The organism is Marinobacter sp., assembly GCF_965229985.1.
GTDB lineage: Bacteria > Pseudomonadota > Gammaproteobacteria > Pseudomonadales > Oleiphilaceae > Marinobacter.
In genome coordinates, this window is record NZ_OZ245935.1 from 2063154 (window position 1) to 2178496 (window position 115343).

The following is a 115343-nucleotide window of genomic DNA, read 5'->3' on the forward strand; positions in this document are numbered from 1 at the left end:
GCCGTCGTCTTTCTCTTCCAGCATGACCAGGTACGGCATGTCGGTGTAGCGACGTACATAGTCGGTGAAGTACTCGCTGGGCTTGTCGACGTGGAACTCTTTCAGGATCACGTGGCCCATGGCCATGCCGAGAGCCGCGTCGGTACCCTGCTTGGGGTTCATCCACTCGTCGGACAGCTTGGAGACTTCGGCGTAGTCCGGAGTAATGGCGACGGTCTTGGTGCCCTTGTAACGCACCTCGGTGAAGAAGTGAGCGTCCGGAGTACGAGTCTGGGGCACGTTGGAGCCCCAGGCAATGATGTAGCCGGAGTTGTACCAGTCGGCGGATTCCGGCACATCGGTCTGCTCACCCCAGGTCTGGGGTGAGGCCGGCGGCAGGTCGCAGTACCAGTCATAGAAGCTCATGCACACGCCGCCGATCATGGACAGGTAACGGCTGCCGGCAGCGTAGGAAACCATGGACATGGCGGGAATCGGCGAGAAGCCGATGATGCGGTCCGGGCCATGCTTTTTGGCGGTATAGACGTTGGAGGCGCCAATCAGCTCGTTGACTTCGTCCCAGCTGGAGCGCACGAATCCGCCCATACCACGGCGGGGCTTGTACTCAGCGGTTTTCTTGGGGTCTTCCACGATAGAAGCCCAGGCTTCCACCGGGTCATTAAACTGCATGCGCGCGGCACGCCAAAGCTTCATCAGATGCTTGCGCATCAACGGGTACTTCAGGCGGTTGGCACTGTACATGTACCAAGAATAGCTGGCACCACGTGGGCAGCCGCGTGGCTCGTGGTTGGGCAGATCCGGACGGGTACGGGGATAATCGGTTTGCTGGGTTTCCCAGGTAACCAGGCCGTTCTTGACGTAAATTTTCCAGCTGCAGGAGCCGGTGCAGTTTACGCCGTGGGTGGAACGCACGATCTTGTCGTGCTGCCAGCGCTGGCGGTAGCTGTCTTCCCATTCGCGACTGACTTCGTGGGTTTCGCCATGGCCGTTGGAGAACGGCTCGCGCTTCTTCCTGAAGTAATTCAGTTTATCGATCAAATGACTCATGGTCTCTCTCTCCGTCTGCCGGATCGTTTCTCCGATTTGAGACCATTGTGTGTGAGAAAAACCGCGAAATCTGCGTGGTTACTACCTCATAACCCGTTTCTACCACCCTGGTGGTAGGCGGCTTATATCCCCGGGTGGAGAAGGTGTTCACGCTCGTGCCGGCGGCTTTCCCGGGCAAACAGGAAAAGACAGCCAAGCAGCAGCAGAAAGAGGATCATGAAGACCGCACTGCGGATACCCAGCCAGTGGTTAACGCTGCTGAAAATCACCGGCAGCACAAAGGCTACCGAACAGGCGCTCACCAGAAGCAGCCCGGCAATAAAGGCCGCCACCGAACGATTCTCAACAATAACCAGCCGCTGGAGGCTGCCCATGGTGCAGCCCATGGCCAGCCCGAGGGTAACGACAAACACACCCTCTACTTGCATGGGCAGGGCAAATTCAACGCGGATTGTGGCGTCAACGCCCTGGATAAACAGGGTCATAGGTGGGTAAGACAAAACAAACAGCGCCATCAGACAGACCATCAGTGCGCGACTGACAACCCTTGCACTGCCGAATCGATCGGAAAACCCGCCTCCCACGATCTGGGCCAGGGCTCCGGGAATAACAAACCATTGAGCCAGCCGCGCGCCGGAGTCCACTGGCAGGTCAAACTGCGAGGACAGATAATCCGGCAGCCACAAAGCCAACGCAAAGAAGCTGCCGGCGACAACGCCAAAATAGCCACAAAGCTGACCGGCCCGCTTCGTCTGCATGCGGTGCAACAGCACCCGGACTGACGTTTCGGCAGTCGGGTCCGCCTCGGCGTCTTCCGGATCGGTGAGCATGACCAACAGCGCAAGCACCAGCACTAGGACGATCAAATAGGCCAACGGCACCCCGTGCCAGGAAAAGGCCTCATGGAAAAGTGGTACCAGGTAGTAATTGAATCCCGCACCGGTCACACCGGCACCAAAAACTCCCAGCACAAGGCCAAGGCGTTTGGATTCACAGTGCCCTGTCACGAACTGCAGCCCGGCACTGTAAAATCCACCCGCCAGCCCAAGTCCGCCGGCGGCAATCAGGTACCCGGGGAAGGTATCGGTGGTCAGGAGTATAACCATGCAGGCTGCGAGCCCGGCCAGACAGACCAGCATGATCCGGCGGGCGCCGAATTTCTGCGCCGCCAGGCCAGCAGGAACCGCCAGCGCCGCGCCAACCGCCATCGGCATCGCCAGCAGAAATCCAAACTGCAAGTTGCTGAGATCCAGTTCCGAACGCAGATGGACTCCGGCCACCGCAAACAGAGTCCAGCACCCGGCAGCAACAACAAATCCCGCTACCGCCAAAGGCAGTACCACTGCCAATGACGCCAGCCGGTCATCTGCACGATCCGTTTCGGACTTCATTGCTGTCGCTCTTCTGGAAACCTGTTTTTCAGTTTCATCTTTTGATCATAAAAGGGTCAAAGATTATGATGGGTTACCAACCATTGGGGTAATTGACTATCCTCAAGGAGGTATCACGGAATCCTGGTGCGAGGCATAATTCACTCTGCCCCGCCAAACGCATTGATGCGCACGAGATCGAATGAAATCCAGAAGCCCGCTTGTAAACCGAATCGCCATCGTCGTTGGCGCAGTGGTGGTGACAGCCCTTGTCAGCATGGCGACCACGCTTGCGGTGTCCAAAAGCATCGAAGGCAATGCCACCGCGATCAATTTGGCGGGCGCCCTGCGCATGGGGGCCTTCCAGTTGCTTGCCCGGAGCGCGGGGCCTGCCGTTCCAGAGACCGGGGAGGACTCGGTCATGAAGATGCTGGACGGCTACGAGACCAAGTTGGCTGACGCCAGCATTACCAACGCCATCCCAGAGAGCCCCGACCATCCGCTCGCCGCCCAGTACCAGATCATTCTGGAATCCTGGGAAACCATGCTTCGGCCTGCCCTGCAGGAACACAAACAGGGCACGCCTGTTTCAGGGGCCATGCTTGCCTCAACACAGCAATACGTTGATAACGTAGACCAGCTGGTGAAGATGCTGGAACAGCGAACCGAAGCCCGTATTGACCTGCTGCACCTGATTCAGATCATCAGCCTGGCTTTCTCCATTCTTATCATCGTGGCGCTGTTCATTGATCTGAAAAATCGTATTTTGCGCCCACTGCGTAAACTGGTCAGTATCGCCATCGCGGTGGGCGATCAGGACTTTTCCCGCAAGGCCAACCTGAGCGGCTCCGACGAGCTGGCACAGCTTGGCCAGGCCTTTGACCAGATGACCAGCGAGCTGGCTCTGACTTACCACGAGCTGGAAGAAAGGGCCCGACTGAAAACGGAAGAGCTGGAAAGGAGCCACGCGGCCCTTCAGCTCCTGCACTCAGCCAGCCGGGACCTGTTTGCCAAACACGATCTGTGCAATGGGGCGATCCCCATGCTTCAGGAGCTTGAGCAGCTACTGGGCATTGGCCCGATCCGTCTCTATCTCCATGACAAGGAATCCTCGGAGCCAATTCAAGCAATCACGACCGCCAGCCGAGAGCGGCCCTTCTACTGCCGTGATCACCACTGCAATGCCTGCCTGGTGACGCCTGAGGCCTATGACGAGCTGCCCGTGGAATCCAACGACGGCCGTCGGCTCCTGCTCCCGATTCGGACCCCCGGTCAGCTGCTGGGCACGCTGGAAGTCTGGTACCCGGCCGAAGAAGGCCTATCAAAAACTTCCAGACGATTGCTGGAAACCCTCAGCGACCAGCTGGCCACCGCCATTTTCCTGGAACGGCAGATTACCGAGGAACAGCAGCAGACCCTTGCTGAAGAACGTACCGTGATCGCCCGTGAACTGCATGATTCCCTGGCCCAGTCACTGTCGTACCTGAAAATGCAGGTTGCCCGGTTGCGCCGCCTTAACATCGAAGGCGAGCAGCAGGAAATCCACGAGGCCATTCTCGATGAACTGAGCGCCGGCCTGAACAGCGCCTACCGCCAGCTTCGGGAGTTACTGGCCACCTTCCGGCTGAAGCTGGACACGCCGGATCTTGCTACTGCCCTGCAAAAAACCATTGAAGAGTTTTCCGAGCGCCTGGGTAAGCCGGTTGAGCTACAGTACAATTTGCCGCCCCAGACGCTGTCACCAAATGAAGAGATCCATACCCTGCAGATTGTGAGAGAAGGCCTTGCCAACGCGGTCAAACACGCAGATGCCACGGACATAACCGTGGATGTTCTGTTCGAATCACCGCAAGTACGGGTACGAATCCGGGATAATGGCAAGGGCCTGCCCGGTAGCGACCAGCCCGTCAACCATTACGGCCTGATCATCATGCAGGACCGCGCCCGAACCCTGGGCGGTAAGGTCGAGGTAAGCAACCGGGATGAAGGGGGCGTGGAAGTCACCCTGGGATTTGTTCCCAAAAGCCGAAACCTGATTCCCACAGAAGCATCAAACGCCTGACAACAAGAGAGAACCCGATGTCTGAGTCACCCGCAAGTATTCTGTTGATCGACGACCACCCGCTTCTTCGCCAGGGCATCAAACAGCTGATCGACATGGAAGACGATATGGTCGTGGCCGGGGAGGCCAGCAACGCCGCCGACGGCATTCGGCTGGCCACTGAACTGGAGCCCGACCTGATCCTGATGGACCTGAACATGCCCGAGATGGACGGCATTGAGGCCCTGAAGAAACTACGGGAACAGAACATCAGCTCCCGCATTGTGATGTTCACCGTGTCGGATCAGGAAGACGATGTTGTAGCGGCACTCCGGGCCGGTGCAGACGGCTACCTGCTGAAGGACATGGAGCCGGAAGACATGATCACCCAGCTCCATCAGGCGGCGGTCGGCAAAATGGTGATCAGTGACCGACTGACCACCCTGCTGGCCGAGGCTTTACGCTCCAACAAGCCCCAACAGGCATCACGCCCGGATTTCGACAGCCTGACACCACGGGAAAAGGATATTCTGCGCCTGATTGCCGAGGGCCTCTCGAACAAGATGATTGGCCGCAAGCTCGACATCAGCGACGGCACCGTCAAGGTCCATGTGAAACACCTGCTGAAGAAACTGAACCTGCGCTCACGGGTGGAAGTGGCCGTCTGGGCCGTGGAAGAAGGCCTGCACAAGGGCTGAGTTATATCAAATCGTTCCAGAGCACTTTGCTTTACTCTAGGCCGGTTACTGACCGCCCGGAGTAAAGCATGGCTTTTCCACTAGCTTCCATCACCTCCCTGAACTCTCCCCTCGTGGGGCAAACGCTTTCGGTCCTTCGGGAGTACCTGCCCTCCCCCGTGCCCATGCTAGGCGCTATTGATCGCCGAATCCCGGTGCCCCTGAAGCAGCTGGCTGCAGAAGCGCCGCTTAATCGCATTTTTGCCCAGGCAATCGATGATGGAGAATTCGATGACTTCGAAGGCCGACGTATTCGTCTGGAGGTGAATGGCGGACAACCCGGTATCACCATTGGCTTCTGGGCCGGGCGACTCCGGGTGATCGATGGCGCCGGCGAAGCAACCATCCGCGGCTCGCTGACCGCCTTCAGAACCCTGGCGGAACGTCGACAGGACCCCGACCAGTTGTTTTTCCAGCGTCGGCTGGTTATTGAAGGCGACACCGAGCTGGGCCTGGGGCTGAAGAACCTGCTCGATAGCCTGGAGTGGCAGCTTACTTTTCGGAACTTCCGCCCTAAAGGCTGTCCTTCAGAATAAAGTCCCGGAGCGCCACCGCGTTGTTATGCTCGGTGTCTTTGGCCGCAAACACTAGCGTTATGGAGTCATTTTGCTCAAGCAGTTTCTTGAGCGCCTCAAGATCCTCGCCGGCATCACCTGATGTCAGCTCTTCAAGGTACCGCTCCCGAAACTCCGGCCATTTATCCGGATCGTGACCGAACCACTTTCGCAGTTCAGTTGACGGCGCCAGCCCCTTCAGCCAGTGGGCTATATCCGCATCTTCTTTGGCCAATCCCCGAGGCCAGATACGGTCAACAAGCACCCGTGGGCCATCTGAGCGTTCTGCTGCTTCGTAAGCGCGTTTCAGTTGGATATTCAAAGATATGCTCCACCCTGAATGTGTGCATCTTCCAGCCTATCCCGAACATCCAGAAATTCAAAAAATGGCCTGACCGTCAGGATGCAGCACCCACCTTGCTTTCTCAGGCATCATAACCCAGAATAAAGTAATTAATTACTTTCTTTCCCTGAAGCCTATGCCGACGATCAACGAAAAAACCAAACGCGCCTACCAAAACACAGAACTGCGCCAATCCTCCACCATTGAGGCAGTCATCCAGCTTTGCGCCGAGCAGGATCCTGCCACCCTCACTACGGCCCGGATTGCCAATGAAATTGGACTCTCGCAGGGAGCGCTGTTCAAGCATTTCCCCAACAAGAGCCGGTTATGGGAATCGGTGGCCGGCTGGGTGTCAGGGCAGATTACGCGGGAGGTCTTCAGTGCCGCTGACCAACATCAGCAGGCGGACCAGGCACTCGAAGCCATGTTCCTGGCCCACGTAGGCTTTATTGCCCGGCATCCGGGCATTCCTCGCCTGATGCTGGGGGAGTTGCAGAAGCCCGGCAACGGCCCTGCTAAAAACATCATCCGCCAGACTCTCGCACGCTACCGGAAGAAGGTGATCGGGTTATTGGACCTCGGTATACAACAAGGTCTCATTACTTCCGATATCGATACCGAGGCTGCGGCGGTGCTGTACCTCGGAGCCATTCAGGGGCTGGTGGTTCAGGCCATGGTCAGTGGCGAAATTAATACTCTGGAGCAAGCGGCACCTCGAATCTTCAAGCTCTACAGCGCCAGCTTTCGGGGGATGTCAGATGACCCGGAAAAATAAACTGGCTCTGGGCCTGGCGTTGATCGTCGGCATCGTCTTTGTCGTGATCATGGTAAGTCTGAAACAACCGCCAGAACGGATTGAGGCACAGACGGCCGCGACCCCGGTGCGGACTCTCGAGGTAACACCCCGAGTGTTCCGCATCGAAGCCCGGGGCTACGGTCAGGTGCTGCCGGCCCAAAGCTGGAATGCAGTGGCCAATGTTGGTGGGCGGGTTATCTGGAAACATCCTGATCTGGAAAGCGGTAACCTGATCGCCGCGGGTACCCGGCTGCTCCAGATCGATCCCACCCGCTATGAGCTGGCCGCAGCAGCTGCCAGAGCGGACCTGACCGGCATAGAAGCTGAACTGCGACAAATTGAGCAAGAGGAGCGCAATACCAGAGAATCACTCAAGCTGGAGGAACGCCGGCTGACGCTGGCAAGGCGGGAACTGGACCGGGCAAGAACCCTGGCCGCGAGGGGCGCCCTATCCGAAACTCGGTATGACGAGCAGCAGCTGGCGACCCTGCAGCAGGAACAGGCGGTTCAGAGCCTGAGTAACCAGTTGAACCTGATTCCGGTGAGGCGGGATACCCTGGAAGCCCGCAAGGCCAGGGCGGAGTCGGTCCTGGCCGGTGCCCTGGAAGACCTGAAAGACACCCGCTTTGAAGCGCCCTGGGATCTCCGGGTACATAAGGCCGATATCGACAACGGCCAGCACGTCAGCCCGGGCCGGCCCCTGTTCATTGCCGACAACATAGCCCGGGCCGAGGCGAAAGTGCAGCTGGAAGTGGAGGAACTGCGCCGGGTGTTATCTCAACTGTCGGACGGCAGCCTGCCGGACCCTGGCGCCGGCACAACCAACCACTTCACCGATTTTCATGAAAAGATACCTCTGGGTGACCTGGACATCCGGGTGATGCCCACCAATGTGCCGGATGCGCACTGGCCCGGAGAACTTACCCGGGTGACCAGCAGTCTCGACCCGGCGACACGCACGGTTCAGGTGGTAGTTTTGGTGGAAGAGCCTTATCGCAACGCCAATCCGCCGGCCCGCCCACCGCTGGTTCGAAACATGTTTGTGCAGGCCACGATTGCCGCTCCTACTCCCGAGCCGGTTATCGTGATCCCGGCCAGCGCCGTCCACCAGGGTGTGGTGTACCTTGTTGATGAGGACAATCGACTGCAGCGCAGGGAGGTCTCGATCTCCTGGCAACAAGGAGACAAGACTGTGATCAGCGAAGGCTTGGCGCCCGGGGAATTACTGGTGCTGGATGATCTTGTGCCCGCCATAGACGGCACCTTGCTGGCCCCGGGAGACCAACCATGATCCGCTGGTTCGCGGGGCATCCCACGGCAGCCAACCTGCTGCTGATTCTGATGCTGGCCGCCGGCCTGTTTGCCGCCCCCAACCTTACCCGGGAAACCTTTCCGGACTACTTGCCGCCGGAAGTCAGCATCACCATCGAATACCGGGGTGCTACAGCGGCCGACGTGGAGGAAGCCATTTGCCAGCGCCTGGGTGAAGCCCTGCAGCAGGTAGAGCACATGCAGGAGATCCGCTGCACGGCCCGGGAAAACCAGGCTCAGACCATTGCCAGCATGGAGCCCGGTGGCGACATGGGCCAGTTTCTGGACGACATCCGCACGGAAATCGAGGCCCTCACCGACCTGCCGGAGGAAGCCGAAGACCCGATCATCCGGGAGCTTTATCGCACCGACCTGGTCGCTGCTATCGCGGTCACTGGCCCCATGAGTTTCGTCCACCTGGAAAGCTACACCAGGCAGTTGGAAGACCACCTGTTTGCCATCGAAGGCGTTGCCAATGTGGTACCGGTTGGCCTGTCCCAGCGCCAGTGGCAAGTGGAGATATCCCGGGATCGCTTGCGGCAGTATGGTTTGGGCGTTCAGGATATCGCCCGGGCCATCAGCAGTCAGAACGTCGACATGCCCCTGGGCACCCTGGAGACCCACAGCCAGGATATCCAGCTCCGTTTTGTGGATGAGCGGCGCTCGCTGCAAACACTTGCCAGCCTGCCTGTACTCGGCAGTCAGCCCGGAGCCGTGCTCACCCTTGGCGATATCGCCACACTGTCTGAAACTTATGAACGGAGGGAGGAGCGGGTCGAGTTCAATGGCCAGCAGGCGATCATTCTGGAAATCCACAAAAACCGGGATGAAGATGCCCTAAGGGTAATGGGCGCGCTGCAGGCGTTCATTACTGAAGAAACCGCCCGGCGAGGTGGAACGGTAAACCTTGAGATCACCCAGGATATGACCTCCATCGTCAAGGACCGCCTGCAGATGCTGGTCGGCAACGGGGTTACCGGACTGGTACTGGTGGGGCTGGTAATGGCCCTGTTCTTCCGGCCCCGGCTGGCATTCTGGGCGCTGTTCGGGCTGCCCGCGGCCTTTGCCGGCGCCTTCGTGATGATGGCCCTGGCCGGGCTGTCCCTGAACATGATCACCCTGGTGGCACTACTGATGGCCATCGGCATCGTGATGGACGATTCGGTGGTGGTCACCGAGAACATCGCCCGTCATGCCTCCGAAGGCGCTACTCCGCTTCAAGCCGCCGCCCAGGGCACCCTGGAAATCCTCCCGGGCGTGTTGTCCTCGTTTCTGACTACCGTCTCGGTGTTTTTGCCCCTCGCGTTTCTGGCCGGCGAGCTTGGTTCGGTACTGGAGGTTTTGCCGGTAGTGCTTATTGCAGCCCTGGCCGCCTCGTTGATCGAAGCCTTCTGGATTCTGCCTCATCACCTGAAGAGTGGTTTGGGCCAAGGCCGGGACAAACCCGCTTCCCGCTTTCGCGCTCGGTTTGACCGGGTCTTTGAAGCAAGCCGGGAAAAGGTGGGGCAACTGGCTGACACAGCCATCCGCTTTCGCTACGGAGTGTTAGCCGGGGTGCTGATCATTCTGCTGGGGTCCGTCGGCCTGATGGCGGGCGGCCACGTGCGCATGGAGGCCATGCCGGAAATCGACGGTGATGTACTGGAAGCCCGGTTGCTGATGCCCCAGGGCACTCCACTGCACCGGACCCGCGAAATCACCAACCGGATTTCCGCAGCCATGCTCAGACTCAACGAGGAATACACCCCACAGCAGCCTGACGGCCAGGCACTGGTGCGCAACGTCCAGACCCGTTTCAACCAGCACGCAGGTGCCGGCGAGAAAGGCGCTCATGTGGCCACGGTGATGGCCGACCTGCTCACAGCGGAAAACCGTACCGTCGATCTGGCCACCCTGACCAACCGCTGGTACCAGGAAATCGGCGATATCCCCGGCCTGATTGCTCTGAATATTCAGGAACCGGGATTCGGCCCGGCGGGCACTCCGATCGAGATCCGGTTGCAGGGCAGCGACCTGGATCAGCTAAAAGAAGCGGCCCGTTTTATGGGTAATGCGGTGGCCCAGTACACCGGCACCTTCAACGTGCTGGAGGACCTGCGGCCCGGCAAACCCCAGCGCACATTGAAACTCAAAGACAGCGCCCTGCCCCTGGGCTTGACCGCCAGCGATGTCGCCAGACAGATCCGCACCGCACTGCTGGGCGATATTGTCGATACAGTTCAGATAGACGACCAGCACATCGAAATTCTGGTCCGCCAGAACCGGGCCGAACGCTCCACCCGGGCGTTCCTGGAAGATACTGTTATTGCCGGCAAGACCGGCCAGATGATCCCGCTACGAGAGGTAGCCGACATCACCGAAGAACGCCAGTGGGCCCAGGTTACCCGCATTGATGGTCTGCGCACTGTGACAGTATCGGCGGATGTGAACGGCCGTCAGACCAATGCCGATGCCATCGTTACCGACCTTCAGAATCATGCGTTTCCAGAGCTTCGCGAACGATGGCCCGAACTCACTCTTCAGGTAGAGGGCCAGACCGCCCGCTCCCGGGAAACCGGCCAGTCCATCGCCCAAGGCCTGTTGATTGGCTTGCTGGGCATTTTCCTGATCCTCTCATTCCAGTTCCGCAGCTATCTGGAGCCGCTCATCGTGATGCTGTCGATTCCGGTGGCTTTCATGGGTGCGGTCTGGGGCCACCTGATCATGGGCTACAACCTTTCCATGCCCTCGATAATCGGCGCGGCGTCTCTGGCTGGCATTGTGGTCAACAATGCCATCCTGCTGGTACAGTTCATAAAGAGTTACCGGGAACAGGGCAGGACCACTGCCGAAGCCGCCGGGGATGCCAGCCGGAACCGATTCCGGGCCATCATGATCACCACCAGCACCACCGTAGCCGGCCTGCTGCCTCTGCTCACCGAAACCAGCACACAGGCCATGGCGGTGATTCCACTGGTGATCTCCGTAGTGTTTGGTCTGCTGGTATCCACTGTTCTGGTACTGGTAGTGCTGCCCGCGCTTTATACAATCCTTGAGGATCTGGGTTGGGCGAGAAACACTACGCCCTGAATGAGCACGCGGGGTGCGTCTCCCGGGCCGTGATTCATGGTTTAATCAGGTCCATCCCCGGCTTGCCATACCAGTACCCGTTGCAGGGTGGTGCCTCCACCAGCTGCAGCGGGTCGGTGGCCGGCATGTCGCCCCGGCGCACCCTGTCAAAGCGTCTGACCACCTCCTCCATGCCCAGATGTTCCGGGCTCAGGCGCACGGTGCTTACCCCCATACGTTCCATAGCCGGCAACTCCCGCATCAGGTCATAACGGGAACCAGACAGGGTGGAAATGCCGTTGATGCGAAACAGCTCCTGGTTTTCCCGGGAGCGCAACTCCATGCCGTCCGGATGCTGCAGGCAGCGGAACTCGCAGTTGTCCTTGGGCAGGTTGTAATGGCGCGCGGTAAAGCATCGGGAGGACCAGGCCAGGGGCAGGAAGCCCCAGGAAAACACTTCGGCGGGAAGATCCAGTCCTTCCTGCTGCAGCTCCTTGATCAGCTGCTCGAGGGTTTCCTTGCCCAGTTCCACCGGCAGGTTCCAGCCCTGTAAGCCCTGCTTTGCCAGGATTTTCAGGGTAGCGGTGTTGTAGATGTTCATTGAGGGACCGGTAATAAACGGAATCCTGTTCCGGATGGCTACCTGCAGGGCGCTCTGATCGTTGGCCTCTACCCGGAATTCATCCTGCTCACAGAACCGGCGCAGGCGACGCAAATCGGCCTCCGACTCAATCAGCGTGAGCGTGGAGAGCACCACATTCTTGCCACAGGCGTTCAGATCACGGGCCAGATCCAGCCAGTCATCCGGTTTCAGTTCCCGCCGGCGAGAACACACCACCTCCCCCAGATAGATGGTATCCACCGGCCACTCGGCGGCATTGACATAGAAATCGAAAACGGTCTGCCTGGACCAGAACCACAGGATCGGCCCCAGGGATAACTTCAGCATGGATGGTGAAACCCTATTTCCATTTGCGATGGTAGGCGCCCAGCGTTGTCAGGCCGCCCTCGGAAAGCCCCGCCAGCGTCTGCTGCCATTGAGGTTCAACAGTAAAGCCGTCGGTGCCGGCTTCAAGATTATCCAGGGCATGGCGCCAGGTTCTGGCTACGTCTGCGATATAGGCCGGGCTTCGCTGGCGACCCTCAATCTTCACGGCACTGATACCCAGCGCCTGAAGCTCTGGCAACAGGTCCAGGGTGTTCAGGCTGACCGGCTCCTCAATGGCGTGATAAACATGACCCTCAACCTCAAAACGGCCTTTGCACAGCGTCGGGTAGCCGGCGGATTCGCCCTGGCCATAACGGTCAATCAAGACATCGTTGAGGCGGGATTCAAGCCCCTGCGGGGTTTCCTGCCAACGCACAGCTTTGGCAGGGGAACAGGCTCCCCGGGTATTAGGCGACTCATCGGTCAGGTAGGAAGACAGATAGCAACGGCCCTCGGCCATGATGCACAGGCTACCGAAGGCAAATACTTCCAGTTCTACCGGGCTGTGTTTGGCCACACCACGCACTTGGTCCAGTGACAGAACCCGGGGCAGCACGGCCCGGCGAATATCGAAGTTGTCCTTGTAGAAGGAGAGCGCTTCGTGGCTGGTGGCAGATCCCTGAACCGACAGATGCCGGGGGATGTGCGGACATCGGTTGGCGGCATAATCCAGCAGGCCCATATCGGCCAGGATAATGGCGTCCACACCCAGACTTGCGGCTCTGTCCACCGCCCCCTTCCATTGCTCCCAGCCGTCTGGTTGCGGGTAGGTATTGATGGCACAAAAGACTCTCGCGCCCCGGAGATGGGCATACTCGATACCCTCGGCAGCACGCTTGTCGTTGAAGTTCAGGCCGGCAAACTGACGGGCGTTGGTGCTGTCTTTAAAACCGAAATACACGGCGTTGGCGCCGTTATCAACGGCGGTTTTCAGGGCCGGGAGACTGCCGGCCGGGCACACAAGTTCCATGGTTTTCTCCGCCTTGGATTAACGGCATCGACCATATCGGACACATCGCCCGGCTACCTTGACCTTTGTCAGCAGGATACCCCCAGTCTGCTGAATACCTCTGTGGTAGTACTCTACGCGGCATTACGGATGCCACGGTTAATTGATAATTATCAGAACCTTAACATGCAGAAACATAAGCTTACCTGCCCGTAACTACCTCCACTGCTACTCCTTCACGCTGATAGAGAGCAACCTTGCTATGCCGGGATAATAGCGGCATATCCGACACGGACAGCCAAGGCAGAACGCTATGAAATTTATCAACAATCTCTCCATGCGGGGCAAACTGATCACTCTGGTGGTGCCGGCCCTGCTTGTTATCCTGTTTTTCGCGGCAGAAAGCGTCGTTCTGAATCAAGGCGAATTGGATGACATGCGACAACTGCTCTCAAAGATCGAACTGGCTGAAGCCGGTGATCCCCTCACCGAAGCCCTTCAGAAAGAGCGTGGTCGCTCCGCGGTTTTCCTTGCCAGCAAGCCGGGCAGCGATGCCGCCCGGCAGGCCGAAAGAGATCTTGCGGAACAGCGGCGCCAAACCGACACGCGGATTTCAGACTATCAGCGCCACATCAATGCCCTGATGACAGATGCATCGTTTGACAGGATGGTTGAAACGAGCATTCAGTCCGTTCGCCAGGGACTCGACAACATAGATGCCCTGCGCCGCTCCGTCGACAACCGCAGCGATGCCAGCAGGGGCTACACGACGCTGATTACGGGTTTGATAGAGCGCATTGGCCTTATTGTCCGGCGCTCAACCGATCCGGATTTGACCCGCGAGGTTAACGGCTACCATGCCCTCGCCAAGGTTGCCGAGATGGCCGGCCGCGAAAGAGCCGCGGGCGCCTCCATGATTCGCAGCGGTGACTTCGATCTGCCCACCGTGGCCCGAATTGCGGGTCTCGGCGGGCAGCAGGAAGCCTTTCTCAACGAAGCCATAACAATGCTGGCGTCTGACAATGAAATCCGGGCAACCCTGGAGAATCAGACCTTCAGCGTTGCAAGCCAGGCTCTGGCCGAGCGTCGCGAAACACTGTTCAGCAGCCCATCAGGCATGTACGCACTGGACGCCTCTGACTGGTTCACAACCACCACCCAACGTATCGGCAACCTCAATCAGGCCAGAGAGGCCATGTTGTCTGGCGTACTAAGCCTGGCATCAGACGGCGTTGCCGATGCCCGTAACGACCTGATGCTGGCCTCAGGCATTTCCGCAGGTGCCGTTCTGGCTGTACTGGTTCTGATGCTGGTGATTATCCGTGCCATCAATCTCCAGGTCGGCCGTCTGCTCGATGGCGTTCGGTTCGCCATGGACAACAAGGATCTGACCCGTGAGATAGAAATCTCCAGCCATGATGAAGTGGGCACCATTGGCAAGGCCATTAACGAGCTGTTCGAACGCTTTGGCAATGCACTGCTGCACATCGACAAATCCAGCGTCCAGCTGGCCACTGCCACCGAGGAGACAAGCTCTACGGCCGGGCAGAACGCCAGCCAGGTGAAAAACCAGCAGCAACAGATTGAGCAGGTGGCCGCGGCCACCGAAGAAATGTCGGCCACCTCCGAGGAAATCTCCCGGAACACCCAGCAGGTGGCCGATGCTGCCCGCAGCGCCATGGAGAAAAGCCGAAGTGGCGAGCAGGTGCTCCACGGCAGCGTGAAGAGTATTCGTTCCCTGGCCAAATCGGTTCAGAAGGTGAATGAGGTAATCGAAGAACTGGAGAACCGCAGCTCAACCATCGCCGACGTGGTGGACGTAATCCGGAAGGTTGCCGATCAGACCAACCTGCTGGCGTTGAACGCGGCGATTGAAGCCGCCCGCGCAGGCGAACACGGCCGAGGGTTTGCAGTGGTTGCCGACGAAGTCCGGACCCTGGCGCAACAGACCCACGAGTCTACGACCCAGATTGAGAACATTATCAACGGGTTCCAGAGCATTACCGACAGTGCCAGCCGCTCAATTGTGGAAAGCCACAAACTGGCGAACGCCACCAGCGAGCAGGCTTCAGAACTGGAGCAGACCTTCGCCGATATCCTGACCGATGTGAACAGCATCTCCGATATGGCCAGCCAGATTGCCACCGCCTCCGAAGAACAGGTCGCGGTTACCCGGGAACTGGCGGGCAATATGGAATCAGTCAGTGAAGCGGCGATCCTGACCCTCACCGGCTCCCAGGAAATCACCCAGGTAACCGGCGAGCAGGCGCGGCTCGCCAGGGTCCTGCAGGACCTGGCCAACGAGTTCAAGGTGCCGGCGTATAGCTGATGCCTGCAGACGTAAAAGGGGCTGTCCGGAAACGGACAGCCCCTTTTTTTGGCTCTCGAAATGAACATGGGGTCAGAAGAAGGCATTCTTCTGACCCCGACTCAGCCGCTGCTATCAGATAATCCGGGAGAACCTCTGGCTGGCGCCTTCTTTGCGATACAGGTCAAAAATCTGGCAGATGGCCCGGATCAGCAGGCGACCGGCGGGCTGAACCTGAAGGGCATTGCCGTCATCAGCAATCAGCTCATCCTGAATCATGGGCTTCAGACGGCTGAGCTCATCGGCAAAATAGCGGTTCAGATCTTCCTGCCAGACATCTGCAAACAGCTGACGGTCCAGTCGGAACTGGCAAATCAGCTGGCCGATCACCCAGCGGCGGATTCGGTCGTCCCGAGTCAGGTTGACACCTTTGGTGATGGCCAGCTGACCGGCATCAATGGATGCTTCCCAGGACGGCAGGTCGTGGTTGTTCTGGAAATAGGCGTCGTCCGTCTGGCCAATTGCGGAAACACCGAGGGAAACCAGATCGCATTCGGAATGGGTGGTGTAGCCCTGGAAATTCCGGTGGAGACGGCCTTCTCGTTGCGCCACCGCCAGGCTGTCGTCCGGCTTGGCGAAGTGGTCCATGCCAATGTATTCGTACCCGGCGTCCAGCAGGCGATTGATGGTGTTGTGCAGGATGGTCAGCTTCTGCTGCGGACTCGGCAAGGTGTCGCCCTGAATCCGGGTCTGCGGATAGAAACGGTCCGGCAGGTGGGCATAGCTGAACACTGAGAGCCGGTCCGGCGACATCTCGATCACCGCTTCCAGTGTCTCGGCAAAGCTTTCCGGAGTCTGGTACGGCAGGCCGTAAATCAGGTCCAGGTTGATGGACCGGAAGCCGATGCGCCGCGCCTCGTTGAGCACCGCTTCGGTCATGGCCCGGGGCTGGATGCGGTTCACTGCTTTCTGAACCTCCGGGTTTACATCCTGTACCCCCAGACTGATCCGGTTAAAGCCCAGGTTCCACAGGGTTGGCAGGGTATCCTGGTCCACTTCCCGCGGATCAATTTCCACACTGTAATCCCGCTCATCACCGGTTTGCAGGTTGAACAGCTCCCCGTATCCCGCCATCAGGTGTTCCATCACATCTTTAGGCAAAAACGTCGGGGTACCGCCACCCCAATGCAGCTGTGTCACTGGCCGGTCGGCCCCGAACAGTTTTGACTGGATAGCCGCCTCTTTCAGCACCCGCTCAACATAGGGCATCGCCTTGTCGCGTTTTTTGGTAATGACCTTGTTGCAGGCACAGTAGTAGCAAAGGTGCGCACAGAACGGCAGGTGGGTGTACAGCGACAGCGGCCGGCCACTGGCCTTGCTGCGAGCCGCGGCTTTGACCATGTCCTCAATGGGGTAGTTCTGGTTGAACTCGACGGCCGTGGGATAAGAGGTGTATCTCGGGCCGCTGAGATCGTAGCGGCGAATCAGGGCATCATCCCAGATGAATTCTGGCAGTGTTGAGTCTTGGGCTTTGAGTGCGGGTGTGGAGGTCATGGCAAACTCGGGGTCAGATGAAATCTGGGGTCAGATGAAAGTGTCATCTGACCCCATGTTCAAGAAAGCTCACGCATTTTAGGGCAATCCTTTGCGTCCCTTTTTGATGCGGGTCAGCTGAGCATTGGATTCAGTTTACCAGCCCGGTTACTGAACCACCCTTGGGCTCTTGGCGTACTTGGTTTACCCCTTTGTGGGCATAGCCCGCAGCATACTGACTGGAGAAATCTTCACCATGGCTAACCTGATTCTGATCCTCGGCGACCAATTAACGAGAGACATCAGCGCCCTCGAAGACGCCGACCGCAACCGGGATCTGGTGGTGATGGCCGAAGTCCATGAGGAAGCGAGCTACACCAATCACCACAAGAAGAAAATCGTGCTGCTGTTCAGCGCCATGCGCCACTTTGCCCGGCAACTGGAGAGCGATAGCTGGCAGGTTCATTACCAGGCCTATCATCCGGACAACCAACACCAGAGCCTTGAGGCCGTGGTTGGCGAACAGGTGAAGCGGCTCAATGCGGAAAAAGTAATCACCACCGAGTGTGGCGAATGGCGACTGCATGACCAGATCAGTGGCTGGCACGAACGCCTCGGGGTGCCGGTGGAGATTCGGCCGGATACACGGTTTATTGCATCCAAACAGGAGTTTGCCGACTGGGCCGAAGGCCGCAAGCAGTTGCGGATGGAATTCTTCTACCGGGAGATGCGGCGCAAGACCGGTTTGTTGATGACCCCCGAGGGCGAACCGGAGGGCGGACAGTGGAATTTTGATGCCGACAACCGGAAGAAATGGACCGGCAAGCCGCCGGCCCCGGCGCCGTTCCGGATAGAGCCGGATGCCATTACCCGGGATGTGATCGGTCTGGTAGACGAGCATTTCGGCGATCATTTCGGCACCACCGACGATTTCCATTTTGCCGTGACTGCCGAGGACGCGCAGGCGGCGCTAGAACACTTTATTGATTTCGCCCTGCCCTGTTTTGGCGATTATCAGGACACGATTTCCGATACCGAGGACTGGCTGTTTCACTCCATTCTTTCGCCCTATATCAATGCCGGGCTGCTGGATCCTCTGACGGTTTGCGAGGCGGCCGCCCAGGCGTGGTATTCAGGGCGAGCGCCGATCAACGCGGTAGAGGGATTCATCCGGCAGATCCTGGGTTGGCGGGAGTTTGTTCGGGGCATTTACTGGATGAACATGCCGGGATATGCGCAGGAGAACCGGCTGGGCAACACCCGCGCCCTGCCCTGGTTCTACTGGACCGGGGACACGAAAATGCGGTGCATGCACAAGGCCATTGATGCTACCCGCCGCAACGCCTACGCCCACCATATCCAGAGGCTGATGGTCACCGGCAACTTCGCGCTGCTGGCGGGCATCAAACCTGAAGAGATTTGCGATTGGTACCTGGCGGTGTACGCCGATGCCTACGACTGGGTGGAACTGCCCAACGTGCTTGGCATGGTGATGCACGCCGATGGCGGCTACCTGGGCTCAAAGCCCTACGCCGCCAGCGGCAAGTACATCCAGCGCATGTCGGACCACTGCGCCAACTGCCATTACAAGGTAAACAAGACCACTGAAGATGATGCGTGCCCGTTCAACGCCCTGTACTGGCATTTCATCGATCGCCATCGGGACGACTTTGCCAAAAACCCGCGTATGGGCATGATGTACCGGAACTGGGACAAGCAGAAGCCGGAGCGGCGGGAAGCGCTGCTCCGGCGCGCCGAGCATCTGCTGGCGAACCTGGAGCAGCTGTAAAGCCGCAACAGCGAATCAGTGCGGGGCGATCCGCTTTTCAGTGTCCGGATCGAAGAACACAACCTTCTTCATATCGAACATCAACTCGGCAGTCTCGCCCCAGGTCACCGGGTGTTCCGGATCGATCCGGCAATGCACGTTGGTATCGTTCAGCTGAATCAGAGCAATCACATCCGGGCCGGTGGGCTCGGTCACTTCAATCGTGAACTCGCCCTTCGCCACCAGGGTCTGGTCGTTTTTCTGATCCTGGGGCTGGGTAATGTGCTCCGGGCGAATGCCCAGAATCACCTTCTTACCTACCCGGTCTGCCAGGAATTCCGGCACCGGCAGCTTCACAGCCCGGCCATCATTGCCACGCACTTCCGCCTGCAGTCCGCCTTCTCCCTGTTCCACGGTTACCGGCACAAAGCTCATCGCTGGTGAGCCCATGAAGCCGGCAACAAACAGGTTTTCCGGCCGGTCATAGACTTCTTTCGGCGTGCCCAGCTGCTGCAACTCACCATCCTTGAGCACGGCGATCCGATCCGCCAGGGTCATTGCCTCGATCTGGTCGTGGGTTACGTACACGATGGTGGTTTTCAGGCGCTGGTGCAGTTTCTTGATCTCGGTGCGCATCTCCACCCTCAATTTGGCATCCAGGTTGGAGAGCGGCTCGTCGAACAGGTAAATCCGTGGTCGGCGGGCCAGGGCCCGGCCCATGGCTACCCGCTGCTGCTGGCCGCCAGACAGATTTGCCGGCTTCTTGTTGAGCAGTTGGGAGATTTGCAGCAGATCGGCCACCCGTTCTACTTCCTGATCAATCTCGTGCTTTGGTAAACCGCGGATTTTCAGGCCGAATGCGATGTTCTCGCGGACGGACATGGTCGGGTACAGGGCGTAGGACTGGAATACCATGGCGATGTCCCGGTCTTTTGGCTCCATGGTGGAGATGTCCTTGCCGTCCAGGACTATCGAGCCATCGGTGATGGTCTCAAGGCCGGCGATGGTGTTCATCAAGGTGGATTTACCACAGCCGGATGGGCCCACGAGTATCAGGAATTCACCGGAAGCGATGTCGATGTCGATGCCCTTGAGGGTTTCCTCGGCAACGCCCGGATAGGTTTTGCGGATGCTCCGCAGTTCCAGTTGAGACATTATTGTTATCCTCTCAGGTCAACCTTTGACAGATCCGGCGGTCAGGCCCCGGATGAAGTATTTGCCGGCGACGATATAGACCACCAGGGTTGGCAGCGCCGCGATCATGGCTGCCGCCATATCCACGTTGTATTCCTTCACCCCGGTGCTGGTGTTCACCAGATTGTTGAGCGCCACGGTGATGGGCTGGCTATCACCGCTGGCGAACACCACGCCGAACAGGAAATCGTTCCAGATCTGTGTGAACTGCCAGATCAGCGACACCATGAATATGGGTGTGGACATGGGCAGCAGAATACGGAAAAAGATGGTAAAGAAGCCGGCGCCGTCCAGCCGTGCGGCCTTGATGAGGGCATCCGGAATGGCCACGTAGTAGTTCCTGAAGAACAGTGTGGTGAACGCCACCCCGTAGATCACGTGCACCAGCACCAAGCCGCTGGTGGTATTGGCCAAGCCAAGTTTTCCGAGGGTTGCCGCCATGGGCAACAGGACCACCTGGAACGGAACAAAGCAGCCGAACAGCAGCATTCCGAAAAACAGGTCAGAGCCCTTGAACTTCCACTTGGACAGCACGTAGCCGTTGAAGGCACCCAGCAAGGTGGAAATCAATACCGCGGGCACGGTCATCTTGAACGAGTTCCAGAAATACCCACTGATTCCCTCACACTGAACACCGGTGCAGGCCTCGGACCAGGCTTTGGTCCAGCCAATGGTGGTCCAGTCCGTGGGCAGGGCCATCAGGTTGCCGGTGCGGATGTCCATGGGAGTCTTGAAGCTGGTCACCAGCATGATGAACAGCGGAATCAGGTAGACCAGGGCGGCCAGGAGCAAAAGCCCGTAGATGGCCACGCGGCTGGGACGAAAGCCGGTGCGAACCACATCAGTCATGGCGCTTCTCCCTCAGTTCCGAATACAGATAAGGCACGATCAGGGCCAGAATGGCGCCCAGCATCAGCATGGCACTGGCGGACCCCAGGCCCATCTGGCCACGGGTAAAGGTGTGGGCATACATGAATACCGCCGGCAGGTCGGTGGAGTAGCCCGGACCACCGGCGGTCATCGCCATCACCAGATCAAAGCTCTTGATGGCTATGTGAGCCAGAACCATCACTGCGCTGAAGAATACCGGGCGCAGGGAAGGCAGGATGATTTTCCAGTAGATCAGCGGCAGGCTGGCGCCATCGACCCGGGCGGCGCGGATAATGGAGGAATCCACACCGCGCAGCCCCGCCAGAAACAGAGCCATGACGAAGCCGGAGGCCTGCCAGACCGCGGCCATCACGATGGTATAGATAGCCATGTCCGAGCTAACCAGCCAGTCGAAACTGAACGTCGTCCAACCCCAGTCGTGCATCAGCTTTTCCAGCCCAAGGCTGGGGTTCAGAATCCATTTCCAGACGGTGCCGGTGACAATCATCGACAGGGCCATGGGGTACAGATAGATGGTACGGATAGTACCTTCCTGGCGAATCCGCTGATCCAGGAAAATCGCCAGTATCACGCCAATAACCAGGCAACTGAGAATGAAAAGACCGCCAAAGATGCCCAGATTGATTGAGGCGGTCAGCCAGCGGTCGTTAGCCATCAGTTTGGCGTACTGATCGAAGCCGACAAAGTCATACACCGGTAGGAAGCTGGAGCTGGTGAACGACAGCACACCGGTCCAGAGCATGTAGCCGTATATGCCAACACCGATAAGGACAAATGTGGGCGCTACAACCAGCTTTGGCAGCCAGCGCTGCAACGCGTCGAGAAAGCGCGACGGCGCCCTGGCCACCCTGGCGGGTTGGCGTTGAGTGTGTTCCATGATGAGTCTCCCGAGAGGATCGGGGGCCACCCGAACGGGTGGCCCCTACCGGATCAGAGTGCCGCCTGGATAGCTGCTGCCAGCTGGTCAGTGGCCCGGACCGGATCCTTGTTATCGGAGTTCACGAAGTTGGTGACAACATCAAAAATCTGGCCCTGCACATAACTGGTGGTAGCCAGGCCGTGGGCAAAGCTGGGCACCAGGCCGCCGTCGTCAGCACTGCTTTTGAACGTGTCCATGGACGCCTGGGCACAGGAATCAAAGCCGGACATATCCATGTCGGTACGGACCGGGATCGAGCCCTTGGCCTTGTTGAACACTGTCTGGAACTCCGGCTCCATGATCGTACGAGCCAGGTCTTTCTGCGCCTTGGTGTTGTCCTCATCGCTGAGACTGAACATGGCGAACGAGTCGACGTTAAAGGTGAACTGACCACCAGTACCCGGTGCCGGGGCACAGATGTAATCCTCGCCAGGAGTCAGGCCAGCAGCGGTGAATTCCCCCTTGGCCCAGTCGCCCATGATCTGCATGGCCGCTTCGCCTCGAATGACCATGCCGGTGGCAGTGTTCCAGTCACGTCCGGCTGCGTTGTCATCCACGTAGCTCATCACCTTGGCAAACTCGGCAAAGACCTCTTCCATCTGTGCGCTGTTAATCACGTCCATGTCGTGCTCAACAAACGCCTTGGCGAAGTCTTCCGGCCCCATGACGGCCAGAGCCACGGCTTCGAAAACCGTTGCGTCCTGCCAGGGCTGACCACCATGGGCCAACGGAATAACACCATCAGCTTCCAGCTTCTCCGCCGCGGCGTAGAATTCTTCCAGGGTCTTGGGCACAGAAACCCCTGCGTTCTCAAGTACCTCCGGGTTGGCCCAAAGCCAGTTAACCCTGTGCACATTCACCGGCACGGCGACATAGCTGTCCTCGTATTGCATGACATCGGCAATAACCGGCGGAATCAACTGGTCCCAGTTGTTCGCCTCGGCCACATCATCCAGGCTGGTGAGAAAGCCCAGCTTGGCCCATTCCCGGATATCCAGGCCCTTGATCTGGGCGGCAGCCGGGGGGTTGCCTGAGACAGCGCGGGTCTTGAGCACAGTCATGGCCGCTTCACCGCCGCCACCGGCCACGGCAAAGTCTTTCCAGGTGTGGCCCTGCTCTTCCATCATTTCCTTGAGCGCGGCCGCGGCGCGGGCTTCGCCGCCAGCGGTCCACCAGTGCAGAACTTCAACTTCGCCGGCCTGAATGGCCTGGGCCGGAAGCAACGCCGCAGATACGGCTGCAGCAGCAATTGTTTTCTTGAACATAGTCATGGTCAATTCCTTCCTGTTTTGTTGTCTTGATCAGGTTCAGAACCAGATTTCCATCTGGGTACCAAAGGTCCACTGACCGCTTTCGAAATCACTGTCGACGCCAAGTGCATCGCCAGCAGCGTATGTCTCGAGCTCGTCATCCCAGGTTGAGTAACTTGCAAACACGCGGATTTCAGGACGGTTCCAGAACCCGCCAACCTGGGGCTTGAAGGTGGGCGCTATAGTAAAACGGCTGTAGTCGCCATCCACCGCACTTCTCCCCTGATAGCCCAGAGTGGTGAGATCCATAGTCTGCCAGGAGGCTTCATACTGCATTTCAAAGTTCGCACTCAACTCCTGGGCGAGACGGGCATTGAACGTCAGCCACTGGTATTCGTCGCCCTTGATGTAACGATCTTCACTGGTTTCCGCCAGAATCGCCGGCGCGAACCGCCAGTTTTCGCTGAGATAGGTCGTGCCGTAGACAGCCACACGGGTGCTGACTGCATCCTCATGCAGGTCGCCATCGGCGCCGATGTTCTTGGTCTCGGCACCCAGGCCGGTGCCGTGGATTATCGCGGCCTTGAAGTTACCGTCCGAGAGTCCGAAGAAACTGTCCCCGTGGTACGCCAGCATGGTGTGCAGGCCGGTCTCGGCAGCTTCCGTGACACCACCGACCACCCGCAGATCGTTTTCCTGGGCCTTCATACCATTGATCAGCCACTGGACGTTACCGAAGTAGTTATTGGCGGTAAGGATCAGATTGTCTGTGTCCGATGTGATGTCCTGGTCCTGAATGTCGGAAGGGAATTCCAGAAAGCTTCGGCCATAGAGGGAGAAGTTTGATTTCACGCTGTCCGAAAACGTTACGTCATAGACACCGGCGCCCAGGCCACCCAGAAAAACGATGTCGCTGTCGAGCCAGTGGATGTCAAAGTCCAGGTCCCGGTCAAAACGCTTGCCGGCCCAGATCGCGGACTCCTCGAAAATACCGGAGAAGCTGGCCAGGTTACTGAATTCCACATAGGCCTGACGAACGTTCAGGGCGCCGTCACCGGCTGTCCAGTCATTCGAGGACGTCGTGGAATCGGCAATCATCAGCCGGTAGTGGGATTTGGTCCCATTCTCGGCCACCTGTTTGTAGTTCAGGATCGCTTCAAGGTAGGTATCGGGTTCATTGCCGAGGCGGCCTACGGCGCCACCAACGGAACCCGCGGGGGTCAGGTAGGGACCGCCCGGGGCACTTTGCAGATCACCGTTCAGAAGCAGACCAGAGCGGGCGTAGGTGTTGAAGGAGAAACCTTCCAGACCATTGGCCTTCGGTTCAACTTCGGCCAGCCTTGCCTCGAGGTCAGCGAGGCGGTCCTCTACGCTCTGGTCCTGAGCCTGTGCCTGTCCGGCCGTCAGTCCCAGCGATGCCAGGACAACTGCGGTTGTTAAAAGGCGTACGCTTGAGGTTTTTCTTGCAGGGGTAGTGCCATAGGTAACATTGAGCATTCTTGACTCCTTGTTTTTGTTTTATTGGCACTCTGGAGTCTATGGCAAGAAACGAACACGCTACGTATCAAAGGGAAATGCCCATGTAACAAGGTTGTTACATGGGCTATCAGTGGCGGGGCAAGGTCAGTTCTACATGCAGCCCACCGGCGGAACGGTTACTGATGTCCAGCTCACCGCCGTGGCTTTGCGCAATGTTGCGGGCTATTCCCAGACCGAGACCAAAACCCTGGTGCTGATTTTTGTCGAGCCGGTAATAGGGTTCGAAAATGCGGGACAACTGGTCTTCGGAAACACCGGGGCCCTCATCCTCCACGTGGATCACCAGTTGGCCCGCCATGTCTTCAATTCGCACCATGGCTTTGTCGCCATACTTGACGGCGTTGTCCACCAGGTTTCCAAGACATCGTTTCAGAGCCAGTGGCTTGCCCCGGTATGGCCGGCAATGGCCCTGCACGGTCACCCGGTCAGGCCCGTCTCCCTGATAGGCTTCCGCCATTCCCCTGAGCATACGCTCCACATCCACGGGCTCGGCGTTCTCGTGTATATCGGTGTCTTTCATGGACTGAAGGGCATTTTTCGCCAGCAATTCCAGTTCATGGAGGTCCGCCTCCAGGCGTTCGCGCATAACATCGTCGTCAATCAGATCCACTCGCAAACGCAAGCGTGTGATCGGGGTTTTGAGGTCGTGGGAAATGGCACGGAATAGCTGGTTCCGGTCGCTGATATAACTCTGCAATCGGCGACGCATGGTATTAAAGCTCCGGGTCACCGCCAGAATCTCTGCACTGCCCTTCTCAACCAAAGGTGGCTGATCATCCTCGAGGGGCAGATCCCGGGCGGCCTTGGCCAGCTTACGCAACGGCCGCGTCTGTTGTCGGATAAGCCACGCAAGTACTGGAAACAGTATGGCGATCATCACCACCAGAAACAGGATCTGTTGCCCTGGTATCCCCTCATCCTCAAGTGACACGTAGGGGGCTGGCAGTGCCGCCGCCAGGTACAGCCACTCACCGTCTGTGACTTCGACCTGGGTAACCAGAACCGGCGGATTCAAAGGCTCCAGGGTAAGTGCATAGTGGGCCCAGGATTGCGGCAGGGCATCCAGCGGCAATTCACTGTTGAGAATCCGTAAACTGGCGGGATCCACGAATTCAACATGCAGGTTGATCCGGTTTCCCAGCCGTTTGCGCAACACCAGCTCGACTTCTTCGGTTACCAGCCGCTTACGCTCGCTGTCTGGTAGCGGCTCCATATTGATAAGCTTGTCATTGAGCGAAACAAAAAACCGCGTTCCCCCCATATCGCGCAGTTGATCCAGCACAATGTGCCGGTATTCCAGCGGGAGCGAGTTGAAGAATTGCGCGGTAGCCGCAGCCGACTGCGCAAGGTTGCGGGTGGTAGCCACCAGCCCCTCAACCTGCTGGGCCCGGAACGTGGCAATCCAGGCGGCGCTGGAAATGATCTGGGCACTCGCCATTGCCAACAGGGTCAGCAGCAATACCCGTCCGAGCAGTGAGGAGGGAAACCAGCGCCAGTTTTTCTTCTCCGATTCACCCGCGCTACTCCGAAACATGGGCCACCGTTGCTGCCAGCAGGTAGCCGGCGCCCCGTACTGTCTTGATCAGTCTGGGGTTGCGGCCCTGATCGCCAAGACGTTGCCTCAGGCGACTGACAGCCACATCCACTACCCTGTCCAGGGGCATGGACTCCCGGCCACGGGTAACGTCGGATATGGTGTCACGATCCAGCACCTCATTGGGATGACGGAGAAACAGCTGGAGCAGGGCGAAGTCTGCACCGGAAAGTGCCGTGCCCTGCTGATTCTCGTCGATCAGTTCGTGGGCCAGGGTATCCAGCCGCCAGCGATCAAAGATGACGTAGCGAGGATTGTCGGATCGACTGAAACTCGCCCTGCGAAGAAGGGCTTTCACTCGGGCCTGAAGTTCCCGGGCACTGAAGGGCTTGGCGAGGTAATCATCGGCGCCCAGTTCCAGGCCCACAACCCGGTCGGTTTCGTCGGAGCTCGCCGTGAGCATAATGATAGGCACCCGACTGTGTTCACGAATCTGTCGGCACAGAGTGAACCCGTCATCGCCAGGCAACATGACATCCAGAACAATCAGGTCGACCTGGGCCGAGTCCAGCTGCAGGCGCATCTGGTCGCCGTCGCCCGCGGTCATGACCTCGTACCCTACACGGGTCAGATGCTCCTCTAACAGCTCACGGATCGCAGCGTCGTCATCCACTACCAGTATCGATGCTTTTCTTTCATTCATTGGTTGGTCTTTGTTGTTATTCATGCCTATCAGAATATGTCCTAACGTTGTGCAGCAAAAGCCCCATAATGGTGCTAGCCTGACGTAAGGATTGTTCACATCACGGATGCTGCCTTCACCATGAACCTTCGACTCGCTCTGAGTCTGACAACAATACTGTATTCAACCGTGTGTCAGGCTCAGCCTCCAACACTGAACCTCTACACCTTCGAAAGCCCACCCTATCAGGTGGCAAGCCAGGAGAAGGGTGGAGCCAATCGAATTTCCGGCGAAACCGCAGACACGGTGGTTTGTGCTGCAAACCGCGCTGGCTGGGCAACACGCATCCGGATTACGCCCCAGAATCGCGCCATACACTCGCTGGAACGCAACATGATCGATGGTTATTTTGCCATTGATCCCTCCGCAGAGCTCGACAACATAGCAGAACGCAGCGATCCGGTGGCTCTGGAGAAATGGTACTTTTTCACCGGGGGCGAGAAAGCGTTTACCAACAACCTGCGAATCGGGGTAGTGGCCGGCAGCAACGAAGAAGCCTGGCTGGAAGCCAACGGCTACGCCATTTTTTTGAGCGTGTCTTCGCCGTCGCAGTTGCTCGCGCTACTCAAACGGGGACGAATCGATACCGCACTGATGGATGAGCGCGTCATGAACCGTCTCCGTTACGAAAACGATTGGGAGGGCACGCAACTCAATGCCCATTTTGTCCGTTACGCGCCGCTTTATCTGTACCTCAGCGAAGCCTTTGTTTCCGACTATCCTGATTTTCTCGGCACTTTCAACCGCACTCTGAACAGTTGCATGGCTGGCCAGCTAGCACTGTCCGACGAGGAAGAACGCCGCATTACGGAACTATCAGGCCGCCTGCTCAAAGAAATGAACAGCATTCTGGACATCCGCCAGATCATTGATGCAGGTCCCAGGCAGGAGAGTTTTACCGATGTAATGACCATCGACAGTCAATGGCAGGCCTTGTCACCGGTCGCTACACCGGAGCTGGCCGCGTTGATCCTGGCACTTCCGGGCTCTAAAGCACTGCAGGCCTGGCAACTATCACACCGGGGCCTGGTCACCGAAGTGATGCTGGTAAATGACATGGGAACCCTGGCGGCGATGAGCCAGCTCACTTCCGACTACTGGCAGGGCGACGAACCAAAGTTCCAGAGGGTCATTGAGAGCCGGGCGCCGGGCGCCAATACCGACAGGCCGCTGTACATATCACCAATTCGCTATGACACCTCAGCGGCGAGGTTTCAGGTCACCGCCAGTGCACCGGTGTTATCTGGCAATGGCGAAGCGGCCATCGGTGTTGTCGTGATCGGGCTCAGTATCGAGGAGGCTCTAAGCGACTCTGAGAAATACTGATCATTGTCGTCGCTTTCTGCAGTCACCGCGGAAAATCAGGGCGGCCCCACCTCGCAGGCCAGCACCAGGGCCCAGAACTCCGAGAAGTCATTGACCACCACATCCGGCTTGTCCGGGTGTTTGTGGGTGCCTGGGAAAATCTTGTTCAGCCAGGGCAGATCCCACTGGGCCCCGTTGAAAAATACCGAGGTCAGGCCCGCGCGTTTGGCAGCAATGACATCCGTCGTGCTGTCGCCCACGTACCAGACGCTCGGATCCGGGGGATAGTCCAGCTTCTGAACCGCCAGCAGCAACTGATCCGGGTGCGGCTTTCGCAGGGGCGTGTCGTCGCCGCAGACGTCGACATCAAAAAGGTGGGTCCAGCCGGTGTCCTCCACCGCCGCCAGTTCATGCTCGAAAAACTCGCGATCCCGGTTGGTAATGACCCCCACCTGAATGCCCAGACGCCTTAACCCTTCCAAGACCTCCCGCACCTTCGGCTCAAAGGCCTTCACTGTGCCGTAGTGTTTTCGATAATGGTGATTGAACGCCTGGTGGGCGACCTGTTTGGCCTCCTGGTCGTCGCCGAACAGCACCTCAAAGATATCGGTTCGGGAAATTTTCCGGTCTGCCTTCACCTTTGGATGCAGCTTCGCGAACTCCCGCACGTAGGCAACCAGCTTCACATCTTCCGGAGTTTTGCTGTCTTCCGGCGCTACCATGCGGTCCATCAGTTTGAGTTTGTGGAAATCCGGCAGCATGTCATCCACCGCGTGGTACATGGCGTCGAGGGTATCCACCAGGGTGGCGTGCCAGTCGAACAGGATTACCGCCGGGCGAATAAGCTTGACCACCGCCGGGTGCCAGTCCGGCTCGATGCGGGGCTCCGGGCGCTGTGGCGGCGGGAAGGGTCGTGGGCGAACCTCGGCAGGCGTCTGTTCAAAAGCTTCCGGCTGGCTCCGTTCAAGCAGGGCCAGCAGGTCCATCAGGTCCTCGAAGCTATCCAGAATGGCCGCGGGGGCGTCCCGGTGGGAAAACCAGCTGTCGATCCGGCCGGATTCCCAACGGGCCCCGTTGTAGAACACTCCCGACACGCCCGCTTTGTTGGCGGTGAGCATGTCAACGTAGCTATCACCCACGTACCAGGCCTTTTCATCGGCTGGCAGATCGAGCTTCTCAAGCGCCTTCAGGATCACCTCCGGGTCGGGTTTGTACTCGGTGACATCATCGGCGCAGACCGTGGCATCAAACAGGTTCCGCCATCGGCCCTCGTCCACCGTCTGTAATTCCCGATCCAGAAACTCCCGGTTCCGGTTGGTGGAGACCGCCAGTCGGATTCCCATGGCTTTCAGGGCGGAGAGGTATTCGTAGGCGCCAGGCTGGAACGGCTTTACCTGACCGAAGTATCGACGATAGGCCTCGTTATAGGCCTTGTGGGCGATCAGTTTGGCGTCTTTGTCATCACCAAAGATGGCGTTGAAGATGTCGGTCCTCGACACCCGACGCTCCGCCAGGATACGTGGATGCAGCCGCCGGAAAATCCGGATGTAGCGCACCAGGCGCGCATCGTCGGATGTTCGGCACTTGTCCTCGGGTAGCAGCCGTTCCACCAGCCCCAGATCCTCCAGCTGCGGCAGCATGTCTTCCATGGCACTGAACATGGCATCGTGAGTGTCTACCAGCGTGCCGTGCCAGTCGAAGATCAACACCGAAGGCGCTGAAATGGAATCGCAAAATCGGGCCATGCCCCGTCTCCGTCAGAAGTTTCCTGAAGCCGGCCTTGAAATCCGCCGCCGGGCCGGCAAAACTCGGCGGTACTGACAAGAAAGATAAACCCGGTTTCCAGTGCGTGCACGCATCGAGTCCGATCCATGCCAATATCGAGCTACCTGCTGCCTTACGATTTTTCGCCTCTGACCCTGCTCAGTTACATGCTGGTGCTCGGGTTTTATGGTGTCGCGCTACTGAAGATGCCGGAGCAGGACCGGCCGGGATCGGGCCGTATTATCACTTTCACACTCGGGGTCATGCTCTGTTACGGGGTGATGCAGACCCGATTCGACTACTACTCCCAGTACATGTTTTTCGTTCACCGGGGGCAGCATCTGATTCTGCACCACCTGGGGCCAATGCTGATCGCGCTGTCCAATCCGCTGCCGGTGATGCGCTTCTGGTACCAGAAGATGTCACCTTCTTTGCGCTACTGGCTACAACCAGTTGACTGGATTTACCGGGTATTGCAGCAGCCCTTTATAGCCTCGTTTCTGTTCGTGGGGCTGATCTATTTCTGGCTCTGGCCGCCCATCCATTTTGACGCCATGCTGAGCCGGCAGCTCTACTGGATCATGAACTGGAGCATGTTGCTGGATGGTCTCCTGTTCTGGTGGCTGATTTTCGATCCCCGCAGCCCTGCAGTCACAAACGCGCTTGGCTATGGGAAACGCATCCTGCTGCTGGCGCTGGTGGCCATTCCCCAGATGGTACTCGGGGCCTGGATCGTCTTTTCCCGGGGTATGGTGTACGACGTGTACGAAGTCTGCGGCCGGGCGTGGCCCATGCCTCCCGAAACCGATCAGTTATTGGGCGGCCTGTTGACCTGGATCCCCCCGGCCATGATGAGCATCATTGGCATTCTGATCGTGCTCCGCCGGGCCATGCATGAAGATGGCAAATTTCCCAGACGCCGCTCTCTGGCAGGAGGAAACGCATGAACAGAACGCTGTCACTGTGGCCCGTCTTCGTTGCCCTGATACTCGCTGGCTGCGCTGGCGATGAGAAAAGCTGGCACGGCAAGGACATCTCGGGCCTGATGCCCGAGCTCCAGTTCCAGCTGGAGGGCACCGATGGGAAAACCGTGACTCCTGATGACTCACAAGGCAACATCCGGCTGGTGTATTTCGGCTTTACCTCCTGCCCGGATGTCTGCCCAACCACGCTGACCGATCTGCGCCGCTCGGTTCAGCAACTGCCCGAAGAGTATCAGGACGATGTTACCACCCTGTTCGTCAGCGTTGACCCGCGCCGGGATACCCCCGAACGCCTGGCCAGTTACGTAAGCTTTTTCGGAGAAGGAATCGTTGGCCTCACCGCCGAAGAACCCACGCTTCGAAAGCTCGCCAAACGCTACCGGACCACCTTCGGTTATGACCAGCCCGACGCCAACGGCAACTACAATGTTTCCCACAGCAGTGCCGTTTATGTGTTCGATCGCAGTGGAAGCGCCCGGCTGCTGCTACGCCCCGGCCTATCGCCTGAACAGATCAGTAAAGATCTGGCCCAGCTGGCGAGGGAGTCAAACTCCTGAGGTACATTTCTACTGCCGTCTTGGGTTGATCCTGGCCTGCCAGGCAGACGTAGAAAGCCATACATCCCGAATGGACGATAGTTAGTGCCCCATAAGAAACTCAACCTCCCCGAAAAGACCTGCCCGGTCTGTCAGCGGCCCTTCAAGTGGCGGAAAAATGGGCCAAAGACTGGGACAACGTGCGCTACTGCAGCGAACGTTGCCGGCGTGAGCGGAGCGCATCGTCATGACCACTCTGGTGTGGTTCAAGCGCGACCTGCGCACCCGGGATCATGCCCCCCTGGTGGCGGCGGCCACCCTGGGAGAGCCGGTCATACCCTTGTACGTCATCGAAGATGAGTACTGGCAACTGCCGGACACCAGCGGCCGCCAGTGGGCGTTTATCCGGGATTCTCTGGACGACCTGGACCGGCAGTTGCGCAAGGCCGGCAGTCAGTTGATGGTTCTACGAGGGTCGATTATTGATGCCCTCAAGCGGATTCAGGCCCACCAGCCAATTAACCGCATTTTCTGCCATCAGGAAACCGGCGGGGAGTGGACCTACGAGCGTGACAGGTCGGTGATTGGCTGGTGCTCGGAGAACCAGGTGGAATTCCGGGAGTGGAACCAGTTTGGCGTGGTTCGTCGCCTGAGCGACCGGGATATCTGGGACAGGGCCTGGACCGAGCTGATGCGGCAACCCGTACTTGAGGCTCCGACTGTAATTCCGACATCGGACACCCATAAGACCGTGTATGCTGGCGACAACGGCCAGGATTTCGAAGTGCCAGACACATGCCCGGACCGCCAGATCGGCGGCAGTGCGAGAGGCGAAAAGCTCCTCGGCTCCTTCCTGGATCGCCGCTGCGTCGGTTACCAGTACAACATTTCCAGCCCGAACACCGCCGTCAGGGCCTGCTCGCGCCTGAGTCCGCATATTGCCTACGGCACCGTCAGCCTGCGGGAGATCTACCAGGAAGCCAAGGCCACCGGCAACCACCGCAATACCCTGCCACGGAAAAAGAAAAGCCTGACCAGCTTCCGCTCCCGGCTGCACTGGCACTGTCATTTCATCCAGAAACTGGAGGACGAGCCGGCGCTGGAGTTCCGGGCCATGCACCGGGAAATGGAGGCACTGAAAACCGGGCCTAACGATTCAGAGCGCCTGCAGCGCTGGCAGGAAGGCCAGACGGGGTGGCCTCTTGTGGACGCCAGCATGCGTGCGCTCGCCCACTCAGGCTGGATCAACTTCCGGATGCGCGCCATGCTGATGGCAATCGCCAGCTACCAGCTGTGGCTGCACTGGCGCGATCCGGCCCTTCACCTGGCCCGGTTGTTTACCGATTTCGAGCCGGGCATTCATTACTCCCAGACCCAGATGCAATCTGGCCTGACCGGCATCAACGCCCTGCGAATCTACAACCCGGTGCTGCAGAGCCAGAAACTGGATCCAGAAGGCGAATTCATCCGGCGCTGGATCCCGGAGTTGTCGGGCGTGCCCAGTGAAATGATCCACACGCCCTGGCTGATGACACCGGCCCAGAAAGAGCGTTACGGCGGCAACACCTACATCTCGCCGGTGTGCGATCATGAACAGGCGGCCCGGGTTGCCCGAAAGGCGGTTGGCGACTTTCGCAAGCAGCAGGTCAGCAAGACAGAAACAGATCGGGTGCTGCTCAGACACGGCAGTCGCAAGGGACCTGTCCAGAAACGCCCCCGCGTGCCATCGAAGCAGCAATCCGATCAGCTGTCACTGTTCGACTAGACGGCTTACCCGCATCAGTTGCGATTCAGTTGCCGTTGATGCTCCAGCATTTGCTCCATCATCATCTGCATCTGGTTCATGCGGTTTTCCATCATTTCCAGGCGCTGCTCGTTGTTCATCCCCGGACCACCAGAACGGTTGCCCTGGGCATTGCCAGACTGCTTTTTACCTTGGCCTTGATTGTTCATCATGCCCTGGTTGTTCATCATGCCCTGGCCATTACCCATCATTCCCTGACCATTGCCCATCATGCCTTGGCCCATCATACCGGGCCCCATCATGCCACCACGCATCATCTGCATATGCTCCTGCATGTACTCCATGTGTTGCTGGCGCAGTCTCTGGCGTTCAGCGTTGGAGTTGGCGTTTCGCATTTCCTGCATCATGGCCTGCATGCGCGCCATATTTTCATTCATCTGCTGCACTTGTTCCTGATTCATCATGCCAGCACCTGGCATTTGCCCGGAGTTGCCCTGAGCAAAGGCAAAAGCAGGCAATGCGACGAATACGGAACACGCAACGAAACGACCTAATCTGTTCATGAGATCCTCCTTATTGGCTGCAACAATGTGCATCACCATCAGTAAAGACCATGAAACTGAAATGAAGCTGAAAAACGACTCCGGAATCCGTTTAAGTCGACACATGTTGATCTGCGTCATCCAAACGCCCAGCAAAGTTCCGGGACCGATTCACAGAAGAAAAATGCCGAACTTTTTCGTGACAGCCGCCAGGGAGGCAAAGCAGACAATAGTGACCAGGGCGCCGATACCAAGGGACGGCCAAAAGCCGAATCTGGCCATCAGGAAAGGAAACATCAGGAACATGGGCAACGTGGGCAGCACATACCAGAAAGTATACCAGGCGTGATTGCTGATTTTTTCCGCCGGTTGCTGCTCAACGTAAAGCCAGATCATCGCCAGCACGGTCACCATGGGAAGGGCTGCAATCAATGCTCCCAGTTTGTCACTACGCTTGGCGACCTCAGAGATCAGGACCACCAGCGCGGCGGTTATCGCGTATTTGGTAATAAGCCATGCCATTGAATCTTCCTCTGGCCCCGGAACATTTATTTGTTTTAATTCCTGAAAATCCGCATCGGAATGGTATTCTCTATTCACAAACTATTCCAACGTCCGGTTGCGGGTTAACACCCGCCCAGAGTCTTTGTTCAAAAGCTGGTTTATATGATTACGGCCATCAACCGTAAAAAAGCGTTTCCGGTTATTGTCATGCTGATTGCGCTCATCGGCATGACACTCTCGGTCGTGGGAGAAACCTCATCCCACGGAGTACCGGAGCTGACTGAAGCCAACATCCTGCACGAAGGCGATCACGACCACAGTCATGATCATCACAGCCACAGCGTGCAAGACCATCAAGACCGCCACTCTCATCATGACTCTGGCAACCACTCCCACGAGTCTGCAGACCGGTTGAAAATGCCGGTATTCTCCAACCTGACACCTTCACTCCGGCGCCCTGTTCCCTTTGCTGGAGAGAATCCCCGCAGTTTTCGTTACCGGCTCGACCGCCCTCCGAAGCTCTACAAAATTGTCTGAGCAATGCTGCCTTAGCAGCTGAACGAAAACCCATTCTACGGAGTTACTATGCTGTCAACTTTGCTTGGCAAACCTCGCCACTGGGCGCGGGTTGCTGCCGGCGGAAATCGTTTTTTCTGGATATTCCTGACACTGGGCCTGCTCGGCCTCAGCTCTGATGCGTTGGCCCATGCCGTCGCCCAGGGCGACAAGGGATACATCCAGGAGATTACCGGCATAAACCTGATTGCTTTTACCTACCTCGGTGCCAAACACATGGTCACCGGTTACGACCACCTGCTGTTTCTGCTGGGGGTCATTTTCTTCCTGTACCGCATGCAGCACATCGCTATCTATGTGAGCCTGTTTGCCCTGGGGCATTCCACCACGATGCTGCTGGGGGTGTACTTCAACGTGGGCATCAATAGCTACATCATTGATGCGATTATCAGCCTGTCGATCGTGTACAAGGCACTGGACAACATCGGCGCCTATCAGCGCTGGTTTGGCTTTCAGCCCAACACCAAAGCCGCCACGCTCATCTTCGGCTTTTTCCACGGCTTCGGGCTATCTACCAAGATCCTTGAGTACGACATCTCTCCCGATGGGCTGATTCCGAACCTTCTCGCTTTCAATGTGGGCGTGGAAATCGGACAGCTCATTGCCCTGGCCATGATCCTGATTGCCATCAATTTCTGGCGCAAAACCGACGGCTTTTTCCGTCACGCCTACACCGCGAATGTGGCCATGATGAGTGCAGGCTTCCTGCTATTCGGCTACCAGCTTACCGGTTATTTCGTCGCCTGATTCTGGAGAACTTTTATGTACAACACCGACATACCTAATCGAGAAGAACTGCCAAGCACCGCGAAACTGATTCGATCAACCATTCTTGCGGCTATCGTAGCGCTGGTGCTTCTGGTTACCGTTGTCATGCCTGCGGAGTACGCGCTCGATCCGACCGGAGCCGGACAACTGCTGGGCTTGACCGAAATGGGTGAAATCAAGGAACAGTTGGCCGAGGAAGCCGCCGCCGACGCGGAGGCCGAGATGGTTGCCGTTCAATCGTCGACCGCACAAGAGCCTCAGGAAGTCGCGGAGCCTGTCATGTCCGAGCCTGCAGAGGAATCGGTCTCTGCGCCCGAAGCAGAGATCACGGCTGCGGAACCAGAGCCAGCACCTGTACCAGAAGCTGCGGAGCCGAAATGGCAGGATGAAGTGCGTGTGGTGCTGACGCCGGGCGAGGGAACCGAATTCAAACTCACCATGGAAGAAGGGGCTGTGGCCCGGTTCTCCTGGGCGTCTGAGGGCGGCCCTATCAACTACGACACCCACGGCAACGGCAGCGGCCAATCCATCTCGTACGAGAAAGGACGAGGTGTTCCTGAAGATGAAGGAGAGCTTGAGGCCGCCTTTACCGGCGACCACGGGTGGTTCTTCCGGAACCGTAACGACAATAACATCACTCTGGTACTGCGCACTGGCGGAGACTATGGCCAGTTGAAGAAAGTGCTCTGAGGCGTGAGTGTGCCGGGGTGAGTTCTGCCCCGGCACGCTATCCGAAAGATCAGAAAGCGATTCGCGCACCAACCACCGCAAACCAGTCTTCCGTGCTTCCACCCTCGGCTTTCGCCAGATCTGCGGTATCGCCGTATTTCCGTTCATGCACCACACCCACGTAGGGCGAGAAAGCCCGGTCAATCAGATCGTAGCTCAATCTGAGGCCCGTTTCGGTAGAGCTCAGCCCTTTGCCCAGGCCAATCTCCCGGTCCTCACTGAATGCCACGGTGGCATCCAGCGCCGCCGAGAGAATCAAATGATTGGTCAGCAGCAGCTCGTACTCAGCATCGAACTCGGCCGAGGTATCGCCCTCGTCACTGACGTACAGGCTTGCATCCACTTCAAACCACTGCGGTGCCAGGCCGGTAAGCCCAATAACAGCATAGGTGCGATCCGGTCCCTCGGGGGTATCGAATCGAACGCCTGCTTTGGCATCAAAGAACTTGGAGATGGGAGTCTGTGCAACGAGCTGGTTTTCCAGACTCTCGTATGCCTGTTCTTCGATTTCATACTCACCCTTGGTCAGCCAGCGAAATCTCAGTTCGTCGGTGCCGTAGAAAATATCGGCATTCCAGACTCCAAGCTCCTCATCGTCGTCACTGTAACGATACTCGAACTCTTCGAACTGGACGCCCCAGGTTGTCAGGGCCTGCTTCCGGGCGGTGGTGTCCTCCATCATTTCCTGAGCGGTTACCGTGGTCGGCAACAGCAGTGAACTCAAGAGCCCCAGAGTCATGAATCGAACGCTGCTCATGCCTCACCTCCGTTGCCAGCGACAGCGTCGGTCTTGGCCTGCGTCGAGTCGGGACCACCCTCAACTATAACCTTCCGGAACATACCAGCGGCCGCGTGATAGGACAGATGACAGTGGAAGGCCCACTGCCCGGGCTCGTCCACCTCGGTTTCCATATAGACCGTGGTGCCAGGCTGAACACTGATGGTGTGCTTGATGGGATTCCACTGATCAGCCCCAACATCCAGAATGGACCACATACCGTGCAGGTGCATGGGGTGGGTCATCATGGTTTCGTTCACAAACTTGAAGCGGACTCGCTCTCCATACTGAAGACGGATGGGATCGGCGTCCTCGTATTTCACGCCATTAATACTCCAGGTATAGCGCTCCATGTTGCCGGTGAGCTTCAGCTCGATCTCACGGGTCGGCTCACGGTCCTCGTACAGCGGATTCTGCGCTCTGAGATCCGCGTAGGAGAGGAATTTACCTCCATTTGCGGCCACCGGAACGATACCACTGCCTTCAGCATAGAAAGGATCGCTGGCTCCGTTCCCGGACATCATCATGCCACTGTGATCCATGCCCGCCATGCTTGAATGATCCATTCCGGCCATATCTGACTGTTCCTTACTTTCCATGGCGGAGTGATCCATGCCCGACATATCGGCAGATTCGGCCATCTCCATGCTTCCATGATCCATGCCGTGCATGCCGGCCATATCAGCCATGGTCAACCGTGCGGGCTCCCGCAATTCGGGGACCACGCCCTCCATACCCTCTTCTGGAGCCAGTGTCGCCCTGGCGAACCCGGAACGGCCCATGGACTCGGCAAAGATGGTGTACGCCTGCTCATCCCGGGGACGGACGATGACATCATAGGTTTCCGCAACGCCGATGCGGAATTCGTCCACATTAACGGGCTGAACATTGTTGCCGTCGGCCTGCACCACGGTCATGTTCAAACCGGGGATACGGATATCGAAGTAGGTCATTGCCGACGAGTTGATAAAGCGCAGCCGGATTCTCTCTCCGGGCTCAAAAATGCCCGTCCAGTTCTGATCCGGGCCCTTACCGTTGATCAAAGCCGTGAATCCCTGCAGATCCTCGACATCCGCCTTCATCATTCGCATGCCACCCCAGGCCATACGATCCTTCAGGGTATTCATGAAACCGTGCTCGGAGGCATCGGAGAAAAACTCACCCACGGTCTGCTGCTGACGGTTGTAGTAGTCAGGCATCATCTTCAGGTTGCGCATGATGCGGTCACCGGAGTGGGGATGTTTGTCGGTCAACTGAACCACGTACTCGCGGTCGTAGCGGAACGGCTCACGCCCCTCGGGTTCGATAATAATGGCACCGTAAGCACCGTCCGGCTCCTGAAAACCGGAGTGACTGTGAAACCAATAGGTGCCCGCCTGCTGTATAGGGAAACGGTAGGTAAAGGTTTCTCCCGGCTGGATCCCCGGAAAACTGATACCGGGCACGCCATCCTGCTGATACGGCAGAATGAGTCCATGCCAATGGATGGAGGTCATTTCATCAAGATTGTTGGTGACATTAATCGTCACCTCTTCGCCCTGCTTGAAACGCAGAACCGGCCCCGGGGATTCCCCGTTATAGCCAATGCCCTCTTTGACAAAATCGCCGGTATCAATCTGGACCCGATCCACTGTCAGGTTGTATTCACCGGCCAGGACGAACGCCGGCATCAGCAGGGCCGCAAGGCCTGCCAGAAAGGATTTCTTCATGGTTGACTACTCTCGACTACGTGGTTGTCTGGAAGGATCAGTTGAAGTTCACGTCCCCGTACATACCGGCCTGGTAATGCCCCGGAACATTGCAGGCAAATTCGATGTTGCCTTGCTCGGAGAACTTCCAGACGATCTCTTTACTCTTGCCCGGCTCGAGAAGAACACTGTTGGGATCATCGTGTTTCATGGAGTGGCCGTCGCCCATATCCATTTCCATCATGTCGTGATTGAGCGTGCCGCCCTGAATAACGCCATGTTCAACCATCATCATCATTTCTTCCTGATGGGCCTCATGCATGTCGGGAGTGCCGATATTGAATTCGTGAACCAGATTGCCCTTGTTTACGACGACAAAACGAACTGTTTCACCCGGATTGACCTCGATAGATTCAGGCTCGTAATAGTTATCGTGCATTTCGACGTTGATGGTTCGGCTGACTTCGGAGGCCTTGCCCGGCTCCCCGCTGCCACCCCCGTGGCCACCACTATGGGCACCGGCTGCAAAAACCGTTGCTGACATGGTCATGGCTGCGGCGGCAACCAGAAATGCGGATGCGTTCATCTTATTTACTCCTGTGGAATAATGAGGATCAAATTACCCATGGCTTGCTTCGAAACTTGAGCAATATCCAGAAACGATGAATACCATCGCGCACCAACCTGAATCCTTTCTGAAAATGACCAATTATTTAGTGTTCAGGCTGGGTTCAGGAAAAAGCGCGACACTGGCACGCTCTGCAATACCTGTAGGAAGGGGACACACATGCGTTTACTGCTCGTCGAAGATGACCGCCTGCTTGCGGACGGGCTAACCAGCCAACTGGAAAAGGCGGGATTCAGCGTGGATACCACCTTCACCGCCAGAGAAGCGTCGGCGCTGGCCGATCACGAGGAATATCGCGCCGTGGTTCTGGACCTCGGGCTGCCGGACGGAAATGGTCTGGACGTGCTTCGGAAATGGCGAACGCGCGGCATCAGCTTTCCGGTCCTGATTCTGACCGCCCGGGGTGACTGGCAGGACAAAGTGAACGGTCTCAAGGCCGGGGCCGATGATTACCTGGCCAAACCGTTCCAGACCGAAGAGCTGATTGCACGGCTGAATGCCATCATTCGCCGGAGCGAGGGGCGTGTGCATTCACTGGTAAAGGCCGGCCATTTCGAACTGGACGAGAATCGCCAAAGCCTGAGACTGGCCGATGGCACGGAACACAGCCTCACTGGAACCGAGTTCCGCTTGTTGCGTTGCCTGATGAGCCGGCCAGGGCATGTTTTCTCGAAAGAACAGCTTATGGAGCAACTATACAGCCTGAACGACAACCCCAGCGAAAACGTCATTGAAGCCTACATCCGGAGACTCCGGAAACTGGTCGGCACCGACACCATCTCGACACGACGCGGCCAGGGGTACCTGTTTAATGATCTGGTTTAAAAAACCGGTATCGGTCAAAGGAACCCTACTGGCACTGCTGCTTCCGGCCGGCATTCTTCTGATGGCTCTCGCATGGCTGGTGCACGGGCTCCTACTTGACCGGATGTCCCGCCAATTTGTGGAAACCCGGCTCAAAGACGAAGTCGCCTTTCTGGAACACCAGATTCGTGATTCCAGTGGTCGGCTGGACACCCTTCAGACCGGTGATTATTTCCAGGAAGTTTTTCACCACGCATTCGCTATCCATTCCGACACCCAGACCATCATCTCTCCCGAGAATTGGGCACCGCTGTTGATGCCACTGGTGGAGTCCGGCGAGGAAGGTACACTGCGCGTCAGTGGCGCCGAAATTGCGGAGGCGCCTTCGGATATCCTTGCCTACAGGAAGTCCTTTCACGTGGACGACCAGCCCATCGTGGTGATCGTTTCCGAAGACCTTGGTGCCCTGAGCCGCAGCCAGGCTGAACTTCACGCCTGGACAGCCGTTGTTTCCCTGCTGCTGATCCTGCTGTTGGTTGGCGTACTCTGGCTGGGCATCAACCTGTCCATGCGCCCCGTGGTGAGCCTCAAGGCCGCATTAAAGCGGCTGCAGGACGGCGAGATATCGCGGATTGATGTCAGCGCCCCCGAGGAGTTCCAACCTCTGGTACTGCAACTCAACCAGTTACTCGACTCCCTGGACCAGCGGCTGGAGCGTTCCCGGGATGCGCTGGCGAATCTCTCCCACAGTGTTAAAACGCCCATCGCTGCCGTTCGCCAGATTCTGGAAGATACCGACCGCCCCCTCCTCAACGACCTCAGACAACAAATGGCGGGCAGGCTCGATGATATCGACAGACAACTTGAAGCTGAAATGCGACGCAGCCGGTTCGCTGGTCCACAGGTTGGCAAAAGCGCCTACCCTCTGAAACAGGCCCGGGACCTTCTCTGGATGCTCGGCCGGCTGTATCCGGTAAAATCTTTTGAAATGTCGACCGTACTGACCGAAGAACGGCGCTGGCCCATCGAAGAGCACGACCTGAACGAGGTGTTGGGCAACCTTCTGGACAACGCCGGCAAGTGGTCCGCCAGATTCGTTGAACTTGGCCTGCAAGAGGATGGGAAAGGATTTACCATCACTGTTGCGGACGATGGCCCCGGAATTCCTCCCGACGCGCTGGACACCCTCGGCGCCCGCGGGCTGCGTCTGGACGAACAAACGCCGGGGCACGGCCTGGGGCTGTCCATCGTGCGGGAGATTACGGACCGCTATGGTGGTACCCTGAATTTCAGCTCCGGTTCGACCGGAGGGTTCAAGGCAACGGTCCATTTTCCGGGTACTACCGGGGGGAAAGGCAGTGAAAATCGGTGAACTTGCAAAGACAACGGCCATTCCTGTTGAAACCATCCGCTACTACGAAAAAATCGGTTTGCTACCGGAACCGGACAGGGACAACAGTGGCTACCGCTCTTACCGCAATGCTCATCTGGACCGCCTCCTCTTTATCAAACGCTGCCGCAACCTGGACATGGCCCAGGACGAGATCCGCGAGCTGATCCGGCTGGCCGAGCAACCGGAAGCGGATTGCAGCGAAGTCGATGCCTTGCTGGCTCGCCATCTGAATCACGTGCGCGAACGGCTGAAGGAGCTGGCGAGCCTTGAAGAAACTCTCGAGCAGCTTCAAAAAGCCTGTACCGATGGGCGCACTGTGCGCGAATGCGGCATTCTTGGCGGGCTTAGCACGGAGCTGGAGACTCCAGAGCCCGAAGACCGCCACAACCACGTTCCCCGCACCCATGGGCCGGGCAATTCCTGAATTGCCTTTACGCCCTCAGACCTAGTCTCCCGGGCAAAATAATCCCTCCAAAGCTCCCGCCGGCAGAGTTCGAAAAAACTCTGGCAGCTATTCAAAAGTCTATGCTGCCCGGAAATGATATTCCTATGCCTTACAGAAGCACGGCTGCGTCCGCCCACCCCCGGACAGAAGGGCTGGCATTGTCAGCTCCGCTGAACTGTTTCTCACGCACAAAGCAAACCTAGTCAGGAGTCATTATGTACAAAAATAAACTCGCACTCTCGGTCGCGTTGGCCTCGTCGTTGTTCGTTGCCAGTCCAACGGCTCTGGCGCACGGCGGTTCTGCGGATTATATGCCCATCGCGAAAGCACTGAATTCATCGGGTGCCAGCTATCAACTCAGTGACGACAAAAGCGAACTGTTAATTGTGTCCGGAGACAGGAAAATCCGGGTGCCTCTGGGAGAGACGACGGCGTATTTGAACGGTGATGAAATTGAACTGTCCGCTCCGGTAAAAATGCAGGACGGCGAAGTACTCGTAGAGCGCAGCTTTGCCCACGACCTGTTCGCAGGCCAGGTTTCCCAAAACGTTAGCATTGGCAATAAAACCCACCCACTGGACCCACTGTCGACAGACGAGATCACCAGAGCCGCGGGCGCTGTAAAAGCTTCCAAATACTGGAAGGACACCATCCGCTTCACGCAAATACGACTTGCCGACCCCAGCAAAGAAAAAGTCTGGGAATGGTCCTTTGGTGCAGGCCACGATTTTTCACGCCAGGCCATTTTCACGGTCGTGGATGGCCGGAAAGTCTATGAGGGCACTGTTGATCTCGACTCTGAGTCCGTTGTTGCCTGGGAGCACATTGAAGATGCCCACGGCATGGTGACGTTCGATGACTTCCTGGCGGTTCAGAAGATTGTCTCGAACAGCGAGGCCTATAAGAAAGCACTGAAAAAACGAGGCATCGAAAACGTTGAAAACGTGGTCGCCACGCCCCTGACCGTGGGCTACTTCGGTGGAGACGACGGCCTTGAGCACGAGTTAAAGCTTTTGAAAGTCGTGTCTTACCTCGACATTGGCGACGGTAACTACTGGGCACATCCGATCGAAAACCTGGTAGCGGTGGTGGACCTTGAGAAAAAGAGCATTCTCAAGATCGAGGACGATGGCGTTATACCGGTACCAATGGCACCCCGCCCCTACGATGGACGGAATCAGGAAAACATTGCCGACGTAAAACCTCTGATGGTGGTGCAGCCAGAGGGATCCAATGTCTCCATGTCCGGCAATACCATTCAGTGGCAGAACTGGAACTTCCATCTCAAGCTGAATTCCCGGGTTGGCCCCGTCATTTCCACTCTTACCTATGACGACCAGGGCGAGAAACGGAAGATCATGTACGAGGGGTCACTGGGTGGCATGATCGTGCCCTACGGCGATCCTGACGTGGGCTGGTACTTCAAGTCCTACCTGGACTCCGGCGATTACGGGATGGGCAACCTCACTTCGCCTCTGGTCGGCGGCGTCGATACTCCCAATAACGCTACTTTGCTGCCGGCGACCCTGGTAGATAACGGTGGCGAGCCCTTTACCATTCCAAACGCGATTGCAGTCTTCGAGCGCTACGCCGGGCCGGAATTCAAGCACACGGAAATGCTGGGCAGCAGCCCGGGCAATGAAAGCCGCGAACGCCGGGAACTGGTTGTTCGTTGGGTGAGCACCATCGGCAACTACGACTACATGTTCGACTGGATCTTCATGGCCAATGGCAATATCCAGCTGACCGTCGGAGCGTCGGGTATCGAAGCGGTGAAAGCCGTGAAATCGCGGACCATCCATGACGAAACTGCCGAAGAAGATACTCGCTACGGCACCCTGATCGACCACAACATTGTGGGCACCACCCACCAGCACATCTACAACTTCCGCCTGGATCTGGATGTTGACGGTGAGCAGAACAGCCTCAGGGAAATCGATCCGGTTGTTGCTGAAAACACCGATGGAGGGCCTCGCAAGAGCGTCATGATCACCAAAGAACGCGTGGTATCGACGGAACAGGATTCGGTTCAGAAGTTCGATCCGTCAACCGTTCGCCTGATGACCAACCCCAACAAAGAAAACCGCATGGGCTACCCGGTTGGCTACCAGATCATTCCGTTTGCTGGAGGCACTCATCCCATCGCCAAGGGTGCGTTATTCAGCGAAGACGAGTGGCTGTATAAGCGCGTGAGCTTCATGGATAAGCAGATCTGGGTCACTCAGTACAAACCTGAGGAGCGCTTTCCGGAAGGCAAATATCCGAACCGGGCCAAAACCGATACTGGCCTGAAAACCTTTGTGGCGGATGACGAGTCGATCGAAAACGTCGATACCGTGCTCTGGATGACAACCGGTGCCACCCACGTCGCCAGAGCTGAGGAGTGGCCCATCATGCCGACCGAGTACGTCCACTCGATGCTCAAGCCTTGGAACTTCTTTGATCAGACCCCGACCCTGAATCTGCCCAAGCAACAGACGCCGGAGAACTGATTCGCTCAAACCGGGAACCATCGAGGCAGGGAAGCCTGATCACAAAAAACAGAGATACGGGAATCAGAAGAGATGAAAAATCAGCATTTCATGAAAAGTATTCTATGTCTGGCTGTAGCCGGACTATCGGCACCGGTTTCGGCCTACAATTTTTACGACCAGAATGGTACGGAACTGAACGTAGATATCGAAGCGGCTCTGGGTGTCTTCTCCAGCCAGGAGACCTACAACCTTGGCGCCAAATCACAAGCCGGTGAATCACAGTGGCAGGAGGGTTACATCAAGTACGGGCTCTCTGGCAGCCAGAGTGTTGGTTCCGGCAGCCAGGTTTACGGTGCAGTTAATCTGGTTTCCTCAGGCACCTGGGGCGATGGCGATGCCGGAGGCATTACGTCCGGTAACGAGCGCGAAACCGATCTGGAAGATGCCTACCTCGGTTGGCGCTCCGGCACACTGATTCCTGCGCTCGGAGAGGACGGCCTGGATGTTTCCGTCGGGCGTCAGCAGTTCACTATTGGCGACGGTTTCCTGATCAATAGTGATGCTCTGAACTTTGGCGATGCTTTGAATGGCGGTGGACTGGACTTTGACCGGGGAGGCGCCTACTGGCTTGCAGCCCGCAAGGCATTTGACCAGACCGCGATTGCCCGTATCGGAGGCTCGGACGGCCTGCGCGCCGACCTGTTCTGGCTGGCCTCTGACAACAAAGCCCAGGCGGAAATGGAGCTGGCAGGCTTAAATACCGAGTATGTAACCCCTCAAGGTACCTTTGGGCTGGCTTACATCGAAGGGCTGGACGTTGATGACACCTTTGCTCCCATTCTCGGGTATGGATCTAGAGACGGGCAACAAACCACCAGCCTCCGCTATCAAGGCAATGCGGGTGTCGAAAATCTGTTCCTGTCCGCTGAATTTGTCAATCAGGAAGCCGGAGAAGGCTCTGACGATAATGCCAGAGCGTGGTACGCCGAAGCCGGCTGGACCTTCAGCGAGACTCCCTGGTCACCCAGCGTCAACTACCGATACTCGAGCTTTGATGAGGGTTTCGATCCTCTGTTCTTCGGTTTCAACCGGGGCTACGGCACCTGGTTTCAGGGTGAGGTCGCAGCCAACTACGCCGGGCCGTTCAACTCCGACGCCTCCGTCCATCACGTGAGCCTGAAGGCAGCCCCGTCGGAAACACTCAGTATCGGCGCACTCTTCTTTGACTTCACCGACACCGCAGGCGGTACAGGGAATCTGAACGCTCAGGAAGTGGATATCTACGCCGAATGGGTGGCAGCGCCACATCTGATCATCAGCCCTCTCGTTGGCTTCTATATGCCTGACAGCAGCGCCGCCGAGGGTGGCAGCCAGATCGGCAGTAACGACACCAACGCTTACGCTCAAATCATTGCCATTGTTCCGTTCTGATCCATCTCCATCAGCCGTGCCGGAGACGCTGCCCAAGGACCAAACCATGGGCAGTTGTAACGGATCCTCAGTCTGGCTCTAACGAACACATTTGGGAGCGCATTGTTATGCAAACCTTTACGAATCTGGTGAATGGCAAAGCGGTTGAAGCAGCCGATCACCAGGAAATCTTCAATCCCGCCACTGGTGATTCTCTGGGGTTAGCGCCTCTGAGCAGCGAGCAGGATGTGAACGACGCCGTCATTGCGGCACGCAAAGCACAGAAAATCTGGGCGAACACCAGTGATCAAGAGCGTCAGGAGACAGTTACACGGGTAGCCCAGGTACTTCAGGATAACTCGGAATACCTGGCCGAACTGATCACACGCGAACAGGGCAAACCTTTGTCTGGCCCGGGTTCCCGCTTCGAGATGCAGGCGTGCGTAGGCTGGACACAGGTGCCAGCGGCACTGGCACTGCCCCCGGAAACCGTCCACGAGGATGAAGAACGCAAGGATGTATTACACCGTGTTCCGTTGGGCGTAGTGGCGGCGATTGCTCCCTGGAACTGGCCACTGATGATCGCCATCTGGCAGATCATTCCGGCCATCCGTATGGGCAATACCGTGGTCCTGAAGCCATCCGAATACACGCCCATTGCAACTCTGGAAATGGTCCGGCTGATCAATCAGGTCTTGCCTGCCGGTGTGCTCAATACCGTCTCCGGCGATGGCCGTATCGGCACCGCGCTGACCAGCCATCCCGACATCGACAAGATCATGTTCACGGGTAGCGAGTCGACCGGCCGACGTATTATCGAAGCCTCCTCGCGAAACCTCGCGCCGATCACGTTGGAGCTTGGCGGCAATGACCCCGCCATCGTTGTTCCCGGCACAGACGCCAAGGCCATCGCAGAAGGGCTTTTCTGGGGCGCCTTCCTGAACATGGGGCAGACCTGCGCCTGCATCAAGCGGTTGTATGTCCACGAAAACGACTACGACCAGGTGGTTGTGGCCCTCAGCGACCTTGCCCGCCAGATGCCCATTGGCGACGGCATGAACGAGAACAATCTGGTCGGACCGCTCCAGAACAAGATGCAGTACAGCAAGGTGAAAGAGCTGGTCGAGGATGCCCGGGCCAATGGCTGCGATGTCATGGAGTTCGGCGATGTCCCGGAAACGGGCTACTTCCTGCCGGTAACCCTGGTGGGCAACATCCAGGATGGGCAAAGGCTGGTGGATGAGGAACAGTTCGGTCCCGCTCTGCCCATCGTCCGTTATAAGAACCTGGACGACGCAGTCGCGTCCGCCAACGGCCTGTCAGCTGCCCTTGGTGCCTCGATCTGGGCCAACAGGCCGGCCGAAGCGGAGTCCGTTGCCCTGAGGGTGGAAGCCGGGACCGTCTGGATCAACCAGCATGGCGCCATCCATCCCATGGTGCCTTTTGGTGGCAATAAAGCGTCTGGCTATGGGGTCGAGTTCGGTCTGGAAGGGCTGAAAGCGGTCACCCAGCCCAGAGTCATCAGCATCAAGAAATAAAGCGTCGGCGACACTGCGCCTTTCGGGAGCTGCCAGACTCAACGGCCTGACAGCTCCCCTTTTTCAGGACATACGGCCCTGGCAGAAGCTTGAGGGTGTCACCCCAAAGTGCTGCCTGAAAGCAGTAGAAAAGGCACTGGGGCTGGCAAAGCCGAAACGGTACCCGACTTCGGTGAGATTCACTTTGCCTTTGGATGTCTTAAGGTAATCAGCACACATTTCCAGTCGCTGGGTTCGGATATACCCGGATACAGTCAAGGATCGGGCTGAAAACGCCCGGTAAAGTCCGCGAACCGAGGTTCCGGTGGTGTTTGCTACCATCCGCGCGCTCAGCTCGGACTCACCAATATTTTCCCTTATGTACGAGGCAGCTTGCAGAAATATGCGCTCACTGGGACTGTTCTGCCCTACGCTGCGGATCACGGAGGGTTTGATCAGCATGATCAATGAGTCAATGATCGCGGCGCCTTCTTCCTCATCGAGACTGTCGTAATCAGCTGCTCCGCTAATCAACAGATTGGCGACTCGGGCTATATGGCTATCGGAGGGAATGCGAACACCAAGCTCAATGCCTGACACGTTCAGTGTCCGCTCTATGATCGCGCGTGGCAGGATCAGGGAGATCTGCTCAGATTCATTATCATAGGTAAAGCTGAACGGAAGAGCGGAATCTACCAGGACAATATCCCCTGCCTGGAGAATGGACCCATTGCCAGCCTGCTCAACCCGCGACTTTCCGCGAAGCTGGAACACACAGAAGAATTCTGGAGTGACACAACGACGGATTTCACTTCGGCCACGAACAAGCTGCGCGCCACGGATGGTAACGTGAGACATATCCAGTGCGCTGGAGCCCATTTTGCTTATGTTTCCGGAGAATTCCTGTTCGAGAGGTTCTGCCGAAAAAGGCCCGCAGATCTGGTTTACATCACTGATCCAGCGATCAAATCCTGCCGTTGGGAAGGTGTTTCCAAGCATAACTGGCCCACCGAAATCGGCTTTTATGATTATTTGGACAGAGATTGGCCAGTTCCTTCGTATATGTCAAGCGCTCTTATACGGGGACCCTGAGAGCACTGAGAAAACAACTCGATACCCAATCATCAAACTGCTCCCATATTTTTGAATCGCCTTTTTAGCCGTTTCAGGAGCGACGTCTGGATGAAATATTCTCAAAGAAACTTGACCCTGTAGCTACTACAGGGTTTTCAATAAGACTATCTGAACCAAGGAGGTCTTTATGGCGTGCAGTTGCTCCGCACCCGAACCCAAATCCCCTGCCCCGGGCTTTCGCAAAGCGTTATGGATTGCCTTGTGGGTGAACCTGGCCATGTTCGTAGTGGAAGGCATCGCCAGCCTGTCATCCGGCTCGGTCTCGCTGATGGCGGATGCCATCGACTTCTTCGGCGACAGCGCCAACTACATTCTATCCCTCACAGTACTCTCCATGGGTATGCTCTGGCGCGGACGCGCTGCCATGGTCAAAGGCATTACTATGACGGTGTTCGGCCTGGTCGTCTGGGCCCGGGCAGTCTGGGTGGTGCAGGCAGGCATTACACCAGAGCCGCTGACCATGGGAGCGGTTGGTCTGCTGGCACTTGCCGCCAACGTGAGCGTGGCCGCAATACTATTCAAATTCCGTGAAGGCGATTCCGACATGCGCTCGGTCTGGCTGTGCAGCCGGAACGATGCCATCAGCAACATCGCCGTTATGGTAGCTGCCCTCGGTGTGTTCGGAACCGGAACTGCCTGGCCCGACCTGATCGTTGCCGCGATCATGGGGACACTGGCAATAACAGCCGGCATCAGTGTGGTGCGCCATGCCCGCAGCGATATCGCAGAAGCCAGGGCCAGCGAAGCGCAGCCGGCGGCAACACCGTCAAGCAGCCGCTAGAAAGCCAGTGAGATCATCACCGGGATAAACGCCAGGGCAAACAGCGTGGTAAGCAATACGGTACCCGCTGCCTGCCTTGGCGAGGTATCCAACAGGGTGGCAATGACCACAGTATTCGCGGCAATCGGCGTGATCGAAATTAGGAACATGGCCTTGTGCACGGCCGGTTCATAAATGCCCAGAATCGCTGAATCAAGCCACCAGAACACGATCGCCACCAATGGCCAGATAACGAACTTCCCGAAAAACGCCAGTGCGGTAAAACGGACATTGCCCGCCAGGCCGCGAAAGCTGGTGATGCTCATGCCGATGATCATCATGCCCAGAATGCTGTAGGCACCGCGCAGGTTCTCGAACAGCGGCACAAAGATATCGGGAATACCAACACCCGCCAGATTCAGGAAGACTGCCGTCAGGAAGGCGTATACCGACGGGAGCTTCAGCACCCGCCAGAGCGCATCCTTGATGCTGTAGCGCCCTCTCGCCGCCAGATAGAAGCCCACGGAGTTCTCGAACAGCGTGGTGCCCAGCATGCACACAATATAAAGCCCAAGCCCTTCTTCCCCGAAAAGCAACAATGCCACCGGCACACCGAAGTACCCGGTGTTACCGGAACCCACACACAGGGGAATGATGTTGGCACTGCCGTCGGAGAGAACCCGCCTTGCCAGCTTTAATTGCACAATTCCCAGAACAGAAGAGATTCCGAATACCAGAAAGGGCAGCAGGATAACTTCGGGAGAAAGCGGCGCGGCCATAACCCCGGAAAACACCACTGACGGTGTGACGATATAGAGCATGATACCGGCGATATGACGACCACTGGCCTCAAGATAACGACCGGCTACCCAACCCAGGGCGACCGTCACATAGAGCGGTATAAGTTTGAAGAAAAGGGCAAGGGCTGCAGCCATCGGGACTCCGTGGGGAAAGGGGAAACTTCCAGCAACAGGTGCCGGAGTCTACCACTGAACGTTCGTCAGATCGCGATATCGACTCAGTGAAAAAGCCTTAATGATTTAAGTCATTTCAAAAGATGTTTCTCTGATACCATAATTGACCTGACACTCGTAACAGGGTCAACGCCATGAACAGCATCTTCAGGCCAGACGTTTCCTCCGCCCCGTGCATGTTGGGAGAAAACAACCCCGAGATTATCCAGCAGGATGCCGCACCGGAGTCAGCTGCCCTGCTGCATGGCCTCAGCCGGGTCTTCGGTATTCGCCTGGCAGGGCACGAGAATGATCCGGACGCACGGTTTCTGGCAGACCTCGCCCGCCTGTTTCACCTCTGCAGGGTTGACTCCGAAACCGCTCTGGAAAAGCACGACACACCCTGGGCAAACGTTTATCTGGTTCAGTACGGCATCCTTCGGCTGTTCCGGGAAGCACCCAGCGGCAAGGTGTCCGTCCACCACTTCTTTTCCGAAGGCGATATGATCTGGCCGGTTTTTGGCCGTAGCCGAACCGTACGAAACACCCTTTGCCTGACTTCAGTAACGCCGGTGACGGCCTGGGTGGCTGACTTCGCGGCCTTCCGTTCCGCAATCCAGTCCCACGGTGAAGGGCTCTGGCCCCGGTTCGCCCTGGCCTTGACCGAGGAAATTGCCGAGCTGACCAGCATGAGGGAGTTCCGCAAGCACACCATGCCGGCAAGAGAACGCTACAAGTTATTGCTGGAGGAATACCCGGAACTGGTTAAACGGGTGCCGGATAATCAACTGGCATCATGGCTCGGTGTTGTGCCGGCGACCTTCTCCCGCCTGAAGACCGCAACTGCGAAGAGCCGGCCCTGAAACCAACCGGATACAGCATAAAAAAGGGCAGCAAGCTCTCGCCTGCTGCCCTGGAAAACGCTCAACGCTTTGCTAAAACTTCAGGTTCAACCGTGCAGTTTTACTGCCAGCTCGGCAACGTGCTTACCCTGGAAACGGGCAATAGCCAACTCTTTCTCGCTGGGCTGCCGTGAGCCGTCTCCACCTGCGATGGTTGACGCTCCGTAGGGAGTCCCACCATTCACTTCCGAGATATCGAAGAACTCCGGGATGCCGTAGCCCAGGGGCACAATGACCATGCCGTGGTGGGCCAGTGTGGTCCAGAATGAGCTGATGGTATGCTCCTGCCCGCCACCGGTGCCTGTGGAGGTAAACACACTGGCCACCTTGCCGTGAAGCTTGCCTTCGGCCCACAAACCGCCTGTCTGATCCAGGAAGTTGCGCATCTGCCCGGCCATGTTGCCGAACCGGGTGGGCGTACCGAAGATGATGGCGTCGTACTCTGCCAACTCTTTCGGATCGGCTACCGGAGCTTCCTGGTCCGCCTTGCCGCCGGCACCCAGAAACGCCTGATCGGCCATGGTTTCCGGTACGCGTTTGATCGTGACGTCTACACCGCTAACCTCTTTGGCGCCTTCGGCGATGGTGTTTGCCATTGTTTCGATATGGCCATACATCGAATAGTAGAGCATAAGTACTTTTGCCATCGGGAGAACCTCCTCTGTCTGTGATCGGATATACGCATGCTAACCAGTGGCAGACTCGAGAGAAATCGGAAGTTTTCCGACAGGTCGTTCAGTTTTTCTGAACAGGGTCACAGGATGTTCACGATCAGCCATTGCGTACAGGTGTACGCTGAAGTATTTTATGGCCATGACTTATACGGAAGACCGCTCAGTGACAGCAACCCCATCCCTCGCAAAGAATAACCATCACCGCATTGAAGAGTGGCTGAACAGCGCCACTCACGGGCTCGGCGCGATATTGAGCGTGATTGGCACGGCCGCATTGATCGTGGGTGCCAGTCAATTCGGAGATGCCTGGAAGATTGTCAGTTTCAGTATTTTCGGCGCGTCCCTGATTCTTCTCTATCTGGCTTCTGCCCTGTACCACGGTGCCCAACGGCCAGAACTGAAAAGGGCGTTCAAAACCCTTGATCATTGCGCCATTTTTCTGCTGATCGCCGGCACCTACACGCCGTTTCTGCTCGTGAACATGCGTGGCACGGTGGGCTGGACACTGTTTGCGGTGATCTGGTCACTGGCGATCACCGGCGTGGTTCTGAAGGTTATTTTTAAAAACCGCTTCAAGCTCGCGAGGGTTGGCATCTACGTGGCCATGGGCTGGCTGATCACGTTCGCCTCATCCGATCTGGTGGCCAACCTGAGTGAAACAGCCCTGAACCTGACGATTGCCGGCGGCATTGTGTACACCGCCGGTGTCGCCTTCTATCTGGCCGACCGCATACCTTACATGCATGCGATCTGGCACCTGTTCGTAATCGGCGGCAGCGCCTGCCACTTCAGTGCCATCTATTTTGGCGTCCTACCCCACACGGCGTGATCAGAACGCCCAAACCATCGCCATCAGCACGCCCCATGCCAGCAAAGACGCCGACATAACGGTGTAGGTGGCGGACATAACCACCACATCATTATCGCTTCGCTCGCAGAATGAGCGAACGCCCTGGTACACCAGCGCACAGGACAGGAACAAGGCGGCAAACACCGCCACAACGCTGACTGCCAGAACAGGCACCAGCAGTGCCAGTGATGACAGCCAGAGCGGTAGCGGCGCAATTGCAGCCAGCAAATAGGCATCCTGATAACTGATTTTCAGTTGATGACTGCCCATGACGGCATGGATCAGCCAGCCCATCACGAAGAACGTGAGTAACTCTGCCAGGAAAAGGATCGTGGTGATGAACCGCCACTCCTTGCCTCCGAATCCCTGCATGAAGGCGTCTCCGTAATGCGTGCCGGCATAGTAGAGCAGCACCGGCGGCAGAAAAGACATCGGCACTACCACCACCCAGGCCAGGAACGGAATGGACAGGTCAAGACGCCGAAGCTCTGACCAGGCGCCATTGCCGGAAAATGGTAGACGGGCAAGTTGTGTAATATTCATGATGCACCTTTAAAATGTTTCCCGCGTTATTTTTACTGATAGTTTCGGGAGTCCTGAGGGTCAAGAATGCGGCATGACCTAGAGCAACTCACGCCCGCCCGGGTGGAAATGATTGGCTACCTCCACTGCGCTGACAACCGGCTTGCCTACCCCCTTCGGATTATCACCACCATATCCTTCTGATTTAAAACACTTTTTAGACACCTAAACAGCCCTCAAAGAGCGTATAAAAACTGGCCGTTCACCCCGCAGCCTTGTCCTTGAGCAATATCAAGAATTAGTCCCCCTCCTGCTTTGCACAATGGCACAAAGCCCTGAAGCCCCTGAGCGGAGGCAAAGGGTCATGCAAACCGAGGAGCACGAATCATGTCTAACAGTACAGCGAGCGCCGGCAACATTGGCGCGAGGAACAGGACCAACGCAGACATCGAACACTGGGATGTCGAGAGCGAAGAATTCTGGGAGCGGGAGGGCAAGCTTATTGCTTCCCGCAACCTTTGGATTTCCATCCCCAGCCTGCTGATGGGCTTTGCCGTCTGGCTGATGTGGGGAATGATTACCACCCAGATGAAGAACCTGGGCTTTCCTTTCAGTATTGAGCAACTGTTTACACTGTCTGCGATTGCAGGGCTGTCTGGTGCTACCCTGCGGATCCCGGCCTCGTTCATGATCAAGATCGCCGGCGGACGAAACACGGTGTTCCTGACCACCGCCCTGCTGATGATTCCTGCTGCCGGTACCGGCATCGCCCTGATGAACCCGGATACACCTTTTATCGTGTTCCAGGCCCTGGCACTGCTCTCCGGTATCGGTGGCGGTAACTTTGCCTGCTCCATGAGCAACATCAGCACCTTCTACCCGAAAAGCAAACAGGGCTATGGCCTGGGTATGAATGCCGGTCTCGGTAACTTCGGCGTCACTACCATGCAGGTGGTCATCCCACTGGTCATGACCGTGGGTATCTTCGGCGCCCTCGCCGGCGACCCGATGCAATTGCAGAGCCCCAGCGGCACGCTGATTGGCCGCATCGAGGCGGGTACCGATACCTGGATCCAGAACGCCGGGTTTATCTGGCTGGTGTTTCTGATCCCGCTGGCGTTTGCTGGCTGGTTTGGCATGAACAACCTTAAAGTGGTTACCCCGAACCCCGGCAACCCCCTCTCGGCCTTCGGCAAGATTCTGGGTCTCTATGGTGTAGGCATTCTCGCCTCTATCGCTGGCGTCTGGGCCCTCAGTGTTCTGAATATGTGGCTGGCGCTGCCGCTGACCATCGTGCTCACACTGATTCTTCTGCGGCTGATCCCGGGCGACATCAAGCCCAACATCCAGAACCAGTTTGCGATCTTCAGCAACAAGCACACCTGGTCCATGACTGTGCTCTACATTCTTACCTTTGGATCATTCATCGGCTTCTCTGCTGCCCTGCCACTGTCTATCAGCGTTATCTTCGGCAACATGATGGAAGTGGCGGCCGATGGCACGGTAACCCGTGTGGTCAACCCAGATGCGCCGAGTGCACTGACCTGGGCCTGGATGGGACCGTTTGTGGGCGCCCTGATTCGTCCCGTGGGCGGCTGGATTTCCGACAAGGTTGGCGGATCCATCGTTACCCAGATCATTTCGGTTGTGATGGTCGCAGCCTCCGTGGCCACCGGCTATGTGATGATGCTGGCCTACAACTCCACCGATCCAAACACCTACTTTGCGCCGTTCCTGATCCTGTTCATCATCATGTTTGCCGCCAGTGGTATCGGTAACGGCTCCACCTTCCGCAGCATCGGCTTCATTTTCAACCAGCAGCAGAAAGGGCCGGTTCTGGGCTGGACCTCCGCAGTTGCCGCCTACGGTGCGTTCATCGCCCCCAGGGTGATGGGCCAGGAAATCCAGGCCGGCACTCCGGAAGTGGCCATGTACGGGTTCGCGGTGTTCTACGCACTCTGTCTGGTGGTTAACTGGTGGTTCTACCTGCGCAAGAATGCGTATATAAAGAATCCCTGATACCGGGTTCAGGTAACAGCCGGCGTCCGTTAATGGCGCCGGCTTTTTTATGCCTGCATTCCATCAAAGGCGACCTCCCTATCTGCACTAAATGACGCACACGCTGGCAAATGCTAGATTCAGGATATTGGATTTAATCCCAACAGAATCAGGGAGCCTGCTATGTCCTTCGAAGAGCTCTTCGACGCAAGCTACGAACGTGTCCTTCAGACCCCATCTGACGTCCCTGACTTCTTTGAAGCCTTCTATCGCCGGTTCCTGATGTCTTCGCCGGAGGTCCGGGCACTGTTTCGCAACACCGATATGGCAGTGCAGCGGAGTATGCTGAAGAAATCCTTTTTCAGCCTCGTAGCCTTTTACGCCAGCGGCAACGTTGACGATGTCCTCCATCGAATTGCCTGCCTGCACAGTGCCCGCCATCTGAGCATCAAGCCCTACCTCTACGATCTCTGGCTCGACTGCCTGACGGACACCGTAAGAACCTATGACTGGGAGTGCAGCGACGATATCGAACTGGCCTGGCGGTTGGTTCTGAGCCCCGGAATCACTTACATGAAATTCGGCTACGACCACTTCTGATCCGTGGGCAAAGTAAGGCAGGCTTGCCCCCCGAAATGATGTCCCTTCAAACGCAAAAAAGCCGCCGGGCAATGCCTCGGCGGCCTTTTCTTCAACCGTTCCGGGTTAGCTGGTAGCGGCAGCCTGCCGGCGACGCTCTTCCTCTTCGATCTGGAGATCCACAGAGGACACCTGGTATTCGTCGGCAAAGCCTGACTCCGGCTCCTTCAGCCACATGATGCACAGCAACCAGCTGACAAACGCGCCACCGGCAATGATGTAGAAGAACTGGGTCGGGGTTACGAAGGTGAAGATGGTCAGGTACACCACCGCACCGACGTTGCCATAAGCGCCCGCCATGCCGGAGATCTGCCCGGTCAGGCGCCGCTTGATGGAGGGAATAATGCCAAAGGTTGCGCCCTCGGCTCCCTGCACGAAGAACGAGGTGAATACGGTAATGCCCACGGCAATAATCAACGGCCAGTTGGAGTTCATCAGGCCCATGAGCGCGAAGCCGACAGAGATGCCGAACATGTAGCTGAGCATCACAAACCGGCGGTTGCCCATTCGGTCTGAAACCAGGCCACCCATGGGGCGCGCCACCAGGTTCACGAAGGCAAAGGAGGCAGCGATAAGGCCAGCGGCGGTCGCACTCAGGCTCCAGGTTTCCTCGAAGAACATCGGCAGCATGGACACCACCGCCAGCTCGGCACCAAAGTTGGCGAAGTAGGTGCTGTTCAGAGCTGCAACGCTGTTGAACGGGTACTTGTCATCCTCGGGCACGCCCTGTTTCAACAAGGGAACGTTTACCCTGAGAATCTGGATGATCTGGTAACACACGATGGCGATAATCACGGCGTAACAGATGGCCGCTCCGGTAGCACTCAGATACCCCATGTTCTCGATGCGCCATACCAGAATTCCCAGAACGCCCACCAGGGGAATGGTCCAGAGGATCAGCTTGATCATGTCGCCCCAGCTGCTGACTTCCAATGCGACGGCCTTGCGCGGTTTGCGATGAACGGTGCCCGCCGGGCCGTCGGTAATCGCAAACCAGTAATAAACACCATAGGCCGCCATAACGATTGCGCTCTGGGCGATGGCCCAGCGCCAGCCGTCCTCACCACCGTACATGTGCAGTGCGATGGTTGGCAGCGTAATGGCCGCAGCAGCAGAACCGAAATTACCCCAGCCGGCATAGAAACCTTCGGCAAAGCCGATGTCTTTCGGCTTGAACCACATGGCGGTCATGTGGATACCCACCACAAAGCTGGCACCGATGGAGCTGAGCACCAGACGGCTGACCAGCAGTTGCGTCATGGTGTTACCGAACGCAAACACCAGCGCCGGGATGGACATCAGCACCATCAGAACGGAGAACACGCGACGGGGACCAAAGCGGTCCAGAGCCATGCCCACGATGATCCGGGCAGGAATGGTCAGTGCCACGTTACAGATGGCAAACAGCCGAAGGTCATCGGCGGTCAGCCAGTCGACGCTTTTGAGCATGCTCGATGCCAGCGGCGCCATGTTGAACCACACGTAGAACGTGATAAAGAATGCGATCCAGGTCAGGTGCAGTGCCCTGACTTCCGGATTCTTGACGTGGAAAACGTCTGCGACTTTCATGTCAGCCTCCCTGGGCTTTCAGATACAGAAACGGTTATGGCCAGACTCAACGGCTGGGCAGAATAAGAAGCGGGCACTGGATGCGGCGGGCGAGGAAGGAACTCACGCTGCCGAAGGTCATGTAATCCAGTTCGTCCACGAAATAGGTCAGTGAGCGGGCAATGAAGCCACCGTCGGGCTCGTGGCTGTGGCGTGCGATAACCAGCATGTCCGGGTGGACCTTCTTTTCCGCGGCGAACAGCAGCATCTTTCTCGGGTCGCCCTCCAGAAGCATGTTCTCAGCAGAGACCTGCTCCTGGTCGCAGACCTCCATCGCCTCAGACAGGTGGTTTTTGAGCTCTGTCACTTCCTGCTGGAACATGTCCTCATTTCCGGAGGTGATGTCCCGCGGATTCTCGGCAACTGCAACCAGGGTGATGACGGGTTTGAGATCGCGAAACATGGTGATGGTCTGAGCCAGTGCCAACCTGGCATTTCGCGAGCCGTCGTAGGCAATCATGATTTTCATTTTGGGTTCTCCCGAGAGCGTTTTCGGCGCCCTTTCAAAGGCCATTTCAAGGGGCATCCATTGATATCTGTCAGCATTAGCCCACACTCCGGTGCCGCCCATAATTGACGCAAATCAACCCTGGCAACGCGTACCCCACGAGAGAAATCAAGGATCTATCCCCTGGGCCTCAAAAGCCTCGGATTGCCTACCACCACTGCACCCAGCAGGAGGTACCTCCAATGCCCCGCATGGAAAAACCCTGTTTTTGGTATGGTTTAAGAGGTGCTTTCAGACAGCACTCGATGGATATCTGAAAGGAGGAGAAACATGGCTATTAGCCCGTCAAAACCCGAGCAATATCGCGCGCTGGGTTTATCCACTTTCGCCTTCACCCTGTGCTTTGCGGTGTGGACCATTTTCTCCATCATCGGGATTCGCATCAGCGAGGATCTCGGACTGTCAGATACCCAGTTGGGTCTGCTAATGGCCACCCCCATTCTTACCGGCTCGATAAGTCGGCTTTTCCTGGGCATATGGACAGACCGGTACGGCGGCCGCTGGGTATTCGGCATTCTGATGCTTACTACCGCCGCCTGCGTGTACCTGCTCACATTCGCAACCACCTACCTCATGCTGTTGGTAGGCGCTCTGGGCGTTGGTCTGGCAGGTGGTGCCTTTATCGTGGGGGTGGCCTACACGGCGGCCTGGTTTGAACCAGAGCGTCAGGGCACGGCACTGGGCATTTTCGGCGCGGGCAATGTGGGCGCAGCGGTGACCAATTTCGGAGCGCCATTCCTGCTGGTCGCATTCGGCTGGGAAAGCACCGCACAGATTTACGCCACGGTGCTGGCAGTCATGGGTGTTGTTTTCATCCTGTTGGCCAAGGAAGATCCCCTGGCCGCAGAGCGGGCTGGCAGCAAATCCAAAACCTTCCTGGAGCAGATGGAACCCCTGCGGGAGCTGAGGGTCTGGCGCTTTGCCCTGTACTACTTCTTTGTATTCGGCGCCTTTGTGGCTTTGGCGCTCTGGCTGCCGCACTTCCTGATTGGCGTCTACGGCCTGGATATCAAAACCGCCGGTATCATTGCCGCGCTCTACACCATTCCGGCCTCGCTGTTCCGGATTCTCGGCGGCTGGATGTCTGACCGTTTCGGCGCCCGCCGGGTGATGTACTGGACCTTCGGTGCGTCGGTTCTGTGCACGTTTCTGTTGAGCTACCCGCCCACCGACTACGTCGTTCAGGGCATTGATGGCGATATCCGCTTTACCCTGGCCATGAACCTGCCCATGTTCGTGACCCTGATCTTTATCCTCGGATTCTTTATGTCCCTGGGCAAGGCAGCGGTGTACAAACACATTCCGGTTTACTACCCCATGCATGTCGGTGCCGTAGGCGGTGTGGTGGGCATGATTGGCGGGCTTGGTGGATTTATCCTGCCACTGACATTCGGCGTACTGAACGACCTTACGGGCATCTGGCAGAGCTGCTTTATGCTGATGTTTGTGATCGTTGCAGCTGCCCTGGCGTGGATGCACTACGCGATCCGCTCTGCCGAGCGGGTGGAGTGGGCCGCCAACGAGGAAAGAACGGATTTGCCGGAACTGGCCTCGCCACAGCTGTTTTATCCACTGAACCGGAAAAAGCCATAGACAGACATCACCTTGCGCCTCTCTGCCCCCGTCTTCGGGGGCTTTTTTGGCTTATAATCGAGGTTTTATCACTAACCGGAGGGCGCAATGGCCAAGTGGCTGGTTAAATCAGAACCCGCGGAATGTGGCATCGAGGATTTTGCCAAAGCCCCGGACGGGGTGATTCCTTGGGACGGCGTGCGTAACTACCAGGCCCGGAATTTTCTGGCCCGCATGGCAGAGGGTGACGAGGTCTTTCTTTACCACTCCAGCTGCAAACACATCGGGATAGCCGGCATCGTAACGGTCGTTCGCAGCGCCTATCCCGATCCAACCCAGTTTGATCCTGAATCGCCCTATTTTGATGCCAAGAGCACGGCTGAGAAGCCTCGCTGGCAAGCCGTGGACATGGAGTACGTTCGCACGCTGTCGAGACTGATCCCGCTGGATGGGCTGAAATCCATTGCCGGGCTCGAAGACCTGCCTTTGGTCCGCAAGGGTAACCGGCTCTCGGTGATGCCCGTGAGCGAGGAGGAATGGCAGATCATCCTGGGCCAGGCTGGCTGACACCAGGGATCTGCCATCAGCTCGTCACTCGTCGTGGGGAATCGGGTCCGGGCTGCGATCCCAGCCCACGAGAGCCAGGGTTGCCACCACGCCAATCAACAGTCCCATCCATGGCTCAAAGAACGCCAGAGCAGCGCCGATCAGAACCACCGTACCCCTTGAGGCATTGTCCCTCGGGATCGACATGGCAATGTAAGCACAGGCAAAACCGGTCAGCACGAGAGTCAGCGACAGCGCAACACCCAGCAGCGGTTTGAGCCCGGTCAGCAGCGGCAACAGGAAGAAGATGAACGGCAGGCCCATCAGGTAGTAGGAGGCCAGGCCACTGTGCAAGCTGTTCATGGCCTTCGGCCCCTGCTTCCAGCGCTGCACCACAATTACATGTACGCCGGTCCACACCGCTCCCTGGGTCGGGAAGAAGGGCGCCACAATACCCATGATGGCGTTACGGATCGACAGGGAGAAATGGGTGCGGTTCAGGTTGATATCCACGTGCTCGTCCTTGCGCACCTTCAAGCCATCCCGCAGCACTTCATTCCCGGTGACCAGATCGCCAAACAGAATGATGTAGGCAATCAGTGCCAGCGGAATACTCTGGAGAATCATCTCCTGGGACGGCCAGCCGATGGCCAGTGGAGAAACCTTCGCCAATGCCTCGCCCAGTGGTGGCACCAGAATTCCCCATTGAATATCGAAATCCACCTCGCCAACCAAGGGCCCGACGATGGCCGCGGCCAGAAAGCCCGGCAGCAGGCCCAGGGCTCCCAACATAAAGAAGAACCGGCTGCGCTCCTTGAGCTTCTGCATCGGAATGGAGAACGTGAATATCAAACAGATGGCACAGGCAAGACCCGTGGCGATGGGCTGTTCAAGCAGAAAGCGCTCGGCATCGTCCACGAACACCCGCTTGAGCGCAGCAATCGACGCCCCGAGAATGATGCCGGCCTTGAGCGTGTCGGGTAGCCAGATCACAAAGCGACGACCCAGGCCGGTTATCCCGAGAAACAGGACAAGCGAGGCAAACACCAGGCTCAGCGCGGTCATCGCCTGGAACCGGCTCACCGGGTCCTCGTAGCCCCCTATCACAAACGCCAGAATCAGGGGCAGCGCGGGGGTTATCCAGCCGCCAGCGTAGGGCTCGCCGAAAACGATCACCGCCGAGGCAATCAGGGAGGCATGGATCATCGACAATGCGACGGCTTCTTCAAAACTCAGGCCAAAGAAGGCGGTCATCACGGGGATCAGCGCCAGGCCTGTGGCGGCAGAAACAAACAGCCCCTGCAGGAACTCGGACCAACACAGGCGCGTGTGGTAAAAGGGCACGCGGAAAGTGAACGGCCCCCAGCGCCAGCCGGCTAACTCCGGTCTATCTTCCATGGAATGTCACTCGCTTTTTGGTTTTATTGTTTGTGACCTGATTATGGGAAGGGTTTGCCCATCGCACGAATGAATATTTCTGATCAAGCTGAATAAATCCTGCTAATTGCGCACAGTTGCGCACCTTGCAACCGGTGTCGGCTGTCATTCAGGCTATCCAATTCCGTCCCGGCCCTTTAGAATTCGGCCTTCCGCGAATTATCTGGAGCCGCCGCCTGCCATGTCGTCCCAATTAAGCCCCGCCTCCGGTTTCGAGAAACTCCGCCGCATTGAGTCCAGCAAGGTTTTTCAGGGCGCAGTCATCACCATCATCATCCTGTCGGCACTAACCATTGGCGCCAAAACCTATGATTTGCCGCCCCTGGTGGAGAAGTCGCTGATCGTCATGGACAACGCCATCACCCTGTTTTTCCTGGTGGAAATCCTGTTCCGCTTTGGCGTGTGTGCCAACAAAAAGCGATTTCTGTTCGACGGCTGGAACCTGTTCGACACCCTGGTGGTGATCGGCAGCCTGATTCCTCTGGACAACTCGGAAGCGGTGCTGCTGGGACGCCTGTTGCGGGTATTCCGGGTGCTGCGTCTGGTGTCCGTAGTCCCGGAACTCCGGTTCCTGATCAACTCGCTGTTAAAAGCGATTCCGCGCATGGGCTACATCGCCCTGCTGATGTTCATCATTTTCTATATCTACGCGGCCATGGGCTCAATGTTCTTCGCAAGCGTGGACGAGGAGCTCTGGGGAGATGTGGCCATTGCCATGCTGACCCTGTTCCGGGTGGCCACCTTCGAGGATTGGACCGATGTGATGTTTTCGAGATCACAAAACAGTCTAAGAAAGTGTTGTTCTTTATCCATTTAATCTGATTATACTAATGATAACTAAATTATTGGATTATGTTGTGCTCATCCAAGTAGAAAAGTTTGCAAACAGAACATATGACGGCTACCCGCTGGAGCCATACTGGGTGATCTATAACGAACGCTGGAAGCCACCGTTGGCGCCACTTTTGTTTACTACATTTCTTGCCCGATTCAACACTGTTTTCGAAGCCCGACTTTTCTCGAGTGGAGCAACGCAGAGAAATGGTGGAGAAAAAGTTGAATTAATTGAGAGGACGATATCTGATTCGACGATTCGTGCCTATGTATATGCTCTCGCAAAATTTCTAAGCTACCTGGAGGAATGTCGCTTGGAAGACCAAACACCCGGTATGCATGCGTCAACCTCCTGCAGTGAAAGATTCGTGAATCACTATCTGAATGCAGTCCTCGCTCGCCGACTGAAGTCACCTTCATCGCTTGCCACCCATCGATCAGCGCTTATCGCTTACTACAACTTTCTCCACTACATGGAATTTACGCCTCGTTTGAGATTGGAAATCTCTAGACGCACGAGGCAGGCAATGGCCGAAAGCAGTACCAAACAGCATTACATCCAATACATACCTCGGCACTCACGCAGCGCATTGATTGGACATTGCCGCACTTTAGCTGAAAAGCTGATGATGCGAATGGGATTCGAGGTTGGCCTGCGGACCTCCGAGCTACCAGGTCTTCGCATACCTGCTCTGCAAAAACTATTTCTCCAACTTAACAATAAAGATTTTGAAAACGTCGAGCTGTTCAAATTCTGGTTAGAGGGCAGATATACCAAAACAGGTAAGTCGCGATGGATCTATTTTGATCGTGAACTTCTTCGCGATATGCAGCGATACTACGAGACAGAGCGACAATGGCTGATTGATGCCAGTGCAAGCAATCATGAAAGTTTTTTTCTCCGAACCGACCAAGGTGGCCTTGGCAAGGAAATCAGCAAGAGCCACGCCACAAATGTTTTCAGGAAAAGAGCAAAAGCGGCGGGTCTCAAACCTGAATTTTCGTTTCATGATCTGCGTCATACATTTGCTACTGAGCTGTTTCATGAGGAAGTCACAGGCCCAGAAGGCAGAGAGACACGCTCCGAATCGGCAGCACTTATTGTCGTTGCACAGCGGCTTGGGCACTCCATAACCAAAAACGGTCATGCGCCAGAGGTGACGACTCGGTACATACGGATGCGCATACAGATGCAAGAAATGGAGGGGATCTTTTGACCGAACTTAACGACACGGTTAAGGAATCTTCCTATGACGACGAAATGAGCAGGGCTTTTGATCAGATCTTGCCCAAATTAGTGGCATCAGCTGGCATCAGCTCAACCCGAATTGCTTTCAAAAGGCGATCTGGTGCAACTGTAACGATCGAGTTGGAACACGACAATCAATATCACCGAGCCATATTCAAAACTTTTTACGCATCTTCTCAAACATCGTGGTTTAGAAACCTCACTGAGAGATCCCAGATAGACCGTTTTGAAACTTTCAAAGGCTTTGTAAATTGGCTGAACAACACTGAACACGAAACTTTTGAGGTCAGACGCTACCAATGCCTCAAAGACTACGAATCATCAAAGATGAACGACGAAGGTTGTAAGAGTTCTCCAATTAAATCTCTTATTCCCGCTTTCAAAGCCGGTCTCGGAAGCAAGTCTCTGACTGAGGAAGAATACTCCTTCATGACGACGCTTTTAAGACTGTCAAAAGCAGCCAGAAACGCAAATCCAGAGCCTTACACGCTTACAGACTGGCTCGCTTTGCCCTGGTTAAGATCGATTCTCGGTGAGCATAAATATTTGTCACTGGAGAGTCCCAGTCGGCTATTAACAAGCTTTCGCGTCACAGTGGCGGCGACACTATCTTACCTGCTCGAAGTACGAGCACGTTGGCAAAAACAGGCTCTGGGCATGACCGAACCACAACTCTCCCAAAATAGTTGGTTTGAGAGTTGGAATATCAACGTACTCCAGCGCTGTGGCGCTTTCGAAGCACATGGTGAGCCGGCGGATGATTTAACACGTCTGCTGTTACTCGACTTCACTAGGCCCGACAAGCAAGCCCAAATCAAACTCCTCATCGCGAGAGAAGGACTTGGAGGACTGAGGAGGAAGCCGTATGTCGACGGAAAGCCCACGCGACCATGGCAGCCTCCTGCTCTTTTTCACCCTGACTACCAGCATTCGTACTCTCCCTTGGAGGAGTGTCTAATGGCCTGGCTAGTAGCCTGCGAAACAGTGCAACCCACCGATATCAATAAACTCAAAACCACTGATTACGCCTACGAACACAATTCTTCTGGCCGCCTAATTGCAATGCAATGCCGCTACTATAAAGGACGAGCGGGATCTTCACGTGAACCAGCCATGCTAATGGCCTCAGATTGCTGGACCAAAGCACAGTATGCTTACATCAATGGACTGCCATATGCTGGGAGGCTTTTTAGTTTCGATGTCTCCAGACAGAAACCAATGCCCAACATCACTGAAAACCCCAATAGCATCTCCAGGCACACAGATATGATATTGCTATGGAACCTATGGCAATTACCACAACTCCAATCCCGAATCGCTAACGCAACCAAAGCCGTCGGCACCCCAACAATATTTTTGGATGCTGTTTTGGCGCTAAAGGAAGGAAGTGAGACTTGGCATTCCAATACAGGAAAAAGTAATGGAACCTTGGAAAACTATAGAAATTCCGTTTCTAGACCCCTACCCACAGTCTTATTCAGTCTGACTCATATAAAAACTACTGCGGTTCACGCTGGGTCGGATCAATACCGTGAGGGAGACCTTATCAATCACCACTCACATACGTCTCGGACAGAAAAACATTCTTACTTGACCGACGCAAATAAGGATTTTGTAAACCGTGCAGGGCGAATCACACGCCTTATACTCAATGATCTTGAAAATGTCGTTTACCAGCCATCAGTCAGTTCGATGGCGAATGCCCTGAAAGATTTGGAGCTGCGCAGCCGAGTAATTGATGCCACAGGATCTGATAATGCTCAGGTTCAAACGCTCTACCCTCCTTCAAAGCAACACGAAACGGACGGTCTGATAATTGTGCCTGACACTGTCGAACAGGCTCTAATGTTCATACATGCAATCGACCAAGCCGAGAATAAATATAAGCAACTGCTTACTGTTCGGCCAGACTGGGTAGAGCGAACCCTGCTGGTTCAGTTGGAGTGGATGACTCGCACATTGCAGAAGATGAGATCCGAAAGCGCCGCACGAGAACAGTATCGCAACCTTAAGCCCCACCTCCCCCCCATGTTTGATCACTTTCTAGAGACTCAAGAATGACAACTCTGACTGCTCGAGACGAATCGTTCCGGCTTGATGGTAGAGAACTCGACGCACGTTTGAGCGCGCTGCCTGGAAACCATAATAACTCTCTCATGGACGATTCGTGGTCGTTCATTGACCACAACAAATACCTTCACAACATAAACTTTAACGAGACTTTGGCTCTTTCCCGTGCCTATCCGGAGTGGAAACATTTGAGGGGTGTCAACTCAGTATTGTTGGTCAAAGGTCTTTGGACATTACTCGCCGAACATTTAACAATTTCGACTTACCCCCTTATTTTCCGAAACCTCATGCTCTGGATGTGGGCCATGGCAGAACATAATGCCGATGTCATCACCCGTGAAAACCTTCCAAACCTCATAAAATTTGTTTTGACTCATACTTGGTCTCGCGAAGGTCCAGTTCCATCAAGAGTATTAAAGGGCAAGCTGACACTCCAGAGGCCAACCTTGCAAAACCTGAAAACAGTTTGTGAGGAAATGGGGTTACCCTTAATCAGCCGAAAAATCTCAGAAGCGCAGGTTAGCGCTACCTTAAAAACACTTATTCCCGAAATAGCAGACGGCGAGCTCACTTACCAAGACTGGAGGCAAGGGAAAAGCTTTAACCTACTTACGCTGGATCACGGTCGCTATTACGTGGAGCACTGTCTGAACTTTTTCGAAGAACATGCTCCACTCGCTATAGCCCTGCGACAAACACAACAAGAATTGCCGAAAATTGCCAAAAAACTCAAGATCAAACCTCAAACACTGAAAGCCATTCTACCCCGGATTCTCGAAGGCAATTCCCCTGAGGAATTTTCTTCGCTAAGTCCGAGATATATCCGCCGCATCCAGCCAGTCGTGCTCAAACATTTCTGGTCTCTCCATCGGCAGACTCGCTTTGAATGTAAGCTCTTGGAAGAGGATATATTGAGAGAAATCGCATTCAAATTTCGATTGGCCGCGTCTCCAGACAACGTAGACCGCTTGCGAGTTGTGATTTGGAACTGGCTTCAGACTCGTGACCAGAAAGAAACGCAGCGCCTCCTTCACGGATGTCACGAAGACGTGTCATGGTCTTCTTTTTTAGAGGCATTGAACGAAGTCAAACAGCGATGCGATGACATGCCCAATTTTTCGCCCACGGTTGCATTTTTTAAGTCTTTTGACCTTCAACCGGAGGGAGCTGTACACGAAACTAAAGCAAATAAACGAGGCCTGCTGGGACAATTTATTAACCGAGTCGCAAAGGCCGGATTAACCAACGTTGCGGCATTAACAGGGTGGCGGAAAAGCGAGTTCGGTTTCCCTTTTACGGCGATTCAGCAAACTCACAACAAAGACAAACTTGATGAGTACGCCTTTCCTCACCGATACCAGATCGATTGGTATGTGCACAAAACCAATGGGCAAGTCCGTGAATTACGTGAGGTGACTTTCAGCACGATTACAATTATTGAACGACTAAAGCGCCTTAACTGCACGGAGGAAAATCAACCATGTCTGTATTCAACGAAATCTTCGAAGAGAAATCAATTCGATTCCAGTATAGCGGTTAATATCGCTGTTACAGCACTGTGGCCTCATTTTGTTTTTAAGTATCCAGGTTTCGAGGCGATCGACGACTGGAAATCATGGCAAACACTGACCCAAATCGAAGCCTCGGGCAACGTTCTTACAATGGCACAACATCAGGAACGAGAGCGCCTTCTTAAAATTAAAGGCGCCGCGGAGTGGAACAGTTTCACCGTAGACGAAAATTTACAGGAGGCCCGGCGACAGGTTCGCGAACAATGGCCAATGCTCTCGTTTGCATGGACCAAGAACAGTGAAGCTAGCGATTGGGTATTACAATATCGGCACGGCGTATTGCGCTCCGATTGGGCTGCACTTCTTGATACTCAACTCTCCGATGAAACCAAGACCTGGCTGTCCTCATTAAGCGACAAAGAATGCAAATCCAATGCAGTAGTTGGAAGAGTGCTGATGAACGAGCTATTGGCTGAGGCGCTGTATCCGAGCCCTCATGCGTTTCGGCATATGTGGGCTGAGGCTATTTATCGGCGTTTTGATGGGGATGCCGGCTGGATGATTCGCTCCCAGTTTAAGCACATTAGTCGCACCATGTGGCTCTCCTATATCCGCAACAAGGACAACCGCGCAGGCCATCAGCGTGCAAAACTCAGGGTAATCCACTCGTTAGTAAGAAACTACATCCAACACCACGGAGAGGGATACGCTGGTCAGATGAACAAGCTGCTTCGGCGACTATCACGTTCAACCCAGGTACTAAGTTCCGAGCAGCAAATGGAGCTCGCAGACCAATTGGCGACAAAGGAAATCGAAAACATTAAAGCTAATCCTTGGGGCTACTGCCTTCTGATGCGCCGGACGCGCCACAAAGCCAAATGCGCTGAAGGTGGCGAACCGATGCGCCACAATGCGTCGCCAGAATTATGCCTCGGATGCCTCCACAATTTCATGCAGACCCAGAATGTAGAGTGGATGTTGCTTACAATTATTCACCATGTCGAGGCCCTCAATGATCCTGTTGTACCGGGTATTTTCAAGCACTCCTCCTACGAACTGGTTAGCAATACTGCACGCCATCTCCGAACACTAAACGCAACACACGAAGCACTCCCGGAATTGGAGACCGCCCTAGAGAACTATCGATTGAGGGCTGCATGATGGTAATGGGGTATCTGAAAGATCGTTTAGAGAAAGCAGCTAAAGAAACAGGGGAAAATCCCCCGAGCTGGGTATCGGAAAAAAACGCCAGCGGGGCGGCATGGAAATGTGTTGAGGAGTTAAGACGCGAAAAGGAACTCTTTATAAGACGCCACCGAACAAGCACCGATTTCTCAATTAAGAAACACTATCAAATTAAAGGTTCTGAGGTAGCAAGGACGCTGGGAATGAATCGATCCGCCCTGATGAACACCTCAAGTTTTTCAGGCGATCTAGCACAGTACATTGAGGCAGTTAACTCAGAACTGGAAAAGGCAAAAAACGAAAAACTGAAACGGGCTCAAAGTCCTACGCCAGGCGGAATGCATCGGAGCAAGAAAGAGGATTTGATTGAACGAGTCCGATTAGCCGAACATCGTTATGATGAGCTGAAAATGCGGCTCGAAGAGCCGCTGAATGAAATATATGACGAGCTTCCTCTCCCGATAAAAAAGAAACTAGGGATTGCCTGAGCAATAATGAGTAATGGCTGAACGAGTTGATATCGGCCATTGGCACATTGCAATACCTTGAACAAAGTACTGTTTAGGCAATTTTGTAGAAAGTTCTTTTGCACGTGGCGGTCAATTCCCATATTGCCGGATCTAAGGGTCTGCGAGCCACGGCGCCGCAAAGCCGCGAAAGACGATGAAGTGCGAGTAGAATCACAGACCTCCTGCATTTCCGAAGAGAATTAATCAAATGGAATCAAATGCATACTCTCAGTCTCTTGTTTTTTCCAAGTTGCGAAGCATTGAGGCGAGCCCAATTTTTCAGGGCGTAGTTATCGCAATCATTGTGCTATCGGCTCTAACTATTGGCGCTAAAACCTACGACCTACCTCCGATATTCGAGAAATCGTTGACGTTTTTTGACAATGCAATCACAGTATTTTTTTTGTTAGAAATTCTGTTCCGATTTTCCGCCTGCCCAGTAAAACGTCGTTTCTTTCTCGATGGCTGGAATATTTTCGACACTCTCGTGGTCATTGGTAGCCTCGTCCCCTTGGATAACTCAGAAGCGATTCTGCTAGGGAGACTACTCCGAATATTCCGAGTGTTGCGGCTAGTCTCTGTCGTCCCGGAACTAAGATTTTTGATTAATTCACTGCTCAAAGCTATTCCCCGCATGGGATACATCGCCCTGCTGATGTTCATCATATTTTACATCTATGCCGCAATGGGCTCGATGCTCTTCGCTAACGTGGACGAGTTTCTCTGGGGTGATTTATCCATTGCGATGCTCACGCTCTTCCGGGTGGCAACCTTTGAGGATTGGACAGATATAATGTATCAGACGATGGAATTCTATCCGCTGAGCTGGATCTATTATTTGACGTTTATCTTCTTAACTGCATTTGTATTCCTGAACATGATGATCGGTGCCATTCTGGAAGTAATGAGCGAGGAACAAAACGCCAAACAGGCTCAGGACGCTCATGATGAAAGAGATGAAATTACTCGTCAGCTACGACAGGTGCAGGATCAACTAAAAGAGTTGACAGAGAAAATTGGGCGGTAGCGGATGAGCCATGGACCTGCCCCAGTGCAGTCGACACTCCTAGCCTAGGTACCAGCTATGCATGACCCCGTTACAGTACCGCTCATTGTCAGAAAAATCCGGCTCTAATTGCTGCTTCAGACGACCCGAAAGAGCGTGTTTTCGGACTGGGACCGCACTTAAAAATGTGCACATATGGGCAAATCTTTTCTAAAATGTTTATTCAAAGTCATATGAGGGTACTTTCGCAATGGCCCAACAGAACGAGAGACAACCCGAAACCTCCGATGCCGAGGCTCTGCGCGGGCATGTTGCCCTCAAAGGCTTCTTCAACATCTGCCATGAGTGGGGTTGCTCCCAAGAAGAGATGATGCAAATGCTCGGCGGTATCTCCCGGACCACGCTTTCCAAGTACCAGAAGCTCCCCCACATCAAGCTCTCTCGGGACACGCTGGAGCGCATCAGCTACATCATGGGGATCTACAAGTCACTGAGAGTGATGTACCCATCGGCGGAGCGTGCCAATCGCCGGGTTCGGCTGCCAACCAGTGAAGTCCCTTTCTCTGGGTCATCCGCCCTGGACTTCATGGCCCGGGGTTCGATGAAGCATCTGATGCAGGCCAGACGTTACTTCGATGCGAAACGGGGTTGGACGTGAGGCCTACCCCGTAACTGGTCCTTCCCTAGTGGCGGGCACACCACATCACCTCCTGTCATTTCCCACCGATCGACCTCTTTGAGCGGATCTACGACACGCCGGAGGCGAAGGCCTCAGGTTCGAATCCTGACGGGCGGGCCATTAACTCGGCAAATCAGCGAGTTATCATCATAATAACCCCCTAGCCTAAATCACTCTCAGCTGAGCAATTTGAAAACCTCCTATGCCATCAGTGACCCTTGCACAGCAAGATTAAAAATAGGAATTTTTCTCGATTATTGCGCCTGTGCCCAAATGGCGCCTTGGCAGTGCCCAGTCATTGTAGGCGGATACATCACCACCCATTAACGTGATCTTTGGACGGTTTCCGGCCCACCATCTCTGTGGCACACCTACCCTGCTATATTTGAGCAAACAAAATCGATCAGTAATTTTAGGTTTGGTCGCAAAGCGAACATTCAGGAAGGTTCATGAGTTTTGGTCCAAGTGGTTTTTTCGAGTCTTCGGGCATTTGGAATGGAACTTTCTGGTGCTATCCAAAATGCCCGAAGACTTGACCATTGAATTACCTCTTTAATTTAACGCATTGATAGTACGCACCGGTATCAGGGCTTCGTACCCGGCCGAGGCACCATATAGATCACGGATCACCCCAGCTCGACGGAGTTTGGCCCCAGTAAGCTGTCTTGCGCTATTTATCGCGTCCTCCAGTCTGCCAGTGCCACTGGCCAGCTCGTTCAGACTGGCTTCCCAGTGCGCGCGCTGGTTTGGCAAGTGTCGCTCGTTGAGGATGTTCAGGCGACCATGGCCGGCCTCAACGCTTGCCCTCAGTTTAGCGATCGAGGCCCGCCATTCCCGCTGAGCCTGAGTGGCCAGCCATCGTTTTTGTGAGGCTTCGGCAGTCGCCTTTCGAACGGCGCTGTGCTGGCGCTGCCCACTAAATGGAATCCGAACGCCAATGCCGACAACCCAACGTTTTCTCTCGTCAGCCCACAGGCTGTTATAGCCGGCATTTGCTGTGAACGTAGGTCTACGATCGACTTCGGCAACATCCAGCCTGGCGCGCGCCTCGGCTTCCCTCGCCTCGGCTGCACGAATCAGCGGATGATCTGGTTCCAACTGTCCATCGGCGAACAGAAGCGTTTCAGATGGCGCCATCAGTTGCAAACTGGCCCCCGTCGGACGATGCCCAAGCAGAGGAATCAGGTCGCTGGCTAGCCCGGCCTTTTCCGCTTGCAGCTCTACTAGTCTGGCATCTAGAGTGTCCAACTCCGTTTTGACCCTGAGCATTTCACTTTGCGAGCCGATGCCATAGTCAAGCCTCTGTTCCGTTACGGTGGCCAGTTGCTCGACCAAAGCGCGTGTCTCATGATGGAGCTTGATCGCTTCATAGGCATACCACCAATATGCATACGCCTCCTTAACGCGAGCTGTCAGCTGCCTTATTAGCCACTGAGTCTCCTGCTTGGCGGCAAGCATTCCGGCCTCCGCTGCCTTGCGAGACGCCGACAGATGATCCGGCCAGGGCAGCTGTTGGCTCACCTCAAAGCGATGCCCAACTGTATTAGGTCCTTCTAGAGTTTCAGGCGCAATGCCATACTTGATGACCGGGTCGGCCCAAGTATCTGAGCCCTCCACTTTGGCTTCTGACATTTCGGCGACAGATCTTTGCGCGCCCAGAGTCGCGTTATTGGTCAGAGCCTCTTGAACCCAATCGTCAACGACCTCAATAGGTTCGGCGTTTATCGGCAAGGCCATTGTGATCAGCAGGATCAAAACGGTTTGAATGCCAATGGGTCTAATCATCGGAATGTTCCTTTTTTGGCGATTTTTTTCAGCCGTGCGCGCTGCCAGAGATAGAAAATCACCGGAATCAGCAGCAGGGTCAGTATCAACGTGGTGACCATGCCACCGATCATCGGGCCAGCAATCCGTTGCATCACTTCCGAGCCGGTCCCACTGCCCAGCATGATCGGCACCAGGCCAGCCACAATGGCAGCGAAGGTCATCATGATCGGGCGCACACGTTGCGCAGCCCCGTGGCTGATGGCCTGGCGCAGGGCATCCGCCGATAACTTCCCTGGCTGATGATCGACAGTTTCCAAAGCGTTTTGCAGGGACTGGTTCAGGTACACCAGCATCAGTACACCGATCTCCACAGCGACTCCGGCCAGGGCAATAAAACCGACGGCCACGGCCACGGAGAGGTTGTAACCCAGCAGATACATCAGCCAAATGCCGCCGATCATGCCGAATGGCAGGGTGCCGAGGATAATGCCCACCTCTGTCAGGTTGCGAAAGTTCAGGTACAACAGGATGATGATGATCGCCAGGGTCAGCGGGACCACCAGCGTCAGGCGTTCCTTGGCACGCTGCATGTACTCATATTGGCCGGACCAGGCCAGAGAATAGCCGGCGGGCAGATCGATCTGTTTCTGCACCACGGACTGCGCCTCCCTTACCCAACTGCCCAGATCCCGGCCCTCGATATCCACCAGAGTCCAGCCATTGATACGGGCGTTTTCCGACTTGATCATGGGCGGCCCCTTGTCGATCCGGATATCCGCCACATCCGCCAGCGCGATACGCTGGCCATTGGGTGTCACCATCGGCAGCAGGCGCATCTGCTCCACCGAATCCCGGTAACCTTGGGGATAGCGCAGATTGATGGGATAGCGCTCCAGACCCTCCACCGTGCTGGCCACGTTCATGCCGCCAATCGCGGTACGTACGACCGATTGAATGTCTGCGATATTCAGCCCGAAACGAGCGGCAGCCTCGCGCTTTATATCCACCTTGATATAACGTCCTCCGGCCACCCGCTCTGAAAACGCTGAGGCTGTGCCGGGTATGTCAGTCAGCACCCGTTCCAGTTCCTCCCCTATACCCTGGATCACTGCCAAGTCAGGGCCGGCCACCTTGATGCCCACCGGGGTCTTGATGCCGGTGGAGAGCATGTCGATGCGGGTTTTGATCGGCATGACCCAGGCGTTAGTAAGGCCCGGAAGTCTGACGGTTTTGTCCAGTTCCCGGCGCAGGGACTCGGGGGTCACGCCGGGTCGCCACTGGTCCCGTGGTTTGAACTGGATAAAGGTCTCAATCATGGTCAGCGGGGCCGGATCGGTGGCCGTCTCGGCGCGGCCGATTTTGCCGAATACCGTTTCCACTTCCGGAATACTGGCGATCAGCTTGTCGGTCTGTTGCAGGATCTGCCGGGCCTTGCCAATGGAGATACCGGGATAGGTGGTGGGCATATACATCAGGTCCCCCTCGTCCAGGGGGGGCATGAATTCGCTGCCCAGCTTATTGGCCGGCCAGAAGCCGATGATCAACACCACCAGGCCTCCGGCAAGCATCAATGCCGGCCGTCGCAGGGCCCAGCCGATAGCCGGTCGGTACAGGGCGATCAGCAGTCGGTTGATGGGATTGCGATGCTCTGGCAATACCTTGCCACGGATAAAATAGCCCATCAGCACCGGCACCAGGGTAATGGCCAGCCCCGCCGCGGCTGCCATGGCGTAGGTTTTGGTGAACGCCAGGGGCGCGAAGAGCTTGCCCTCCTGAGCCTCCAGGGTGAAGACCGGCAGAAAGCTCACGGTGATGATCATCAGTGAGAAAAACAGCGCCGGCCCCACCTCACCCGCAGCCCGCGACATCACGGCCCATCGGTTTTCCGGTGTCAGCGGGGTTCGCTCCATGTGTTTATGGACGTTCTCCACCATCACGATGGCCCCGTCCACCATGGCGCCGATGGCAATGGCAATACCCCCGAGGGACATGATATTGGCGTTGATGCCCTGGGCGTGCATCACCACGAACGCCGCAAGGATACCTACGGGCAGGCTGACGATGACCACCAGCGAGGAACGAAGGTGAAACAGGAACACCGCGCAGATCAGGATGACCACCAGGAATTCCTGCAGCAGCTTTCCATACAGATTGTCCACGGCGTTGTTGATCAGCGTGGAACGATCGTAGGTGGGCACGACTTCTACCCCATCCGGGAGGCTGGCCTTGATCTCCTCAAGCCGTTGTTTAACTCCCTGAATGGTTTCCAGTGCGTTTTCGCCGAAGCGCATCACTACGATGCCCCCGGCCACCTCGCCTTCTCCATTCAGTTCGGCGATACCCCGACGTATCTGGGGCCCTAACTGGATATCTGCCACATCCTTCAGCAACAGGGGCTTGCCATTGTCATTAACACCCAGCGGCACCTGGCGCAGATCATCCTCGTTCTGCAGATAGCCGGTAACCCTGACCATGTATTCCGCCTCGGCCATTTCCACGACGGAGGCGCCGGTTTCCTGGTTGGCGCTGTTGATGGCGGCATGAATGCGCTGCAGCGTGACATTGTGGGCTCTCAGTCGGTCCGGGTTCACCACCACCTGATACTGCTTGACCATCCCACCGACACTGGCCACCTCGGATACACCGGGCACGGTCTGCAGTTCAAATTTCAGGAACCAGTCCTGAATAGCCCGCAGTTCCGACAGGTCATGCTGACCGGTGCGGTCCACCAGGGCGTAGGAGTATACCCAGCCAACGCCGGTCGCATCCGGCCCCAGCTCTGGTTTAGCGGCATCAGGCAATTGCCCGGCCACCTGGCTCAGGTATTCCAATACCCGGGAGCGGGCCCAGTACAGATCGGTGTCGTCATCAAAAATCACGTAAACGAAGGAATCGCCAAAAAAGGAATAACCCCGAACAGTCTTGGCGCCCGGTACCGACAGCATGGCGGTGGTCAGGGGATAGGTCACCTGGTCTTCCACCACCTGGGGTGCCTGGCCCGGGTAGGGAGTTTTGACGATCACCTGTACATCCGATAGGTCCGGGATGGCGTCAATGGGTGTTTCTTTGACGGAATAGAACCCCCACCCCGTCAGGATGAGGGTGGCAAGCAACACAAAAAAACGGTTATGGAGTGACCACTGGATAATGGCGTTAATCATGAGCTGAATCCGGTTTGGTGATGGCCGGGGGCGACTACAATGGCCGCCCCCGGGCTATCGCTACTGTTTACTGATCGAAGTCACTTGCTGGCCCTTGCCAGCGGGCGTCAGGGTGAAGGCCACGGCGTCGTCCTTGCTCAGGCCGTTCAGGTCCACCTCGGGAGCCACGGAAAAGCCCATGGTCATGCTCGGCCAGTTCAGCTCAGGAATGGGCTCATGCTTCAGTGTTACTTTGCGTTTTTCGGTGCTGATCGCGGTGATCACACCCCGGCTCTGGACCGGGCCAGCGGACTCTTTGGTGTCCATGCCGGACATCGAGCCCATGTTGTTATCGGCCGCGGCCAGAGCAGGCCCCAGAGATAATCCGAACACAACAGCCGTCATCAGGGTTTTCAGTTTCATGGTTTTCTCCAGTGGTTATTGCGCGTCTTGCGCAGGTTCGATGCGTTCCACCAGATAGCCTTCCGGCGTCTCGCGGAATCCAAAGGTGACAGTCTGATCGGTGGCCAATGCACCCGTTTCGACGGATTCGGCAAGATCAAACGCCATCGTCATGGCCGGCCAGCCAAGGTCGGCTATCGGGCCGTGATCCAGCGTGACTGAAGCATTCTCGGTATCCAGCTCTGTAATCCGGCCAGTGGCTTCAAACAGCTCGGGCGCAGAGTTGTCCGTATCGGTCATGCCGGTAGTGTTCTGCTCCTCGGGTTCCAGTCGCAGCATGGCGGCCTCAAGGCTGGTTTCCGAGTCAATTAGGAACTGGGCGGACACCACCACCTGCTGCCCTTCCGTTAGCCCCTCGAGAATGACGATCCTGTCGCCTGCTTCCTGGCCGGTCTTGACGGGCACCGGACGAAAATACCCGTCATCTTCTGCCAGCAGCACGTGCTGACTGTCGCTTCGCTGGATCAGCGCCGGGCGTGGGATAGTGAGCAGGTCGTCGCCAATAGGAGCATCCATGGTGAGATTCACGAACATATTGGGGCGCAGCCGGCCATCGGGATTGGGGACGCGCAACCGAGCCCGCAGAGTCCGCGTTTTCGCATCCAGCTCCGGATAGACGTAGTCAATGGTGGCTTCCCAACGGGTGCCCGGCATGGAGGGTGTGGCGAATTCAACGGCCTGGCCGGCCATGACCAGCCCGGACTGACGTTCGAAAAACTCGGCGATCACCCACACCGTATCGCGGCTGCCAATGGCCATGATTTCGGTATCCGGGCGCACGTACATACCCGCACGGACGGGCAAGGCGGCCACATAGCCAGAGCCGGGGGCAAACACGGTGATGCGCTCGCGGATTTTTCCGGTTTTTTTCAGGTTGGCGATCTGGGCGTCTGTCATGCCAAGCGCACGCAGTTTTCCCCCAGTTGCCCCCGACTGCGAACCCCGGCTCATGCGCTCAGACATCAGAAATTCCTGTTGCGCATTTACCAGCTCCGGTGAATAGATCTCATACAGCGGCTCACCACGGTCGACCGCTTCCCCCAGTGAGCGCACGTGCAGCACCTCAACCCAGCCGGCAATGCGGCTGTGAACGTGGATCAATTGGTCTTCATCGTCGGTGACGTAGCCCACGGTTCGAACCGGAACAGAAACCACACCCCGGGACACCGCCTCGGTTCTAACACCGAGATTGGCTCTGACTGCAGGGTTTATCTGCACCCCGCCATCGTCCCGCCCGGTGTTTTCTTGTTCGTAAACCGGTACGAGGTCCATTCCCATGGGAGACTTGCCGGGCTTGTCACGGCGGTAGTTGGCATCCATAGGTGCAACCCAGTACAGGGGCTTACTATCAGATGATTCCTCAGCAGGGTTACCAGAACCGGATGACTGAGACATCGGCATGGTTTGTTGACTGGACAGCCAGCCAAGACCAAAGGCGACAGCGATCACTGTCACGATCAGGGCAATGCGCATTGGTATTTCCTCGTTTAAAGCTTTTGAACGCTCGCTCGTGCCCTGGGGGCAGGGTTAACGTGCAAATTAAAGACTCAGTTCAGGCTTTTGAGGAATTGGGAGGGGGTGTGAGGGTATTGAGGATGATGCTCAGATAGCCATCGAGGGTATGAAGAAGCGTAGAGCCAGAGGAGGACTGTGCTGGCGGATAATCTTTCTCGGAGACCAGTGCGGATAGCATGGCACCACAACTGCCCAGACTGGCCGCGAGCGCGCAATCCGCTGAGGCCATATCGCCACAGGCTGCATCTTTTTCCGGGTGCCCAGCAGTGCTGGTTAAACCAGAGTCACAACAACCCATTATCATCACTTCATCGGACCAGGAAGGAGATTGCGTTGTTTCTGTCGTGAATTGCCCGAACGCCAGCAACGGCTGCATCGCTATGATCAGCACCAGCAGGTTTATGACGGTTTGACGAACTGTCGAACAGGGCAAATGGAATGACTCAGGTAGTTGAGTTTTCAAAAGTTTTCGAGATAGTAAGACGCACGCTTCACAAAGGTCAAGCGATTAATAGTCAGGACTGGCATTAGCTCCACTGCTCAATTAATTTTCGGACAGAATGGCCATTGGGGACGCCGTCAGGCATCTGCCTCCAAAGCTGGATTGTAGCTTTCATGTCATCACGAAGTCGCGCGAGCTCCTTTAGCTCCTGATCCAGTCTGCAAAAGCCGTCCGTAAATAGTTTCTCCAGATCGTCGCCAGCGAAGCCATCTTCCGTACCTTGACTCAAAATGACTTTGACTTCACTCAGGTTCCAACCCAGTTTATTAGCCATGCGAACAAACCGTAAACGCCGAAGGTCTTCCGAACTATACACATAGTACCCGTTCCGGGGATCTTTTCGTGGCCGGAGTAGTCCTTTACGGTTATAGAACCGAACGGTGTCCGGCGAGACCTTCGCCAAGTTTGCAATTTCATTGACTTTCATTTCCCCACCCCTCTTTATCAGTCTTTCGTACAAGCCTGCAAAGCAAAAAATGATTACCTCTACACAAGATCAACGTTCTCATGTTTTTTTGATTGCATGGAAAGTGAAAGTTCCTTCCACGCACCTTGGCTATGTAACAGGAGCTCCAATGTTCAATTCATGGCGCTCATGGTTTGCAAATGCCACAGTTGCCAGGTGGCAAACGAGATGATCAATAGAGCAGCCACAGTTCGTGTCGCCGGATTCCGAATCCAGCCCGAGATACGTCGCGCTGCCACACCGGTCGCCAGAACCGTCGGCAAGGTGCCAAGCCCGAACGCACCCATCAGTGCGGCTCCCTGGAGCGGCTCTGCAATCGAAAGGCTCCAGGCAAGCATTGAGTAAATCAGGCCGCAGGGCATCCATCCCCAGACTGCGCCCAAACCGAATGCCTGGCGCGCCCGGACAACCGGCATAAACCGCTTTGCGGCAGGAGCAACAAACGCCCATACATGGCGGCCAACGGCCTCGATTCTAACCAGACCCTTCCACCAGTTGGCGATGTATAAAGCCATGAGTATCAACATGAAGGCGGCCACAACTCTCAACACGAGAGCAATACTGTCCAGAGCATGACTCAGCCCGGCTCCTACCAAACCAACCAGGGCCCCGACAACCATATAGCTGACAATGCGGCCTGCATTAAAGCCCAGCAGCAATCCAAGTACACGGTGGGGGCGCCGGAGCTCGGGAGGTACCGAAAAGGTCAGTGCCCCCATGATACCGCCGCACATGCCGATGCAGTGCGCGCCTCCAAGTAGACCAAATACGAATGCGGCCACATAGGGGGAGAAACCAAATATAGAAGGATCCATCTGTTATTCTCAAAAGCGAGCTGTATTAATCATCCGCGCCATCACCTGTTAACTTCCCGTACGAGCACACTCGACCGTAAAGTCTTACGCATAAACCGGATATCACGTAAGGCGACATCAGCTTGGTCATTGTGGCTCATGCTCAATAACCACGAAGAACAAACGATCAGTGAAGCGGACCTGATCTCCGTCAATCTGGCTGTCGACTTCCAGGATACCGTCCTCAATTTCATCGGGAGTAAAGCCTGCCAGACTCGACATAAACCGAGCTCGAAGCATTGCATACCAACGCTCTTTCGGGATCTGGACGTGGTACTGCTCCGTGTTTGTCACAGCTCTGAGACCAGAAGAACTGGTGATTTCTTCGAGAATAGTTTCAAGTTCCGGCTGGCTCTCTGAAAAGGCATTCACCGCCCGCTTGAAAAGAGGGAGCTCGGGCAAACTGGGCCGCGTCACCACCAAAACTCGGCCATCGGGCCTTAAACTTGAGCTTATTTTCCCCCAAAAACTCTGACGATTCCGGACGTGATGGATCGATTCCTTGATAAGAATCCGGTCCAGTGGCACCTGCCTATGGGCAAACGTTTCAGCTGATTCACAGTATGTCTGGAGGCCTCGGTACTGCTCAGCGTTCAAGAGCATGGCGTCGGAGGGATCCACGCATATGGCGTCAGACTCAAGCGGCACCCCCAGCTTCAGAAGGTGAGCAAATATACCGGTTCCACCTCCCAGGTCCGCGAATTTACTATTCCTTCGCATGCTCAAATGCCCAAGAGTCTTGTTCAGCATCCAGTTCCGGTAGCCATTGGTTAAAAGCCAGAGATCATCGTAGTCGCCGGCAATCCTTGAAAAAGCTGTCGTCACTCTCTCTCTCCAAAGAAGCGGTCCTCACTGTCCTGATTTAACCTCTGTGCGTCGGGTGTGTATGAGTCAGCATGCGATAAAGGCATTCTTTTCTGTTGCCCATGTGGCGGGCTTACTACACACCCTGCTTGGTCGTCAGAACGCTAATAGAACCGTTTAGTATCGATCAGGAAAGGAGCTTATCTTTGAAGCCAACTTTAAGGTCAAGACATTTAGCGAGCAGGGAGTATGGGAATTTAAGCGGCGGGGCAATAGTCAAAAAATTGTTCTCTTTCGCTCCACCAAAAAATCGACGATAGAGCTTGACCTTAAAGTTGGCTTCAAAGATAGCCTCTCTTTCGTCAGCAGAATGAGAAAGGCGAGTAACACTAAGTTTTCAGCCAATGGTATTTTCAATAGATACCCCGATGGAAGAAACGCCAAACCCCGTTCGAACTGGCAATTTAATTAAGCAATAAACTAAACCAAGGTAAATTCATGAAGAAAATACTTATTTTTGCAACTGCAGTGACCATTTCAACATCCGCATTAGCTGGCAACATGTCAGAGAGTACAGATAAAAAGGCTATTCATAGCCAAGAGATGGACAAACAATCCATTGAGAACATTCTCCAGAATGAAGATATGGAACGCTTACACAGAGAAATGACGCTTTATGCAATGTCGGAGATAGGCATGGAGGCCCGCCTGAAAATGATGACAAAAGAGGGCCGAGCTTACCATAGGGCTCTGAAAGCCAAACAAAAAAATACCGCAAGGTGATCTTTTCGGCAAATTTAACGCATGGGAACTCAGCACCGACTGACTCCGCTATTGAGCAGTCGGCAAGCTGACCACGAGTCATTAAACCACACAAATCTTAAACCGACACGAATTACTCAACCGGTAATTTGAAACACAGGAAAACATCATGAAGAAAGTAATTATCACAGCCGCAATCGCAACATTATTTTCAACTATGGCCACTGCTAATTCGGGTTTGGCAGATCGCATCAATGAAGCGCGTAGTTATCCTGACAAAACGGGAATTTCCAAAAGTATGGAAATGCCCTGCATGCAGGATAAACAAGCCCAAATAGATATGAGCGAATCCCAAGCAATTCGAGGAGAACTGAAAAGTCAATGAGTCAGATAGTCGCCACTCGGCACCATGCTTACTTTTAAAAATTCCGGAATAATTAAACGAAATAAATAGTCGACCACCTATTATTAATGGTGATCGGCTATTTATTACACATCAAAACAAAAAATCCTCACCTCAATTACCACCACTCTTTAATTTCGCCCTCAAGGTCACCCCAACTAGACATGATGTTTTGACCTGCCCATCTCAACAGCGTGGATTATGTTGAAACGGGCAGGTCAAAACATCATGTCTAGCAAAATCCATTTCACGACCGTTAATCGCAACAGTGGCCATAAACCCACTGAACGGGAGGCAGTGATATTCCAGTGACAGTTCACGAGAGCCCGGGCATCACCTACGGCTAAGGCTTCTTGGTCTTGCCCAAACCTGAGCTGGACCTGCCGATGATCTTTGCGAGTCGGCTCAATCGCGGAATAAACCTTGGCACTTCCTGCTGATAGGCCCGGTACTCCTCACCGAACCGCTCAATGACCTGTCGCTCTTCATGCCGTGCGAGCAAGCTGTAGGCAAGGACAATGATGGGAAACAGACTGACGGAGAACAGCGTCGGCCAGTGCACAATCCCCTCCCCGAACAGGATGAGAAAAAGGCCCGTATACTGCGGGTGCCTCACCAAACCATAGAGCCCATTCGTTGCAAGACGCCCTTGTTGGTGTGCACGATGAAGTTCGCGCCATCCCTGCAGAAAAATACCGATGCCAGTCACAGCAACAGTATAGCCAAGCAACATTGAGATAAGCATGCCCACTTCGCCGACACCAAGCAGCGAGGACCAGAGATTCGCGCTGAGGTTACTACCGTCCAGATCGAAGAACCGCACGAGCAAATAGACAGTGAGAGGGAAGCCGTACATCTCCGCATACAATGCGATTATGAACGCCTGCACCACCCCGGCACTGCCCCACTCCTGCCATGTTCTGGGAGCGAGCCAACGATACATGACCCAGGAGATCAGCACGATCATGATCGCCGCTATGCCCCAGGCTCCCGAATGACCAATAGTTTCTGTCATGTTAGGTTTTCCCTGGCTGTCGCCACCTCCGCTTTATTGATCGGTTGACGTCTTGACCTGGCAATTAATGCAAGGCCTCCAAGGATCATCGGCAGGGTCAGCAGTTGCCCCATGGTCACCCAGCCGAGGGCGATGAACCCCAGTTGCGGGTCGGGGAGGCGAACAAACTCGACCGCAAAACGGAAAATTCCGTAGAGCAACAGGAACAGGCCGGACGTTGCGCCCATCCGACGAGGGTGGCGTGAGAACCACCACAGCACCACAAACAGCACAACACCTTCCAGGGCAAACTCATACAGTGACGACGGGTGGCGTGGCGCCGACCCCATATTCGGGAACACCATGGCCCAGGGCACGTCGCTGACCCGCCCCGGGAGCTCGTGGTTGATAAAGTTGCCAAGGCGCCCCGCCCCCAGGCCAATTGGCACCAGTGGCGCTATAAAATCCGTGAGTTGGAAAAACCGCAGGTTCTGCTTGCGGGCGAAGACCAAGGCTGCAATCAGGACGCCGGTCAAGCCGCCGTGAAAACTCATGCCCCCTTCCCAGATCTTGAGCAGCCAGAGCGGGTTGTCTGCCAGCTTGTCAAAACCGTAGAAGAGCGCGTAACCGACGCGGCCACCGAGAATGACCCCCATCGCGCAGTAGAAAATCAATGTTTCAACAGCGTCTGCGTTCAACCCGAGTCGATGAGCCCGACGACGCCCCAGCCACCAGGCCGCAAGAAAACCGACAAGGTACATCAGGCCGTACCAATGGATTTTCAGTGGGCCCAGTGCAATGGCTACCGGGTCTATTTGAGGATACTGAAGCATAAGCTTCCCTGATTTCGTGTGTGAACGTGCGTTAGGGTTTCAATCAGTAACACGTTCCGCTCCATTGGCTGTCTCCTCCAATCGTTGCCTGGCAACAGCGATACCGCTGCGCATGGCCTGTGCGGACTCGTTATCGCCGAAGCCAGCCAATGCCCGGCGCCAGTAATTGATCGCCTGTTCATAGCGGCCGTCGTCAAAGGCCTCGACCCCCAGTATGCCCAGCGCCGTTGGCTCACGTGGATCCTTGTCGAGTATTTCGTCGATCAGCGCATGCACTTCATCGGTCAGGCTGCGCCCGGCCACAAAGAATTTTATCTGAGCCAGTTGGGCCAGAAGATCTACTCTGCGGCCTTCCAGTTCGATCAGTCGTTCCAGGGCGTCAATCGCCTGACCCGGTTGACCGATCTTCTGGTAAAGCGGAAACAGCAAGGACCAGACCTTGGGATTATCCGGCTGAGTCCCGGCTTCCTCTTCGAGCCGACCAACCAGGGTTTTCATTGAGGCACCGGGCGTGTTGAGCACGTCCTGCTGGGCGGCATGCAGCGCCAGATCGCCATCGGCACCCAGCCATCGATAGCCGATCATGCTGGCAGCCATGACTGCCGTTATCACCAGTGGAATCATCAAACGTCCTGACAGGGGGCGCCTGAGAGGCATTCGGCGATGGGCCTCGGTGTCCTCCAGCAGATTGCGGTCCAGCTCGTGGCGGCCTTCTTCAAAACGGGCGACGTCAATCTCGCCGCGATCGCGGGCGCTTTTCAGGGCTGAAAGCCGGCGTTCATAGACGGCCAGGTTTTGCGCCTCAGCGTGATCATCGGCCTCAAACCGCTGCTGCCAGTCATGGATCGCCCTTGCTCTTCGCAACGGTAGACTCAGGAACCACAGCGCTATAAGCAACAGTGTGCCGATACTTAACCAGAGCATAGTCATTCCGACCTCTCACGATGACGATGAATCAAAGAGGACAGGCGGGTACGCTCCTCCTCGGAGAGCGGCCGCACTCGCCGGTGCCTGCGTGCCCGGACAAAGGCAATCACAACCAGGGCGCCTCCTGCTACCAGCGCTGCCGGCAATGCCCAAAGCAGCCACGTGCGCCCGTCAAGGCGCGGATTGTAAAGAACGAACTCGCCAAAACGATTAGCCATGAAATCAAGAATTTCCTTATCCGCACGCCCCTCATGAAGCATCAGCGCTACCCGCTCCCGCATGTCCGCCGCCACCGGCGAATCGGAGCTGTCGATGGCTTGAGCATCACATTTAGGGCACCGCAATGACGCCGTAAGGTCGCGATAACGCTCCGCCATCACCGGATCCTCGAAATGACGCGCATCAATTGCCGTATCCGCCATCGACTGGAACGAGGCCATCAAAAGCACGATGACCACACAGCAACGGATCTTCAGGGTTAGCGCCATTTCTCTACCTCCATCATGACTTCATCCACCTGGGCGGGCGTTATGTACCCAACGTGCTTGTATCGAACGATACCGTCTGCGTCGACCAGGAAGGTTTCGGGCACGCCATACACGCCAATTTCAAAACCCAGGTCACCGGCAGGATCGAAGATGTTGACCTCGAAAGGTTTTCCGAACTCTTCGAGAAACTGTCGCCCCAGGTCACGGGCGTCTTTATAGTTGATGCCCACCATCTGAATGCCGCGCTCGGAGAGCGCCAGTAGCTGGGGCATTTCCTCCTTGCAGGTCGGGCACCAGGATGCCCAGACATTGACCAGAGATATCTGCCCGCGAAGCAGGGATTCATCCACCTCGGTATCAGGGTCCTCCAGCGTCGGGAGCGTGAACGCGGGAAACGCCTGGCCTATCAGGGCTGACTCGCGAGCACTGGGATCCAGCGAAAGCCCCCGGTACAAAAAGAAGGCCAGGCCAAGGAACACCACAAACGGAAGCAGCAGCAACAGGCGACGCATCATGCGCGAACCTCGCGTGCCGGCCTCATCGATTCGCGGTCAGCTGCGGCTGCACGGCGGCGACGGTAGCGACGGTCTGCCACGGCCAGCACGCCCCCGGAGGCCATCAGCAGCGCACCCAGCCAAAGCCAGCGTACAAATGGCTTGACCTGTAGGCGCATTGCCCAGCTGCCGTCGTCCAGTTCCTCCCCCATGGCCACGTAAAGGTCCCGCAACAGGCCGGGGTCGAGTGCGACATCGGTCATCGGCTGCCCTCGGGCAATGTACAGGCGCTTCTCCGGGTACAGGGTGGTGACAATCCGGCCTTCACGGGCAACCTCGATGGTCGCCGTATCGGCGAGGAAGTTGGGCCCCCGACGCTCGCCCAGTTCGGTCAGCGTAAAATCGTACCCGCCCAGATTCACCTGCTCACCGATATCAAGCCGCACATTACGCTCCATGGCGTAGTTCGACACCATCACCACGCCCACGATGGTGACGGCCAGGCCCACGTGGCCGACCACCATGCCCCAGTATGAAGGGGTCAACTTACGCAATCCGGACAGCGCAGAGGACGCATTGCGGACTTTATCAAACAGGTCGCGCACCAACGCCAGTACTACCCACAGGGCCGCCACCATCCCCAGCGCCACGGCGACATTCCACTGGCCGTTGTAAAGAAACGGTATCGATATCGCAATCGCCAGTGCGGCCAAGCCCGCCCCCAGTAGTCGCCGGAACAGCTCCCGACCGGGCATCTGCTTCCAGCGTGAGACCGGCCCCAGCCCCATAAAGGCACACAGCATGACGGTCAGTGGCACGAACAGGCTATTAAAGTAAGGCGCGCCGATACTGACCTTGCCCAGCCCGAGTGCATCCAGGATCAAGGGGTACAGGGTGCCCATCAGGACCGTGATCGTCATGATGACCAGCAAAATATTGTTGATCAGCAACAGAGCATCCCGGGAAAGCCAGCTAAAGCCCGCATTGGCGCTCATTCGCGGCGCCCGTAGCGCAAAGATCAAAAGCGAGACGCCGACCGTTATTCCCAGCAACGCCAGAATGAAGAGCCCCCGAGATGGATCATTGGCAAAGGCATGAACCGAGGTCAGTACCCCTGAGCGCACCAGGAAGGTGCCCAGTAACGAGAGTGAGAACGTGAAAATCGCCAGCAGTGCCGTCCAGCTCTTGAACGTGCCGCGTTTTTCCGTGACCGCCAGTGAATGTATCAGCGCTGTCCCGCTCAGCCAGGGCAGGAGCGATGCATTTTCCACCGGATCCCAGAACCACCAGCCGCCCCAACCCAGCTCATAGTAGGCCCACCAGCTACCCAGAGCGATGCCGAGGGTCAGAAAGGCCCAGGCAATGTTGGTCCACGGCCGAACCCAGCGCGTCCAGGCCGCATCGAGACGCCCTTCGATCAGCGCAGCGATGGCAAAAGCAAAGACCACTGAAAAACCCACATAGCCCATGTAAAGCATCGGCGGATGGATGATCAGGCCAACATCCTGCAACAACGGATTCAGATCGGCACCGTCGGCTGGCATGCCCGGCAACAGGCGATCAAAGGGACTGGACGTAACGACGATGAAAAGCAGGAACCCTGCGCTGACGACACCCAGAACTCCCAGAACCCGTGCCAGCATATCCCGTGGCAACTGGCGGGAAAACAGACTGACGGCAAAGCCCCAGCCACTGAGAATCAGACTCCATAACAGCACCGAGCCTTCATGAGAGCCCCAGACGGCGGTGAACTTGTAGTACCAGGGCAGCATCGAGTTGGAATTACGGGCCACATAATCCACGCTGAAATCATCCAGAAGAAAACTGGCGGTCAGGCTGGCATAAGAAACCAGTAGAAAAACAAATTGCCCCCATGCCATGGGCTCTGCAAATGCCATCCACAACGGGCGCCGGGTGGCGGCTCCCAGCAAGGGCACGGTCGCCTGAAGCAGCGACAGGCAAAGTGCAATCAATAACGCGAAGAGACCAACTTCAGGGATTGTCAGGGTAAGCATTTCGGGGCCGTGTTCGGTTGCGGGTTCGGCGATGACCGAACCTATCGGTGAAGGTTTCTCAGGTATTGCTTCGTCAGCCAGCCACAAGGCCAGCTGACGAATTCTCTATTACTTCCGACCAGGTTGGCGGGTAACGCGCAGATACGGTGTCTGCTCATCCCATCCGTCGGGGAAGCGCTCTTTGGCCTCTTCGTTGGAGAGCGACGGAACGATGATCACATCCTCGCCATTCTTCCAGTCCACCGGCGTGGCCACTTTGTGGTTGTCGGTCAGTTGGAGCGAATCAATGACGCGCAGGATCTCGTCCAGATTGCGCCCGGTGCTGGGCGGATACGTCAGCATCAGACGGATTTTTTTCGCGGAATCGATAATGAATACCGTTCGAACAGTCACCTTGGGATCGGCTTTTGGATGGATCATTCCGTACTGGTCGGCAACCACCTGATCCTTGTCTGCCAACAGGGGAAAATTGAGCCCCTTGCCCTGGGTTTTCTCGATATCCTTCGCCCAGTCTTTATGGGAGTCGAGCGGGTCGACGGAGACCCCGATCAGCTTTACACCGCGACTGGCGAACTCGTCCTTACGCTTCGCGAAGGCACCGAGCTCTGTGGTACAGACGGGGGTGTAGTCGGCGGGGTGTGAAAACAGCACGGCCCAGTCGTCTCCCAGCCACTCATGAAACTGAATGTTCCCTTCGGTGGATGCGACGGTGAAATCGGGAGCGGTTTCTCCAAGTTGCAATGTCATCGTTTCATTCTCCTTTGCTTTGGCTGTCGTTCTCGGTTTGTCAGTACAGACGATATCTTTAAAGTCAACTTTAAGGTCAAGGCGTTTGTCAGATGTTTTTTAGCCTGATCCATCGAGCTCGACGTTCGTGCCCGATTTTTCGGGTATAAAACTGACATAGAGGAAAAGCACGGTGCCCAGCACAATGGCGATATCGGCAAGGTTAAAGGCTGGCCAGTGCCAGGATTGCCAATAGACATCAAAGGAATCCACAACATAGCCACGAAATATCCGGTCAATCAGGTTGCCCATGGCACCGCCAAGAATAAGGCTGTACGCGATGGCTTCTCCCCTGCGGCGGCACTGAAGAATCAGCCCGATCAGTACAATCGAGACAACTACCGCGACTGAGATAAGAAAGTACCGCTGCCAACCTCCGCCATCGGCAAACAGGCTGAATGCGGCACCGGTGTTCCAGACATGCACCCAGTTAAAGAACGGGGTCACCGGAATCGACTCGCCATACGCCATTGACTGCTGGACCGACCATTTTACAACCTGATCAGACGCCGCAATCAGGCCCGAAATAGCCAGCAGGCCATACGGCAAGAGTTTTTTGGCAACGATGGACATTGTTTAACCCTTGAGCGCCAGGATGCGCCTGGCACCGTTGAGTACGATAATCCCCGCGATGCTGCCGATGATAAGGTCCGGATAATTGGAGCCAGTCCACGCGACCAGGGCGCCAGCGGTAATGACCCCCAGATTGATCACCACATCGTTGGCTGAGAATATCCAGCTCGCCTTCATGTGGGCACCGCCCTTCCGATGTTTGGATATCAGCAGCAGACAGGTGGTGTTGGCGATCAATGCGATGAACGCAATCCCCATCATTACCAGCGACTCAGGCTCACTGCCGAAGACAAAGCGCCTCACCACCTCTGCGAGTACGCCCACAGCCAGTATCAGTTGGAGTACGCCCGCAAGATGCGCCGCACGCACCTGCATTTTCACGCTGTGCCCAACCGCATACAGGGCGAGCCCATACACGGCCGCGTCGGCAAAATTGTCCAGGGATTCTGCAATCAAACCGGTGGAGTGCGCGATCAGGCCGGCCGTCATTTCCACCACAAACAGGACAGCATTGATACCGAGCAACCAACGCAGGGTGCCGGACTCCTGCTCGGCAGAGATAGCCGTATCCCCGACCGCCTTGATTGACTCAGGGTCGGCAGCGGCCGTTTCCTGAAGCGAAGCTCCCAGCCCGAGGGTTGCCAGCTTCGAGGTGATAGGCTCAGCCTCGCCATCGTGCACAACCTTCAACCGCCGATCAGACAGGTCGAAGGACAGCCCGCGAATGTCTTCAAAACCGTTCAGGGCCAGGCGAATCATCCGTTCCTCCGAAGGACAATCCATCTTCGGTACGGTATACACACTGATCCAGTTGCCGGACGCTTCAGAGGCCTCCGACCCGGCATTACCCTCGGCGGGTGTTGCGTCGCAGCCACAGGCGTCTTCACAGGGTTTACTCATGATACGGCTCCACTTGGGTATTGTCGGATTATGATTTAAAACTATATAGTCACTATAAGGTCAATAGAACAGATACCATTTGTTGAGGAGACACCCGATGCGCATTGGTCAGTTGGCGCGGTCCGTAGGGGTTGACACCCAGACCATCCGTTTCTATGAGCGAGAGGGCTTGTTACCACCGCCGGATCGTCAGGACAACGGCTACCGTATTTACACTGAACGGCATGTTGAGCGACTGGCCTTTATCCGGCGCTGCAGAATACTCGAGCTGTCACTCGCTGAAATTCATGAGTTACAGCGTTATCAGGGCGCGCCCCATCAGCCTTGCAGGGCCATCAACACCTTGCTTGATGATCACCTCGCTCATGTACGGTCTCGGATAACCGATCTTCAGGTACTGGAGAAACAACTCACGTCGTTGAGAGCGAGTTGCAACGATGATCGGGACATTGGAGCCTGTGGGGTTCTCGAAGGGCTCAGTGAAGAAAGCATGCAGCAGTAGCCTGAGGCATTTATGCCAAGTATTGGGGTAACCAGTGTGGGCGAATCAATATACTTGCGCAGATGTTGAAAATCCGCTTCCTGGCAGATCTTTTCGACAACACGGAGCCTGAGTAGTCGGCAGATGGAGCAAGCACCTCATCATCTCCTGTTTCGTTGAAAAGGCTGCATCAACTGTTGCCAGTAGTTCGTTGGGTAATTCGGCTCTGAAGCAATACCGAGATCCTTAGTGCCGATCGTTCGCTCGGAATCGAAGTAAGCCGTGCCTAAAAAGCGATCAGTCAAGGTGGTAAAAAGCCCGAAGTTCACATCACCCTCTTTTGCCGTATTCAAATGATGGAAACGATGCACGGAGTTGATTGCGAGAACCTTTTTCAGCGGTCCGGTAAAATACGCTACATTCGAGTGTTGCAGTAGCAACTGGAGTACAACTGCAACCACCAACAACATCAGGACATTCTGCGGTACTCCTATAATGAGCAATGGTGTCGTTCCGGCAACTGTTTCTATAAATTGATGCAGTGGATGTTTCATAAGCCCATTAAAGCCGTACAACCGTTTTACGCTGTGATGAATGGCATGTAGGCGCCACAGCAACCGAAGGCGATGACTGGCAAAATGCGCCAGGGTGATACCAATATCAGAAATAAGGATTGCCAACAGCAATTGGAAAACCAGTGGCCAGCTGGAAGGCCAGATCGGTGCCAGAACGAGCAATCCTGCAATTAATGGGAGTACAGCTATGCCAATAACATTAAGCGACTCGTTCATGAGTGCATGGAGCACATCGCGCCGCTGATCCTGTTGAGGCTCATTGAACGCCCGATCATAGGGGATAAGTCTTTCAGTGGCGAAAGAAATCCCTATAAACACCAGGATCAACAACCCCAGCCAACCGGCGTTGAAACCTTCGGCAACGAGATAGACAGCAACACCATTACCCACGAGCAAAAACAACGGCAAATACAAAAGCCTAACTAACCACATTACGTTACGAATCATTCCAACAGCCCTCGCTAACTAGAGCGTTCAGCATCTCACGGATGCACGCAGCCAAATTGAACGAAAAAGCTGATTATTTGGATAAAAGCCGTTGAATAACCGTTGGGGAAACGCCAAATGCCTCAGTAACAGACCTGCAGAAATGGGCTTGATCAGAAAATCCCGAAGCAATTGCTGCATCAGTAAGTGACATCTCGCGCGATAACTCAAACCCGGTTAGTAGCTTTAGCCACTTTCTATAGCTGCGCAAAGGTAAACCGGTACATTCGGTAAACCAGTGGGAAAAATGGCTTGGAGAAAGGCAAACCATTTTCGCCAACTCGGCTCGTGAGACTGATCGTCCTCCCGATGCTTCGGCATTCAATGCTTCTAAAACGTCGCTCAACCTGCTCTTTGGACCAGATGGCTTACCGCCCCGGTATTGTCGCTCGAAAGCTTTCAGTGCAATTAACAGGTTTTCGGTGCCAGTAAAGCGAGACAAACACTCCGTAATGAAATCCTCATCGAGTGCCCGGATGGATCGCTTCGACGGGTTTTTGATATAAGGCAGTAAAGCATTGCAGACATCTAGGTTTGGATCGATGTAAATACACAGTACCCTGGACAGTTTTAATTGATGGGTAACTCCAGCTGGTATCCATAACCCCCTTCCCTCGCACCGTGTTTCACCGGACATGACTTCAACGCTTGCGTCAAAACCGATCACGATTTGATGAGCCCAATGTTTATGGGGCTTATTGTCTCCCGACTCTCCATGGAAGGCGCCCATGCCTGGCTTTATCGCTACGGAGCCGAGCCATGGGTTCAATAAAGTCTTTGGTTTGGTCATTGCCTTATCTCTGCAAAGACAGACATCCAGTGGGAGTGACCTCGGTCAGTCCGGAACCCCATCAATGGTGCGGGTCATCAAATCCACCATGGCCGGGCTGTCCCATTCCGCGGCACCGACCAGGCGGCCAATTTCGCGACCGTCATGATCAATCAGCAGCGTTGTAGGAACACCTTCTATGCCTAGCGTTGAGGTCGCCAGTGTGGACGGATCAATATACTGGCGAAGATGCTGAATGCTTGTTTCCCGGTAGAATTTTTCAACAACGCTGATGCCTGCGTGGTCAACGGACAGCGCGACCACTTCAAATTGCTCGCCGCCCAGTTGAGCCTGGAGTGAGTCAAGCGTCGGCATTTCCTCACGGCAAGGCAGGCACCAGGTCGCCCAGATATTGAGCAATATCGCCTTACCCTTAAAGTCAGCCAGTGTCAGCGGCCTGCCGTCTTCGTCCTCAAAAGCCAGCTCGGGCAGAGTGCGAGGGGACTCCCAGATCAGGAACCCCTGGGGCCCCACGGACTTCGGAACCTTCCCTGCAGCCATAACTGGAGCGGCTATGGAAATAGCAAGCGCGAAAAGGACTACGGCGATTCCCCGGGCGGCGGATATGCGCTGGTGACTCATTGGACATTACTCCTGATTACAGTGGTCGGTTTGTTGCCCGCATGGTGCCCCACGCGTTACTCACTCTGTAACAGCTCTTCAATTCGCCCGTGCAGTCGGCCCCAGAACCCATCATCGGCTGCCGCGTTGGGGCCTTTGGCAATGGCCGTCAGGTAGGTCACCAGATGCTCAGGCTTGAATTTCAATCCATGGAACCGGGCCCGCATCTGACCTTCCGGGTCAATCACGTGGGTTACCACACCATGGACCTGTACCCCCTCGCCCGTATCCCTGAACTGAACGCCGTAGGCTTTGGCGAGCTCCGACGTCAACCCGGGCGGTTCACCTTCGCCCCGGTACAGAAAGTGCCAATTATCGGGGTTCAGGTCGAAATTGTCGCCATACGCGCGCATGTTGTCCCGGGTCCCGGCAATATCTTCCCGGTCCGTGGCAATGGTGATGAACACCACCTCTTCACTCAGTCCTTCTTCTTCAACCCCGGTTTGCAACTGCCGTATCAGGTTCATATGAAAAGGGCAGGCCTCGGTACAGCGCGTGTAGAGAAAATTGAGCACAACGGTTTTGCCGTTTAAGTCGGCAAGGGAAAGGGTATTGCCATCAACGCCTGTAAGATCAAATTCAGGGGCCGGCTGATCCACAAACTGGGCATACCGCTCTTTCTCGTTCAACGAGGCCTCCACATCCTCCATGGAATGGGCCATGGCATTGGTGCTGCCCAGGGCAACCACGGCAATCAGGAATACTCTGAATAAGCTGTTCACTGTCATTCTCCATTTGAGTTCTTTTCGAAAGAAGTCATGGATTATTGTGGCTTGGTATCGTCCAGATTCAGCGCAACGGGCAGGTCAGCCGGTGCCAGGCAAACGCCCTCGTCACTGCAGGCCTGCACCCGCACTGCCATGTCAAGCTTGCCTGCCTCTTTCAGCGCGGCGGCCTGTTTTTCGTCGGGCAGCAGCCGGATACTCGCACCGTCGTCGTACACCTCCAGGGCGGTGTCACCCAGCACAATGTCACTGACCCTGCCGCGGGGGTACTGGGTCGGGATGTCAAGCGACTGACCGTTGACCGAGGAACTGGCGACGGTGGGAATCAGGAATTCCATGGAGGCCGGGTTGGCGTTCACGTGCCAGCCCGGTTCAATGTCCAGTGTCAGAACAATTTCACCGGTCTCCCCTATCAGGGCTTTGCCGCCTTCCGCAAGATTGAGGCGGACCTTATCGGAAGAATCTGCCAACCCCGTGCGAGCAACTGGTGCCTGGGGGTCAGAACTGGCTTGTTCAAGCTGGGCTGAGCCAGGAGCATTTCCGGAATTGGTACCGATCAACATGAACGCCGCGATCGCGATCAGAAAAACCGCTACGCCGGTCAGCAATACTTTGGGTCGGGTTGTCATGGTTCATCTCCAGTAGCTAGCGTTGTGAATTCTCGGTGCGGTTGATCGCCTCGACCAGGCTGTCGGTATCAAAGAGCCCAGTGAAACGGGCGACAACGGTGCCGTCAGCGTCAAAAATCGCCGCAAAAGGCAAAGCTTGCCCACCAGTCGCGGTTAACAATGCGTCTTTTTCGGGATCGCTTGCTGTCACATCCACCTGAATCGGCACCATGCCGGCCCGCTCCACGGCTTCGGCCACAGCGGGCTCTTTATACACGGTGCGCTCCAGGACTTTGCAGTTGATGCACCAGTCCGCAGTGAACTCCAGCAAATACGGCGTGCCACGGGCTTTTGTTTCTTCCAGGAGTTCTGCTGAGTAGGGTTGCCAGACAAGCTCGTCTTCGCCGCTGCCCAACGGAGATGCGAATACCACTGTCACCGCCAAGGCAAGGCCTGTCGCCGTTGCAGTGATCACGCGCACGGCACCATTCCCCTGAACGAAACGGCGGAGACCCCAGACCAGCACCAGCGCCAGCCAGGCCCACCACAGCAAGGGGTATACCGCTTTGGGCACCAGGCTCGCGCTGAAAAACACGGCGGCGGCCAGCAATATCAGCGCGAGCACTTCACGAATGGCTACGGTCCAGGGGCCCGCCTTGGGCAACCGGCTCAGCCACTCGGGCCTGAGCATCAGTACCGCGTAGGGCAACGACAGCCCCAGCCCGATACTGCCGAATATCCCCATGATGACCGGCGCCGGCTGGGTAACGGCAAAGGCCAGAACGCCACCGAGGAAAGGTCCCGCGCAGGGCGCGGCCAGGATCGCACTCAACAGCCCGGACACATAGGCTTCAAAGTAACGCCGGCCATGCGCCGAGGCGGCGAATGTCGGGACGGGGATGGGCAGATCGAGCCAGGTAATCACCGCAAACCCGACCATCAACGCAACCAGGACGGCCACGAATAGCGTTGACTGGAACAACGTGCCCCAGTTCCACTGCAGCAGTGCGGTCAGGCCGCCCAGCGTCAGGAAAAAGGTGAGTGTTCCAGCCGTGAATGCCATTGCGGCCAGCACCCGATGGGACCTCTGGCCGCCAGCCTCCCGCAGGATGGTCCGGACCTTGATGGGGATGGCGGGCAACACGCAGGGCGTCAGGTTCAGCAGTAGACCTGCCATAACCGCCATCATGATCTGGCCGGCAATGAGTAATGAGGGCAACTGATCCATCACTCAGCTATCCCCAGCGCCCTTCCCAGCGCTTCCTGCCCAGGCACGCCGGTCTGGCCTTGCCATTGGCCACTCGTGTCTTTGAACAGCAGCCCTGGCGTTCCACTGAAACCCAGTTCGGCCATCCACTTGCTGTGCTGCTCAAGCGCCGCCTTGAGGTTCGCCGGTACGGGCGTGAGCTCGGAAATGCCCTCCCCGCTACCATTGTTACCAAAGTTCTCCTCGAACGCCTGGAGCGCTCCGGCCCGATCCTCTGCATTCATGATTGCGGCGGAGAAGCCCAGGCTGGAGGGCTTGAGAAAACCAACCATGACCCAGTGCAACCTGACTTTCCCCTGCGCTACCCAATCTCGGGTTTGCTGCCAGAATTTGTGACAAAAGATGCAATTGGGATCCGCGAACACATAGATTTCCGGGGCATTCTTTCCGCCCTCGCTGACTAAGTGAGTATCCCGGGAAAGCTTCTCGGCAACGGAGGCATACATTGGCTCTGATATATAGCGTGTCGTGTACTGACGAGTCAGATCGGTGCCGTCGCTCTCCAGAAGCGCACCGGAAAAAGTGTAGTCACCGACACCATAGATGATTCCGGCTTTTCCATCCCCGGTCTTTACAACATAACCGGTCACGCCCCCAACTGGTGTGGAGAAGCGTTCAATTACCGTAAAACCGACTTTTTTCTGAAGCGCCTCGATTCCCGGGTCCATCGTTGGTGACGCATACGCGAGAGCCGCAAACAAACTCAAAAAAAGTGCTATCGAAAGCTTACGGAATAGCACGGTCATACCCCGCGCCGGGTGTTCCATACAGAGTGACATCACAGGGACGCTCCCATCTTTATGTATTCATCATTCAACAAGAAGCCACCAGGTGTAGCTGACTACGTGGTGGCATACCGCTAGATCGAACGGCAGGCGCTCGAAGCGAGCCCCCATGCGATCAAAGGTTCAGGAAATTGCTGAATATTTGGGAGGAAAGGGGTCTGGCCCTGAAAGTACACGGCCAGAATGTGAAGAATGGTCCCAGGGAAAAAGAGAGGACGATAATATCGGCAAATCCAGAATTGCAGATTTGCCGACATGGGAAGAGATACACGTGCTGCTACAGCTACCCTGAGCCAGGAGCCTCGAGCAGTCAGGCATTTCCCGAGCATCCGGCAAAAGGACACAAGCTTCACCCATGGGCTCCACTCCATGAGAAGTCGCAGCACCCACCTGTGAAACAAGGAAATAAGCTGCGAGCAGCATGGCTGTCAGTCCCAAAAGCCGCTTGGTCATTGCATCGAAATCCCGATTACAGAACAGTTACTGCCTTTCACGTGTGGAAAAGCAAGGTCCACTGTAACCCACATTGATGGAGGCGCCAAGCACACAGAAACTACTCATCCTCGCGTCTCCATTCTCTTCCATTGACAAAATATGACTAAGCCTACACTCACAAGCTCCTCCGGATTTTACTGCTGGAACACGCTCTTTCACCCCCGACGTCGGGTCAAAAGCAGCTTCGCAACAATCGGCAACAGGGTAATGCCACTGACCAGGATCAGAAGCACCGTCACCACCCCGGACTCGGAGGCCATGAGCAAGCCACCAAACGCAGTGATCAGATAGGCTGTCGGAATAACACCGGCCAGCGTTGCAACCACGAAGCGCCAGAACGCGAGTGGTGTCAGGCCCGCTGCATAGCTGACCCCATCGAAAGAGATAAAGGGCACAAGTCTTGATGTAAAAATGACAAACATCAACCCGCCCTGGGAGCGGTCCTTGCCCAGCCACTCCAATACCGGACGTACCCGCCCCCAGCGATGGATGACGTCGTATCCCAGGGATCGGGCAATGGCAAAGGCGATCAGAGCCCCCGCCTCAGCGCCGATAACCACGACAACCGTCCCCCAGAAGGAGCCATAAGCCGCCCCGGCAACCATGGCGATCGGGGCGCTGGGGATCGGGCTCAGGACAATGGCCGTGATCATCAGGCCAATGATACCCACCGGCCCCCAATACCCCAGTTGGTCAATCCATTCCGACAAGGCCGCCTTGTTGGTCACGGTGGTCAATGCTCCGGTCTCCAGCATGACCCAATAGATCGCAGCCAGTGCAACCAGCAAGAGCAGAACCCCGACTACTTTTGCTTTTGCGTTCGGTCTAACTCCCATGCCTGCCATGGGTACCCGATGAAATTCATGGTTCAGGGTGGTAGTCATAGTCTCCTCTGGCGTTCTTACTCGCGCGTCCAGAATCGTCCCTGTTTTTCGAAAACAGGTACTTGCCGAGGGCTGCGACGCCAAGTACCAGGGCGACGATGAGCAAAAGGGATATCAACCCCATTCCCGCCATTCCAAACATGCATGCCTCATTTGTCATCATGTCAATCTCCTGATTCTGTGTGTGCCAGGCCTCTTACGAGACACTGGCCTGTGCGGCTCCGCTTTCGCTGATACTGCTCTCCACGGAGCTTCCGCTATTGGATTTGAACCGGCCCAGCCGGAGGGAATTGGTCACCACAAATACACTGGAAAGGCTCATAGCACCCGCAGCCAGCATGGGGTTGAGCAGGTAACCGGTAAACGGGAACAGAACACCTGCGGCTACGGGGATCAGTGCCAGATTGTATCCGTAGGCCCAGACAAAATTGCCGAGGATCGTTTTGCGGGTGCGCCGGGAGAGCGCTGCAGCATCCACGATGCCCCGGAGGTCGCCGCGCATCAGAACCACGTCGCCGGCCTCAATGGCAATGTCGGTACCGGTGCCGATGGCGATACCCACATCGGCTTGCGCCAGGGCCGGTGCGTCATTAATACCGTCACCCACAAAAGCAACCCGGGCACCTTCATCTTGCAGGCGCTTCACTTCGGCCGCTTTCTGGTCCGGCAATACCTCCGCAAGCACCCGTTCGATGCCGGCTTGCCGCGCAATCGCCTCGGCGGTGGCGCGATTGTCACCGGTGAGCATGGCCACGCTGAGCCCTGATGACTTGAGCGCAGCAATCGCTTCCACCGAGCCGTTCTTGAGCGGATCGGCCACGGCAATCAGCGCGGCGAGGCGTCCGTCGACGGCAACATACAGCGGGGATTTGGCTTTTTCAGCGAGTGACACCGCATCATCTGCGACGCTGGCCAGGTCGATACCGAGGCGGCGCATATAACGGTCCGCGCCCACATTGATTCGGTGTCCGGCCACCTGTGCCTGAATGCCATAGCCCGGCTCCGCCTGGAATTCACTGATCGCGGGTAACGTGAGCCCCCGATCCCTTGCGCCCTTGACGATGGCTTCCCCGATGGGATGTTCACTTTCGGTCTCCACAGCCGCAACCCAGGCCAGGACCTCATCCTCGCGGCCTTCCACCAGGATGAAATCTGTCAGCTCAGGCTGGCCCCGAGTCAGGGTGCCGGTTTTATCGAGGACGATGGTGTCCATTCGAGACAGTGTCTCCAGGGCCGCCCCTTTGCGGAACAGCACGCCCATTCCGGCACCCTTACCGGTTCCGACCATAATAGCTGTTGGCGTGGCCAGGCCCATCGCGCAGGGACAGGCAATCAGCAGCACGCTGACCGTCGTGACGAAGGCAAAGGACAGGGCCGGCTCGGGCCCGAAGCTGAACCAGGTGATGAACGTCAGAATCGCCAGTACGATCACCACGGGAACGAAAATTCCCGCAATCTTGTCGGCCAGCGCCTGAATCGGGGGTTTATCAGCCTGAGCCGATTCCACCATTCTGATGATCTGTGCCAGAACGGTGTCCGCACCGACCCTGGTAGCCCGGAACGTCAGGGAACCGTTCTTATTAATGGTTCCACCCACCAGCTCGGCGTCTTTCTGCTTGGCCACGGGCACGGGCTCGCCGCTGATCATGGACTCGTCCACGTAGGATTGGCCTTCTTCCACCACGCCATCAACAGGAACCCGCTCTCCCGGGCGCACCTGGATACGGTCGCCAGGTACCACGGCTTCAATGGACACTTCGACGGCCTCCCCGTCCCGAATGACACGGGCGGTCTTGGCCTGCAGTTGCAGAAGTTTTTTGATCGCCTCCGACGTCCGGCCTTTGGCGACGTGCTCGAAGTAGCGTCCCAGCAGAATGAGCGTCACGATTACTGCCGCTGCCTCAAAATAGCTTTCGGCGGTACCGGCGGGAAAGAATCCTGGAACCAGCAGTGCTGCTACGGAGTAGAAATAGGCAGCGCTGGTGCCGATCATAACCAGGCTGTTCATGCCAGGATTGGCATGGCGCAATTCAGTGTACCCGGACCGGAAAAACCTCAGTCCGGCATAAAACAACACCGGCGTGGTTAGTAGCCACTCAATTGCCATCCATCCCCGATGGGGTAAGACACTGACATATAGAGCCTCAAGAGCAGGGATCATTTTACCCATGGCAATCAGAACAACCGGAATAGTCAGCGCCGCAGCGAAGAGCACCTTCCGGCGGAGGTCGATGCCCTCCCTGTCCTGCTCTTCCGTTTCGCTATTGGCGTCCGGCTCCTGAGGTTCATACCCTGCGTCGCGGATAGCCTGATGAATTCGCGGCACTGACAAGGTGTCAGACAGGAACTCCACAAACGCTTTCTGGGTAGTCAGATTGACACTGGCCTTGACCATGCCGGGTTGCTTGTTCAATGCCCGCTCAACCCGGGATACGCAGGAGCCACAGGTCATTCCGATGACCGGAATTTCAGCCGACTGTACTCGTGGCTGATAACCCGCCTCCTTAATCGAGTCGATTAGCACAGCCGGCGTGGCGGGCTGATTAAATTCCACGGTGGCTTTTCCGGTCGCCAGATTCACCTGGGATTCCGCAACGCCGCGCTGACCCATGAGCGCCTTTTCAATCCGCCCGACGCACGAAGCGCAAGACATTCCATCAACACGAATTTCTATTCGTTGCATACCCGTTTCGCTCCTCGGCACAGATAACTGTGTGCCTCTAAATCAATGCATCCGCAGGCGATTGCCAGCTTCACCCTTGCTGGGCTATAGCTTCAACAATCGGGCAACCATCCATCGGCCCCTCACCGGGGCATTCCTTCAGGGTTTCAGACAGGACGGCCTCGATGCGGGACAGGCTCTGAATCTGATGCCGGATTTTTTCCAGTTGCTTCTTTGCAATTCGCTTGGCCTCGGCGCGGTCGCCATTGGCGTCCTGAAGCATCAGGAGTTCACGAATCTCATCAAGGGTGAAACCCCACTGCTTGGCGTGGATGATGAACTGCAGCCTGGCGATCGCATCCTCGGGGTAACGACGATAATTCGATTGGGTCCGGGCGGGCTCGGGCATGAGATTTTCCCGCTCGTAAAAGCGAATGGCATGGCTGGCCACGCCGCTTTTATCAGAGAGTTCGCCGATATTGAACGTTTTCATTTTTGCACCTCAAAACAAGTGATCAATGACTGATTCTAACCATAACCTTAAAGTGAACTTTAAGGTCAAGGTATTTTTTCATGCATTGTCAGATCGGTGGCGGTGCACCAAACTGACCCAAGGTCCCCCGTTTTGAATCAAGTGGGGCAAAAAATACGGAGACACACTGTAATGAAGGTATTTGAGAGGCTATCTACGCTGATTGTTGGACTTTTCCTGTCCCTTTTTGCATTCGCTGATGAGCCCGGGCGCATGGGAGAAGGCATGATGGGGGGCGACATGATGCAGGGCATGGGCGGCATGGGGCTATTCATGATGATTATCATGATTTTTTTGGTTGTGCTCCTGATACTCGCGATTTTGGCACTGATTAAATATCTGCGGAATAAGTGATGAACCGGAGTAAAAGTGTCCATCGGCGCACAGTCCTTCAGGCTGTGGCGGGCACCGGCGTCCTTCTCACGCTGTCGCCGGGACTTCTGCTTACCGGGTGTGATGGAGAGGTAAAAGCGGGTGAATCGAAAACGCTCGGCCTTGATTCAGATGAATACGATGTTGAACTGAATCTTTATGCCATACCCGATTCGGTGCCCATACTTCCGGGCACCCCCAGTGAAGTGTGGCGCTACAGGGCGGAATTGCTGAAAGGTCCAGAAAACACAATCACTGAAAACCCGGACAGCTACCTCGGCCCAACGATCCGACTACGCCGCGGCCAAACCGTCAAAATCCATATTCATAATGAGCTGCCGGAGGACACCACGGTCCACTGGCACGGGCTTCATGTGCCGTCCGACGTAGACGGGCAACCAAGACTACCGATTCGCCCAGGCGAGACAATGACTGTTGGCTTCGAGGTATTGGACCGGGCCGGACTGTTCTGGTACCACTCTCATGCCCATGGAAAGCAAGGCGGTCGCGTGGGATTTCAAAGTTACGCGGGGCTGGCAGGGCTCCTGATCGTTGAAGACGAAGAAGAAGCGGGTCTCGGATTGCCATCGAACGATAACGAGCTGTTACTGGTGCTTCAGGACCGCACCTTTGCTGGTAACAATGAACTGGTTTACATGGGCGGTGGCATGGGGGCCATGATGGACCGTATGCACGGTTTTCTGGGGGATAGAGTGCTGGCTAACGGGGCGCCTCCAACCACCCGCAAGGTTGCCACCCGCCCATACAGAATTCGAGTCCTCAATGGCTCTAACGCCCGCATCTACAAACTGGCCTGGAGCGACGGGCGACCTGTCACCGTTATCGGTGCAGACGGCGGCCTTCTTCAGGGACCGGAAGACTGGCCTTACGCCGTGCTGGCTCCGGCTCAGCGGCTTGATATCTGGGTCGACCTTTCCGAGTTCCAGCCGGGTGATACGCTGGAGCTTATCAGTGACAGTTTCCGGGCAGGCATGATGAGTGGCGGTATGATGGACGGAATGGGAATGATGGGCAGCAACGCCCTGCCCCTCGGCAGCCGATTCCCCCTGGCCACGCTGGAAGTGTCCAAGTCAGTAGAGGCCAGCGAACCTTTACCGGCACAGCTAGGAGTGCAGCGGCAAAAAATACCGGTAAACAGCAATACGCGAATCCGGTCGTTCGAGTTAAGCCCGGTGATGATGCGGGGATTTGCCATGAATGGCCGGCGGTTTGACGGAACAAATGTTGCGGATGACGAAAAAGTCCGCCTTGGTGACACGGAAATCTGGGAATTCCACAACAACACACCGATGCCTCACCCGATGCATATTCATGGCTTGCAGTTCAACGTTGTAGGGCGACGAGGCGGCAGCTCGGACAGTTTACAGCAGGGCCTGGTAGACAGTGGCTGGCACGACACGGTTCTGGTTATGCCTCGTGAAACGGTTCAGTTGGCGATGAAATTCGAGCGCTTTGACGGCCTTTACATCTACCACTGTCATAACATGGAACATGAAGACGCAGGAATGATGCGCTATTTTCAGGTGCGAGGCTAAACGCGACGACATCCCTCTTAGCGCACATTCACTGTCAGAATGCTCTCGTCGAGTGTGAAGCATCCGAGACCTTGGGCTGAGGAGCCACCGACTGGACATCACCAGCCTCGCTCGCCTGATCAACTGCGGCCACTGAGCCTTTCTTGTCCTTACATTTCATCATGCACAACCCAAGACCACACATGATCAGACAGGGCAGAAGGCTGATCAGTATTGGAGCGATCCCGAATAGCACGAGCTTATCCCAGCCAAAAATCAGGCCGGCGGAGACCCCAATAGCACCAAACAACCACCAGCGCCGTGGCCCTGTCAGCAATCCCATAAGCCTTCGTGAGCCGGTATCCGGGTTCGTCTTGCCCTTTTCGCCACAGTTCGATTTGTTACAGCAACTCATTATATATTCACCTTTCCAAAAATCGTTCTCAGTTTCTCACGCTTACCGTTGGAGCGGAGAACAGCCTTGCAACCAGCGACGTCAAGAAAATAACCTTGAAGCAAGGTTTAAGGTCAAGCATTTTATAAAGAAACCAGATCGGACCTGCCACGCGGCTCTGATTTTCCAGAAAGTGATGGCATCGAAATAAAAAACTGCTAGCATCTGGTGAACTAAGTGACGAAGGTTTTGTCACAGCGGTGAAGATCGACAGGTTGGTGCCCGATATCAAGATGACCAGAACCAAACGCCAAATTTTCTCGTTGTTGCTATCACTCATAATGGTGATAAGCACTCCGGCGTTGGCCGTCTCTGAAATGGCCGACGGTCAGATGGATGCGTCCATGATGGACTGCGGTTCCATGATGTCCGATGCAACCGGAATCAGTGAATCTGCCTCTGATGACAGGGTCAGTTGTTTCACAGGTTCAGACATGGCCTGTCCGACCGCCAGCGGGCTGAACAGCTGTGGTGTCAGTATCGGTCTTTTGCCAACAGGCCCCAGCGGCTTGCTTGATGCCGATTCCCAACCGGTTTTAAGCGCCCTTGAGAACGACTACCAGGATCCTTTCCTGGCTTCTATCACACCCCCTCCACAATTTCGCTCCTGAGTCTTAACCCGGACTTTTGCCCATTGCGGCAATGTCATTAACGTTAATTCTTACAAGAAAGCCTCGTGTTCATACCTATTCGTCACGAGTCTTTAACTGGAGCAAACCAAATGCGCAATTCCAATATCAAGCTTTCAATCACCGCTGCCATTTTCGCGGGTAGTGTTGCTTTCTTCTCTGTCTTCGCCCATGCCGAAGGCAACGGCATGATGGACCCTGACTCCGAGGAGAATGGAATGATGTCCTCCAAAGGCATGCACGGAATGGGTGGCATGATGGGCATGATGTCCGACATGTCTTCGGAAGATCGCAAAGCGATGACGGAAGCCTGCATGAAAATGATGCAGAGCCATGGCGGCGATGAAATGAATATGAGCGGCGGCGAGAAGGACCAGGACGCCTAAACCAAAACCCATTGCCCGGGGAAGCCAATGTGCCCGCCCCGGGCCTTGCATCGCCGATGACCGAATCACATCGAGGATTACCATGAAAACCAAGAAACTTGCCCTGTTTACAGGTGTAGCCGCAGTCGTTCTCGTTGCAGGCGCTACCACACTGGCAATCCAGGCTGGTGAGTCTGCCGAGCCATCATCCGCAGTCGCATCCACTGCAGAGACTGGCACAGCCATCACCATCTACAAGAGCCCCAATTGCGGTTGCTGTCAGTCCTGGGCTGAGCATCTTGCGGCCAATGGCTTTGAGATCGACATTGTTGAAACCGACAATCTCAATCAAATCAAGCAGACCCATGGTGTGCCCCGCGAAATGGCGTCCTGCCACACCGCATTGATTGGTGATCTGGTGATTGAGGGCCATGTGCCGGCGGATGATATTGTCGCTTTCCTCGAAAAACCACAGTCCAACAACGTTGGTCTTTCGGTGCCTGGAATGCCTCATGGCACCCCGGGTATGGAGACCGGCCGGAAGGACGATTATCAGGTCATCGCTTTCAGCGCCAATGGCCAGCAGCGCGTTTTCCGCGAACACAAGGATTACTGAGGTCAGCGCCATGAAAGCGATTGTTTTTCGCCTGAAGTCCGCACTCTTGCGCTTTTTCCTGATCACTCTGACTGTTGTCTTGCCGACGCTGGCTCATGCCCAGTCTTTGGGCGATAGCCAATCAGTGAAGGCCCTGACGAGCAACCCGTCAGGGGCCCTTGTAGTGCTGCGTGCCCGCGGCCTGTTTGCCATTGACGGTGATACATCCACTGAAATTCCGCTACCAACGTCGGATGCGGGCGCACAGCCCACGTCTCTGGCAAAAGGAGCCGATGGCAGCATTTACCTTGCCGGCCCCGGCCTGGGCGTCTGGCGCTACATTAGTGCCAACAATAGCTGGCAACCCCTCAATGACACCTTGCCCGATCTCGGCGTCACTGCCATGGCCACTCATGCCACCCAAGCCGGAACTCTCTACGCGTACCTCGGAGAAGATGGCATGTTCCGGTCCAGGGACGGCGGCGCCGAATGGGTCAAAGTCGATGGTGGCCCCCGGGAACCGGTGCAGGCATTCCTGCACTCGGACATGCCCGGCAGCATGGAAAGTGGCTGGCTTTTCGCCGGCACGACGCGCGGCGTCGCCCGCTCCATGGACTGTTTCTGCTTCTGGGGCGATGCGGGAGACCTGCGAGGTACCGTGTCTGCCATCAGCTATGATCCCGCCGCTCCGGAAAACGTCTATGCGGTCGTCGAGGGGCAGCTCCATCACAGTAACGATGGCGGCGAAACCTGGGCAAACGTTAAGGCACCCGGAACCGTGACGGCGCTGACTTTCTCGCCAGTTCATGGGTTCGTAACAGCCGTTGAGGGCGGCAACTTGTTTGCCCATGGCGATGGCGGCGAATGGACGCCAGTGTATGAATAAGTGGATCGGCTTGCTGATTCTGTTCGTTGTGCCGGCCGTTGCGATCGCGTCCGGCCGGCCAGCGAGTACCGACCCCGCGCCCGCAAATGTGGCGCAGGGTCGACAAATTTATCAACAATACTGCGCCGCCTGCCATGGACGGCAGGCTGAGGGCGCTGCTAACTGGAAAAAGCCGGATGAGAAGGGCGAAATGCCGCCACCGCCTCACGATGAAACCGGCCACACCTGGCGCCACAGCGACGCCATGCTGTTCAAAATGATCGCGGAGGGCTGGCGGCACCCCTTCAACAAGACCGATCGGCTGACCATGCCAGCGTTCGAAGACTCTCTCACTGAACAGGAAATTCAGTCAGTCATTGAATACCTGAAAACGCTCTGGACCGATGAACAAAAAGAGTACCAGGCGACAGAGAGCCAATAGCGATAACACCAGCCTCGCGAACCCGCTACTTTGGCGTTCATTAATATCCTATCCTAAATCTTTATACCGTTTATCTGTCCAACTATTTTTAAGCTACCCAACCACAAATTTAAAATAATTTTTATTTTTTCTTTTTCAGGACCATTTCAGAAACCAATGGTTAAATATAATCGACAACTAAATCGGAGGTGTCGATTATGAAGAATATGATCTTATTTGCCGCAACAATTGCTCTCTCAACATATACATTTGCTGGTAATATGTCATTGAACGAGGACATGAAAGCTACACATGATCAGTCTAGAGATAAGCGCTCTTTCGAAAACATTCTCGATAATGACGAAATGAAGCGCTTACACGAACGGATGACACGCTACGGCATGTCCGAGCCTGGAATGGAGGCTCGCGTGGAAATGATTACGAGTGAAAAGGGTCGGGCCTACCACAAGGCACTGGAAGATGCAGAGAAAAATACCGCAGGGTGAACCCCGCGGCCAAGTTAACTCATGGAGACATGAGCAATTAGAACATACGAACCTGAAATCAGGCTGAAATACTCAACTGTTTTTATGGTTTAAAGGGGAATGTCATGAAAAAAGTAATGGTAATCACAGCAATCGCGGCTTTATTTTCAACTATGGCTTCGGCCAACTCTGGCTTGGCAGACCGTATTAATGAGGCTCGCACTTACCCGAACAAAACGGTTGAAATCCAATATACGAAAAATTGCATGAAACATATTAGAACGAAAAATAATTCAGGCAAAATAGATACCGAGCATGATCAGCACAGTGAACAGAATGCAGAAACGATGAACCACAAGCACTCATGAATTGAAGATTATAAAGGGAGTGAAATAAGAACCGACCCTGTAAGTATCGGGGTCGGTTTCATTTCATTGCCTGAACAGCTGAGTTTCAGCGTCGTGGCGCCAACCTGACTATCCTCAAGCGCAATGCATTCACAATCACGCTGACAGACGACAGCGACATTGCAGCCGCCGCGAAGATCGGCGAAAGCAGTATCCCGAAGAACGGGTACAGAACCCCGGCCGCTATCGGAACGCCCGCAGAGTTGTACACGAAAGCAAAAAACAGGTTCTGCCGGATATTGCGCATGGTCGCCAGCGACAGACGACGCGCTTCTACAATACCCATCAGGTCCCCGCGTAGCAGGGTAATGCCAGCGCTTTCGATGGCCACATCCGTACCAGTGCCCATGGCCACACCCACGTCCGCCGTTGCCAATGCAGGCGCGTCGTTAACGCCGTCACCCGCCATCACGACAACACGGCCTTCATCTTTCAGGCGCTGGACGATCTTGCCCTTATCTTCCGGCAGTACTTCCGCTTCCACTTCGTCAATGTGCAATTTGCGAGCAACCGCCTCGGCCGAAGTGCGGTTATCGCCGGTCAGCATGACCACGCGTATGCCGTCTTTTTGCAGCGCGGTAATAGCAGCTTCGGTCGTTTCCTTGACGGGATCAGAGATGGCCAACAGCCCAGCGATTTTTCCATCGACGGCGGCAAAAATCACGGTGGCACCATCTTTGCGGAGCTGATCGGCTTCGCCGTCAAATCGCGTGGTGTCAACATTCTCCGATTCCATCAAAAGGCGATTGCCAAGTAGCACCCGCTTGCCGTCAATTTTTCCCGTTACCCCTTTACCGTTGGGAGAATCGAAGTCTTCCGCGTCCGGCAGCTTCAGCTGCAGGCCTTCAGCTTTATCCAATATGGCGTGGGCCAATGGATGCTCACTGCCTTTCTCCAGGCCACCGGCAAAATGCATTAAAGCACTGTCATCGAACCCATCCGCTGTAACAATCCGGGTGACTTGGGGCTGACCCTCCGTCAACGTTCCGGTCTTGTCCACGACCACCGTATCTACCTTTTCCATGCGCTCAAGGGCTTCTGCATCGCGGATCAGCACACCACTCTGGGCGCCCCGGCCAACACCCACCATGATCGACATGGGCGTTGCGAGACCTAACGCGCAGGGACAGGCAATAATCAGAACACTGACCGCTGCAATCAGCCCGAACGCCATAGGCGGTGCGGGTCCAAAGAAGGACCAAGCAATAAAGGCGACAATAGCAATCACAATAACTGCCGGCACAAACCAGCCTGCTACCTTGTCAGCCAGCCCCTGGATCGGTGCGCGGCTACGCTGGGCGCTGGCCACCATCTGGACAATCTGGGACAGCATGGTATCGCGGCCAACTTTGTCGGCCCGCATGATGAAGCTGCCCTGCTGGTTTATGCTGCCGCCGATCACTTGGTCGCCGGATTTCTTGCTGACCGCCAGGGGCTCGCCGGTCACCATGGACTCATCCACGTTGGAGCTGCCTTCAAGCACCTCGCCGTCCAGCGGCACCTTGTCACCGGGGCGCACCCGCAGGCGGTCGCCCACCTTGACCTGATCAAGCGACACATCGGATTCGCTGCCATCGTCGTCCAGTTTTCTGGCCGTCGCCGGTGCCAGATCCAGCAGGGCCTTGATGGCACCAGAGGTTTTCTCTCTGGCGCGCAATTCCAGCACCTGCCCCAACAGCACCAGCACCACGATGACAGCAGCCGCCTCGAAGTAGACGGCGACCGACCCGTCTTCCTGCCGGAAGGCGCCTGGGAAGATCTGCGGCGCTAGGGTCGCCACCAGGCTGTAAATCAGCGCGACACCGGTACCAATGGCAATGAGCGTAAACATGTTCAAGTTACGGCTAACCACGGATTTCCAACCCCGGACGAAGAAGGGCCAACCGCACCAGAGCACCACAGGCGTTGCCAGCAACAGTTGAATCCAGTTGGACATCTGCGGGGCTATAATGTGATCGAGTCCGGTGAGGTGCCCACCCATCTCCAGCACCAGTACAGGCAGGGCCAGCACCAGGCCGATCCAGAATCGGCGGGTCATGTCTTTGAGTTCTTCCGAAGGCCCGTCGTCCAGGCTTACCTGCTCCGGCTCCAGGGCCATGCCGCAGATTGGGCAGTCCCCTGGCCCTTGCTGCCGAATCTCGGGGTGCATGGGACAGGTATACATAGTGCCCGGCGCTACCGGCTCTTGCTGTTTCTTTTCCCAATCGAGGTACTGCTCAGGGTCCTCGTCGAATTTGGACTGGCAACGCGACGAGCAGAAGTACCAGGTTTTACCGCCATGCTGGCTGCGGTGTTCCGCGGTATGCGGATCCACTGCCATGCCGCAAACCGGATCCTTGGCGGTGTGCTCGCCAGGTTCTTTATCGGTGTGGTGATCGTGGTCATGGGCGTGATGGTGCTCAGCCATTGCGATCTCCTGTTTTGTCGGCGGGCCAGTCTGCAAATGCAATAAAATACAGCAGAACCAGATTGACGATGGGGATCAATATCAGCACACCCATCCACCCCGGATACCCGGTGCGCTGGCAAATACGCCAAGCCGGAATGACCACCACAATGGCAATCACCAGCATCCAAAGCCAGTGGCCTGCCCACATGGTATTCCCGAACATGTTATCTCCCATCATGGCAATAGCCTCTCTTCCTGATTCAGATTAATGATGATGCGCATGACTCTCTTCCTGTTTCGCTTGCGCCGATTCCGGTGATCTTTTAAGGAAAATCTGCTCGGATACTGCAATCACGATCATGGTCACGACTGCCACGCTGATGACGAACGGGTCCGTATTAAGCTTTACCCAGACGAAACCGCCCAGCGCCAAAAGATCCAACAAGATGGCTGTTGCTGGTACCCAGGTGTTGGCCTTAATGTCTTTGCGTAGATAACGGAGCACACCCCAGTGAATGGCAATGTCCATAATCAGATAAAACACGATACCCAACGCAGCAATGCGTGACAGGTCAAAGAAGGCGGCCAGAATCAGACCCAGGACAACGGTATACACCAGTGTGTGTTTCTGGATGCTGCCGGGCATGCCAAAATGCCGGTGTGGTACGAGCTTCATCTCCGTCTGCATCGCCAGCATGCGGGATACCGCGAAGACGCTGGCGAGAATACCGCCCGCCGTGGCCATCATGGCAATAGCGACAGTAAACCAGACACCGTAATCGCCGAGAGCGGGACGCGCAGCAGCAGCGAGGGAGTAATCCTGCGTTTCGATAATTTCAGCCAGTGACAGGTTGCTGGCGACCGCGAAGCCCACCAGCGTGTAGATCACCACGCAGGCGGCAATGGAAATCACGATGGCGCGCCCGACGTCTCGCTTTGGGTCTATTACTTCCGAACCACTGTTGGTGATGGTCGTAAAGCCTTTGAACGCCAGAATCCCCAGTGCGGTTGCGCCCAGGAAGTTGCCCAGCGCTCCGGCTTCACCGGGCTCCGAAAAATCAACCGAGACTGAGTCGGCAATCCAGATCCCGACCAGACCGAAAATCAGTATGCCGCCGATTTTCAGGATCCCGATAAAGGAAGCCACCCCCTGAATCATCCGATTGCCGAGCAGGTTGATCACGAAAGCCACGAGGATTAATGCCACCCCCAGAATGGGCACCATACGGCCGCTTTCGTCCCCTCCGAATAGTTGCATGGTGTAAGAGCCAAAGGTGCGGGCCAGGAAGCTCTGGGCGATCACCATGGAAAAATACATCAACAGGGCGTTGAAAGCCGTTGGCAGCCGGTTTCCGTAGGCCTTGTGCAGGTACATGCCGATACCGCCGGCGGACGGGTAGGTATTGGAGATCTTGATGTAGGAATAGGCGCTGAAGCTCACAATCACCGCTGCAGCGAGAAAGGCCAGCGGGAATAGCACACCGGTCATCTGGGCCATCTGCCCGGTCAGAGCAAAAATACCGGCGCCAATCATGACGCCGGTACCCAGCATCGCCGTCCCTGGCAGAGTGAGACTACCTTCCTGGTAGCGAGTGCTTCGATCTTCCTCCCTGCTCATTCAATCTCCTCTTATTTTTTCATGGGTGGAATCTTGGAACAGCAGAACGGCTCATGCTTGGCATTTGCCCGGACGTTGTCGTCGGTAAACCAGTACCAGGCCAGTTTGCGCCGGGTCCACCATCCGGTTTTCAATCGGCCACCGTAAGCCTTGATCAGTTCCAGTAATTCATCGACGGACCAGTGGGTTCCATCGTACGTCACCTGCAATGTGCCATTTGGCTTACGCTCGGCGAAATCAACGCATGGGTGGTGATTCAGATCGTGGATGAGCCCCTCCCACTGATCCTCTCCAAGCCCCTCGACGGTCATTTTTCGGCGCAACAAAAACTGCTCCTGGTTGGTTGCTTTGTGTGCTTTGGTCATGGGGTGACACCTCTCTTCCTGATGACTTCTCCCTGTATCAAAACACTTCAACCTGAACTGCGACTGAAAATGGACACATGCTTTCGGTGGATTTGAGTTACATCAAATCATAGACGAAAAAAGGCCATGGGTTTCCCATGGCCCTTCAGCATCAGAATGCGATTCGAGCGCCGATTACGGCAAACCAATCTTCTGTGCCGCCGCCGCTCGCCTCGGCCAGGTCGGCACTATCGCCATACTTACGCTCGTGCACCACACCCACATAAGGCGAGAACGCACGGTCTATCAGGTCGTAGCTGAGCCGGAGGCCGGTTTCGGTGGAAACCAATCCTTTGCCGACACCAATCTCTTCATCCTCACTGAACGCTACCGAGGCATCCAGAGTTGCCGCCAGGATCCAGTAATTGGTGAACAGCAATTCGTACTCAGCGTCCAGTTCGGCTGACGTATCACCATCGTTGCTGACGTACAGGTTTGCATCGATCTCAAACCATTGGGGCGCCAGGCCGGCGACACCGAGAACGGCGTATGTCCGGTCCGGCCCTTCCGGAGTATCGAAACGCACGCCCGCTTTGGCGTCGAAGAACTTGGAAATGGGGATCTGGCCGACCAACTGGTTTTCCAGCGTTTCGTAGGCCTGCTCCTCTATTTCGTATTCGCCGGTTGTGAGCAACCGGACTTTAAAATCGTCAGTACCATAGAAGGCATCCGCATTCCAGACGCCCAGCTCCTCGTCATCGTCGCTGTAGCGGTACTCAAATTCCTCGAATTGAACACCCCAGGTTGTGAGCGGCTGTTTTCGAGCGGTCGTGTCGGAGATCATTTCCTGAGCTGTCACCGCCGTTGAGACACCAATAGAGGCAAGGACGCTGACTGCGACAATTGATCGAATACAGCTCATACCTCACCTCCATCTTCGACAAGCACGTCTGTTTTGGCCTGCGCCGACTCTGGCCCACCTTCAACAATTACCTTGCGGAACATACCAGCGGCCGCGTGATAGGACAGGTGACAGTGGAACGCCCACTGGCCTGGCTCATCAACCTCGGTTTCCATGTACACCGTAGTGCCTGGGTTCACGCTAATCGTGTGCTTGATCGGGTTCCACTGGCCTGCGCCAACATCGAGGATGGACCACATGCCGTGCAGGTGCATGGGGTGAGTCATCATGGTTTCGTTAACAAACTTGAAGCGGACCCGCTCACCGTATTTGAGGCGAATCGGATCGGCATCTTCGTACTTGACGCCATTGATGCTCCAGGTATACCGCTCCATATTGCCGGTCAAACGAAGCTCAATTTCGCGGGTTGGCTCGCGGAGTTCATACAACGGATCCTGAGCCTTCAGGTCAGCGTATGACAAGAACTTACCGCCATTGGCTGCTGTAGGTACAAGGCCACTGCCCTTGGCATAGAAGGGATCGCTTGGCCCCCCTTTTTTACCCATCGCCATGGAACCGTGATCCATGCCGGACATACCAGAGTGATCCATGCCTTCCATGTTGGAATGATCCATTCCTTTCATATTCGAGTGGTCCATTCCCTCCATCGAAGAATGATCCATTCCGCCCATCCCCTCTGAGCTGCTCATATTCATGTCGCCATGATCCATTCCGGCCATGCTGCCATGGTCCATGCCGGCCATACCGCTCATGTCAGCCATGGTCAGGCGCGCCGGTTCGCGCAGTTGCGGCACGGCCGCTTCCATACCCTCTTCAGGGGCCAATGTTGCCCTGGCATAGCCCGAACGCCCCATGGATTCAGCAAAAATGGTGTAGGCCTGCTCATCTTTCGGACGGACGATCACATCGTAGGTTTCCGCCACACCGATCCGGAACTCGTCCACACTAACCGGCTGAACGTTGTTGCCATCTGCCTGCACAACCGTCATGTCCAGACCGGGGATCCGGATATCAAAGTAAGTCATCGCCGAAGAGTTGATAAAACGCAGCCGAATGCGTTCGCCCGGCTCGAAGATCCCTGTCCAGTTTTGGCTTGGTCCTTTGCCGTTGATCAAGCCCGTAAAGCCATGGATATCCTCAACGTCCGCTTTCATCATCCGCATGCCACCCCAGGCCATACGGTCACTGACGGTGTTCATCAGGCCATTTTTTGACACGTCCGAGAAAAACTCGCCAACGGTTTGCTGCTCGCGATTGTAGTAATCCGGCATCATTTTCAGGTTGCGCATGATGCGGTCACCGGAATGGGGGTGCTTGTCAGTCAACTGCACCACGTATTCACGATCGTAGCGGAACGGTTCACGTCCCTCGGGTTCGATAACGATGGAACCGTAGGCGCCATCCGGCTCCTGAAAACCGGAGTGGCTGTGAAACCAGTAGGTGCCTGCCTGCTGAATAGGAAATTCGTAGGTGAAGGTTTCACCCGGCTTGATGCCTGGAAAGCTGATACCAGGCACACCGTCCTGATCAAAAGGAAGGATCAGGCCGTGCCAGTGAATGGACGTCATCTCGTCCAGGTTATTGGTCACGTTGATCTTTACGTTTTCGCCTTCTTTGAAGCGCATCACCGGTCCCGGAGATGCGCCATTGTATCCAATGCCTTCTTTCACGAAATCGCCAGTATCAATTTTTACCCGGTCGACCGTCAGGTCGTACTCACCGGCCATAACCATGGCTGGCATCAGCAGGCTTAAAAGTCCTGTCAGTAGGCGTGTTTTCATCTTTTTCTTACTCCAAACTGCACTTCGTTGAAGCAGGGCTGGAAAACAGTCCCAACCCGTGCATTCGCGGGTTTTCAGTACGCATGTTTACTCAAAGTTAACGTCACCGTACATGCCGGCCTGGTAGTGGCCTGGCACGTTGCAGGCGAATTCGATATTGCCTTTATCAGAAAACTTCCAAATCACTTCTTTGCTTTGGCCGGGCTCCAGCAACACGCTGTTCGGGTCGTCATGCTTCATGGTTTTGCCATTGCCCATATCCATGTTCATCATGTCCTGGTTGAGCTTGCCGCCCTGGATCACGCCATGCTCAACCATCATCATCATTTCCTCTTGATGAGCTTCATGCATGTCGGGAGTGCCAACATTGAACTCATGCACGAGGTTTCCTTTGTTCTCCACCACGAAGCGAACGGTTTCACCAGGCTTCACACTGATTTCTTCGGGTTCGTAGTAGTTGTCGTACATTTCCACTGTAATAGTGCGAGAGGCCTCCGAGGCTTTACCCGGTTCGCCGCTGCTGGCACCATGGCCACCGCCATGAGCACCGGCGGCGAGGGTCGCTGCGGACATTGACATGGCAGCGGCTGCAACAATCAACTTGGATGCGTTCATCTTGTCTTCTCCATTGATAAAGTGGCCGGAAATCCCGGCGTCGGTTAGCTCTGAGCAAAGAGCGATGCCAAAATACGAATCACACCATCGCGCATTAACCTGAATTCTCGCTGAAAAATACCAAACTATTTTGTCGTTCAGGCTGAATTCAGGTTGATCGGCGACACTCCAAGACTATTTCTTGGCTCAGAGAAGGAATGTCCGATGCGATTACTGCTCGTTGAAGATGACCGTTTGCTGGCTGAAGGATTACGTGGTCAGCTTGAAAAGGCAGGGCTCAGCGTTGATACGACCTACACCGCCAAAGAAGCCGCGATTCTGGGCGAGCAGGAGGACTATCGGGCCGTCGTTCTGGATCTTGGCCTTCCTGACGGCAATGGATTAGACGTATTAAGGAAGTGGCGAAAACATCAGGTCGTCTGTCCGGTGCTTATTCTGACCGCCAGGGGCGACTGGCACGACAAGGTGGAAGGCCTTAAAGCTGGAGCGGATGACTACCTTGCAAAACCCTTTCAGACCGAAGAACTCATCGCCCGGCTTAACGCCATTGTGCGTCGAAGCGAAGGTCGCATTCATTCAATGGTCAAAGCCGGACGCTTCGAACTGGATGAGAATCGTCAAAGCCTGAAATCCGAGGATGGCACGGAGCACAGCCTCACCGGCACGGAATTTCGCCTGCTGCGCTGTCTGATGAGCCGTCCCGGCCATGTGTTCTCGAAAGAACAATTAATGGAACAGCTTTACAACCTGAACGACAGCCCGAATGAGAACGTCATCGAAGCCTATATCCGCAGACTGCGAAAACTGGTTGGCAACGACAGCATTGCAACCCGTCGCGGCCAGGGGTATCTGTTTAATGACGCGGTTTAGCAAGCCCAGATCCGTCAAAGGCACCTTGCTTTTATTGCTACTGCCAGCGGGCATTGCGCTAATGGGGCTTGCATGGCTGGTTCACGGCCTCTTACTGGACCGGATGTCCCGGGAATTCGTCGAGACACGTCTCAAGGATGAGGTCGCCTTTCTGGAGCATCAGATTCGTGATTCTGGCGGTCAATTGGACAGTCTCCAGACTGGTGACTATTTTCAGGAAGTCTTTCACCACGCCTTCGCCATACATTCTCCGTCCAGAACGATCATTTCCCCGGATTCCTGGGCACCGGTGTTAACGTCGTTAATAGAATCAGCAAAGGATGGGACCGTTCGTGTTCGGGATGCGGACACCGTCGAAGGCCCAAAGAGCATTCTTGCGTACCGAAAGTCGTTCCGGATCGGCGATACGCCGATTGTAGTGATCGTGTCCGAGGATCTTGGCGCA

At 55.9% G+C, this 115343-nt stretch carries 110 protein-coding genes and 1 pseudogene (2 of these 111 cut by a window edge); 49 read left to right on the plus strand and 62 right to left on the minus strand.

The window, feature by feature from the left end:
* Both ACO06L_RS09475 and ACO06L_RS09480 read right to left on the minus strand, forming a co-directional pair.
* Positions 1-1047, minus strand: partial view of a nitrate reductase subunit alpha gene (locus ACO06L_RS09475; RefSeq protein ID WP_202347858.1) — the 5' end (the start) only. 2697 nt of this gene lie to the left of the window's left edge; 1047 of the gene's 3744 nt are visible here — the first part of the coding sequence; it begins with the start codon at positions 1045-1047; its stop codon lies off the left edge, out of view.
* A gap of 122 nt (positions 1048-1169) precedes the next feature.
* On the minus strand, positions 1170-2438 hold the full coding sequence (locus tag ACO06L_RS09480; protein ID WP_202347859.1) for an MFS transporter: 1269 nt from the start codon (positions 2436-2438) through the stop codon (positions 1170-1172).
* A gap of 181 nt (positions 2439-2619) precedes the next feature.
* Between ACO06L_RS09480 and ACO06L_RS09485 the strand changes: the two genes are divergently transcribed.
* The 3 genes from ACO06L_RS09485 to ubiT all read left to right on the plus strand — a co-directional run bounded on the left by ACO06L_RS09485 (position 2620) and on the right by ubiT (position 5731).
* Entirely contained in the window at positions 2620-4479 is a 1860-nt protein-coding gene (locus ACO06L_RS09485) for an ATP-binding protein (RefSeq protein WP_202347860.1), read from the plus strand.
* 17 nt (positions 4480-4496) lie between these two features.
* Complete coding sequence (gene narL / locus ACO06L_RS09490) at positions 4497-5156, plus strand: two-component system response regulator NarL (RefSeq protein ID WP_062781167.1); 660 nt, start codon at positions 4497-4499, stop codon at positions 5154-5156.
* A gap of 68 nt (positions 5157-5224) precedes the next feature.
* Positions 5225-5731 (plus strand): ubiquinone anaerobic biosynthesis accessory factor UbiT, encoded by a 507-nt coding sequence (ubiT, locus tag ACO06L_RS09495; protein ID WP_227716023.1) that lies wholly within the window; start codon positions 5225-5227, stop codon positions 5729-5731.
* Here ubiT and ACO06L_RS09500 read toward each other — a convergent pair.
* On the minus strand, positions 5709-6071 hold the full coding sequence (locus ACO06L_RS09500) for a DUF488 domain-containing protein (protein WP_064227710.1): 363 nt from the start codon (positions 6069-6071) through the stop codon (positions 5709-5711). The two genes, ubiT and ACO06L_RS09500, sit on opposite strands and share 23 nt — an antisense overlap.
* Positions 6072-6228: 157 nt before the next feature.
* Here ACO06L_RS09500 and ACO06L_RS09505 point away from each other — a divergent pair, with 157 nt between their 5' ends.
* The 3 genes from ACO06L_RS09505 to ACO06L_RS09515 are packed head-to-tail and all read left to right on the plus strand — an operon-like array spanning position 6229 to position 11268.
* Positions 6229-6867 (plus strand): TetR/AcrR family transcriptional regulator, encoded by a 639-nt coding sequence (locus tag ACO06L_RS09505; RefSeq protein ID WP_202347861.1) that lies wholly within the window; start codon positions 6229-6231, stop codon positions 6865-6867.
* Positions 6851-8179, plus strand: coding sequence for an efflux RND transporter periplasmic adaptor subunit (locus tag ACO06L_RS09510; RefSeq protein ID WP_202347862.1), 1329 nt, complete (start codon positions 6851-6853; stop codon positions 8177-8179). Before ACO06L_RS09505 ends, ACO06L_RS09510 begins: the two co-directional genes overlap by 17 nt.
* Positions 8176-11268 (plus strand): efflux RND transporter permease subunit, encoded by a 3093-nt coding sequence (locus ACO06L_RS09515; protein WP_202347863.1) that lies wholly within the window; start codon positions 8176-8178, stop codon positions 11266-11268. The genes ACO06L_RS09510 and ACO06L_RS09515 overlap by 4 nt, the downstream gene beginning before the upstream one ends.
* 34 nt (positions 11269-11302) lie before the next feature.
* On the opposite strand, the gene ACO06L_RS09520 is transcribed toward ACO06L_RS09515, so the two are convergent.
* Together ACO06L_RS09520 and ubiU are read right to left on the minus strand one after the other, a co-directional pair.
* Complete coding sequence (locus tag ACO06L_RS09520) at positions 11303-12196, minus strand: U32 family peptidase (RefSeq protein ID WP_202347864.1); 894 nt, start codon at positions 12194-12196, stop codon at positions 11303-11305.
* Positions 12197-12209: 13 nt separating this feature from the next.
* Positions 12210-13205 (minus strand): ubiquinone anaerobic biosynthesis protein UbiU, encoded by a 996-nt coding sequence (gene ubiU, locus ACO06L_RS09525; RefSeq protein ID WP_202347865.1) that lies wholly within the window; start codon positions 13203-13205, stop codon positions 12210-12212.
* Between the two features lie 292 nt (positions 13206-13497).
* Here ubiU and ACO06L_RS09530 point away from each other — a divergent pair, with 292 nt between their 5' ends.
* Entirely contained in the window at positions 13498-15513 is a 2016-nt protein-coding gene (locus ACO06L_RS09530) for a methyl-accepting chemotaxis protein (protein ID WP_202347866.1), read from the plus strand.
* A gap of 114 nt (positions 15514-15627) precedes the next feature.
* Here the strand turns inward: ACO06L_RS09530 and hemN are convergent, their stop codons facing one another.
* Positions 15628-17046, minus strand: a complete 1419-nt coding sequence (hemN, locus tag ACO06L_RS09535) for an oxygen-independent coproporphyrinogen III oxidase (RefSeq protein ID WP_202347867.1) — start codon at positions 17044-17046, stop codon at positions 15628-15630.
* A gap of 235 nt (positions 17047-17281) precedes the next feature.
* On the opposite strand from hemN, the gene ACO06L_RS09540 reads away from it, so the two are divergent.
* The gene (locus ACO06L_RS09540) at positions 17282-18814 is read left to right on the plus strand and encodes a cryptochrome/photolyase family protein (RefSeq protein ID WP_202347868.1); all 1533 of its coding nucleotides are present in this window, start codon (positions 17282-17284) and stop codon (positions 18812-18814) included.
* A 15-nt stretch (positions 18815-18829) separates the two neighbouring features.
* Here ACO06L_RS09540 and ACO06L_RS09545 read toward each other — a convergent pair whose 3' ends face one another.
* The 7 genes from ACO06L_RS09545 to ACO06L_RS09575 form a co-directional block, all read right to left on the minus strand.
* On the minus strand, positions 18830-19948 hold the full coding sequence (locus tag ACO06L_RS09545) for an ABC transporter ATP-binding protein (protein WP_202347869.1): 1119 nt from the start codon (positions 19946-19948) through the stop codon (positions 18830-18832).
* An 18-nt stretch (positions 19949-19966) separates the two neighbouring features.
* Positions 19967-20836 (minus strand): carbohydrate ABC transporter permease, encoded by an 870-nt coding sequence (locus ACO06L_RS09550; RefSeq protein WP_014578203.1) that lies wholly within the window; start codon positions 20834-20836, stop codon positions 19967-19969.
* On the minus strand, positions 20829-21755 hold the full coding sequence (locus tag ACO06L_RS09555) for a carbohydrate ABC transporter permease (RefSeq protein ID WP_202347870.1): 927 nt from the start codon (positions 21753-21755) through the stop codon (positions 20829-20831). The genes ACO06L_RS09550 and ACO06L_RS09555 overlap by 8 nt, the downstream gene beginning before the upstream one ends.
* A gap of 53 nt (positions 21756-21808) precedes the next feature.
* Positions 21809-23068 (minus strand): ABC transporter substrate-binding protein, encoded by a 1260-nt coding sequence (locus tag ACO06L_RS09560; RefSeq protein ID WP_202347871.1) that lies wholly within the window; start codon positions 23066-23068, stop codon positions 21809-21811.
* Between the two features lie 36 nt (positions 23069-23104).
* On the minus strand, positions 23105-24544 hold the full coding sequence (locus ACO06L_RS09565) for a carbohydrate porin (RefSeq protein ID WP_202347872.1): 1440 nt from the start codon (positions 24542-24544) through the stop codon (positions 23105-23107).
* 109 nt (positions 24545-24653) lie between these two features.
* Complete coding sequence (locus ACO06L_RS09570; protein WP_064227605.1) at positions 24654-26120, minus strand: ATP-binding protein; 1467 nt, start codon at positions 26118-26120, stop codon at positions 24654-24656.
* On the minus strand, positions 26107-26823 hold the full coding sequence (locus tag ACO06L_RS09575; protein ID WP_202347873.1) for a response regulator: 717 nt from the start codon (positions 26821-26823) through the stop codon (positions 26107-26109). Before ACO06L_RS09575 ends, ACO06L_RS09570 begins: the two co-directional genes overlap by 14 nt.
* A gap of 120 nt (positions 26824-26943) precedes the next feature.
* Here ACO06L_RS09575 and ACO06L_RS09580 point away from each other — a divergent pair, with 120 nt between their 5' ends.
* Positions 26944-28188, plus strand: a complete 1245-nt coding sequence (locus ACO06L_RS09580; protein WP_202347874.1) for a substrate-binding periplasmic protein — start codon at positions 26944-26946, stop codon at positions 28186-28188.
* Between the two features lie 35 nt (positions 28189-28223).
* Here ACO06L_RS09580 and ACO06L_RS09585 read toward each other — a convergent pair whose 3' ends face one another.
* Complete coding sequence (locus ACO06L_RS09585) at positions 28224-29912, minus strand: HAD family hydrolase (RefSeq protein WP_202347875.1); 1689 nt, start codon at positions 29910-29912, stop codon at positions 28224-28226.
* A gap of 126 nt (positions 29913-30038) precedes the next feature.
* On the opposite strand from ACO06L_RS09585, the gene ACO06L_RS09590 reads away from it, so the two are divergent.
* The 4 genes and pseudogenes from ACO06L_RS09590 (at position 30039) to ACO06L_RS09605 (ending at position 33215) form a co-directional block, all read left to right on the plus strand.
* Positions 30039-30878 (plus strand): cytochrome c oxidase assembly protein, encoded by an 840-nt coding sequence (locus ACO06L_RS09590; RefSeq protein WP_202347876.1) that lies wholly within the window; start codon positions 30039-30041, stop codon positions 30876-30878.
* Positions 30875-31471 (plus strand): SCO family protein, encoded by a 597-nt coding sequence (locus ACO06L_RS09595; protein WP_202347877.1) that lies wholly within the window; start codon positions 30875-30877, stop codon positions 31469-31471. Before ACO06L_RS09590 ends, ACO06L_RS09595 begins: the two co-directional genes overlap by 4 nt.
* Positions 31472-31555: 84 nt before the next feature.
* Positions 31556-31701 (plus strand): annotated as a pseudogene (locus tag ACO06L_RS09600) (DUF2256 domain-containing protein).
* On the plus strand, positions 31698-33215 hold the full coding sequence (locus tag ACO06L_RS09605; RefSeq protein ID WP_202347878.1) for an FAD-binding domain-containing protein: 1518 nt from the start codon (positions 31698-31700) through the stop codon (positions 33213-33215). The pseudogene ACO06L_RS09600 and the gene ACO06L_RS09605 overlap by 4 nt, the downstream one beginning before the upstream one ends.
* Positions 33216-33229: 14 nt before the next feature.
* Here ACO06L_RS09605 and ACO06L_RS09610 read toward each other — a convergent pair whose 3' ends face one another.
* Together ACO06L_RS09610 and ACO06L_RS09615 are read right to left on the minus strand one after the other, a co-directional pair.
* Positions 33230-33757 (minus strand): hypothetical protein, encoded by a 528-nt coding sequence (locus tag ACO06L_RS09610; protein WP_227716022.1) that lies wholly within the window; start codon positions 33755-33757, stop codon positions 33230-33232.
* A gap of 150 nt (positions 33758-33907) precedes the next feature.
* Positions 33908-34258 carry a DUF3147 family protein gene (locus tag ACO06L_RS09615; RefSeq protein ID WP_202347879.1) on the minus strand — a complete coding sequence of 117 codons (351 nt, stop codon included), beginning with the start codon at positions 34256-34258 and terminating at the stop codon, positions 33908-33910.
* A 144-nt stretch (positions 34259-34402) separates the two neighbouring features.
* Between ACO06L_RS09615 and ACO06L_RS09620 the strand changes: the two genes are divergently transcribed.
* Genes ACO06L_RS09620 through ACO06L_RS09630 form a run of 3 tightly spaced genes read left to right on the plus strand, consistent with a single transcriptional unit; the run spans position 34403 to position 36274 of the window.
* The gene (locus ACO06L_RS09620; protein WP_202347880.1) at positions 34403-34777 is read left to right on the plus strand and encodes a hypothetical protein; all 375 of its coding nucleotides are present in this window, start codon (positions 34403-34405) and stop codon (positions 34775-34777) included.
* Between the two features lie 48 nt (positions 34778-34825).
* Positions 34826-35563: a HupE/UreJ family protein gene (locus tag ACO06L_RS09625; RefSeq protein ID WP_227716021.1), complete on the plus strand. Its 738-nt coding sequence runs from the start codon at positions 34826-34828 to the stop codon at positions 35561-35563.
* 15 nt (positions 35564-35578) lie between these two features.
* A complete protein-coding gene (locus tag ACO06L_RS09630; protein WP_202347881.1) occupies positions 35579-36274 on the plus strand; it encodes an SPOR domain-containing protein in 696 nt (231 codons plus the stop codon).
* Between the two features lie 49 nt (positions 36275-36323).
* Here the strand turns inward: ACO06L_RS09630 and ACO06L_RS09635 are convergent, their stop codons facing one another.
* The 3 genes from ACO06L_RS09635 to ACO06L_RS09645 are packed head-to-tail and all read right to left on the minus strand — an operon-like array spanning position 36324 to position 39365.
* Positions 36324-37070 carry a copper resistance protein B gene (locus tag ACO06L_RS09635; RefSeq protein ID WP_202347882.1) on the minus strand — a complete coding sequence of 249 codons (747 nt, stop codon included), beginning with the start codon at positions 37068-37070 and terminating at the stop codon, positions 36324-36326.
* Positions 37067-38800 (minus strand): copper resistance system multicopper oxidase, encoded by a 1734-nt coding sequence (locus ACO06L_RS09640; RefSeq protein WP_202347883.1) that lies wholly within the window; start codon positions 38798-38800, stop codon positions 37067-37069. The genes ACO06L_RS09635 and ACO06L_RS09640 overlap by 4 nt, the downstream gene beginning before the upstream one ends.
* 37 nt (positions 38801-38837) lie before the next feature.
* Positions 38838-39365 carry a cupredoxin domain-containing protein gene (locus tag ACO06L_RS09645; protein ID WP_064227592.1) on the minus strand — a complete coding sequence of 176 codons (528 nt, stop codon included), beginning with the start codon at positions 39363-39365 and terminating at the stop codon, positions 38838-38840.
* A gap of 201 nt (positions 39366-39566) precedes the next feature.
* Between ACO06L_RS09645 and ACO06L_RS09650 the strand changes: the two genes are divergently transcribed.
* The 6 genes from ACO06L_RS09650 (at position 39567) to ACO06L_RS09675 (ending at position 47471) form a co-directional block, all read left to right on the plus strand.
* The gene (locus tag ACO06L_RS09650; protein ID WP_202347884.1) at positions 39567-40232 is read left to right on the plus strand and encodes a response regulator; all 666 of its coding nucleotides are present in this window, start codon (positions 39567-39569) and stop codon (positions 40230-40232) included.
* Positions 40219-41583 carry a sensor histidine kinase gene (locus ACO06L_RS09655; RefSeq protein WP_202347885.1) on the plus strand — a complete coding sequence of 455 codons (1365 nt, stop codon included), beginning with the start codon at positions 40219-40221 and terminating at the stop codon, positions 41581-41583. Before ACO06L_RS09650 ends, ACO06L_RS09655 begins: the two co-directional genes overlap by 14 nt.
* Entirely contained in the window at positions 41570-42028 is a 459-nt protein-coding gene (gene cadR, locus ACO06L_RS09660) for a Cd(II)/Pb(II)-responsive transcriptional regulator (RefSeq protein ID WP_202347886.1), read from the plus strand. The genes ACO06L_RS09655 and cadR (ACO06L_RS09660) overlap by 14 nt, the downstream gene beginning before the upstream one ends.
* Before the next feature lie 236 nt (positions 42029-42264).
* On the plus strand, positions 42265-44541 hold the full coding sequence (locus tag ACO06L_RS09665) for a stalk domain-containing protein (protein ID WP_202347887.1): 2277 nt from the start codon (positions 42265-42267) through the stop codon (positions 44539-44541).
* A 72-nt stretch (positions 44542-44613) separates the two neighbouring features.
* Positions 44614-45954 carry a hypothetical protein gene (locus ACO06L_RS09670; RefSeq protein WP_202347888.1) on the plus strand — a complete coding sequence of 447 codons (1341 nt, stop codon included), beginning with the start codon at positions 44614-44616 and terminating at the stop codon, positions 45952-45954.
* A gap of 107 nt (positions 45955-46061) precedes the next feature.
* A complete protein-coding gene (locus tag ACO06L_RS09675) occupies positions 46062-47471 on the plus strand; it encodes an aldehyde dehydrogenase family protein (RefSeq protein WP_202347889.1) in 1410 nt (469 codons plus the stop codon).
* 63 nt (positions 47472-47534) lie between these two features.
* Here ACO06L_RS09675 and feaR read toward each other — a convergent pair whose 3' ends face one another.
* Positions 47535-48449 carry a transcriptional regulator FeaR gene (feaR, locus tag ACO06L_RS09680; RefSeq protein ID WP_202347890.1) on the minus strand — a complete coding sequence of 305 codons (915 nt, stop codon included), beginning with the start codon at positions 48447-48449 and terminating at the stop codon, positions 47535-47537.
* Between the two features lie 262 nt (positions 48450-48711).
* Here feaR and ACO06L_RS09685 point away from each other — a divergent pair, with 262 nt between their 5' ends.
* A complete protein-coding gene (locus ACO06L_RS09685; protein WP_202347891.1) occupies positions 48712-49365 on the plus strand; it encodes a cation transporter in 654 nt (217 codons plus the stop codon).
* Here ACO06L_RS09685 and ACO06L_RS09690 read toward each other — a convergent pair.
* Positions 49362-50279, minus strand: coding sequence for an AEC family transporter (locus ACO06L_RS09690; RefSeq protein WP_202347892.1), 918 nt, complete (start codon positions 50277-50279; stop codon positions 49362-49364). The two genes, ACO06L_RS09685 and ACO06L_RS09690, sit on opposite strands and share 4 nt — an antisense overlap.
* Before the next feature lie 173 nt (positions 50280-50452).
* On the opposite strand from ACO06L_RS09690, the gene ACO06L_RS09695 reads away from it, so the two are divergent.
* The gene (locus ACO06L_RS09695) at positions 50453-51160 is read left to right on the plus strand and encodes a Crp/Fnr family transcriptional regulator (protein WP_104321608.1); all 708 of its coding nucleotides are present in this window, start codon (positions 50453-50455) and stop codon (positions 51158-51160) included.
* 86 nt (positions 51161-51246) lie between these two features.
* Here ACO06L_RS09695 and wrbA read toward each other — a convergent pair whose 3' ends face one another.
* Positions 51247-51846, minus strand: a complete 600-nt coding sequence (wrbA, locus tag ACO06L_RS09700) for an NAD(P)H:quinone oxidoreductase (protein ID WP_202347893.1) — start codon at positions 51844-51846, stop codon at positions 51247-51249.
* 166 nt (positions 51847-52012) lie between these two features.
* Here wrbA and trhA point away from each other — a divergent pair, with 166 nt between their 5' ends.
* Positions 52013-52702, plus strand: a complete 690-nt coding sequence (trhA, locus tag ACO06L_RS09705; RefSeq protein WP_104321736.1) for a PAQR family membrane homeostasis protein TrhA — start codon at positions 52013-52015, stop codon at positions 52700-52702.
* Here trhA and ACO06L_RS09710 read toward each other — a convergent pair whose 3' ends face one another.
* Complete coding sequence (locus tag ACO06L_RS09710; RefSeq protein ID WP_202347894.1) at positions 52703-53266, minus strand: Yip1 family protein; 564 nt, start codon at positions 53264-53266, stop codon at positions 52703-52705.
* Positions 53267-53632: 366 nt separating this feature from the next.
* On the opposite strand from ACO06L_RS09710, the gene ACO06L_RS09715 reads away from it, so the two are divergent.
* Together ACO06L_RS09715 and ACO06L_RS09720 are read left to right on the plus strand one after the other, a co-directional pair.
* Positions 53633-55264, plus strand: coding sequence for an antiporter (locus ACO06L_RS09715; RefSeq protein ID WP_202347895.1), 1632 nt, complete (start codon positions 53633-53635; stop codon positions 55262-55264).
* Between the two features lie 162 nt (positions 55265-55426).
* A complete protein-coding gene (locus ACO06L_RS09720) occupies positions 55427-55843 on the plus strand; it encodes a globin (protein ID WP_202347896.1) in 417 nt (138 codons plus the stop codon).
* Positions 55844-55948: 105 nt separating this feature from the next.
* Here the strand turns inward: ACO06L_RS09720 and ACO06L_RS09725 are convergent, their stop codons facing one another.
* Positions 55949-57451: an MFS transporter gene (locus ACO06L_RS09725; protein WP_202347897.1), complete on the minus strand. Its 1503-nt coding sequence runs from the start codon at positions 57449-57451 to the stop codon at positions 55949-55951.
* Between the two features lie 46 nt (positions 57452-57497).
* A complete protein-coding gene (locus ACO06L_RS09730; RefSeq protein WP_202347898.1) occupies positions 57498-57959 on the minus strand; it encodes a universal stress protein in 462 nt (153 codons plus the stop codon).
* Positions 57960-58268: 309 nt separating this feature from the next.
* On the opposite strand from ACO06L_RS09730, the gene ACO06L_RS09735 reads away from it, so the two are divergent.
* Positions 58269-59591, plus strand: coding sequence for an MFS transporter (locus tag ACO06L_RS09735; protein ID WP_202347899.1), 1323 nt, complete (start codon positions 58269-58271; stop codon positions 59589-59591).
* Positions 59592-59678: 87 nt separating this feature from the next.
* Positions 59679-60137 (plus strand): EVE domain-containing protein, encoded by a 459-nt coding sequence (locus ACO06L_RS09740; protein ID WP_202347900.1) that lies wholly within the window; start codon positions 59679-59681, stop codon positions 60135-60137.
* 24 nt (positions 60138-60161) lie between these two features.
* Here the strand turns inward: ACO06L_RS09740 and ACO06L_RS09745 are convergent, their stop codons facing one another.
* Positions 60162-61514, minus strand: a complete 1353-nt coding sequence (locus tag ACO06L_RS09745; RefSeq protein ID WP_092032095.1) for a hypothetical protein — start codon at positions 61512-61514, stop codon at positions 60162-60164.
* A 220-nt stretch (positions 61515-61734) separates the two neighbouring features.
* Between ACO06L_RS09745 and ACO06L_RS09750 the strand changes: the two genes are divergently transcribed.
* From ACO06L_RS09750 to ACO06L_RS09780, 7 genes are all read left to right on the plus strand, one after another.
* A complete protein-coding gene (locus tag ACO06L_RS09750; RefSeq protein ID WP_227716020.1) occupies positions 61735-62370 on the plus strand; it encodes an ion transporter in 636 nt (211 codons plus the stop codon).
* A gap of 40 nt (positions 62371-62410) precedes the next feature.
* Positions 62411-63604 (plus strand): tyrosine-type recombinase/integrase, encoded by a 1194-nt coding sequence (locus tag ACO06L_RS09755; RefSeq protein WP_202347901.1) that lies wholly within the window; start codon positions 62411-62413, stop codon positions 63602-63604.
* A complete protein-coding gene (locus tag ACO06L_RS09760; RefSeq protein ID WP_202347902.1) occupies positions 63601-65697 on the plus strand; it encodes a hypothetical protein in 2097 nt (698 codons plus the stop codon). Before ACO06L_RS09755 ends, ACO06L_RS09760 begins: the two co-directional genes overlap by 4 nt.
* Positions 65694-68378, plus strand: coding sequence for a hypothetical protein (locus ACO06L_RS09765; RefSeq protein ID WP_202347903.1), 2685 nt, complete (start codon positions 65694-65696; stop codon positions 68376-68378). The genes ACO06L_RS09760 and ACO06L_RS09765 overlap by 4 nt, the downstream gene beginning before the upstream one ends.
* Positions 68375-68890: a hypothetical protein gene (locus tag ACO06L_RS09770; RefSeq protein WP_202347904.1), complete on the plus strand. Its 516-nt coding sequence runs from the start codon at positions 68375-68377 to the stop codon at positions 68888-68890. Before ACO06L_RS09765 ends, ACO06L_RS09770 begins: the two co-directional genes overlap by 4 nt.
* Before the next feature lie 229 nt (positions 68891-69119).
* A complete protein-coding gene (locus tag ACO06L_RS09775) occupies positions 69120-69938 on the plus strand; it encodes an ion transporter (protein ID WP_008175494.1) in 819 nt (272 codons plus the stop codon).
* A 229-nt stretch (positions 69939-70167) separates the two neighbouring features.
* Positions 70168-70575, plus strand: coding sequence for an antitoxin Xre-like helix-turn-helix domain-containing protein (locus tag ACO06L_RS09780; protein WP_008175530.1), 408 nt, complete (start codon positions 70168-70170; stop codon positions 70573-70575).
* A 573-nt stretch (positions 70576-71148) separates the two neighbouring features.
* Here the strand turns inward: ACO06L_RS09780 and ACO06L_RS09785 are convergent.
* The 8 genes from ACO06L_RS09785 to ACO06L_RS09820 all read right to left on the minus strand — a co-directional run bounded on the left by ACO06L_RS09785 (position 71149) and on the right by ACO06L_RS09820 (position 80127).
* The gene (locus tag ACO06L_RS09785) at positions 71149-72381 is read right to left on the minus strand and encodes a TolC family protein (RefSeq protein ID WP_227716018.1); all 1233 of its coding nucleotides are present in this window, start codon (positions 72379-72381) and stop codon (positions 71149-71151) included.
* The gene (locus tag ACO06L_RS09790) at positions 72378-75524 is read right to left on the minus strand and encodes an efflux RND transporter permease subunit (RefSeq protein ID WP_202347905.1); all 3147 of its coding nucleotides are present in this window, start codon (positions 75522-75524) and stop codon (positions 72378-72380) included. The genes ACO06L_RS09785 and ACO06L_RS09790 overlap by 4 nt, the downstream gene beginning before the upstream one ends.
* 60 nt (positions 75525-75584) lie before the next feature.
* Positions 75585-75926, minus strand: coding sequence for a copper-binding protein (locus ACO06L_RS09795; protein WP_052472119.1), 342 nt, complete (start codon positions 75924-75926; stop codon positions 75585-75587).
* 15 nt (positions 75927-75941) lie between these two features.
* Entirely contained in the window at positions 75942-77438 is a 1497-nt protein-coding gene (locus tag ACO06L_RS09800; protein WP_202347906.1) for an efflux RND transporter periplasmic adaptor subunit, read from the minus strand.
* 79 nt (positions 77439-77517) lie between these two features.
* A complete protein-coding gene (locus tag ACO06L_RS09805; RefSeq protein WP_202347907.1) occupies positions 77518-77943 on the minus strand; it encodes a hypothetical protein in 426 nt (141 codons plus the stop codon).
* A 64-nt stretch (positions 77944-78007) separates the two neighbouring features.
* The gene (locus ACO06L_RS09810) at positions 78008-78409 is read right to left on the minus strand and encodes a MerR family transcriptional regulator (protein ID WP_202347908.1); all 402 of its coding nucleotides are present in this window, start codon (positions 78407-78409) and stop codon (positions 78008-78010) included.
* Between the two features lie 152 nt (positions 78410-78561).
* Positions 78562-79263: a sulfite exporter TauE/SafE family protein gene (locus tag ACO06L_RS09815; protein ID WP_202347909.1), complete on the minus strand. Its 702-nt coding sequence runs from the start codon at positions 79261-79263 to the stop codon at positions 78562-78564.
* A 126-nt stretch (positions 79264-79389) separates the two neighbouring features.
* Positions 79390-80127: a class I SAM-dependent methyltransferase gene (locus ACO06L_RS09820; RefSeq protein ID WP_202347910.1), complete on the minus strand. Its 738-nt coding sequence runs from the start codon at positions 80125-80127 to the stop codon at positions 79390-79392.
* 477 nt (positions 80128-80604) lie between these two features.
* On the opposite strand from ACO06L_RS09820, the gene ACO06L_RS09825 reads away from it, so the two are divergent.
* Both ACO06L_RS09825 and ACO06L_RS09830 read left to right on the plus strand, forming a co-directional pair.
* On the plus strand, positions 80605-80889 hold the full coding sequence (locus ACO06L_RS09825; protein WP_202347911.1) for a hypothetical protein: 285 nt from the start codon (positions 80605-80607) through the stop codon (positions 80887-80889).
* Positions 80890-81037: 148 nt separating this feature from the next.
* Positions 81038-81253, plus strand: a complete 216-nt coding sequence (locus tag ACO06L_RS09830; RefSeq protein ID WP_202347912.1) for a hypothetical protein — start codon at positions 81038-81040, stop codon at positions 81251-81253.
* A gap of 361 nt (positions 81254-81614) precedes the next feature.
* Here ACO06L_RS09830 and ACO06L_RS09835 read toward each other — a convergent pair whose 3' ends face one another.
* From ACO06L_RS09835 to ACO06L_RS09875, 9 genes are all read right to left on the minus strand, one after another.
* On the minus strand, positions 81615-82286 hold the full coding sequence (locus ACO06L_RS09835) for a methyltransferase family protein (protein ID WP_202347913.1): 672 nt from the start codon (positions 82284-82286) through the stop codon (positions 81615-81617).
* A complete protein-coding gene (gene lgt, locus ACO06L_RS09840) occupies positions 82283-83098 on the minus strand; it encodes a prolipoprotein diacylglyceryl transferase (protein WP_336144587.1) in 816 nt (271 codons plus the stop codon). The genes ACO06L_RS09835 and lgt overlap by 4 nt, the downstream gene beginning before the upstream one ends.
* Positions 83099-83137: 39 nt before the next feature.
* Positions 83138-84022, minus strand: coding sequence for a c-type cytochrome biogenesis protein CcmI (gene ccmI, locus ACO06L_RS09845; RefSeq protein ID WP_169054510.1), 885 nt, complete (start codon positions 84020-84022; stop codon positions 83138-83140).
* Between the two features lie 2 nt (positions 84023-84024).
* On the minus strand, positions 84025-84513 hold the full coding sequence (locus ACO06L_RS09850) for a cytochrome c-type biogenesis protein (RefSeq protein ID WP_011784903.1): 489 nt from the start codon (positions 84511-84513) through the stop codon (positions 84025-84027).
* Entirely contained in the window at positions 84504-85028 is a 525-nt protein-coding gene (locus ACO06L_RS09855; RefSeq protein WP_011784902.1) for a DsbE family thiol:disulfide interchange protein, read from the minus strand. The genes ACO06L_RS09850 and ACO06L_RS09855 overlap by 10 nt, the downstream gene beginning before the upstream one ends.
* Positions 85025-87022 carry a heme lyase CcmF/NrfE family subunit gene (locus tag ACO06L_RS09860; protein WP_058089887.1) on the minus strand — a complete coding sequence of 666 codons (1998 nt, stop codon included), beginning with the start codon at positions 87020-87022 and terminating at the stop codon, positions 85025-85027. Before ACO06L_RS09860 ends, ACO06L_RS09855 begins: the two co-directional genes overlap by 4 nt.
* A gap of 108 nt (positions 87023-87130) precedes the next feature.
* Positions 87131-87769 carry a peroxiredoxin gene (locus ACO06L_RS09865; RefSeq protein ID WP_058089838.1) on the minus strand — a complete coding sequence of 213 codons (639 nt, stop codon included), beginning with the start codon at positions 87767-87769 and terminating at the stop codon, positions 87131-87133.
* A 99-nt stretch (positions 87770-87868) separates the two neighbouring features.
* Positions 87869-88381, minus strand: a complete 513-nt coding sequence (lspA, locus tag ACO06L_RS09870; protein WP_199449270.1) for a signal peptidase II — start codon at positions 88379-88381, stop codon at positions 87869-87871.
* A 3-nt stretch (positions 88382-88384) separates the two neighbouring features.
* On the minus strand, positions 88385-89281 hold the full coding sequence (locus ACO06L_RS09875; RefSeq protein WP_199449269.1) for a cation transporter: 897 nt from the start codon (positions 89279-89281) through the stop codon (positions 88385-88387).
* A gap of 97 nt (positions 89282-89378) precedes the next feature.
* On the opposite strand from ACO06L_RS09875, the gene cadR (ACO06L_RS09880) reads away from it, so the two are divergent.
* The gene (gene cadR, locus ACO06L_RS09880) at positions 89379-89783 is read left to right on the plus strand and encodes a Cd(II)/Pb(II)-responsive transcriptional regulator (RefSeq protein ID WP_091854720.1); all 405 of its coding nucleotides are present in this window, start codon (positions 89379-89381) and stop codon (positions 89781-89783) included.
* 140 nt (positions 89784-89923) lie between these two features.
* On the opposite strand, the gene ACO06L_RS09885 is transcribed toward cadR (ACO06L_RS09880), so the two are convergent.
* From ACO06L_RS09885 to ACO06L_RS09935, 11 genes are all read right to left on the minus strand, one after another.
* Entirely contained in the window at positions 89924-90784 is an 861-nt protein-coding gene (locus ACO06L_RS09885) for a sterol desaturase family protein (RefSeq protein WP_202348797.1), read from the minus strand.
* A 73-nt stretch (positions 90785-90857) separates the two neighbouring features.
* Positions 90858-91613: an AraC family transcriptional regulator gene (locus ACO06L_RS09890; protein WP_202348796.1), complete on the minus strand. Its 756-nt coding sequence runs from the start codon at positions 91611-91613 to the stop codon at positions 90858-90860.
* 45 nt (positions 91614-91658) lie between these two features.
* Positions 91659-92234: a TlpA family protein disulfide reductase gene (locus ACO06L_RS09895; protein WP_202348795.1), complete on the minus strand. Its 576-nt coding sequence runs from the start codon at positions 92232-92234 to the stop codon at positions 91659-91661.
* Positions 92235-92290: 56 nt separating this feature from the next.
* The gene (locus ACO06L_RS09900) at positions 92291-92995 is read right to left on the minus strand and encodes an SCO family protein (protein WP_202348794.1); all 705 of its coding nucleotides are present in this window, start codon (positions 92993-92995) and stop codon (positions 92291-92293) included.
* 41 nt (positions 92996-93036) lie between these two features.
* Positions 93037-93627: a protein-disulfide reductase DsbD domain-containing protein gene (locus ACO06L_RS09905; RefSeq protein ID WP_202348793.1), complete on the minus strand. Its 591-nt coding sequence runs from the start codon at positions 93625-93627 to the stop codon at positions 93037-93039.
* 16 nt (positions 93628-93643) lie between these two features.
* On the minus strand, positions 93644-94834 hold the full coding sequence (locus ACO06L_RS09910) for a protein-disulfide reductase DsbD family protein (protein ID WP_202348792.1): 1191 nt from the start codon (positions 94832-94834) through the stop codon (positions 93644-93646).
* Positions 94834-95652, minus strand: coding sequence for a thiol:disulfide interchange protein DsbG (gene dsbG / locus ACO06L_RS09915; RefSeq protein ID WP_075194540.1), 819 nt, complete (start codon positions 95650-95652; stop codon positions 94834-94836). Before dsbG ends, ACO06L_RS09910 begins: the two co-directional genes overlap by 1 nt.
* Before the next feature lie 656 nt (positions 95653-96308).
* Positions 96309-97037, minus strand: coding sequence for a TVP38/TMEM64 family protein (locus ACO06L_RS09920; protein WP_202348791.1), 729 nt, complete (start codon positions 97035-97037; stop codon positions 96309-96311).
* Positions 97015-97200: a hypothetical protein gene (locus tag ACO06L_RS09925; RefSeq protein ID WP_202348790.1), complete on the minus strand. Its 186-nt coding sequence runs from the start codon at positions 97198-97200 to the stop codon at positions 97015-97017. The genes ACO06L_RS09920 and ACO06L_RS09925 overlap by 23 nt, the downstream gene beginning before the upstream one ends.
* A 33-nt stretch (positions 97201-97233) precedes the next feature.
* Positions 97234-99720: a heavy metal translocating P-type ATPase gene (locus ACO06L_RS09930; RefSeq protein ID WP_202348789.1), complete on the minus strand. Its 2487-nt coding sequence runs from the start codon at positions 99718-99720 to the stop codon at positions 97234-97236.
* A 70-nt stretch (positions 99721-99790) separates the two neighbouring features.
* Positions 99791-100192, minus strand: coding sequence for a MerR family transcriptional regulator (locus ACO06L_RS09935; RefSeq protein ID WP_202348788.1), 402 nt, complete (start codon positions 100190-100192; stop codon positions 99791-99793).
* Positions 100193-100363: 171 nt separating this feature from the next.
* Between ACO06L_RS09935 and ACO06L_RS09940 the strand changes: the two genes are divergently transcribed.
* A complete protein-coding gene (locus ACO06L_RS09940) occupies positions 100364-100585 on the plus strand; it encodes a hypothetical protein (protein WP_202348787.1) in 222 nt (73 codons plus the stop codon).
* Positions 100585-102159 (plus strand): multicopper oxidase family protein, encoded by a 1575-nt coding sequence (locus ACO06L_RS09945; RefSeq protein WP_202348786.1) that lies wholly within the window; start codon positions 100585-100587, stop codon positions 102157-102159. Before ACO06L_RS09940 ends, ACO06L_RS09945 begins: the two co-directional genes overlap by 1 nt.
* Positions 102160-102581: 422 nt before the next feature.
* Here ACO06L_RS09945 and ACO06L_RS09950 read toward each other — a convergent pair whose 3' ends face one another.
* A complete protein-coding gene (locus ACO06L_RS09950; protein WP_202348785.1) occupies positions 102582-102872 on the minus strand; it encodes a hypothetical protein in 291 nt (96 codons plus the stop codon).
* 441 nt (positions 102873-103313) lie between these two features.
* Between ACO06L_RS09950 and ACO06L_RS09955 the strand changes: the two genes are divergently transcribed.
* The 6 genes from ACO06L_RS09955 to ACO06L_RS09980 all read left to right on the plus strand — a co-directional run bounded on the left by ACO06L_RS09955 (position 103314) and on the right by ACO06L_RS09980 (position 106320).
* Positions 103314-103607: a hypothetical protein gene (locus ACO06L_RS09955; RefSeq protein WP_202348784.1), complete on the plus strand. Its 294-nt coding sequence runs from the start codon at positions 103314-103316 to the stop codon at positions 103605-103607.
* Between the two features lie 82 nt (positions 103608-103689).
* A complete protein-coding gene (locus ACO06L_RS09960; RefSeq protein ID WP_202348783.1) occupies positions 103690-104202 on the plus strand; it encodes a DUF411 domain-containing protein in 513 nt (170 codons plus the stop codon).
* A gap of 10 nt (positions 104203-104212) precedes the next feature.
* Positions 104213-105067, plus strand: coding sequence for a WD40/YVTN/BNR-like repeat-containing protein (locus tag ACO06L_RS09965; protein WP_202348782.1), 855 nt, complete (start codon positions 104213-104215; stop codon positions 105065-105067).
* Positions 105060-105488 carry a c-type cytochrome gene (locus ACO06L_RS09970; protein ID WP_202348781.1) on the plus strand — a complete coding sequence of 143 codons (429 nt, stop codon included), beginning with the start codon at positions 105060-105062 and terminating at the stop codon, positions 105486-105488. Before ACO06L_RS09965 ends, ACO06L_RS09970 begins: the two co-directional genes overlap by 8 nt.
* 197 nt (positions 105489-105685) lie before the next feature.
* Entirely contained in the window at positions 105686-105973 is a 288-nt protein-coding gene (locus tag ACO06L_RS09975; RefSeq protein WP_202348780.1) for a hypothetical protein, read from the plus strand.
* A gap of 104 nt (positions 105974-106077) precedes the next feature.
* A complete protein-coding gene (locus ACO06L_RS09980) occupies positions 106078-106320 on the plus strand; it encodes a hypothetical protein (RefSeq protein ID WP_202348779.1) in 243 nt (80 codons plus the stop codon).
* 85 nt (positions 106321-106405) lie between these two features.
* Here the strand turns inward: ACO06L_RS09980 and ACO06L_RS09985 are convergent, their stop codons facing one another.
* The 7 genes from ACO06L_RS09985 to ACO06L_RS10015 form a co-directional block, all read right to left on the minus strand.
* Positions 106406-108766, minus strand: a complete 2361-nt coding sequence (locus ACO06L_RS09985; protein ID WP_421845623.1) for a heavy metal translocating P-type ATPase — start codon at positions 108764-108766, stop codon at positions 106406-106408.
* Complete coding sequence (locus ACO06L_RS09990; RefSeq protein ID WP_048496390.1) at positions 108759-108986, minus strand: hypothetical protein; 228 nt, start codon at positions 108984-108986, stop codon at positions 108759-108761. The genes ACO06L_RS09985 and ACO06L_RS09990 overlap by 8 nt, the downstream gene beginning before the upstream one ends.
* A 27-nt stretch (positions 108987-109013) precedes the next feature.
* Complete coding sequence (locus ACO06L_RS09995; RefSeq protein ID WP_421845625.1) at positions 109014-110366, minus strand: APC family permease; 1353 nt, start codon at positions 110364-110366, stop codon at positions 109014-109016.
* Positions 110367-110377: 11 nt separating this feature from the next.
* Positions 110378-110731: a hypothetical protein gene (locus ACO06L_RS10000; RefSeq protein WP_421845627.1), complete on the minus strand. Its 354-nt coding sequence runs from the start codon at positions 110729-110731 to the stop codon at positions 110378-110380.
* Between the two features lie 151 nt (positions 110732-110882).
* Entirely contained in the window at positions 110883-111632 is a 750-nt protein-coding gene (locus tag ACO06L_RS10005; RefSeq protein ID WP_150994156.1) for a copper resistance protein B, read from the minus strand.
* Positions 111629-113413, minus strand: coding sequence for a copper resistance system multicopper oxidase (locus ACO06L_RS10010; protein ID WP_150994155.1), 1785 nt, complete (start codon positions 113411-113413; stop codon positions 111629-111631). The genes ACO06L_RS10005 and ACO06L_RS10010 overlap by 4 nt, the downstream gene beginning before the upstream one ends.
* Positions 113414-113500: 87 nt before the next feature.
* Entirely contained in the window at positions 113501-114028 is a 528-nt protein-coding gene (locus ACO06L_RS10015) for a cupredoxin domain-containing protein (protein ID WP_058092401.1), read from the minus strand.
* 204 nt (positions 114029-114232) lie between these two features.
* Here ACO06L_RS10015 and ACO06L_RS10020 point away from each other — a divergent pair, with 204 nt between their 5' ends.
* Together ACO06L_RS10020 and ACO06L_RS10025 are read left to right on the plus strand one after the other, a co-directional pair.
* On the plus strand, positions 114233-114898 hold the full coding sequence (locus tag ACO06L_RS10020) for a response regulator transcription factor (protein WP_202348518.1): 666 nt from the start codon (positions 114233-114235) through the stop codon (positions 114896-114898).
* Positions 114885-115343, plus strand: partial view of a sensor histidine kinase gene (locus ACO06L_RS10025; RefSeq protein WP_202348519.1) — the start only. The gene runs 897 nt beyond the window's last position; the window shows 459 of its 1356 coding nt (coding positions 1-459); it begins with the start codon at positions 114885-114887; its stop codon lies off the right edge, out of view. The genes ACO06L_RS10020 and ACO06L_RS10025 overlap by 14 nt, the downstream gene beginning before the upstream one ends.

Bases quoted from the DNA above. Each gene is read 5' to 3' on its own strand.
- ACO06L_RS09480 (WP_202347859.1), bottom strand. From the start codon at position 2,438: ATGAAGTCCGAAACGGATCGTGCAGATGACCGGCTGGCGTCATTGGCA.
- ACO06L_RS09485 (WP_202347860.1), top strand. From the start codon at position 2,620: ATGAAATCCAGAAGCCCGCTTGTAAACCGAATCGCCATCGTCGTTGGC.
- narL (WP_062781167.1), top strand. From the start codon at position 4,497: ATGTCTGAGTCACCCGCAAGTATTCTGTTGATCGACGACCACCCGCTT.
- ubiT (WP_227716023.1), top strand. From the start codon at position 5,225: ATGGCTTTTCCACTAGCTTCCATCACCTCCCTGAACTCTCCCCTCGTG.
- ACO06L_RS09505 (WP_202347861.1), top strand. From the start codon at position 6,229: ATGCCGACGATCAACGAAAAAACCAAACGCGCCTACCAAAACACAGAA.
- ACO06L_RS09510 (WP_202347862.1), top strand. From the start codon at position 6,851: ATGACCCGGAAAAATAAACTGGCTCTGGGCCTGGCGTTGATCGTCGGC.
- ACO06L_RS09515 (WP_202347863.1), top strand. From the start codon at position 8,176: ATGATCCGCTGGTTCGCGGGGCATCCCACGGCAGCCAACCTGCTGCTG.
- ACO06L_RS09520 (WP_202347864.1), bottom strand. From the start codon at position 12,196: ATGCTGAAGTTATCCCTGGGGCCGATCCTGTGGTTCTGGTCCAGGCAG.
- ubiU (WP_202347865.1), bottom strand. From the start codon at position 13,205: ATGGAACTTGTGTGCCCGGCCGGCAGTCTCCCGGCCCTGAAAACCGCC.
- ACO06L_RS09530 (WP_202347866.1), top strand. From the start codon at position 13,498: ATGAAATTTATCAACAATCTCTCCATGCGGGGCAAACTGATCACTCTG.
- hemN (WP_202347867.1), bottom strand. From the start codon at position 17,046: ATGACCTCCACACCCGCACTCAAAGCCCAAGACTCAACACTGCCAGAA.
- ACO06L_RS09540 (WP_202347868.1), top strand. From the start codon at position 17,282: ATGGCTAACCTGATTCTGATCCTCGGCGACCAATTAACGAGAGACATC.
- ACO06L_RS09545 (WP_202347869.1), bottom strand. From the start codon at position 19,948: ATGTCTCAACTGGAACTGCGGAGCATCCGCAAAACCTATCCGGGCGTT.
- ACO06L_RS09550 (WP_014578203.1), bottom strand. From the start codon at position 20,836: ATGACTGATGTGGTTCGCACCGGCTTTCGTCCCAGCCGCGTGGCCATC.
- ACO06L_RS09555 (WP_202347870.1), bottom strand. From the start codon at position 21,755: ATGGAACACACTCAACGCCAACCCGCCAGGGTGGCCAGGGCGCCGTCG.
- ACO06L_RS09560 (WP_202347871.1), bottom strand. From the start codon at position 23,068: ATGACTATGTTCAAGAAAACAATTGCTGCTGCAGCCGTATCTGCGGCG.
- ACO06L_RS09565 (WP_202347872.1), bottom strand. From the start codon at position 24,544: ATGCTCAATGTTACCTATGGCACTACCCCTGCAAGAAAAACCTCAAGC.
- ACO06L_RS09570 (WP_064227605.1), bottom strand. From the start codon at position 26,120: ATGTTTCGGAGTAGCGCGGGTGAATCGGAGAAGAAAAACTGGCGCTGG.
- ACO06L_RS09575 (WP_202347873.1), bottom strand. From the start codon at position 26,823: ATGAATGAAAGAAAAGCATCGATACTGGTAGTGGATGACGACGCTGCG.
- ACO06L_RS09580 (WP_202347874.1), top strand. From the start codon at position 26,944: ATGAACCTTCGACTCGCTCTGAGTCTGACAACAATACTGTATTCAACC.
- ACO06L_RS09585 (WP_202347875.1), bottom strand. From the start codon at position 29,912: ATGGCCCGATTTTGCGATTCCATTTCAGCGCCTTCGGTGTTGATCTTC.
- ACO06L_RS09590 (WP_202347876.1), top strand. From the start codon at position 30,039: ATGCCAATATCGAGCTACCTGCTGCCTTACGATTTTTCGCCTCTGACC.
- ACO06L_RS09595 (WP_202347877.1), top strand. From the start codon at position 30,875: ATGAACAGAACGCTGTCACTGTGGCCCGTCTTCGTTGCCCTGATACTC.
- ACO06L_RS09605 (WP_202347878.1), top strand. From the start codon at position 31,698: ATGACCACTCTGGTGTGGTTCAAGCGCGACCTGCGCACCCGGGATCAT.
- ACO06L_RS09610 (WP_227716022.1), bottom strand. From the start codon at position 33,757: ATGAACAGATTAGGTCGTTTCGTTGCGTGTTCCGTATTCGTCGCATTG.
- ACO06L_RS09615 (WP_202347879.1), bottom strand. From the start codon at position 34,258: ATGGCATGGCTTATTACCAAATACGCGATAACCGCCGCGCTGGTGGTC.
- ACO06L_RS09620 (WP_202347880.1), top strand. From the start codon at position 34,403: ATGATTACGGCCATCAACCGTAAAAAAGCGTTTCCGGTTATTGTCATG.
- ACO06L_RS09625 (WP_227716021.1), top strand. From the start codon at position 34,826: ATGCTGTCAACTTTGCTTGGCAAACCTCGCCACTGGGCGCGGGTTGCT.
- ACO06L_RS09630 (WP_202347881.1), top strand. From the start codon at position 35,579: ATGTACAACACCGACATACCTAATCGAGAAGAACTGCCAAGCACCGCG.
- ACO06L_RS09635 (WP_202347882.1), bottom strand. From the start codon at position 37,070: ATGAGCAGCGTTCGATTCATGACTCTGGGGCTCTTGAGTTCACTGCTG.
- ACO06L_RS09640 (WP_202347883.1), bottom strand. From the start codon at position 38,800: ATGAAGAAATCCTTTCTGGCAGGCCTTGCGGCCCTGCTGATGCCGGCG.
- ACO06L_RS09645 (WP_064227592.1), bottom strand. From the start codon at position 39,365: ATGAACGCATCCGCATTTCTGGTTGCCGCCGCAGCCATGACCATGTCA.
- ACO06L_RS09650 (WP_202347884.1), top strand. From the start codon at position 39,567: ATGCGTTTACTGCTCGTCGAAGATGACCGCCTGCTTGCGGACGGGCTA.
- ACO06L_RS09655 (WP_202347885.1), top strand. From the start codon at position 40,219: ATGATCTGGTTTAAAAAACCGGTATCGGTCAAAGGAACCCTACTGGCA.
- ACO06L_RS09665 (WP_202347887.1), top strand. From the start codon at position 42,265: ATGTACAAAAATAAACTCGCACTCTCGGTCGCGTTGGCCTCGTCGTTG.
- ACO06L_RS09670 (WP_202347888.1), top strand. From the start codon at position 44,614: ATGAAAAATCAGCATTTCATGAAAAGTATTCTATGTCTGGCTGTAGCC.
- ACO06L_RS09675 (WP_202347889.1), top strand. From the start codon at position 46,062: ATGCAAACCTTTACGAATCTGGTGAATGGCAAAGCGGTTGAAGCAGCC.
- feaR (WP_202347890.1), bottom strand. From the start codon at position 48,449: ATGCTTGGAAACACCTTCCCAACGGCAGGATTTGATCGCTGGATCAGT.
- ACO06L_RS09685 (WP_202347891.1), top strand. From the start codon at position 48,712: ATGGCGTGCAGTTGCTCCGCACCCGAACCCAAATCCCCTGCCCCGGGC.
- ACO06L_RS09690 (WP_202347892.1), bottom strand. From the start codon at position 50,279: ATGGCTGCAGCCCTTGCCCTTTTCTTCAAACTTATACCGCTCTATGTG.
- ACO06L_RS09695 (WP_104321608.1), top strand. From the start codon at position 50,453: ATGAACAGCATCTTCAGGCCAGACGTTTCCTCCGCCCCGTGCATGTTG.
- wrbA (WP_202347893.1), bottom strand. From the start codon at position 51,846: ATGGCAAAAGTACTTATGCTCTACTATTCGATGTATGGCCATATCGAA.
- trhA (WP_104321736.1), top strand. From the start codon at position 52,013: ATGACTTATACGGAAGACCGCTCAGTGACAGCAACCCCATCCCTCGCA.
- ACO06L_RS09710 (WP_202347894.1), bottom strand. From the start codon at position 53,266: ATGAATATTACACAACTTGCCCGTCTACCATTTTCCGGCAATGGCGCC.
- ACO06L_RS09715 (WP_202347895.1), top strand. From the start codon at position 53,633: ATGTCTAACAGTACAGCGAGCGCCGGCAACATTGGCGCGAGGAACAGG.
- ACO06L_RS09720 (WP_202347896.1), top strand. From the start codon at position 55,427: ATGTCCTTCGAAGAGCTCTTCGACGCAAGCTACGAACGTGTCCTTCAG.
- ACO06L_RS09725 (WP_202347897.1), bottom strand. From the start codon at position 57,451: ATGAAAGTCGCAGACGTTTTCCACGTCAAGAATCCGGAAGTCAGGGCA.
- ACO06L_RS09730 (WP_202347898.1), bottom strand. From the start codon at position 57,959: ATGAAAATCATGATTGCCTACGACGGCTCGCGAAATGCCAGGTTGGCA.
- ACO06L_RS09735 (WP_202347899.1), top strand. From the start codon at position 58,269: ATGGCTATTAGCCCGTCAAAACCCGAGCAATATCGCGCGCTGGGTTTA.
- ACO06L_RS09740 (WP_202347900.1), top strand. From the start codon at position 59,679: ATGGCCAAGTGGCTGGTTAAATCAGAACCCGCGGAATGTGGCATCGAG.
- ACO06L_RS09745 (WP_092032095.1), bottom strand. From the start codon at position 61,514: ATGGAAGATAGACCGGAGTTAGCCGGCTGGCGCTGGGGGCCGTTCACT.
- ACO06L_RS09750 (WP_227716020.1), top strand. From the start codon at position 61,735: ATGTCGTCCCAATTAAGCCCCGCCTCCGGTTTCGAGAAACTCCGCCGC.
- ACO06L_RS09765 (WP_202347903.1), top strand. From the start codon at position 65,694: ATGACAACTCTGACTGCTCGAGACGAATCGTTCCGGCTTGATGGTAGA.
- ACO06L_RS09770 (WP_202347904.1), top strand. From the start codon at position 68,375: ATGATGGTAATGGGGTATCTGAAAGATCGTTTAGAGAAAGCAGCTAAA.
- ACO06L_RS09775 (WP_008175494.1), top strand. From the start codon at position 69,120: ATGGAATCAAATGCATACTCTCAGTCTCTTGTTTTTTCCAAGTTGCGA.
- ACO06L_RS09780 (WP_008175530.1), top strand. From the start codon at position 70,168: ATGGCCCAACAGAACGAGAGACAACCCGAAACCTCCGATGCCGAGGCT.
- ACO06L_RS09785 (WP_227716018.1), bottom strand. From the start codon at position 72,381: ATGATTAGACCCATTGGCATTCAAACCGTTTTGATCCTGCTGATCACA.
- ACO06L_RS09790 (WP_202347905.1), bottom strand. From the start codon at position 75,524: ATGATTAACGCCATTATCCAGTGGTCACTCCATAACCGTTTTTTTGTG.
- ACO06L_RS09795 (WP_052472119.1), bottom strand. From the start codon at position 75,926: ATGAAACTGAAAACCCTGATGACGGCTGTTGTGTTCGGATTATCTCTG.
- ACO06L_RS09800 (WP_202347906.1), bottom strand. From the start codon at position 77,438: ATGCGCATTGCCCTGATCGTGACAGTGATCGCTGTCGCCTTTGGTCTT.
- ACO06L_RS09810 (WP_202347908.1), bottom strand. From the start codon at position 78,409: ATGAAAGTCAATGAAATTGCAAACTTGGCGAAGGTCTCGCCGGACACC.
- ACO06L_RS09815 (WP_202347909.1), bottom strand. From the start codon at position 79,263: ATGGATCCTTCTATATTTGGTTTCTCCCCCTATGTGGCCGCATTCGTA.
- ACO06L_RS09825 (WP_202347911.1), top strand. From the start codon at position 80,605: ATGAAGAAAATACTTATTTTTGCAACTGCAGTGACCATTTCAACATCC.
- ACO06L_RS09830 (WP_202347912.1), top strand. From the start codon at position 81,038: ATGAAGAAAGTAATTATCACAGCCGCAATCGCAACATTATTTTCAACT.
- ACO06L_RS09835 (WP_202347913.1), bottom strand. From the start codon at position 82,286: ATGACAGAAACTATTGGTCATTCGGGAGCCTGGGGCATAGCGGCGATC.
- lgt (WP_336144587.1), bottom strand. From the start codon at position 83,098: ATGCTTCAGTATCCTCAAATAGACCCGGTAGCCATTGCACTGGGCCCA.
- ccmI (WP_169054510.1), bottom strand. From the start codon at position 84,022: ATGCTCTGGTTAAGTATCGGCACACTGTTGCTTATAGCGCTGTGGTTC.
- ACO06L_RS09850 (WP_011784903.1), bottom strand. From the start codon at position 84,513: ATGGCGCTAACCCTGAAGATCCGTTGCTGTGTGGTCATCGTGCTTTTG.
- ACO06L_RS09855 (WP_011784902.1), bottom strand. From the start codon at position 85,028: ATGATGCGTCGCCTGTTGCTGCTGCTTCCGTTTGTGGTGTTCCTTGGC.
- ACO06L_RS09860 (WP_058089887.1), bottom strand. From the start codon at position 87,022: ATGCTTACCCTGACAATCCCTGAAGTTGGTCTCTTCGCGTTATTGATT.
- ACO06L_RS09865 (WP_058089838.1), bottom strand. From the start codon at position 87,769: ATGACATTGCAACTTGGAGAAACCGCTCCCGATTTCACCGTCGCATCC.
- lspA (WP_199449270.1), bottom strand. From the start codon at position 88,381: ATGTCCATCGTTGCCAAAAAACTCTTGCCGTATGGCCTGCTGGCTATT.
- ACO06L_RS09875 (WP_199449269.1), bottom strand. From the start codon at position 89,281: ATGAGTAAACCCTGTGAAGACGCCTGTGGCTGCGACGCAACACCCGCC.
- cadR (WP_091854720.1), top strand. From the start codon at position 89,379: ATGCGCATTGGTCAGTTGGCGCGGTCCGTAGGGGTTGACACCCAGACC.
- ACO06L_RS09885 (WP_202348797.1), bottom strand. From the start codon at position 90,784: ATGATTCGTAACGTAATGTGGTTAGTTAGGCTTTTGTATTTGCCGTTG.
- ACO06L_RS09890 (WP_202348796.1), bottom strand. From the start codon at position 91,613: ATGACCAAACCAAAGACTTTATTGAACCCATGGCTCGGCTCCGTAGCG.
- ACO06L_RS09895 (WP_202348795.1), bottom strand. From the start codon at position 92,234: ATGAGTCACCAGCGCATATCCGCCGCCCGGGGAATCGCCGTAGTCCTT.
- ACO06L_RS09905 (WP_202348793.1), bottom strand. From the start codon at position 93,627: ATGACAACCCGACCCAAAGTATTGCTGACCGGCGTAGCGGTTTTTCTG.
- ACO06L_RS09910 (WP_202348792.1), bottom strand. From the start codon at position 94,834: ATGGATCAGTTGCCCTCATTACTCATTGCCGGCCAGATCATGATGGCG.
- dsbG (WP_075194540.1), bottom strand. From the start codon at position 95,652: ATGTCACTCTGTATGGAACACCCGGCGCGGGGTATGACCGTGCTATTC.
- ACO06L_RS09920 (WP_202348791.1), bottom strand. From the start codon at position 97,037: ATGACTACCACCCTGAACCATGAATTTCATCGGGTACCCATGGCAGGC.
- ACO06L_RS09925 (WP_202348790.1), bottom strand. From the start codon at position 97,200: ATGATGACAAATGAGGCATGCATGTTTGGAATGGCGGGAATGGGGTTG.
- ACO06L_RS09930 (WP_202348789.1), bottom strand. From the start codon at position 99,720: ATGCAACGAATAGAAATTCGTGTTGATGGAATGTCTTGCGCTTCGTGC.
- ACO06L_RS09935 (WP_202348788.1), bottom strand. From the start codon at position 100,192: ATGAAAACGTTCAATATCGGCGAACTCTCTGATAAAAGCGGCGTGGCC.
- ACO06L_RS09940 (WP_202348787.1), top strand. From the start codon at position 100,364: ATGAAGGTATTTGAGAGGCTATCTACGCTGATTGTTGGACTTTTCCTG.
- ACO06L_RS09945 (WP_202348786.1), top strand. From the start codon at position 100,585: ATGAACCGGAGTAAAAGTGTCCATCGGCGCACAGTCCTTCAGGCTGTG.
- ACO06L_RS09950 (WP_202348785.1), bottom strand. From the start codon at position 102,872: ATGAGTGATAGCAACAACGAGAAAATTTGGCGTTTGGTTCTGGTCATC.
- ACO06L_RS09955 (WP_202348784.1), top strand. From the start codon at position 103,314: ATGCGCAATTCCAATATCAAGCTTTCAATCACCGCTGCCATTTTCGCG.
- ACO06L_RS09960 (WP_202348783.1), top strand. From the start codon at position 103,690: ATGAAAACCAAGAAACTTGCCCTGTTTACAGGTGTAGCCGCAGTCGTT.
- ACO06L_RS09965 (WP_202348782.1), top strand. From the start codon at position 104,213: ATGAAAGCGATTGTTTTTCGCCTGAAGTCCGCACTCTTGCGCTTTTTC.
- ACO06L_RS09970 (WP_202348781.1), top strand. From the start codon at position 105,060: ATGAATAAGTGGATCGGCTTGCTGATTCTGTTCGTTGTGCCGGCCGTT.
- ACO06L_RS09975 (WP_202348780.1), top strand. From the start codon at position 105,686: ATGAAGAATATGATCTTATTTGCCGCAACAATTGCTCTCTCAACATAT.
- ACO06L_RS09980 (WP_202348779.1), top strand. From the start codon at position 106,078: ATGAAAAAAGTAATGGTAATCACAGCAATCGCGGCTTTATTTTCAACT.
- ACO06L_RS09985 (WP_421845623.1), bottom strand. From the start codon at position 108,766: ATGGCTGAGCACCATCACGCCCATGACCACGATCACCACACCGATAAA.
- ACO06L_RS09990 (WP_048496390.1), bottom strand. From the start codon at position 108,986: ATGATGGGAGATAACATGTTCGGGAATACCATGTGGGCAGGCCACTGG.
- ACO06L_RS09995 (WP_421845625.1), bottom strand. From the start codon at position 110,366: ATGAGCAGGGAGGAAGATCGAAGCACTCGCTACCAGGAAGGTAGTCTC.
- ACO06L_RS10000 (WP_421845627.1), bottom strand. From the start codon at position 110,731: ATGACCAAAGCACACAAAGCAACCAACCAGGAGCAGTTTTTGTTGCGC.
- ACO06L_RS10005 (WP_150994156.1), bottom strand. From the start codon at position 111,632: ATGAGCTGTATTCGATCAATTGTCGCAGTCAGCGTCCTTGCCTCTATT.
- ACO06L_RS10010 (WP_150994155.1), bottom strand. From the start codon at position 113,413: ATGAAAACACGCCTACTGACAGGACTTTTAAGCCTGCTGATGCCAGCC.
- ACO06L_RS10015 (WP_058092401.1), bottom strand. From the start codon at position 114,028: ATGAACGCATCCAAGTTGATTGTTGCAGCCGCTGCCATGTCAATGTCC.
- ACO06L_RS10020 (WP_202348518.1), top strand. From the start codon at position 114,233: ATGCGATTACTGCTCGTTGAAGATGACCGTTTGCTGGCTGAAGGATTA.